Genomic DNA, 104,518 nt, shown 5'->3' on the forward strand with positions numbered 1-104,518 from the left:
AACAGGACCTTCGACAAGCCCTATCGTCCCAGCTCAGAGGCACTCCTCGCTTATTTGATCAACACTCGGACGGTCCCCCTCGTGAAAGCCCGAGGCTAGTACGGAATCCCCCGCCGTTCATCCACGCGGTGTTGGACGAGAGTTGTATCCGACGGTGCGTCGGGGGCTCGGGAGTCATGGCAGCACAGTTGGACAAGCTCGTTGCGTTCGCCGAGCTGCCGAACAGCGTGCTCCAGGTGTCCCCATTCGATCTTGGCGAGCGTCGTTCGTTCGACCTGCCGGTTACTCTCCTAACCCTCCCGGACCGGTCGCACGTCGCGTACTCCGAGTCTGCGCAGCAAGGACAACTAGAGCGGGATATGCGGTTCGTCCAGCCCATGTTGACGGCCTACCATCAGCCACAGGTCGAAGCTGCTTCCCAGGCGGCATCAGCGGCCATGATCGAACAGTTACGAAAGGGCACCCCGTGACGACCGAAGACCCGCAGTGGTACACGTCCTCGTACAGCAGCAACGGCGGCCAGTGCATCGAGGTCGCCGCAAACCTCGTCGCTTCCTGCGGCGTGGTCCCCGTCCGTGACTCCAAGAACCCGGCTGGTCCCGTACTGGACTTCCCCGCCGACTCGTTCGCTTCCTTCGTGGCGAGCGTCAAGGGCGGAGAGTTCGGCACCGTCTGACGAGTCGGACCAGCCACACCCGCTCACGGCAGCCCCATCGTGCTAGGCATGGTGGGGCTTTGCTGTGCCCGTGAAACGACGAGAACCCCGCCACACCCCGAGTTGGGAAGCATTGGCGAGGCTCCGGTCACGCTGCCCGGAGTCGGGGCGTGGGGGTCACGAACTGGAGACCCTGCGGCGGGTCCTGGTCGGGGGTGCGGTCGGTGAGCCACACGGCCGGGCAGTGCAGCCCGTAGGCGCACCCGGTCACGGGCTCGTCCCACTGCACCCACAACCCAGCGTCGTTGCGCACCCATTCAACGGAGCCAGCGAGTGCCCCCGTGAGGCTGTCTCTGGCCAGCAGCCGAAACCCGGTGTATCGCGCCACCGAAGCGGCATCTTGCGGATTGCCGCTATGGCACCGGTGACACGGTCCTTGATGCTCTGTGCCTCCACCTGTGCGGCAAAGGCAAGCATCATCATCATGAGTTCGGACGTGGGGTCCATGGGGTTGCGGAAGTCGAACGTAAGACGACCCCCGCCGATGCCCTCGGCAAAGACGAGCATCTTTCGGTGAGCCTTTGCCCACTTGGCTAGGTCGTGCATGTCGCCCATGGACCGGATGGCACGGTCAAATCGCCACCACACCAACACGTCGAACTCGTCCGGACGGGCGAGCCATGACCCGAGCGCGGGACGGTCGAACGGGGAAATCTTGCTCGCGGACACGTCAAGGTCCACGGCTTCGCGGAGCGCGTCACCCTCGCCGAAGTCGATTCCGAGGGCTGCCGCGGCTATGTCGTCTGCCTCGCGCTGCCGCTCGGGGCTGGTGGTCTCGTCAGTGAGCACAGAGAGCCGGACGCACCGCACACCCCGAAGGGTCTCGGTGTAGACCGTGCCCCCGAGCGGGTCCCGTGGGGTGCTGGTCGTCATCCCCTCTGTAGGGACGGACAGGTTCCCGTTACCGGGCTTGACCAGGACGGATGCCACCATGCCGACACTCCAGAACCGCTAGAACGGAGTGTTGGGAGATCCGGAGGGCAACGAGTTCTGCGTGCAGTGACGGGGCGGCGCATCATCGTCGGCCTAGTCGGCCGCCCGGGCCGCGCGTTCGGTCAGGCGGACCATGCGGGCGCGGGCTGACTCCAGTTGCTCGAGGTCGTCGGCCGCCGGACCGTCCTCGGCGGTGAGTTCCGTCCACAGGGCGATCAGGTCCCGGCCGAGGCTGAGACCCTGCTCGGGATCGCGTACGGCGCGCCAGGCCGCCGCCGCGCTCTGGACGTTGCCGTAGGCCGCCTCGGGGTCCCGGCTGCCGCGGCGGAGCCGGGCGAGGTCCAGCGACAGCCGGAAGGCGTGCAGCGGATCGCCGGACAAGTAGGCGATGTAGGCGGTCAGTTCGCGCAGCCGGAGCACTTCGGGGTGATCGGGCCCCAGGTCGGCGGCGGCCTCATCGACGGTACGCTCCGCCAACTCGGCCGCCGCGTCGATCCGCCCCGCCCTGACGGCCTCGTTGATCCGCGCGGTCGGCTCCCCGAGCACGGCCCCACCGCCCTGCCCGTCCCCGTCCCCGTCCCCGTCCCCGAGCACGGCCTCGGCCACGGCATCGAACCCGCGGGCCGGCGTGGGCCTGGGATCGGGATCCGCCCCGGCGGGAAAGTCGGCGACGAGCGAACGGGGGGTGGTACGGGATGACTCGGGAACGCTGAGCGCGAAGACGGAACTCGCCCCCGAAACGGTCGCGTCAGACACCCAGTCCGGCGCGGAACCGGACGTACCGTCCGTCCCGGATGCACCGGACGGCTTCAGCACCGCGGCCGGGCTCGGCTCGACAGGCAGGGACGCCTCGGCGGGACGTGGCGGCTCCGTAGGACGCGGCGGCTCCGTGAGATGACGCGCCTCCGTGAGGTGAGGCGGCTCCGTGAGATGACGCGCCTCCGTGAGGTGAGGCGGGGCTGTGAGGTGGGGCGGGGCTGTGAGGTGGGGTGGGTCCGCCGGGCCGGACGGGTGGCCGGGCATGACCGGGGGCGGCCCGAAGACGCCGGTGGGCGGCCGGACCGTGCCAGGGGCGACATCCGTCATCCGCACCGGCCCGAGCGTGGCCGCAGCCTGCGCGCGCGGCGTCGGCTCCGGTTCCGGGGGCTGCGCGTGCGTCAGCGACTCCGGTACCGGGGGTTGCACTTGCGGCGTCGGCTCCGGTACCGCCCGCAGCGGGTACGTCGGAGCGGCCTCCCGCACCGGTTCGACGACGGATCGCAGGAAGTGGGTGGGGCTTTCGCGATACGGCGGCCGTTCGGCGGTGGCAGCGGCGGAGCCATGACCGGAACCCGGCGAGAAGCCGTCGGCCGGCTCCCCCGAACCGTCGGCCGACTCCCCCAACGCCTCCCGCGCTTCCGCCTCTTCCGGCAGTCCCGGCTCCGAAGCCGCCCCGGACTCCTCCGACGCCCGCGCCCCCGCCTTGGTCCGCGGAGTCATCCTTGCCGGGTCGGCCGTGAAGCGGCTGGCGCCGTCGGTGTCCACCTGGAGGGGGACCACATAGCCGACGCGGGCGTCGTGGATCGCCGCCCGTACGGGGTGGCCGAGCGTGCGGGCCAGGCGGTGGAGGTGGTCAAGGACGGCGTCCTGGATCTCCCGGCCGGGGGCCGCGGCAAGGGGTACGCCGTCGACCGTCGCCTCGCCCACGGCCGAGACACGGACATCCACCGGCGCCGCCGGACCCGCGCCGCGCCGTTCTTCCCGCTTCTCCTCGCGGCTGAGACGAGACATCGTCCCCCTCACTCCCCCGGCGTCACGATCCGGTCGTACCCTTGCGTACTGTCGAGTGTCGCCGCTCGCCACGGTTTCCGCGTCACCGCGACGTCACAGACTCGCACCAGGAACCGCCCTCCCGACCGCCGCAACACGACGGTCCGGCCGACGACCCGCTTCACGGGCCCTCCCCCGGCCCCGGCAGCGCCTGCCCCACCGCGTCCTCCGCGCACTGGACGGAGCACACTCGACGGAGCATCCTTGCATGTGCATATAATGCGCAATCCTGTATTCCTCGTGGGCCGATCACCTGGGGGACCGATGACCCGCCGTTTCCTGTTCGTGCTGGGCAGCACCCGTCTCGACGGCAACACCGAACTGCTGGCCCACAGGGCCGCCGAGCAGTTGCCCGTGGACGTCGAGCAGGAGTGGATCCGCCTGCTCGACCACCCGCTGCCCGAGTTCACCGACCTGCGCCACGACAGCGACCATGTGCGGCCGCCCTCCGACACCGCCGCGGGCCGGCTCCTGGACGCCACGCTCGCCGCCACGGACATCGTGATCGCCTCGCCGCTGTACTGGTACTCGGTGTCCGGCCCGACCAAGCGCTACCTGGACCACTGGTCCGGCTGGCTGCGCACCCCCGGCATCGGCTTCAAGGCGACCCTGGCCGGCCGCACCCTCTGGGGCGTCACCGCGCTCGCGGACCGCGAACCCGATGTGGCCGCCCCGCTGACCGGCACGCTCAACAACTCGGCCGCGTACCTGAAGATGCGCTTCGGCGGCGTCCTGCTCGGCTGCGGCAGCGCGCGGGGCGACGTGCTCAAGGACGCGGAGGCGCTGGCGCGCGCGAAGACCTTCTTCGCGCAGGAGGCTCCGCTCGCGCACTTCCCGCACGAGACGGAGACGGCCGTCCAAGCGCCCCGCCCCCGTCAGGAGGGCGCCCTTACGCCGTGATGTCCTTCGTGGTGAACCGCGCCCAGGCAGCCGAGCCGAACACCACCGCGTACAGCGCTTGCAGCCCGAGGTTCCTGACCAGGTCGTCCCAGTAGACCGGTTCGCGCATCAGGTCGGCGAAGGACAGCCAGTAGTGCGAGAAGAAGTACGGCTGGATCGCGTGCAGTTGCGGTATCTGGTCGAGGATCTGCACGGTGATCAGCAGACCCACCGTGGTGGCCATCGCCGCGATCCCGCTGTTGACCAGGGTGGAGACGAACAGACCGAGGGCGGCAAGACCGATCAACGACGCGGCCACGACCAGGGCGATCAGCAGCGCACGCGCCAGGCCGTCGGCGAAACCTATCCGCGTGCCGGAGATGGTCGTCAGATCGCCCAGCGGAAACAGCAGCGCCCCGACGGCCAGCGCCGAGACCGCCACCACCAGCGTCGCCACCAGGCAGAACGCCATTGTCGTCGCGTACTTGGTGAGCAGCAGGCGGGTGCGGCCCGCCGGGGCGACCAGAAGATAGCGCAGCGTTCCGGCGTTGGCCTCCCCGGCGATCGCGTCACCCGCGACGACCCCGATCGCCATCGGAAGGAAGAACGGGAGCGTCGCGGCCAGCGCGGTGAACACCAGGAACAGGCCGTTGTTGGTGATCTGCGTGATGAACGCCGGCCCCTCGCCACCGCCTCCGCCGACCGATGAGCCGTCCCGCGTTTCGAGCTTGACGGCGATGCCGACCAGGATCGGCACCGCGGCCAGCACACCCAGCAGCGCGAGCGTGCGCCAGCGCCGGAAGGTGGTGAGCAGTTCGCTGCGCAGCAGCCCGAAGGTCCACAGCGGGTTCGGGGCGCGTCCGGCCCCTCGCCCGGCCGTGGGCACCGCGGCCGTGGCCTCGCCCGCCCCGGCGTCAACCTGTGACATCGAACCCCTCTCCGGTCAGTGCCACGAACGCGTCCTCCAGCGATGCCCGTTCCACCCCGAAGCCGCGGACGCGGACCCCGGCCGACACCAACGCGGCGTTCACCTCGGCGAGTTCGCCCTCCGGGGGCTCCGCGGTCACCCGGTCCTCGGCGACCACGACATCGCCGACGCCCCGCTCCTTGAGCACCCGGGCCGCGTCCCCGGTGTCCGGCGTGGTCACGACCAGCCGGCCACGTGCCCCGGCGGCCAGGTCCGCCACCGCGCCCTGGGTGATGAGCCGGCCCTGCGCCATCACCGCCGCGTGCGTACACACCTGCTCGATCTCGTCGAGGAGATGGGAGGAGAGGAAGACGGTCGTGCCGTCGGACGCCAACTCCCGGACCAGGGAACGGATCTCGCGCATGCCCTGCGGGTCGAGCCCGTTGGTCGGCTCGTCCAGGACGAGGAGCCTGCGCGGCTGGAGCAGCGCGGCGGCCAGCCCGAGCCGCTGCTTCATGCCCAGCGAGTACGCCCTGGCCTTCTTGCCCGCGGCGGCGGCCAGGCCCACCCGGTCCAGGGCGGCGGCGACGCGGGCCCGCCGGGTGCGCGGATCGGCGGTCGGATCGGCGGCGTCGTAGCGTACGAGGTTGTCCCGGCCGGAGAGGAAGCCGTACAGGGCGGGGCCCTCGATGAGCGCGCCCACCTGCGGCAGCACCGCGCGCGCCGAGCGGGGCATGGCCCGTCCGAGTACCCGCGCGGTGCCGGAGGTGGGCTCGATGAGTCCCATCAGCATGCGGATGGTGGTGGTCTTGCCGGAGCCGTTCGGACCGAGGAAGCCGAAGACGCTGCCCGCCGGGACGGTCAGGTCGAGACCGTCGACGGCGAGCTGTCCGCCGCGGTAGCGCTTGGTCAGGCCGCGGGTGTGGATGACGCTCGGCCCCGCGTCCTCCGGCTCCCGCGCCGTCTGTCGCCCCGTGGTGGACGGTTCGTCCATCGGCTCCCTCGATTCGTCGTGCCCGCAGGGTGCTTACTGCCCCGAGTTCGCCGCCTTCACCAGGGCGTCCTTGGTGACGGCGCCGACGTACACCTTGCCGTCGTCCGTGAGCAGGGCGTTGACCAGGCGGGTGGAGAAGACCGTGCCCTTGCCGAACTTGCCGCTCACCTGGTCGCCGAGCGAGCCGAGGAAGCCGCCCAGGTCACCGCCGGCGGAACCGGACGGCAGGCCGCCCTTCTCACCCGTGTCGAAGGTGGCTATCGCGTTCCATCCCTCGCCCAGCACCTCGTGGCCCTGCGGGCCCTTGGCGAGGTCGTGGCCGGACTTGGCATCCGGGACCTCGGCGGACTCGGACTTGTCCTCCTCGGTCACGTTGGCGCCCTTCGGCGGGGTGAAGTCGAAGGTCGATGCGGCCGGCTTGGCGAAGCTGACCTGGGTGAAGCCCGCGTCGACGACCGCCGCGCCGCCGCTCGCCGGGGTCAGCGTGAACTTCAGCGGCAGGCCGGTCTTCGCGTCCACCGCGATGCTGATCGCGCCGACCGTGGTGCCGGACTGCTTCGGTTTGACGAGCAGCTTGTAGGCGTCCCGGCCGGCGACCTGCATGGTGCCGTCGACGGTCACGGACGTGGTGTCGTCGACGGACTTCAGGGCCTCGTCGGCGAGGTCCTTGGGTGTGGCCGGAGCCTCGTTCCTGTGCTCCGCGCCGTCCTGGGCGGCGGTGCCGTGGTAGACCTCGTTCGACTTGCTGTCGTAGCCCCAGACGTCCTTGCCGTTGTGAATGAGGCTGTACTCGGCCGCGCTCTCGATCAGCGACAGCTTCTGCCGGTCCGGGCCGTCGGCGGCGACGCGCAGGGTGTGCGTGCCGGAGACCAGCTCGGTGAGCTTGGACGTCGGGTCGGCCGAGGATCCGTCGCCGGACGGGGCGATGCCCGAGGCCAGGCTGTTCTCCAGACCGCCCAGGTTCGGAAGGCCCAGGTCGGTGCTGATCTTCACCGTGCCGGACAGCTGCTCGACGTCCGACTTGGCGATCTTCTCTATGAGCTGCTGTGCGGTGATCTTCGGCAGACTCGGGTCGCCTGAGTCGGCGAGTGCCGGGACCAGTCCGATGGTCGCCGCCGTCACCCCCACGACCGCGACCGGGACGACGTACCGAGCGGCTTTGCGCCGGCCGGAGCGCAGTTCCTCGGTCTCCTCGGCGCCCGAGTTGTCAGCGGATTCGTACCGTGCCATATGTGGCTTACCTCCGTCGTCGGCGGCGGCCTTCTACGCACCGATGCACTGTTCCCACCCTGAGCCGCCATTCTCACCCGAATCGGTGAGGAGTGGTGATTTCCGTGGCTTCCATCTGACCAAATCCGGTGCGCGGACGCGTCACCCCGCGGACGCAACTCCACGTACACCTCCGGTATGACACGCAAAGGAGGCGCCTCCCCCGACCCGTAGGGGTAAGGGGGGTGCCGCCGGACATTTCCCAGGTCAACGCGGTCAAACGGGGCGACGGCCGGGGGCTGAGCCAGTCATAGGCCCGAGGCACGGCCGCCGGAACCAAACGCTTCCCGGCACGGACAGCCAGGACAACCGGCACGGACAGCCGGGACAACCGGCACGGACGGCCAGGACAACCGGCACGGACGGGCGGGACAGAGGGGCGCCGGGGACGGGGGCGCCGGGACGGGGGGGGTGCCGGGGACGGGGCGCCGGGACGGGGGGTGTCGGGACAGGGGGCGGGCCGGGCGGCCGGAACAGACCGACGCCGAGAACGGACGGTACTGACGGACGCCCCAGCGGGCAGCCGGAAAAAAGGGGCGCCGGGGGCCGACAGGCGGGCGAGGCCCACGGTGGGCCGAGCATCCGGGCGCGGACGGCCGGGACGGGCGGCCAGCCCGGACGCACGGAACGACTCCTGAAGCGCTCGGCGGCACAGTGCGTCCGCGCGATGCGTCGTCTCCGGGAATCGGTAGCGCGGGGTGGACGGAACAGGCGGGCGGCGGGTCAGCGCTTGGTCCGCCGTGCCGGGATCGGTGACCGGGGCAGGCCCGTTCTGCTCAGCGATCGTTCCGCTCATCGGCCGCCCCGCCCGGTGCTCGCCTCGCCCGGCGGCGATCCCGCTCGCCAGCCGTCCCACCCGGTAGCCACCCCTGTCCGATGGCCATCCCGCCCGGTGGCCGTCCCGCCCGGTGGCCATCCCGCCCGGTGGACCACCCCGTCGCAGGTGGCCATCCCGCTCATAGGCCGCCCTGCCCGGTGGCCAGCCCACCCGGTGGCCGCCCCTGCCCAGTGGCCGCCCCGGCCGGTGGGCGTCCCGCTCGCAGGCCATCCCGCCGGTGGCCGCCTCGCCAGGTGGCCGTCCCGCCCGGTGGACCACCGCGTCGCAGGTGGCCATCCCGCTCATAGGCCGCCCCGCCCGGTGGCCAGCCCACCCGGTGGCCGCCTCGCCAGGTGGCCATCCCGCCCGGTGGACCACCCCGTCGCAGGTGGCCATCCCGCTCATCGGCCCCCCCGCCCGGTGGCCAGCCCACCCGGTGGCCCCCTGTCCGGTGGCCAGCCCGCTCGCAGGTCATCCCGCCGGTGGCCGCCTCGCCAGGTGGTCCACCCGCCCTGTGGTTATCCCGCCCGGTGGACCACCGCGTCGCACAGTTCCAGCAGGGCCGACTTCGCCTCGCACTCGCGGAGGGGAGCCAGCGCGGCTCGCGCCTCCTTCGCGTACCGCACGGTGTCCCGTCGGGCCTGCTCCAGTGCGGGGTGCGCGCGCAAAGCCTCCAGCGCCTGCGCGTGCCGGCCGTCGTCGGACAGGTCGGAGTCCAGCAGCTCGCACAGCGCGAGGTCCTCGGGCAGCCCCAGCCGCGCCGCCCGCTCCCGCAGCCGCAGCACGGGGAGCGTGGGGATGCCCTCCCGCAGGTCCGTACCCGGGGTCTTGCCGGACTCCTGGGAGTCCGACGCGATGTCCAGGACGTCGTCGGCGAGCTGGAAGGCGACGCCCAGCCGCTCGCCGTACTGCGTGAGCACGTCCACGACCGTCTCGTCGGCGCCGGACATCATCGCCCCGAACCGGCACGACACCGCGACCAGCGAGCCCGTCTTGCCGGCGAGCACGTCCAGGTAGTGCTCGACCGGGTCGCGCCCGTCCAAGGGCCCGGCCGTCTCCAGGATCTGCCCGGTGACCAGCCTCTCGAACGCGACGGCCTGCACCCGCACCGCCTCAGGACCGAGGTCGGCGAGGATCTGCGAGGCGCGGGCGAACAGGAAGTCGCCGGTCAGGACCGCGACCGAATTGCCCCAGCGGGTGTTCGCGCTGTCCACCCCGCGCCGCACCGCGGCCTCGTCCATCACGTCGTCGTGGTACAGCGTCGCCAGATGGGTCAGCTCCACCACCACGGCCGACGGCACCACCCCGGGCGCGTACGGGTCGCCGAACTGCGCGGCGAGCATCACGAGGAGTGGGCGGAACCGCTTGCCGCCCGCCCGTACCAGGTGCTGCGCGGCCCCCGTGATGAACGGCACCTCGCTCTTGGTGGCTTCGAGCAAGCCTTCCTCGACAGCCGCCAATCCGGCCTGGACATCGGCTTCCAGAGCCTGGTCCCGCACGCTCAGCCCGAACGGCCCGACGACGGTCACGAGGGGTCTCCTGTCTGCTGGTGTCTGCTGGCGATTACACGGTTTGTCGATAGGTCGCTGCCATCACTCAAGTCAGCGTATCCGGTCAGGTTTCGATCACCCATAGCGCCCACCGTCCAGCACGGGCGGTATCAGATCACGACCGATATGTTGCCGATCAGCCGATACAATCCGATATTCATGGACTCATGGGAGTGCGACACCTTTTGCCCCGCTAATGCCCCGGAACGCCGCCCATGCACATCCGTACGTCCTTCCCCTACGAAACCGTTCACACGGACCTGTGGATCCCCCTCGCCGACGGGACGCGGCTGTACGCGCGCGCGTGGCGCCCCGTGACGGACGAACCCGTACCGGTCCTTCTGGAGTACGCCCCGGACCGCCTCACCGACCGGACGGCGCCGCGCGACGCCCAGCGGCACCCCTGGTACGCGGGGCACGGCTACGTCTCCGTCCGCGTCGACGCGCGCGGATACGGCGGCAGCGAGGGAGTACCGGCGGGCGCGGGCCGGGCGGCGGAGGCCGCGGAGGCGGCCGACGGGGCGGAGGTCGTCGAGTGGCTGGCCGCACAGCCGTGGTGCGACGGCCACGTGGGCGTGTTCGGCATCTCCCGGGGCGGCTCCGCCTCCCTCCGGATCGCGGCCCTCGCGCCCGAGCCGCTCAAGGCGGTCGTCGCGGTCTGCTGCCCCGACGACCGCTACGAGAACGAAGGGCACGGCCTCGCAGGTTCCGCCGTCGCCGCCCGCCTGCTCGCCCGTTCCGCCGCGGCGCTCACGACCGCCGCCCTCCCGCCCGACCCGCGGTACGCCGGCGACTCCTGGCAGGCCGTCTGGTCGACCCGTCTGGAGGCGCTGACCCCCGCCCTGCACACCTGGCTCGCACCCCGAACCACCGGCACACCCGCCGGCCGCCCTCCGACCCTCGGCGTCATCAAGGCGGCGGTGCTGGCGGTCGGCGGCTGGTACGACCCCTACCACGACACTGTCCTCCGTCTGGTCGAACACCTTCCCCACGACCGCGTCCGCGGCCTGATCGGGCCCTGGTCGCACCACTACCCCGACCTGTACCTGCCACCCGGACCGGCGATCGGCTTCCTCCAGGAAACCCTGCGCTGGTGGGACCACTGGCTCAAGCGCGGCTCACCGTCCGGCCCTCCCCGCGGCTCCGCGGCAGGCACTCCCCACGGCTCCGTATCCGCCGCTTCCCGCGGGTCTACGTCCGCCACTTCCCACGGCTCCATGGGCGCCGCTCCTCGCGGCGGCGTGGGCGCGCGCCCGGTGATGTCCGAACCGCTCCTGCGTGCGTACGTCGTCGAGTCCCACCGCCCGGACGCGGCCCGCGCCGCCCTGCCGGGCCGCTGGGTCGGCGAACCCGCCTGGCCGTCCCCCAACGTGACGAGCGTCGCCCACGACCTCCGAGGCGCCCCGGTCCTGGTGCGTTCACCCCTGCACACCGGCGTGGACGCGGGCCGCTTCCGCCCGATCGGCGACGAGGCCGACCTGCCGCCCGACCAGCGGGCCGAGGACGGACGGTCCGTCTGCTTCGACTTCGAGGTGACCGAGGAGACCTGGGTGCTCGGACGGCCCAGGGTACGACTGCGACTGACCCGCATGGCGCCGCGGACGCAGCTGATCATCCGGGTCTGCGACGTCGCCCCGGACGGTTCGTCGACCCTGGTCGCCCGAGGCGTGCTGGACCTGGCGCCGCCCGACCACGAGGATGCGGCACCCCGGCCGCCGGGCGGCCCGCAGGAGGCGACGCCCCGATCATCGAGCGGAACACAGGAGTCGGCGCCCACGTCACCGGGCGGCCCGCAAGAGGGGGCGCCCTCGTCACCGGGCGGCACGCAGGAGTCGGGGCCCTGGTCACCCGGCAGCCCGCAGGAGGCGACCGTCGAACTGGGCGGGGCCGGGCACGCCTTCCCCTCCGGTCACCGCATCCGTCTCGCGGTCTCCTCCGCGTACTGGCCGTGGGTCTGGCCACGGCCCGAGTCGGCGGCGGGCTGCGTGCTCGACCCGGCGGGCAGCTCGCTCGAACTGCCGGTGCGCGCCAGGGTGTCCGGCCCGGCGGTCGTCTTCGAAGAGCCCGAGCAGGCCGAGCCGCTGGGCGCGGGCGAGTACGTCACGCTGGACGGGCCGCGCCCCGGGCGGCTGGTGGTGCGGGACGTCGCCGAGGACGAGTGGCGGGTGGAGGTGGCCCCGAGCCGCGAGGGCACGCGCGCGTACCCGGACGGTCTGGAGTGGACCGAGGGCGCGACGGAGACGTACACGATCACCGGGAACGACCCGTTGTCGGCCCGCGCCCGCTCGGAGCACTCGGTGCGACTGCACCGCCCGGATCTGCCGTGGGACACCACGGTCCAGGTCCGTTCGGAGATTTCCTGTGACGCCGGCCACTTCGTCACCGCCGACGAGGCGGTCTGCACGACGGGCGGTGAAGTGATCTTCCACCGAACCTGGGAGAAGCGGATTCCGAGGACCATGGGATGAAGTGCCCGATTTGCCGCTATTAGTATCTCAATTCCCCTTGGTGCCGAATGCACTTGAGCTTCGAGGGGAGTGACTTGAGTCACCCCTTATCGCGGCAGCAGCACCCCGCCCGAAGCCCCCACCACCCTTTCCTCGACGTCGAGTTGACGCTTGGCGATAGCAAAGGATCAAGCGGCTCATTCGTCTCAATCGCATGTCAATTGGTACGAGCCGGGAATCCACCCCTTGTTTCCGACATGTGCAGTCGCATAGCTTCCGGGCCAGTCGGATGGACGCCTAATCCTGCCGCCACCCGACATGACCCATCGACAAACCACATTTCGTACGGCAGGAGCGGGGGACCCAGGTAGGCCGCCGGGCCGGACGGCACCAGCCGGCCGGAACGGCTTGGGGTGAAGTCGCGTCGCCTTTCGGCGGCCGGCCGGGCACCTCCCCCGCCCGAACCCGACAGCTCACCTCGCAGGCGCCGGAGAGGAACAACGCCATGTCTGCAGCCGCTCGACACCGTCTCGTCCGCACCAACCGCCTCGCCCGTACCCTCGCGGTGGCCGGCACCGGAGCCGCCGTGCTCGCCCTGCCGCTCCTCGGCGCCACCGGCGCCCACGCGGCCACCCCCGGGACCGTGACGACGGCCGGAACGACGCTTGCCGGGTACCCGAACAACCTCGACGGCTGGATCCGCGAATCGCTCGCGATCATGGCGGAGAAGAACATCCCCGGCACCTACTACGGCATCCACCGCAACATCATGCGCGAGTCCTCGGGCAACCCGCGGGCCATCAACCTCTGGGACTCCAACGCCGCGAAGGGCATCCCGTCCAAGGGTCTGCTCCAGGTCATCGACCCGACGTTCAGGGCCTACCACGTGGCCGGGACGTCGTACGACATCTACGACCCGGTCGCCAACATCACGGCCGCCTGCAACTACGCCGCCAAGCGCTACGGCTCGATCGACAACGTCAACGGCGCCTACTGACACGTCCCGTCACGGAAACAGTCTTTCGAGGACGACGGCCACGCCGTCGTCCTCGTTCGACAGGGTGACCTCGTCGGCCACCGCCTTCAGCTCGGGGTGGGCGCCGGCCATGGCCACTCCGTGGGCGGCCCAGTCGAACATCGGGATGTCGTTCGGCATGTCACCGAAGGCGACGGCCCCTTCAGGGGCCAGCCGAAGGTGCTCGGCGGCCAGTGCAAGACCCGTGGCCTTGGTGATACCGCACGGCTGCAACTCGACGGTCCCGGGCCCCGACATGGTCACGGTCGCCAGCGAGCCCACGACCGCGCGCGCCGTCGCCGCCAACTCGTCGTCCGACAGGGCGGGGTGACGCAGCAGCACCTTGCTGATGGGCGCGCACCACAGATCGTCGCGCCGCTCGACACGGACGGCGGGCAGCGTCGGATGCGGCATCAGATAGCCGGACTCGATGAGCGTGAGCCCGCTCACCCCGTCCTGGTCGACGGCCGCGTACACCTGCCCCACCTCGGCCTCGATCTTGCCGAGCGCGGTCTCGGCCAACTCCCGGTCCAGGGTGACCGACCACAGCAGGCGGTCCGTTTCGGCGTCGTACACCTGCGCGCCCTGTCCGCACACCGCGAGCCCCCCGCGGCCCAGTGTGTCGAGCAACGGCCGCACCCGTGGCGCCGGGCGCCCCGTGACCACCAGGTGCCGGGCGCCGGCGCGTGCCACACGCGCGAGCGCGGCGAGGGACCGGTCGGAGAGCGTGTCGTCGCCACGCAGGAGCGTTCCGTCAAGGTCGGTGGCGACGAGTGAACATGTGGGAGGAGCGGCCATGACCAGAGAATACGGACAGCGGGCCGCCACGACTCACCGCTCCCGCCTGCCCCTTGCGCTCCTCCGGCCGGAGACAGAGGTCGCGGCAACGCCCTCATCCGGTGTGGCGCGGTCTCAGGCGTGTGCCGCCACCAGGTGTTTCGCGAGGCGCGGCGAGGCGAACTCGGTGCCGCGCACGAAGCCCATCACCGGGCCGTAGGAGGCCGCGGCGGGCAGGCCGGTGAAGTAGAGACCGGGAACCGAGGAGACATAGCCCGCGCCGAGTTCCGGAGTGCCCCGGCTGACGGCGAGCCGGGCTCGGACGCCGTGGCCCAAAAAGCCCATCGCGGCTATGTCGACGCGGTAGCCGGTCGCCGCGATGAGATGGTCGGCCAGGAAGCGGCCGGTGGCTCCGGTACGGGTGCGGACCGTGAGGACCGGCGTGCCGTCGGGGGCCTCCGCGCCCAGGACGCGGTCGATCTCCTCCACCCGCACCTTGCCCTCGAAGCGGTCCCGCAACCACCAGGCGCCGAGCGGGCCGAGCACCCGGCGGACCAGGTAGTGCCGGGTGTGCGCGGGCAGGTGGCGATAGGAGTGCGGATAGTGGCTGAGGGCCCACAGCGACCAGGCGCGGCCGAACGGCGACTCGGGACGCAGTCGCGGCCGGTGCCACGGCGGGGCACCGAAGCCGACGCGGCGCCGTGCGACCACGCGCACGCGTGCGCCCGCTTCGGCCGCCAGCGCCGCGGTCTCCAGCGCGGACTGCCCGGCGCCGACGACGATCAGTTCCTTGCCGGCGAACCGGGTGAGGTCGTGGTGCTGGGAGCTGTGGGACACCGGGCCCGTCGGGGCGGGTCCGTCCGCCGCGGCGGCGGCCAGCTCCGGGGGCAGATGGGACAGGCCCGACAGTCCCGTGGCGATCACGACGGCGCGCGCCGGGAACGACTCGCCCGAGGCCAGCCCGACGTCGAAACCGCCGTCGGCACGCCCGTCGACCGAGACGACCCTGACCCGCTCCAGGTCGGGCACCAGCTCCCGCTGGAACCACTCTCCGTAGGAGATGAACGTCTCGACGGGGACGACGTCCTCGTCGGTGACCAGTCGGGGAACGCCCGCCGCGTCGCAGTAGTCGACCAGGGTGTGGCCGGGCTGCGGGGCGTCGATGGTGGAGGCCGCCGGGGTCGACTTCAGGAGCATCCCGGCGGGCATGTGATCACGCCAGCTCACCATGGGGTCGCCGAAGACGCGCACGGGGACCCCGCGCGCCTTGATATGGGCGGCGGTGGACAGACCGAAGGGTCCGGCACCGATGACTGCTACCGGTTGGATCACGAAGTCCTCCCCAGGATGTGACGCCTGCTTCATGGCGGTGGTCGTGCTGTCGCGGCGGTTGGTCCGCCACGTCTGACAGATGCGCCACCTCTGTCAGATCCGCCACGTCTGACAGAGGTGCTTGGCGGACGGCCGCACGAAGCGCGCGGCCGTCACGCGGAACGGCAGCGGATCCGCACCCGCGAACCAGGCCGGTTCCGCCCCGCTCGGCCGGTCCGGCGCGTGCGGCGTCGTGCAGCCGGCGCGGCGGTGGGCGAGGAGAGCGGGCAGGCCGATGTCCTCCACGACCCACCGACGGCCGACGCGCCGCTCCCTCGTCGGCACCGGACGACCGGTCAGGTCCAGCCCGCGGATCATTCCGACGCCACCGCGGCGCAAGGGGTGGTCGCCGAACCTGACGATCAGGCCGAGCACTTCACGCTCCGCCCGGCACAGCAAGCTGACGGCATCCCTGGCCACGGCTCCCCCATGTGCTCCCCCACGGGACCGGACCCACCCCGTCCGCGTCCCCCCAAAAGACGCTAAGCCGGAATTGCCCCCTCCGACAACAGGGCTTATTCGGGCATTGTGAACTCTTCAGACACTGCCCAGGGAGGCAACTCCCCCGTAACGTGTGCCGCGATCCATGGCACACATGACCAGGCACGGCACGGATGAGAGCGAGGCAGCACCCATGCCACCCTTCGACGTCCCCGAGGGCGATCCCTTCGGCCCGCACAACCTTCCGTACGGCGTGTTCTCGCCCACCGGCAGCCAGGAGCGGCGGGTCGGCGTACGGCTCGGCGACCATGTGCTCGACGCGGGCGCCGCTGCCGCCGCGCTCGGCTCGCCGTTTGTCTCGCTGCTCGCGCGGCCCACCCTCGACCCGCTGCTCGCCGCGGGCCGCACCGCGTGGTCGGACGTCCGGCGCGCCCTGACGGCGTGGCTGACGGTCCCCTCCCACCGGGAGACGATCGAACCGCTCTTCCACCCCCTGTCGTCGGTGGCTCTGCACCTCCCCTTCAAGGTCGCCGACTACGTCGACTTCTACTCCTCCGAACACCACGCCCGAAACGTCGGCCAGATCTTCCGCCCCGACGCCGCGGACTCGCTGCCCCCGAACTGGAAGCACCTGCCGATCGGCTACCACGGCCGCTCCGGCACGGTCGTGGTCTCCGGCTCCGACATCGTGCGGCCGTCGGGCCAGCGCAAGGCCCCGGCGGACCCGGCACCGGTCTTCGGCCCCTCGGTCCGGCTGGACATCGAGGCCGAGGTCGGTTTCGTGGTCGGCGTGCCGTCCACGCGGGGCGAACCGGTGGCGCTCGGCGACTTCCGGGAGCACGTCTTCGGGCTGTGCCTCCTCAACGACTGGTCCGCGCGGGACATCCAGGCCTGGGAGTACGTCCCCCTCGGCCCGTTCCTCGGCAAGTCCTTCGCCACCTCCGTATCGGCGTGGATCACCCCGCTGGAGGCCCTGGAGGACGCCCGGGTGGCGCCGCCGCCGCGCACCCACCCCCCGCTGCCGTATCTGGACGACTCCGGCTCCGGCGACGAGCCCGGCGGCTACGACCTGCGGATCACCGTCGCGGTCAACGGTCATGTGGTGTCCGAACCGCCGTTCTCCACCATGTACTGGACCGCCGCACAGCAGTTGGCGCACCTGACGGTGAACGGCGCCTCGCTGCGCACCGGCGACCTGTACGGGTCGGGAACGGTGAGCGGGCCGGAGCCGGACCAGCGCGGCTCGCTCCTCGAACTGACCTGGAACGGCCGGGACCCGCTCGAACTCCCCGACGGCAAGCGGGCGTTCCTGGAGGACGGGGACGTGGTGACCCTCTCGGCCTGGGCGCCGGGCCCCGGCGGCGCCCGGGTGGGACTCGGCGACGTCACCGGCCGGGTGATCGCCCGCACTGACCCGAACTCCTGACGCACGCCCCGGCCGCCCGCCCCGGCCCCCTCCCCGCCCCGGCGCCCTCCCCGCCCCGGCGCCCGGCGACCCGCGGCGGGACGCCGACCAGCACCGGGGCGAAGGCCGACAGCAAGGCACGCGCCAGCAGCGTGCTCGGGCCAGCGGCGGGGCGGGGGCCGACAGCGGGGCACGGGCCGGCGGCAGGACTCGGGCCAGGGACAAGGCGCGCCCGCAGCGGGGCACGGGCCGGCGGCAGGACTTGGGGCAGCGGCAAGGCGCGCCCGCGGCGAGGCACGGGAGCAGGAGGGTATGGGCCAACAGCCGCGGGGACCCCGGGCAGGGCGCGCGCCCACGGCGGGCACGGGCCAGCGGCCAGGCTCGGGCCAGGGGCGAAGCGCGCGTCGGCAGCAAAGCTCGGGGCAGCGGCAAGGCGGGGGCCAAGCGCAAGCCGCGCCGACCCACGGCGGGCGCGGGCCAACGGCCAAGCGCGCGTCGACTCTGCTGCGCAATTGCGGAGCGGTTCCGATGCGCGGGCCGCGACCTGTGACAACGCGGTGGTCGTCGCGGCTTTCCCGGCCGGCCTCCACTGCTCAGCCGAATTGCGCAGCAGAGTACGCGTCGGCAGCAAAGCTCGGGGCAGCGGCAGGGATCGGGCTGAAGGTGGGCTTGGGCGGACCGGGGCAGGCGGGGCGGTGGGGACGGCGGACCGGGGCACATGGGGGCGGTTCGGCTTCGCCCCCTGCCGTCGGCCGCCCATCGCCCTCATACTTGCGGGCGGTACACCGCACCACCCGACGCCCGACTGCCGCGCACCACCGATATCCGCCCCTTCCTCCGACCAGGAACCGGAGCCCCTGGCATGACCGTCTGCCTGCTCCTGCTGAGCGTCGTCGCCCTGACGTCCGCCGTGCCAGCACCCCGCGAGCTGAGCCGGGCCGCCTGGCCCGAGCGGGAACCCGTGGTCGCGCTGTGGGTGTGGCAGTGCCTGGTCGCCACCGTGCTGCTGTGCTGCCTGGCCGCGCTGACGCTGGGTGCCGCGGCCGTCTTCCACACCGTGCGCGACCAGGTCTTCGCCCCCGCTCCGCCGGCTGTCACCGCCGCCTACGATCTGTCCACCGCCCCGGTCTGGGCCGTCGCCCTCACCCTGCTGCTGGCGTGCGGTGCCGCGTGGACGACGGCGATGCTCGCCCGTGAGCTGACCGAGGCGCGCCGACGGCGCGGCCGGACCCGCGCGCATCTGCGCGAACGCGCCCCCGATCTGCCGGCGGGGCTGTCCACGGCTCGCGGGCCCATGCTGGTGCTGGAGGACGACTACCCCGACGCCTGGTGGATGCCGGGCCATCCGCCGCAGCTGGTCGTCACCACCGGGGCGCTGCACCGTCTCACCGACCACCAGCTGGACGCCGTCCTCACCCACGAGCGCGGCCACGCCCGCGCCCACCACGACTGGCTGCTGCACCTGTCCACCGCGCTGGCCACCGGCTTTCCCCGGGTCCCGCTGTTCGCCCACTTCTGCGACCAGACCCACCGGCTGGTCGAGCTGGCCGCCGACGACACAGCGTCGCGCCGCTGCGGCCACCTCACCACGGCCCTCGCCCTGATCGAGCTGAACCAGCACCGCGGGGTGCTGTCCTGCGCCTCCAGCCGACGCCTGCTGGGTGAGCGTGTGGACCGCCTGCTGGAGCCCCCGCCCCGGCTGCTGCGCAGACAGCGAGCCCTGACGACGACGGTGGCCGCGCTGGTGCCCCTGCTGCCGCTGCTGATCACCTTCGCCCCGGGGCTGACGGCGCTGTCCTGACGCGCCCGGGCCATGGGCGCGGGACCGCGTCGCCGGGCAGGCGTCCCGGTGCCCGTCTAGAACCAGTCCTCCGGCTCGGGCTCGGCGTCCGGCTCGGGCCCGCCGCCGTCGTCCGTCGCCGCACCGCCCGTCGGAGCCGGCGCGGCAGCCACGGGCGAGGTGACGGCCGGGTCGGCGTCGGTCGGAGCACCGAGCGAGGACAGCACTTCGATCACGCCCTCCCCGTACGTCGCCAGCTTCTTCTCGCCGACGCCGCTCACCGTGCCGAGGTCCCGCACGGAGCCGGGCCATCTGGTGACGATCTCCCGCAGGGTCGCGTCATGGAAGATGACATAGGCCGGAACGCCCTGCTCACGGGCCTGTTCTGCGCGCCAGGCACGCAACGCCTCGAAGGCGGGCAGCAGTTCGTCGGGCAGCTCGGCCACGGCCGCCCTGGGCTTGCGGTCACCCCGGCCGGACGCGGCGGTCGCCGTGCGCGCGGCGGCCTGCTTCTTCGGCTCCTTGCGCAGCGGCACCTCCCGGCCCCCGCGCAGCACCGAGCCGCTCGCCTCGGACAGCGCCAGCGTGCCGTACTCCCCCTCGACCGCGAGCAGCCCCTGGGCCAGCAGCTGCCGGACCACGCCCCGCCACTCGCCCTCGGTCAGCTCCTCTCCGATGCCGAAGACGGACAGCTGGTCGTGGTCGAACTGGATCACCTTCGCCGTGCGCTTGCCGAGCAGGATGTCCACGATCTGCACCGCGCCGAACTTCTGCCCGCGCTCCCGCTGCAGCCGCACGATCGTCGACAGCACCTTCTGGGCCGCGATCGTGCCGTCCCAGGTCTCGGGCGGGGTGAGGCAGGTGTCGCAGTTGCCGCAGCCCACCGGATCGGGATCCTGCCCGAAGTAGGCGAGCAGCTGGCCGCGGCGGCAGGTGGCCGTCTCGCACAGCGCGAGCATCGAGTCCAGGTGGGCGGCGGCCCTGCGGCGGAACGCCTCGTCGCCCTCGCCGGACTGGATCAGCTTGCGCTGCTGTATGACGTCGTTGAGCCCATAGGCCATCCAGGCCGTGGAGGGGAGACCGTCGCGGCCCGCGCGGCCCGTCTCCTGGTAGTAGCCCTCGATGGACTTGGGCAGGTCGAGATGGGCGACGAAGCGCACGTCCGGCTTGTCGATGCCCATGCCGAAGGCGATGGTCGCCACCACGACCAGGCCGTCGTCTCGCAGGAACCGGGCCTGGTGCGCCGCGCGCGTGCCCGCGTCCAGGCCCGCGTGGTAGGGCACCGCCTCGATGCCGTTGCGGCTCAGGAACTCCGCCGTCTTCTCGACGGAGTTGCGCGACAGGCAGTACACGATGCCCGCGTCCCCCGCGTGCTCCTCGCGCAGAAAGGCGAGCAGCTGCTTCTTGGGGTCGGCCTTGGGCACGATCCGGTACTGGATGTTGGGCCGGTCGAAGCTGGCCACGAAGTGCCGGGCCGACGGCATGTTCAGCCGGCCGGTGATCTCCTCGTGGGTGGCGCGGGTGGCCGTGGCGGTCAGCGCGATCCGCGGTACCTCCGGCCAGCGCTCGCCGAGCAGGGACAGGGCAAGGTAGTCGGGCCGGAAGTCGTGGCCCCACTGGGACACGCAGTGCGCCTCGTCGATCGCGAAGACGGAGACCTTGCCGCGGGAGAGCAGATCGAGGGTGGAGTCCAGGCGCAGCCGCTCCGGGGCGAGGTAGAGCAGGTCCAGCTCACCCGCCAGGAACTCGGCCTCGATCACGCGACGCTCGTCGAAGTCCTGGGTGGAGTTGACGAACCCGGCGCGCACGCCGAGCGCGCGCAGCGCGTCCACTTGGTCCTGCATCAGCGCGATGAGCGGCGAGACCACGACGCCCGTACCGGGTCTGACCAGGGCCGGGATCTGGTAGCACAGCGACTTGCCGCCGCCGGTCGGCATGAGGACGACCGCGTCGCCGCCCGCCACCACATGCTCGATGATCGCTTCCTGCTCGCCCCGGAACACCTCGTATCCGAAGACCCGGTGCAGCGTGGCCAACGCCTCGCTCTCGGTCACCCCTGGCATCTCGTCGATCCCGCCCGTCCCGCCCATCGCCGTGTCCCCCGTACGTCGTCCCTCGACCACTGCCTCCACGATAGGGGCCCGGACCGACAGCCCCGGAGTTATCCACAGGCTCCGGCTTCCCACCACGTCAAGGACACGACCGTCGTTCACACGTTCGCGGGAGACCTGCCCCATTTCCGGCCGATAGTCTGATGGAACCGGCGAGACTCCGTCCCATGGGAGCACCGATGAGCGTCGCACCGACGGCGTCCGCGTCCAGCTGGCCGATCCCGTCTGAGGGCAGCTGGACCGCCGACGACCTGGACCGGCTTCCGAATCTCCCTCCGCACACGGAACTGATCGACGGCAGCCTGGTCTTCGTAAGTCCGCAGACCTTCTTTCACAGCCGGGTTGTGAGCTTCTTCGAATGGCAGCTTCAATCCGTCGCACCAGCGGATCTGGAGGTCGTCCGCGAGTTCACCATCCACATCGACCGCCAGAACCGGCCTGAGCCGGACGTGGTCGTGGTGCGTGCGGACGTGGTGGCCCCCGAGCAGACTCGGTTTTCCGCGGAAGCCGTCATCCTGGCCATCGAGGTCGTCTCCGAGGACTCCGTCTCCCGCGACCGCGAGACCAAGCCCCTGAAGTACGCCCGGGCGAAGACCCCCCACTACTGGCGGGTCGAGAACGAGAAGGGCCGCGCCGCCGTGCACGCCTTCGAGCTGGAGCCGACGACCGGCACGTACACCAGCGTGGGGATCTTCCGCGAGCGGATGAAGAGGGACGTCCCCTTCTCCGTGGACCTGGACCTCACCCAGATCAGGACGCGTCGTACCGCGCCGCGGTAGCCCGGCACCAGACGGACGGCGGCCCGGCACCCCCGAGCGGTGCCGGGCCGCGGTGTGTCCGCAGCACGCGTCAGCGCACGAAGACGCCCGCCTGGTTCGCCAGGTCCAGGAAGTACTGCGGCGCCACGCCGAGCACCACCGTGACCGCGACGCCGATGCCGATCGCCGCCATCGTCAGCGGCGAGGGCACCGCGACGTTCGGTCCCTCCGGCCGGGGCTCGCTGAAGAACATCAGCACGATCACCCGGATGTAGAAGAACGCCGCGATCGCCGACGAGATCACACCGATGACCACCAGCGGAACCGCGCCGCCCTCGGCCGCCGCCTTGAACACGGCGAACTTCCCGGCGAACCCGGACGTCAGCGGAATGCCGGCGAAGGCCAGCAGGAACACCGCGAACACGGCCGCGACCAGCGGCGAACGCCGGCCGAGTCCGGCCCATCTGGACAGGTGCGTCGCCTCGCCGCCCGCGTCGCGCACCAGCGTGACCACGGCGAACGCGCCGATCGTCACGAAGGAGTACGCGGCCAGGTAGAAGAGGACGGAGGAGACGCCGTCCTTCGAGGTCGCGATGACACCGGCGAGGATGAAGCCCGCGTGCGCGATCGACGAGTACGCCAGCAGCCGCTTGATGTCGGTCTGGGTGATGGCCACGATCGCGCCGCCCAGCATGGTGACGATCGCGACCGCCCACATGACCGGCCGCCAGTCCCAGCGCAGACCGGGCAGAACGACGTACAGCAGCCGCAGCAGCGCGCCGAACGCCGCCACCTTGGTGGCCGCCGCCATGAAGCCGGTCACCGGCGTCGGCGCGCCCTGGTAGACGTCCGGCGTCCACATGTGGAAGGGCACCGCGCCCACCTTGAACAGCAGGCCCATCACGACCATCGCGCCGCCGATCAGCAGCAGCGCGTCGTTGCCCATCGTGTTGGCAAGGGCCGGGTCGACGCTGGTGACCGTGCCGTCGACGACCTGCGCGATCGTCGCGTACGACACCGAGCCCGCGTAGCCGTACAGCAGCGCGATGCCGAACAGGGTGAAGGCGGAGGCGAACGCGCCGAGCAGGAAGTACTTGACCGCGGCCTCCTGCGACATCAGACGCTTGCGGCGGGCCAGGGCGCACAGCAGGTAGAGCGGGAGGGAGAAGACCTCCAGGGCGATGAACAGGGTCAGCAGGTCGTTCGCCGAGGGGAAGACCAGCATGCCGGCCACCGCGAACATCAGCAGCGGGAACACCTCGGTGGTGGTGAACCCGGCCTTCACCGCGGCCTTCTCGCTGTCGCTGCCCGGCACGGACGATGCCTGCGCGGCGAACGAGTCGACCCGGTTGCCGTGCGCCGCCGGGTCCAGGCGGCGCTCGGCGAAGGTGAACAGGCCGACCAGGCCGGCCAGCAGGATGGTGCCCTGAAGGAACAGCGACGGCCCGTCGACGGCGATCGCGCCCATCGCCGCGATGTGCGCCTTCGTGGTGCCGTACCCGTCCGCCGCGAGCGCGATCACCGCGGCGAAGGCGGCGCACAGCGCCACGACGGACACGAACACCTGGGCGTAGTAACGGGATCTGCGCGGCACGAACGCCTCGATCAGCACCCCGATGATCGCCGCGCCGACGATGATCAGGGTCGGCGACAGCTGTCCGTACTCGATCTTCGGCGCGTCGATCTTCGAGATCGGGTCGGCCGCGGTTGTCCACAGGCTCTGTACGGCTGCTGTGCTCACTTGGCCGCCTCCACCTCGGGCTTGGGGTCGGTCTTGTGTACGTCGGACATGGTCTGCTTGACCGCCGGATTGACGATGTCCGTGACGGGCTTCGGGTAGACGCCCAGGAAGATCAGCAGCACCACCAGGGGGGCCACCACCAGCAGCTCACGCACCCGCAGGTCGGGCATCTTGGCGACCTCCGCCTTCACCGGGCCCGTCATCGTCCGCTGGTAGAGCACGAGGGTGTAGAGCGCGGCGAGGACGATGCCGAAGGTGGCGATGATCCCGATCACCGGGTAGCGCGTGAACGTGCCGACCAGGACCAGGAACTCGCTCACGAAGGGCGCGAGGCCCGGCAGGGACAGGGTCGCCAGGCCGCCGATCAGGAACGTGCCCGCGAGCACCGGGGCGACCTTCTGCACGCCGCCGTAGTCCGCGATGAGCCGCGAGCCGCGCCGGGAGATCAGGAAGCCCGCGACCAGCATCAGCGCGGCCGTGGAGATGCCGTGGTTGACCATGTAGAGCGTGGCGCCGGACTGGCCCTGGCTGGTCATCGCGAAGATGCCCATGATGATGAAGCCGAAGTGCGAGATCGACGCGTAGGCCACCAGCCGTTTGATGTCACGCTGGCCCACGGCGAGCAGTGCCCCGTAGATGATGCTGATCAGGGCCAGGACGAGGATGACCGGCGTCGCCCACTTGCTTGCCTCCGGGAACAGCTGGAGGCAGAAGCGGAGCATCGCGAAGGTGCCCACCTTGTCGACGACCGCGGTGATGAGGACGGCGACCGGGGCGGTGGCCTCACCCATGGCGTTGGGCAGCCAGGTGTGCAGCGGCCACAGGGGCGCCTTCACCGCGAACGCGAAGAAGAAGCCCAGGAACAGCCAGCGCTCGGTGCTGGTCGCCATGTGCAGCGAGCCGTTGGCCCGCGCCTGCGCGATCTCCTGAAGGCTGAAGTTCCCGGCGACCACGTAGAGCCCGATCACCGCGGCCAGCATGATCAGACCGCCGACCAGGTTGTAGAGCAGGAACTTCACCGCGGCGTACGACCGTTGCGTCGCCGCCGCCTTCTCGCCGTGCTCGTGGGCACGGTCCCCGAAGCCTCCGATGAGGAAGTACATCGGGATCAGCATGGCTTCGAAGAAGATGTAGAAGAGGAAGACGTCGGTGGACTCGAAGGAGATGATCACCATCGCCTCGACGGCCAGGATCAGGGCGAAGAAGCCCTGGGTCGGCCGCCAGCGGCGGCTGCCGGTCTCCAGCGGGTCGGCGTCATGCCAGCCCGCGAGGATGATGAACGGGATCAGCAGGGCGGTCAGCGCGATGAGGGCGACCGCGATGCCGTCCACACCCAGCTCGTACCTGACCCCGAAGGCCTTGATCCAGGTGCGGGACTCGGTGAGCTGGTAGCGGTCGCCGCCCGGGTCGAAGCGGACCAGGATGACGATCGCCAGGGCGAGCGTGGCCAGCGAGACCAGCAGCGCCAGCCACTTGGCGGCGGTGCGTCGCGCGGCCGGCACGGCCGCCGTGGCGACCGCCCCGAGGGCCGGGAGCACCGCCGTCGCTGTCAGCAGGGGAAAGGACATCGGTATCAGACCGCCCTCATCAGCAGGGTCGCGGCGACCAGGAGTGCCGCACCGCCGAACATCGAGACCGCGTAACTGCGCGCGAAGCCGTTCTGCAGTCGGCGCAGCCGCCCGGAGAGGCCTCCGAATCCGGCCGCGGTGCCGTTGACGACCCCGTCGACCAGGGTGTGGTCGACGTACACCAGGGAGCGCGTCAGATGCTCTCCGCCGCGGACCAGCACGACGTGGTTGAAGTCGTCCTGGAGCAGATCGCGCCGGGCGGCCCGGGTGAGCAGCGAGCCGCGCGGGGCGAGGGCCGGGACCGGGCGGCGGCCGTACTGCGCGTAGGCGATCGCGACGCCGATCACCAGCACCACCATCGTGGAGAGGGTGACGGTGAGGGCGCTGACCGGTGAATCGCCGTGCGAGTGGCCGGTGACCGGCTCCAGCCAGTGCAGGAACCGGTCGCCGACGCTGAAGAGCGCACCGCCGAAGACCGAGCCGACGGCCAGCACGATCATCGGGATCGTCATGACCCTGGGTGATTCGTGCGGGTGCGGTTCGGCGTGTTCGCCGCGATGCTCGGCGGCGGGTTCCACGCTGGGCTCCGCCGGGGAGGCCGTCCTGGCGTGCCGCCAGCGCTCTTCTCCGAAGAACGTCATCAGCATCACGCGGGTCATGTAGTACGCGGTGATGGCCGCGCCGAGCAGGGCCGCGCCGCCGAGGATCCAGCCCTCGGTGCCGCCCTTGGCGAAGGCCGCCTCGATGATCTTGTCCTTGGAGAAGAAGCCGGACAGACCCGGGAAGCCGATGATGGCGAGATAGCCGAGGCCGAAGGTGACGAAGGTGACCGGCATGTACTTCCGCAGGCCGCCGTACTTCCTCATGTCGACCTCGTCGTTCATGCCGTGCATGACCGAACCGGCACCGAGGAACAGCCCGGCCTTGAAGAAGCCGTGCGTCACCAGGTGCATGATCGCGAAGACGTAGCCGATCGGGCCGAGGCCCGCCGCCAGCACCATGTAGCCGATCTGCGACATCGTCGAACCGGCCAGCGCCTTCTTGATGTCGTCTTTCGCGCAACCGACGATCGCACCGAACAGCAGCGTGACCGCGCCGACGATGGTCACGACGAGTTGGGCGTCCGGCGCGGCGTTGAAGATCGCCGCCGAGCGGACGATCAGATACACGCCGGCGGTCACCATGGTCGCCGCGTGGATGAGGGCCGAGACCGGGGTCGGGCCCTCCATGGCGTCCCCGAGCCAGGACTGCAGCGGCACCTGGGCGGACTTGCCGCACGCGGCGAGCAGCAGCATCAGGGCGATCGCGGTGAGCTTGCCCTCGGTGGCGCCGCCCGCGAGACCGGGTTCGGTGTGGGTGCCGAGCAGCGGGCCGAAGGCGAAGGTGCCGAAGGTGGTGAACATCAGCATGATCGCGATCGACAGGCCCATGTCGCCGACGCGGTTGACGAGGAAGGCCTTCTTCGCCGCGGTCGCCGCGCTGGGCTTGTGCTGCCAGAAGCCGATCAGCAGATAGGAGGCGAGACCGACGCCCTCCCAGCCGACGTACAGCAGCAGGTAGTTGTCGGCGAGGACGAGCAGCAGCATCGCCGCGAGGAACAGGTTCAGATAGCCGAAGAAGCGGCGGCGCCGCTCGTCGTGCTCCATGTACCCGACCGAGTACAGATGGATCAGCGAGCCGACACCGGTGATCAGCAGGACGAACGTCATCGACAACTGGTCGAGACGGAAGGCCACATCGGCCTGGAAGCCCTCGACCGGGATCCAGCTGAACAGGTGCTGGGTGAGGGTGCGGTGTTCGGCGTCCTTGCCGAGCAGGTCGGCGAAGAGGATCACGCCGATCACGAAGGAGGCCGCCGACAGGAGCGTGCCGACCCAGTGGCCGACGGCGTCCAGGCGCCGGCCGCCGACCAACAGGACGGCTGCTCCGAGCAGGGGCGCCGCGATCAGCAGCGCAATCAGGTTCTCTGCGTTCATACGGTCCAGCGCCCCTTACAGCTTCATCAGGCTGGCGTCGTCGACCGAGGCCGAGTGGCGGGTACGGAACAGCGACACGATGATCGCGAGCCCGACCACGACCTCCGCGGCGGCGACGACCATCGTGAAGAAGGCGATGATCTGGCCGTCGAGATTGCCGTGCATCCGGGAGAAGGTGACGAGCGTCAGGTTGCACGCGTTGAGCATCAGCTCGATACACATGAACACGACGATCGCGTTGCGCCTGATGAGTACGCCCGTGGCGCCGATCGTGAACAACAGGGCGGCCAGATAGAGGTAGTTGACGGGATTCACTTCGACGCCTCCTCGGGCCGCTTGGAGATCGACGGCTCGATCTCGGTGCGTTCCAGCCGTTCCTCCGCGCGCTGTTCGAGGGCACGCAGGTCGTTGAGCGCCTCCGTCGACACGTCACGGATCTGGCCGCGCTCACGCAGCGTCTTGTTGACCGTCAGCTCGGACGGGGTGCCGTCGGGCAGCAGACCCGCGATGTCCACCGCGTTGTGCCGGGCGTAGACACCGGGGGCCGGCAGCGGCGGCAGGTGCACTCCCTCACGCACCCGCTGCTCGGCCAGCTCCCGCTGGGTCTTGGCACGCTCGGTGCGCTCCCGGTGGGTGAGCACCATGGCGCCGACGGCGGCCGTGATGAGCAGCGCGCCGGTGATCTCGAAGGCGAAGACGTACTTGGTGAAGATGAGGGAGGCGAGGCCCTCCACATTGCCGTTCGCGTTCGCCCGGCCGGTGCCGTTGAACTCCTTCAGGGAGGCGTTCGCGATGCCCGCGAACAGCAGGACGCCGAAGCCGAGCCCGCACAGGAGGGCCAGCCAGCGCTGCCCCTTGATGGTCTCCTTCAGGGAGTCCGCCGCGGTCACGCCGACGAGCATCACCACGAACAGGAACAGCATCATGATCGCGCCGGTGTAGACGACGATCTGCACGATGCCCAGGAAGTAGGCGCCGTTGGCGAGGTAGAACACCGCCAGGACGATCATGGTTCCGGCGAGGCAGAGCGCGCTGTGCACGGCCCTCTTCATGAAGACGGTGCCCAGGGCGCCGAGCACGGCGATGGTGCCGAGCACCCAGAGCTGGAATGCCTCCCCGGTGGAGGTGGTGTACGCGGCGAGTGGCGCGGTCATGCCTCCACCCCCTCCTCCTCGGGCTTCTCGCCCTTGGAGACGGCGACCTGCCGCACCGTGCCCGGCGCGGCCTCGGTGACGAGCCCCCGGTAGTAGTCCTGCTCGTCCATGCCCGGGAAGATCGCGTGCGGTGTGTCGACCATGCCCTCGTCGAGACCGGCGAGCAGTTGCTCCTTGGTGTAGATGAGGTTGGCCCGGCTGGAGTCGGCCAGCTCGAACTCGTTGGTCATCGTGAGCGCCCGCGTGGGGCACGCCTCGATGCACAGGCCGCACAGGATGCAGCGGGCGTAGTTGATCTGGTAGACGCGGCCGTACCGCTCGCCCGGCGAGTAGCGCTCCTCGTCGGTGTTGTCGGCGCCCTCCACGTAGATGGCGTCGGCGGGGCAGGCCCAGGCGCACAGCTCGCAGCCGATGCACTTCTCCAGGCCGTCCGGATGGCGGTTGAGCTGGTGCCGTCCGTGGAACCGCGGGGCCGTGGTCTTCTTCTGTTCCGGGTACTGCTCGGTCAGCCGCTTCTTGAACATGGCCTTGAAGGTCACGCCGAAGCCGGCCACGGGGTTCTGGAAACCGGGCGACGTGTGCCCGGCCTCCTTGGGCTCCTCAGCCATCGGACGCCTCCTTTCCATCCGAAGATCCGTCACTGACAGTGTCCGACCCACCACTGACAATCAGCTCCCGGTCGCGGCGCGGGCGGCGCCGCGGCACCGGCGGCAGCTCCTGTCCGGGCAGCGGCGGTACCGGGAATCCGCCCGCCATCGGGTCGAATCCCGGTTCCCCGGTCGGCCGCTCGGCCGCCTTCGACTTCTCCATGAACATGTCGACGACGAAGGACAGAAGCAGCAGGGTGAGCACGCCACCGCCCACATAGAGGGCGATGTCGGCGAAGTTGTAGTTCTCGTTCCGCAGGGCCCGCACGGAGGCGACGAGCATCAGCCACACCACGGAGACCGGGATGAGGACCTTCCAGCCGAGCTTCATCAGCTGGTCGTAGCGGACGCGCGGGAGCGTGCCGCGCAGCCAGATGAAGAAGAACAGCAGCAACTGCACCTTGATGACGAACCAGAGCATCGGCCACCAGCCGTGGTTCGCGCCCTCCCAGAACGTGCTGACCGGCCACGGAGCCCGCCAGCCGCCGAGGAAGAGCGTGGTCGCCACCGCCGAGACCGTCACCATGTTCACGTACTCGGCGAGCATGAACATCGCGAACTTGATCGACGAGTACTCGGTGTTGAAGCCGCCCACCAGGTCGCCCTCGGACTCCGGCATGTCGAAGGGGGCGCGGTTGGTCTCGCCGACCATCGTGACGATGTAGAGGATGAAGGAGACCGGCAGCAGCAGGATGTACCACTGGTCGTGCTGCCGTTCGACGATCGTCGATGTCGACATCGACCCCGAGTAGAGGAACACCGAGGCGAACGCGGCGCCCATGGCGATCTCGTAGGAGATCATCTGCGCGCAGGAGCGCAGGCCGCCGAGGAGCGGGTAGGTCGATCCCGAACTCCAGCCGGCGAGGACGATGCCGTAGATGCCGACCGAGGCGACCGCGAGGATGTACAGCATCGCGATCGGCAGATCGGTGAGCTGCATCGTGGTGCGGTGGCCGAAGATCGAGACCTCGTTGCCGGCCGGGCCGAAGGGGATCACCGCGATCGCCATGAACGCCGGGATGGCGGCGACGATCGGCGCGAGGACGTAGACCACTTTGTCCGCGCGTCGGACGACGACGTCCTCCTTGAGCATCAGCTTCATGCCGTCGGCGAGCGACTGGAGCATGCCCCAGGGGCCGTGCCGGTTGGGGCCGATGCGCAGCTGCATCCAGGCGACGACCTTGCGTTCCCACACGATGGAGAACAGCACGGTCACCATCAGGAAGGCGAAGCAGAACACCGCCTTGACGACGACCAGCCACCAGGGGTCCGTGCCGAACATCGAGAGGTCTTCAGCGGCGAGGTACGGGCTCATGCCTCCACCTCCTTGGGGGCCTGGTCGGCGGGCGTCGCCGGGCCGATGCGGACGAGGGAACCGGGCCGGGCCCCGGTGTCGGAGGCGACGCCGCCGCCCACGGAGTTCAGCGGGAGCCACACCACCCGGTCGGGCATCTCGGTGACCTGGAGGCGGAGTCCGACCGACCCGGCGGGGCCGGTCACGGTGAGGACGTCGCCGTCCGCGACGCCCGCCTCGGCCGCCGTCGCGGCCGACACGCGCGCGCGTGCCGCGTGCCGGGTTCCGGCCAGCGCCTCGTCTCCCTGCTGCAGGACACCCTGGTCGAGCAACAGCCGGTGCCCGGCGAGCAGTGCCTCGCCGGCGGCCGGACGCGGCGGCGTGAAGGCCGTCTCCAGCGGCTCGGAGGCCCGCGGTCCGTCCCAGCCGCCGAGCCGGTCCAGTTCCGCGCGCGTGGTGCGCAGGTCCGGCAGGCCCAGGTGGACGTCCATGGCGTCGGCCAGCATATGCAGGACGCGCCCGTCGGTCGGCGGCAGCCGCCGGGTCATCTGGTCGGGCTTGAGCGCTGCCTCGAAGAAGCGGACCCGGCCCTCCCAGTTGAGGAAGGTGCCGGCCTTCTCGGCGACCGCGGCGACCGGGAGCACGACGTCGGCATGCTCGCTGACCTCGCTGGGCCGCAGCTCCAGCGACACCACGAAGCCGACCTCGGACAGCGCCGCACGCGCGCGTGCCGGATCGGGCAGGTCGGCGATCTCCACGCCTGCGACGAGCAGCGCCTGCAGTTCGCCGCTCTCGGCGGCGGCCACGATCTCGCCGGTGTCGCGGCCGTAGCGGTGCGGGAGTTCGGACAGGCCCCAGGCCGCCGCGACCTCCTCACGCGCGCGCGGGTCGGTCGCCGGCCGGCCGCCGGGCAGCAGCGCCGGCAGCGCGCCCGCCTCGATCGCCCCGCGCTCCCCGGCCCGGCGCGGAATCCACACCAGCCGGGCGCCGGTCGCGGACGCGACCCGCACGGCGGCGGTGAGACCGCCGGCCACCCCGGCCAGCCGCTCACCGACGACGATCACCGCGCCCTCGGTGCGCAGCGCCTCGGCCGCCTTGATCCCTGCCCCTTCCAGGCCGAAGCCGCTGGCGAGAGCGTCCAGCCATTCGGTCTCGGTGCCCGGAGCCGCGGCCAGCAGCGTGCCGCCGGCCTTCTCCAGGCCCCGGGTGGCGTGTGTGGCCAGCGAAAACACCTGTTGCTTGTGCTTGCGCCAGGCCTTGCGCAGCCGCAGGAAGACGCCGGGCGCCTCCTCCTCCGACTCGAACCCGGCCAGCAGGACGGCGGGCGCCTTCTCCAAAGAGGCGTACGTGACACCCGTACCGTCCAGGTCACGGCCGCGGCCGGCGACCCGGGAGGCCAGGAAGTCGGCCTCCTCGCCGCTGTGTACGCGCGCGCGGAAGTCGATGTCGTTGGTGTCGAGCGCCACGCGCGCGAACTTGCTGTAGGCGTACGCGTCCTCGACGGTCAGCCGGCCGCCGGTGAGGACACCGGTCCTGCCGCGCGACGCCAGCAGCCCCTGGGCGGCGACCTGCAGGGCGTCCGGCCAGGACGCCGGCTCCAGCTCGCCCTCCGCGTTGCGCACCAACGGGGTGTCGAGCCGGTCCTTCACCTGGGCGTACCGGAAGGCGAACCGCCCCTTGTCGCAGATCCACTCCTCGTTGACCTCGGGGTCGAGTGCGGCGAGCCGTCGCATGACCTTGCCGCGCCGGTGGTCGGTGCGCGTCGCGCAGCCGCCGGAGCAGTGCTCGCACACGGACGGCGAGGACACCAGGTCGAACGGGCGGGAGCGGAACCGGTAGGCCGCCGACGTGAGCGCGCCGACCGGGCAGATCTGGATGGTGTTCCCGGAGAAGTACGACTCGAAGGGGTCGCCCTCGCCGGTGCCGACCTGCTGCAGCGCGCCCCGCTCGACCAGCTCGATCATCGGGTCGCCCGCGATCTGGTTGGAGAACCGGGTGCAGCGGGCGCACAGCACGCACCGTTCACGGTCGAGCAGCACCTGCGTGGAGATGGCGACGGGCTTCTCGTAGGTCCGCTTGCGCCCCTCGAAACGGGACTCGGCGTTGCCGTGCGACATCGCCTGGTTCTGCAGCGGGCACTCGCCGCCCTTGTCGCAGACCGGGCAGTCCAGCGGGTGGTTGATCAGCAGCAGCTCCATCACGCCGTGCTGGGCCTTCTCGGCGACCTGCGAGGTCAGATGGGTCTTCACCACCATCCCGTCGGTGCAGGTGATCGTGCAGGACGCCATGGGCTTGCGCTGGCCCTCGACCTCCACGATGCACTGCCGGCAGGCGCCGACCGGGTCGAGGAGGGGATGGTCGCAGAAGCGGGGGATCTCGATGCCGAGTTGCTCGGCGGCCCGGATGACCAGGGTGCCCTTGGGCACGCTGATCTCGACGCCGTCGATCGTCAGCGTGACGAGGTCTTCCGGCGGGACCGCGGCTTCTCCCCCGCCTGAGGGAGCGCTGGTGGTCACGGTCATGCGTTCACCTCCGGGCGGTCGGCCCAGGCCGTCGACTTGGCCGGGTCGAAGGGGCAACCCCGGCCCGTGATGTGCTGCTCGTACTCCTCGCGGAAGTACTTGAGCGAGGAGAAGATCGGCGAGGCGGCGCCGTCGCCGAGGGCGCAGAAGGACTTGCCGTTGATGTTGTCGGCGATGTCGGCGAGCTTGTCGAGGTCGGTCATGGCACCCTTGCCGGCCTCGATGTCCCGCAGCAACTGCACGAGCCAGTACGTTCCTTCGCGGCAGGGGGTGCACTTGCCGCAGGACTCGTGGGCGTAGAACTCGGTCCAGCGGGTCACCGCGCGCACGACGCAGGTCGTCTCGTCGAAGCACTGCAGGGCCTTGGTGCCGAGCATGGAACCCGCGGCGCCCACTCCTTCGTAATCAAGGGGGACGTCGAGGTGCTCGTCGGTGAACATCGGCGTCGAGGAGCCGCCCGGCGTCCAGAACTTGAGGCGGTGGCCGGGGCGCATCCCGCCGCTCATCTCCAGGAGCTGGCGCAGGGTGATGCCGAGCGGCGCCTCGTACTGGCCGGGGCTCGCGACGTGGCCGCTGAGCGAGTAGAGCGTGAAGCCGGGGGACTTCTCGCTGCCCATCGACCTGAACCATTCCTTGCCGTTTTTCAGGATGGCGGGAACCGACGCGATCGATTCGACGTTGTTCACCACAGTCGGGCAGGCATAGAGCCCTTCGACAGCAGGGAAAGGGGGACGCAGCCGCGGTTGGCCGCGGCGGCCTTCGAGCGAGTCGAGCAGCGCGGTCTCCTCACCGCAGATGTACGCGCCGGCGCCGGCGTGCACGGTGAGTTGGAGGTCGAGTCCGCTGCCCAGGATGTTCTCGCCGAGGTAGCCGGCCGCGTAGGCCTCGCGCACGGCCTCGTGCAACCGCCGCAGAACGGGGACGACTTCACCACGCAGATAGATGAAGGCATGCGACGACCTGATGGCATAACACGCGATGACAATGCCCTCGATGAGGCTATGCGGGTTCGCGAAGAGGAGCGGGATGTCCTTGCACGTCCCTGGCTCCGATTCGTCGGCGTTGACAACTAGATAGTGCGGTTTTCCATCACCCTGGGGAATGAACTGCCATTTCATTCCCGTCGGGAACCCCGCGCCGCCGCGTCCGCGCAGACCGGAGTCCTTGACGTACGCGATCAGGTCGTCCGGCGACATGGCGAGCGCCGTACGCAGCCCCTCGTATCCCTCGTGCCTTCGGTACACGTCCAGCGTCCAGGACCTGTCCTCGTCCCAGAAGGCCGACAGCACGGGTGCGAGCAGCTTCTCGGGGCTGTGGTCCTTGAGTTCGGCTGCCACGGTCATCACTCCCCCTCCTCGGCGGTAGGCCCTGCCGGGTGGGCCGGGTCGGATGCCGATGTCTCCTGCGGCGCGTCATGGGAACTGAGGTGTTCGGCCGGCGACGGCTCGTGCACCGTGTCCTGCGGCACCTCCTGCGGACCGCCGCGCGGATGGATCACGCGCGCGGGTGCGGCCTCTCCCCTTGCCAGGCGAAGGCCCACCAGCGACGCGGGTCCCGCACTGCCGCCCTCCTCGACGGCCCCGGGCCGCTCGTCGGGGAAGCCGGCCAGAATCCGCGCGGTCTCCTTGAAGGTGCACAGCCGGGCCCCGCGCGTGGGCTGCACGGGCCGGTCCGCGCGCAGATCGTCGACCAGGCGCTTGGCGCTCGCCGGCGTCTGGTCGTCGAAGAACTCCCAGTTGACCATCACGACCGGCGCGAAGTCGCAGGCCGCGTTGCACTCGATGTGCTCCAGGGTGACCTTGCCGTCATCGGTGGTCTCGCCGTTGCCGACGCCCAGGTGCTCCTGGAGCGTCTCGAAGATCGCGTCGCCGCCCATCACCGCGCACAGCGTGTTGGTGCACACGCCCACCTGGTAGTCACCGGACGGCCTGCGCCGGTACATGGTGTAGAAGGTGGCGACCGCGGCGACCTCGGCAGTGGTCAGCTTCAGCGTGTCCGCGCAGAACTGCATCCCGGTGCGGGTGACATGGCCCTCCTCCGACTGCACGAGGTGCAGCAGCGGCAGCAGGGCGGAGCGGGAGTCGGGGTAGCGCGCGATGATCTCGCGCGCGTCGGCCTCCAGCCGGGCCCGTACGTCGTCCGGGTACGCGGGCGCGGGCAGTTCGGGCATGCCCAGGCTGACGCCCCGCTCGGAAGAAGAGGTGGTCACCGGTCGACGCCTCCCATCACGGGGTCGATGGACGCGACGGCGACGATCACGTCGGCGACCTGGCCGCCCTCGCACATCGCCGCCATGGCTTGCAGGTTGGTGAAGGACGGGTCCCGGAAGTGGACCCGGAAGGGGCGGGTGCCGCCGTCGGAGACGGCGTGCACCCCGAGTTCGCCCTTGGGCGACTCGACCGCCGCGTACGCCTGTCCCGGCGGGACGCGGAAGCCCTCTGTGACGAGCTTGAAGTGGTGGATCAGGGCCTCCATGGAGGTGCCCATGATCTTCTTGATGTGGTCGAGGGAGTTGCCGAGCCCGTCCGGTCCCAGGGCGAGCTGGGCGGGCCAGGCGATCTTCTTGTCGGCGACCATGACCGGTCCCGGCTGGAGCCGGTCCAGGCACTGCTCCACGATCCTGAGCGACTGGCGCATCTCCTCCAGGCGGACCAGGAAGCGCCCGTAGGCGTCGCAGCTGTCAGCGGTCGGGACGTCGAATTCGTACGTCTCGTAGTCGCAGTACGGCTGCGCCTTGCGCAGATCGTGCGGCAGACCGGTGGAGCGCAGGATCGGGCCGGTGGCGCCGAGGGCCATACAGCCGGCCAGGTCGAGGTAGCCGATGTCCTGCATGCGGCCCTTGAAGATGGGGTTCCCGGTGGCGAGCTTGTCGTACTCCGGGAGGTTCTTCTTCATCTTCTTCACGAACTCGCGGATCTGGTCCACCGCGCCGGGCGGCAGGTCCTGGGCGAGTCCGCCGGGCCGGATGTACGCGTGGTTCATCCTCAGACCCGTGATGAGCTCGTAGATGTCGAGGATCAATTCGCGGTCACGGAAGCCGTAGATCATGATCGTGGTGGCGCCCAGCTCCATGCCGCCGGTGGCGATGCACACCAGGTGGGAGGACAGCCGGTTCAGCTCCATCAGGAGCACCCGGATGATCTTGGCCCGCTCGGTGATGTCGTCCTCGATGCCGAGGAGCTTCTCGACGGCGAGGCAGTAGGCGGTCTCGTTGAAGAAGGACGTCAGGTAGTCCATGCGCGTCACGAACGTGGTGCCCTGCGTCCATGTCCGGTATTCGAGGTTCTTCTCGATGCCGGTGTGCAGGTAGCCGATGCCGCAGCGGGCCTCGGTGACCGTCTCGCCCTCGATCTCCAGGATGAGCCGGAGCACTCCGTGGGTGGAGGGGTGCTGGGGTCCCATGTTGACGACGATGCGTTCGTCGTCGGCGCGGGCCGCCGTCTGGACGACCTCGTCCCAGTCGCCACCGGTGACCGTGTATACGGTGCCCTCGGTGGTCTCGCGCGCCGACGCCGCCGACGCCGCGGATGCTGACTGCGTGCTCACGAGTAAGACCTCCGCTGGTCCGGAGCCGGGATCTGGGCGCCCTTGTACTCGACGGGGATGCCGCCGAGGGGGTAGTCCTTGCGCTGCGGATGGCCCTGCCAGTCGTCCGGCATCATGATCCGGGTCAGGGCCGGGTGACCGTCGAAAACGATGCCGAAGAAGTCATAGGTCTCGCGCTCGTGCCAGTCGTTGGTCGGATAGACGGCGACCAGCGACGGGATGTGCGGCTCGCTGTCCGGGGCGCTGACTTCGAGGCGGATCAGCCGGTTGTGGGTGATCGAGCGCAGGTGGTAGACGGCGCGCAGCTCGCGGCCCTTGTCGTGCGGGTAGTGGACGCCGCTGACGCCGGTGCACAGCTCGAAGCGCAGGGCCGGGTCGTCGCGCAGGGTGCGGGCGACCCGGACCAGGTACTCGCGCTCGATGTGGAAGGTCAGCTCACCCCGGTCGACGACCGTCTTCTCGACGGCGTTGTCCGGGACGAGTCCCTGCTCCTCCAGGGCTCCTTCGAGTTCGTCGGCGACCTCGTCGAACCAGCCTCCGTACGGGCGGGTGGCCGGTCCCGGGAGCCGGACCGAACGCACCAGGCCGCCGTAGCCGGAGGTGTCACCGCCATTGTTGGCGCCGAACATGCCGCGCTGGACGCGGATCTCCTCACCGCCCTCGCCGCGCCGGCCGGGGAGGTTGGAGGCGGCGAGGTCCTTCTCGGGGTTCACGCCGTTCGCGCCGCCGGTGCCGTTCGCGTCGCTCATCGCAGCAGCCCCTTCATCTCGATCGTGGGCAGGGCCTTGAGCGCCGCTTCCTCCGCCTCGCGGGCCGCTTCCTCGGCGTTCACGCCCAGCTTGGAGGACTGGATCTTCTGGTGGAGCTTGAGGATCGCGTCCATCAGCATCTCGGGCCGGGGCGGGCAGCCGGGGAGATAGATGTCGACGGGGACGATGTGGTCGACGCCCTGGACGATCGCGTAGTTGTTGAACATGCCGCCCGAGGAGGCGCAGACGCCCATGGAGATCACCCACTTCGGGTTGGGCATCTGGTCGTAGACCTGACGCAGCACCGGCGCCATCTTCTGGCTGACCCGGCCCGCGACGATCATGAGGTCCGCCTGGCGCGGTGAGCCGCGGAAGACCTCCATGCCGAAGCGCGCCAGGTCGTAGCGGCCGGCGCCGGTCGTCATCATCTCGATGGCGCAGCAGGCGAGGCCGAACGTCGCGGGGAAGACGGACGACTTGCGCACCCAGCCCGCGGCCTGCTCGACGGTGGTCAGCAGGAATCCGCTCGGCAGCTTTTCTTCGAGTCCCATGTCCTAAGGCCCCTCAGTCCCATTCCAGGCCGCCGCGCCGCCATACGTACGCGTACGCGACGAAGACGGTGAGCACGAAGAGCAGCATCTCCACGAGCCCGAAAACACCCAGGGCGTCGAAGGTGACGGCCCAGGGGTAGAGGAAGACGATCTCGATGTCGAAGACGATGAAGAGCATCGCCGTCAGGTAGTACTTGATCGGGAAGCGCCCGCCGCCGGCCGGCGTGGGGGTCGGCTCGATGCCGCACTCGTAGGCTTCGAGCTTGGCGCGGTTGTACCGCTTGGGCCCGATCAGCGTGGCCATGACCACGGAGAAGATCGCAAAGCCTGCCCCGAGGGCTCCCAGTACGAGGATGGGCGCATACGCGTTCACCGCTCCTCGCTCCTCTCAGTCGGCACTGACTGCTGGCGGTTGCATCGGGCTCACATCCGCCCCACCGGTCGCACGAGCCACGCTCGTCCCGGGCGAAGATCGAGAACATGTGAAGCAGGTCACAAGCCCAACTGCCTCGCATCTTATGCCCGCCGCTCTGTGATCTGCGACACGGGGTATTGCATGAGCTTTGTGATCTCCACCACCTGACGAAGGATCATGAAGTCGGATGAGCGGTGATCTTCGCACGCGAAGCGTTCGAGCGATCACCAGAGGTGACATTTTCGCTCGTCATCCCAGGCAGGAGGGGGCGTCTCAATATCAAGAGACTTCCCTTGCATGCAAATTGGTGCTGGACCGGGCGTCCTGATAGAGGCGCGCGTTCACACCTCGGAGGGAGGCGCGGGACGGGGTGTGGACGCGTGCACGCGTTCACGAAGTCGACGGGGCGCAAACCGGACACCAGACGCGACCACGGCGGTAATCGTTCCGTGACCTCCGCCACATTGATGAGAGCCGCCTGAGAGCGAGGCTTGGCCTGGGCCTCAACGGATGGTAGGTGCGGGGCAATTCGGGCGTATTAACGAAAGTCCATGATCATGGGCTTGATCACCTGCGTCCGCAATGTCCGTTACGGCGTCAATAAAGAGCGACACGCCCGGGATTCGTCGTCGCGATTGAGTAACTGTGGCAGAGCACACGTTTCTTGAAGATATGAAGCAGCCCCTGGTACCGCTTGGTCCCATGTCCCACACCGCTCACATACCCAGCCACCGGAAGCCCCGCCGCAGTGCCTCGAAAGTAGCGATGCGGGCCGGAGTTGCCGGTGGCGTCCTCGGCACCCTGGCAGTCGCCGGTGCGTCCGGCTCGGCGAACGCCGCCGAACCCGTGACGCAGACCCTCGAACTGCCCACCCTGACGGCCGACATGGCCGTCCAGGTCGCACAGTCCGCGGAGGTGACGCAGCAGGCCGCCGCGAACTACCAGCTCCAGGCCGAACGCGACGCGGCCGCCGCAAAGGCCGCGAAGCAGGCCAAGGCGGACCTCGCCGACGCCAAGAAGAAGGCCGAGGCGAAGAAGAAGGCCGCGGAGGCCGCCCGCAAGGCCGCCGCCGAACGCGCCTCACGCACCGCCCAGCGGACCACCCTGAGCGCCTCCGCGTCCGCGTCCGCCTCCACGAGCGTCTCCGGCTCGGGCGCCTCCGCGAGCGTCTCCACCGGCAGCTCCACGGCGACCGGTTCGGCCGCCGCGGTCATCTCGTTCGTGAAGGCCCAGGTCGGCAAGGCGTATGTCTCCGGCGCCACCGGCCCGTCCGCCTACGACTGCTCCGGGCTCGTGCAGACCGCCTTCAAGCAGGTCGGCATCAGCCTGCCGCGCGTCTCCCAGGACCAGTCGACCGCGGGCACCCAGGTCTCGCTGAGCAACCTCCAGCCCGGCGACATCCTGTACTGGGGCGGCGCGGGCAGCGCCTACCACGTGGGGGTGTACGTCGGGGACGGCATGTTCGTCGGCGCGCAGAACCCCTCCACGGGCGTCGTCGAGAGGCCGCTGTCGTACGACCCGCCGTCCGGCGCGGTACTGGTGCTCTGAGCACACCCGCTTCCGTGAGGGCCGCAGCCGCTCGGGGACTGCGGCCCTCAGACCTCACCCCAGATCGAAGGTGTTGGGCAGGCCGAGCCGGTAGCGCACCTCGTCGAGGCGCTTGACGGGTTCCAGCTCCGGCGGACGGAACAGCTCCCACAGCCGGCAGCGTTCCGCGTCCGAATTGTCCGCATCCAGGAGCGCGTTGACGGCCCGTCGCGCCGACTCGTTGGCGCCCTCCATCGTCGCCAGGTCCACATCCGTGCGGACATAGTCACCCGCGAGGAAGAAGTTCGGCACGGCGGTCCTCGCCGACGGGCGGTTGTAGAGCGTGCCCGTGGGATGGATGAGCAGCTGCTCGCGGTTTCGCGGGTCGGGGCCGCCGAGCCCCGTCACCGCGGGGTCCATGAACCAGCCGAGCCGGTCCCCGTCCGTGAGCGTGGTCTTGCCCGAGTCGTTCAGCCCGTCCTTCAGCTGCGCCCACAGTTCGGCGACGATCTCCTCCCGGGTGCACTCACGGGCCGTCTTGCCGTACAGGATGCCGGGCTTGTCCCACTCCGAGACGATGGCCGACAGGCAGTCGTGGGCCTGCCCGTCCCCGTAGTCACGCGCGAAGTCCCGCCGGTCCCAGAACTGGGCCTGCCCGATGGCGGTCACCGCCCAGGGCGAGTCCATGCAGTTGATGTGCCCGTGCACGACGGGCGTCGGGGTGCGCAGATAGAACATGACGCCGGTCATCCAGTCCGTCTTCAGCGCGTCGCACCGGCCCAGCTGGGGGTCGGCGGCGCGCAGGGCCCGTCCCCAGGTCGCGCGGGCGTGTTCGACGGGGAGCGCGGAGACGTAGTGGTCGGCGGTGACGGTGCGCTCCGCGCCGCCCTCACGCGCGTGCAGGCGCACCCCGGTCACCCGGCCGCCCTCGTAGACCACCTCGCGCACCTCGGTGCCGAGCACGAACTCGACGCCCCGGGAGCGCAGATAGGTCTCCCAGGGATCGATCCACGCCTCGCTCGTGGGGGCGTTGAGGACGCGGTCGACGTCGGCGTCGCCGTCCATGCCCCGGCCCAGCAGTCCCCACAGCAGCAGGGCCTCGATGATGACCCGGCCGACCGTGCGCGTGGAGGCGATCTCGGCGCGGGTGGCGACCAGGTTGCGGGTCTGGCCGATGCCGAGGAGCACCTGGTACTCGCGGCTCATCTCGCCGGCCCGGATGAAGTCCCACCACGCGACCTTCTCCCACTGGCCCTCGCGGCGGGCGTCGCAGCTGGTGAGGTGGACCAGGAGGCGGCCGGCGAAGTAGGCGGCCTCGTGGGCGGGCAGGCGGGTGCCGAGGTCGAGGACGGACAGGATCTGGTCGCGGATCCAGGAGGGGGTGAGGTCGCCCGGCGCGGGCGGGGTGGTGGCGCGGCGCAGCGGGAAGTGCAGATCGGGACGGCCGGCGCCGCGCGCGAACAGCGCCTCCGTGCCGCTGCGGAGGTTGTCGTGGACTCCGCCCGCGTTGCCGGGGAAGGGGATACGGCGCATCGTGTCCGGCAGGTTCCGGTAGAAGCCGGGGAAGAACCGGAAGCCATGCTCGCCGGGGAGCGGCCCGCGGCCGTCGGTGCCCGTGCCGGGGACGTCCATCGAGCGGGCCTTGCCGCCGAGGGCGTCGTAGTACTCGTAGACGGTGACGGCGTAGCCGCGTTCGGCCAGCTCGTGGGCGGCGCTGAGGCCCGAGACGCCGCCGCCCAGGACGGCGACACGCTTGCCTGCGGCGCCGGGGGCCGCGGCGGCGCGTCCCGCCGTGCCCAGGGCTGCGGCCGCTCCCCCGGCCGCCATCCCGCCCGCGGCGGCCAGGAAGCGTCTGCGGGAGTGTCCGATGCGCCCCTGGTGCTGGGCGTGTTCTGTTGTCATGAGAACCGGAGGGTAGGCACGGGCCCGGCAGGCCGGAACCCCGAAGTGCCGTCACCCACAGCATCCTCACAAACACAAGGAGGCAGGAGATGCCCAGCGTCTTCGTCCAGGGCAGGCCCGTCGACTCGTATCCGCGGCTCGCGCCCGAGGCCGGGCGGGGTGTGGTCCGGCGGATCACCGAGGTCGGCGAGGAGGTCCTGCACAAGCCCTGCCGGGACGTCACCGAGTTCGGGCCCGACCTCGCCGCGCTCATCGCCGACATGTTCCTGACCATGTACGTCGCCGAGGGCGCCGGGCTGGCGGCGAACCAAGTCGGCGTCGGCCTCAGGCTGTTCGTCTACGACTGCCCCGACGACGACGGTGGCCGGCATGTCGGGCACATCGCCAACCCCGTGCTGGACGGCATCGACCCGGCCGGCCGGCGGCTGCTCGACGGGGACGAGGGCTGTCAGCGCCCGGGTCCCCGTACCAGTCGGCTGGGGGCCCGGGTCAGGCTCTCAGCGCCCAGGGGCCCGGACACGCCGGCGGAGCCCCGGTCAGGCCTCAGCGCCCGCGCAAACCGGTCGGAGCCCCACGCGAGTCGGCGGCACCCCGGGCCGCACAAGTCGGGCGGGCCCCGCAAGCGGGCTCGTGCGGGCCCGGCCTGGGCCTGGCCCGGGGGCCGAACGGCTTGCGGGGCCCCGCGTAAGCCGGGTGGGGTGGGGTCAGGCCCTTGGGGTTACCTTGGTCAGGCCGTTGATGATGCGGTCCATCGCGTCGCCGCCGGTCGGGTCGGTGAGGTTGGCCAGGAGCTTCAGGGCGAACCTCATGAGGATCGGGTGGGTCAGACCGCGCTGGGTGGCGATCTGCATGACCTTGGGGTTGCCGATGAGCTTCACGAAGGCGCGGCCCAGCGTGTAGTAGCCGCCGTAGGTGTCCTTGAGGACGCGCGGGTAGCGCTGGAGTGCCAGTTCGCGCTGGCCCGGCGTGGCCCGGGCGTGTGCCTGGGCGATGACCTCGGCGGCGATCTGGCCGGATTCCATGGCGTAGGCGATGCCCTCGCCGTTGAACGGGTTCACCAGGCCGCCGGCGTCGCCGACGAGCAGCAGGCCCTTGGTGTAGTGCGGCTGGCGGTTGAAGGCCATGGGGAGCGCGGCGCCGCGGATCGGGCCGGTCATGTTCTCCGGGGTATAGCCCCAGTCCTCCGGCATGGACGCGCACCAGGCCTTGAGGATCTCCCGCCAGTCCAGGTCCTTGAAGGAGGCGGAGGTGTTGAGCACGCCCAGGCCGACGTTGGAGGTGCCGTCGCCCATGCCGAAAATCCAGCCGTAGCCGGGCAGCAGCCGGTCCTGCGGGCCGCGCCGGTCCCACAGCTCCAGCCAGGACTCCAGGTAGTCGTCGTCGTGACGCGGGGAGGTGAAGTACGTACGGACGGCGACGCCCATCGGGCGGTCCTCGCGGCGGTGCAGTCCCATCGCGAGGGACAGGCGGGTGGAGTTGCCGTCGGCGGCGACCACCAGCGGCGCGTGGAAGGTGACCTCCCGCTTCTCCTCGCCGAGCTTGGCCTTCACACCGGTGATGCGGCCGGTGCGGTCGTCGACGATCGGGCCGGAGACGTTGCAGCGCTCGTACAGCCGGGCGCCCGCCTTCTGCGCCTGGCGGGCCAGCTGCTCGTCGAAGTCGTCGCGTTTGCGGACCAGTCCGTAGTCCGGGAAGGAGGCGAGGTCCGGCCACTCCATCTGGAGGCGGACCCCGCCGCCGATGATCCTCAGGCCCTTGTTGCGCAGCCAGCCGGCCTCCTCGGAGATGTCGATGCCCATCGACACGAGCTGCTTGACGGCGCGCGGGGTGAGGCCGTCGCCGCAGACCTTCTCCCGCGGGAACTCGGTCTTCTCCAGCAGGAGTACGTCGAGTCCGGCCCTGGCGAGGTGGTACGCGGTCGTGGAGCCGGCTGGCCCCGCGCCGACGACGATCACATCGGCGGTGTTGTCGGAGAGGGGCTCGGTCACGGCGGGATCTCCCCCAGGTTCGTACGGTGCGTGCCGACCGGCACTGGACATGGGCAGTCTATTCAGCGGCACCGATCACCCGGCCGAGGGCTGCCCCGTGAACCGACCGCTTCCCCTTGAGCCGAGACAGACGTTGACCCGTGACAGACCTTGATCCAGGGCGGACCTTGATCCCTGACGGGCCTTGATCCCGGACAGACCTTGATTCGTGACGGACGGTAGTCGTCTGTCACAGAAAGACACCTGGCGCTTCCGGGCACCCTGCGCCGGGGTTACCCTTCGAGTACCGCTGGGGGTGACATCTGTGCACATAACACCCAAAACACCCGAGGTACGCGTCCCGCGCCTCGTCGGCCTGATGGCCGTGGACGCGCGCGAGCGGGCCCAGGCACAGGGCCTGCTCCTCACCGCGCCGGACCGGCCGGATTTCCACCGCACGGTCGTCGACTACGTCGTGCGCCAGTACCCGCAGCCCGGTGCCGAGGTGCCGCGGGAGTCGATGGTGTACGTGTGGTTCGACTTCGGCGAGGGCGACGGCGGAGGAGGCGTCCGCGAGCCACGCATCCCGCGACCACCCACGGGCGGGCTGCAACGGGAACTGGACGAACCGGGCGGCGCCTTCCAGATGACCAACCGGTAGCGGGCGGCGCGGGTCAGGACTCCTTGAAGCCCCGGTGCAGGGCCACCACGCCGCCGGTGAGGTTGCGCCAGGCCACCTTCGACCAGCCCGCCCGGCGCAGCCGCTCGGCCAGCCCGGCCTGGTCGGGCCAGGCACGGATGGACTCGGCGAGATAGACGTAGGCGTCCGGGCTGGAGGAGACCGCCCGCGCCACCGGCGGCAGCGCGCGCATCAGGTACTCGGTGTAGACGGTACGGAAGGGCGCCCACGTGGGATGCGAGAACTCGCAGATCACGACGCGCCCGCCGGGCCGGGTCACCCGGTGCATCTCGCGCAGCGCGGCGTCCGTGTCCTGCACGTTGCGCAGTCCGAAGGAGATCGTCACGGCGTCGAAGGTGTCGTCCCTGAACGGCAGCCGTGTCGCGTCGCCCGCGGTGAAGGGCAGCCAGGCGTGCCGCTTCTTGCCGACCTGGAGCATGCCGAGGGAGAAGTCGCAGGGGACGACGTAGGCGCCGGTCCGGGTGAAGGGCAGCGACGAGGTGGCCGTGCCCGCCGCGAGGTCCAGGACCTTCTGCGCGGGGCGCGCGTCGACCGCGCTCGCGACCTCCTTGCGCCAGCGCCGGTCCTGGCCGAGCGACAGGACATCGTTGGTCAGGTCGTAGCGTTGCGCCACGACGTCGAACATCGAGGCGACTTCGTGCGGCTGCTTGTCCAGGGATGCGCGGGTCACCCGCCCATTGTGGCAGCAGGGGGTGTGCCGCCCGCGCGGCGCCCTCGGCGGCGTCACGGCAGCAGCCTCGGCCGCTTGCGCGCCGCCACGTCCTCCATCCAGCCGCACAGCAGGACGAAGACCGCGATCAGGATCCAGCCGATGCCGAACATGAACCACTGGCTGTCCAGCGGCAGATACCTCTCGAAGGCGGGCACGTCCCAGAACCGGTCGATCAGCGGTACGGCGAGGACGAGGGCGATCTCGTGCCAGAGGTAGATCGTCACCGCGCGGGCGTTGAAGACCGTCACGAGCCGGTCGGTCCGGCGCAGCCGGGTGAGCCACGCGAAGTCGATCCGGAAGTACGCCTTCGCCCACATCAGCAAGGTGACGAACCCGGCCGACCAGAAGGCCTGCGCCAGCGGGATCTCGTCCAGGTCGTACGTGCCGGACTCGGCCTGGTGCGCAAGGGCGTACCAGCCGCCGTAGCCGAGCGCGGCGAGCGAGAGGGCGACGACGACGGCCGACGGGAGCCGCCGGAGCAGCCCGTCGCGGTGGGCGAAGCCCAGGAGCCAGCAGAACAGGTACGTCGACAGATCCCACAGGGCGCTGCCCAGCCGGTCGTCCGGGGGCGACCACAGGAAGGTCAGCACCGAGACGGGCGCGAGGGACAGCAGCAGGACCGGGACCGGGGCCCTGCGGAACAGCCAGAGCAGGGCCGGGGAGAGCAGCACGAACCAGAGGTACGTCCGCAGATACCAGAGGATCTCCCAGATCTGCTCGGCCCACGCGTCGCCCGGGGGATCGCCGAGCGGCACGATCCAGTAGACGATCCGCCAGCCCGGCATCCAGCCGTGCACCAGCATCGCGAGGACGACGAAGAAGCCCCAGAACCAGAACGGCGGGAGGAGTCTGCGCAGCCGGCTCACGAGCACCGTGCGCGCGGGCCGCTCCAGAGACCTGGCCATCAGGGTGCCGGCCAGGCCGAACATGATCCCCATGGATGGGAAGACCATGCCGCACCAGGCCCAGCCGAAGGTGTGGTACGTGACGACGCGGACGAGGGCGACCGCGCGCAGGGTGTCGAAGTACCGGTCCCGCTGGGCCGTCCGCGGCCGCGAGGGCACCGCCTGCGGCGGCCGGCCGGGCTCCGGGCCGGCATCGGGCTCCGGGGCCTGCGCCGCGGCCGGCACCGGCGACCGGGTTCCGCCCTTGCTGTGCGCGCCCACTCAGCCCACTCCCGCCGCGGTGCCGACCTCGCCGGTCCGCTTCAGCTTCTGCCAGCGCAGCCGGCCGCCGGTGAGGGCGGTGACGCAGGAATGAATGAGGACGAGGTACATCAACTGCCGGTAGGCCAGTTGCTGGAGCGGCATCATCAGCAGATATCGGTACTTCTCCCGGTCCAGCCGGAAGGCGTAGGCGGCGCACAGCAGTTGGACGCCGAGGACCGCGAGCCAGGCCAGCAGGGCGGCCCGGAAGTCGATGAAGAGCATCGAGTAGACGGTGAACACGTCGATGAGCGGGGCGAAGAGCGGGGTGACGATCTGGAAGAGCACCACCAGCGGCATGCCGACCCGGCCGAACCGTCCCGAAGGCCCCCGGTCCGTCAGGGACTTGCGGTGCTTCCACAGCGCCTGCATGGTGCCGTACGACCAGCGGTAGCGTTGTGACCACAGCTGGCCCAGCGAACCGGGCGCCTCCGTCCAGGCCCTGGCGTGCTCCTGGTAGACGACCCGCCATCCCGCGCGGTGCAGGGCGATGGTGATGTCGGTGTCCTCGGCGAGCGTGTCATGGCTCATTCCGCCGGCCTCCAGCACCGCCTCGCGGCGGAAGGCGCCGATCGCGCCGGGGATCGTCGGCATGCAGCGCAGCAGGTCGTACATGCGCCGGTCCAGGTTGAAGCCCATCACGTACTCGATGTGCTGCCAGGCCCCGATGACCGTGTTGCGGTTGCCGACCTTGGCGTTGCCGGCGACCGCGCCGACCTCCGGATCCGCGAAGGGTTGCACGAGCTGCCCTACGGTGTCCGGCTCGAAGACGGTGTCGCCGTCCATCATCACGACGATGTCGTGAGCGGCGTGCCGGACGCCGTTGTTGAGGGCCGCCGGTTTGCCGGCGTTCTCCTGCCGGACGACCCTGAGGTTCGGCAGGCCGAGGGACTCGGCGATGTCGGCGGTGCCGTCGGTCGAGCCGTCGTCCACCACGATGATCTCGATGGGATGGGTGCTCCTCGCCAGCGATCCGAGGGTGGCGGCGATGCACTCCTTCTCGTTGTACGCCGGGACGATCACGCTCACCGGGCGGGTGACCGGCGGGCCCCAGCCGAACCGGCGCCGGTTGCGCTGCCTGTGGTGGCGCCGGGCGAGGACCAGCATCATCGCGAAGCGGCCCAGCACGGCGACGCCGATGACGATCAGTCCGACGGACAGTGTGGGCACGGTCCACTCGGCGACGGCCACCGCCGCGATGAGCGCCCTGCCCTCGTAGAGGGTCGTGCCGGTGGCGATGTGGTGGGCGGCCTGCGCCCCGGAGACGACGGAGGCCCCGGACGCGCCGCCCGCACCGTCAGCGCCGCCCGCACCGTCGGCGCCGCCCGCACCGTCGGCGCCGCCGTCCCGCGCCGTGCCGGCCGCCCCGGTCGCCGTCGCGTTCCGCTGTCCCAGGACGCCGCTGACGGTGGTGAAGGTGTAGCCCTTCGCGCGCATCTTCTCGATGTAGCGCGGCAGCGCGGCGATGGTCTGGGAGCGCTCGCCGCCCGCGTCGTGGAAGAGGACCACGGCGCCCTTGCCCTTCTTCGGCGTGGCCCACTTGACGATCTTCGAGACGCCCGGCCGTTTCCAGTCGTCGCTGTCGGTGTCGACGAAGACGCTGGTGTAGCCGTCGGCGCCGAGCTTCTTGTAGACGGGCCAGCTGTAGTTGTCGATGGCGTCGGTCTCCGACGAGTACGGCGCGCGGAAGAGGGTCGTGGTGATGCCCGCGGCGCCCGCGAGGGCGAGTTGCGTCTGCTCCATCTCACGCTTGATGCGCGCGTCGCTCTGGTAGGACAGGTCGACATGCGTGAACGTGTGGATGCCGACCTCGTTGCCCTGGTCGACCATGGTCCGCACGATGCCGGGATGGCGCGACACCATCGAGCCGACGAGGAAGAACGTGCCGGGTACCTCGTACTTGCGCAGGATCGCGAGGACCTTGGGTGTCCAGGTCGGGTCGGGTCCGTCGTCGAAGGTGAGCGCGATGGTCTTGGCCGGGACGGACACGGAGGTCGCCCGGCCGTCCCGGAAGGTGAGGATGGGGCCGCCGTCGAGCACCGTGTCCGGTACGTCGCCTGAGGCGGCCCCGGTGCGCACCCGCTGGTCGCCGCCGACCTCGGCGCGCAGATAGCCGTCGAGGAGCAGCACACAGGTCAGCGCGAGCAGGAGCAACAGGGCGAGGATGACGCGCGGCTTGTGCAGGGCCGCGGCGCGGCCGGCCGCGCGCTCCATACGGGTGGGGGCGCGGCGCCGGCCCCGGGAGGGCGTCTGATGGGTCATGGGGTGGCTGTGTTCCGGTCAGTCGGCCGCCGCGGACGGGGCGGAGGAAGAGGACGAGGACGAGGACGAGGACGAGGAAGGGGTCGGCGAGGGGACGGCGGCGCCCGAGGGAGGCGCCGACGGCTCGGCGCCGGACAGACCGGCCCGGCTGCCGGCACCGCCGCGCGGCCCGAAGCCCTCGGGAACCTGCCCGCTGTCGGGAACCCGCCCGCTTTTGCCGTCCGCGAAGGGGAGCAGGGAGGACGGGTTGAGCGAGGTGCCCCAGCCCATGAAGGCGGCGCCGAGCACGCCCGCGTACGCGAGACAGACGACTCCGAGGAGGACGCCGAGGCGGCGCAGCACCTTCGACCGGCGTCCGGAGGCATCCACGAACACGGGCCCCTGAGCGGGGCCGTTGCCGCGTTTGCGGCGGCGACCGCGCCCGGCGGCACGGCTTTCGATGACAGTCTCGGAATGCATTCCCCGGATATTAGGGAGCATTTATGTGTCCCGTTCTCTGGAATTGTTGTGAACTGCCCATGAGGAAACGGCCAACCTGTCACTTTCCTCAGAGGTTCCCGGGACGACCACCTGGATCCCGCCCGGAGATTGAATCCCAATTACCCGAATTAAATGCCCGATTCCCCCGATTTGCTCGTCTTTGTCAGCGAGTTGACCGTGGGTGGCCTGTGACCAGAAGCCCGGCGGGCGGCCGGACGAGTGTGAGACATTTCCCCTCGGAAAAGGCGGTCGGATACCGTCCGGAGACGGATCATGAGACCGACATCACGAGAGCAGGAGCATGCGCGATGGGGAGATTCCTGAGGCCGGCGGCCGGGTTCGCCGGTGTGATCGCACTGGCCGTCACGGGATGCTCCGGGGGCTCCGGCGGCACATCCGACGCGGCACCCGCCGCGACCGGCACGCCCGCCGCGACCGGCTCTACGGGCTCGACGGGATCTACGGGCTCTTCGGCTTCCCACGGCACCGCCTACGCCCCCTACGTCAGCGCCACCGAGGCGTCCGGCAACGACGCCACAGGCGCTCCGACGACGTACAACCTCGCCTTCGTACTCTCGGACGGCAGCGGCTGCACGCCGAAGTGGAACGGCACGCGGTCGGTCACCGACTCCGCGGTGGCCTCCCGTGTCTCCCGGCTGAAGCGGGACGGCGCGACGGTCCGGGTCTCCTTCGGCGGGGCGTCCGGGACGGAACTCGCACGGACCTGCGCCAGTGCGTCCGAACTGGCGGCGGCCTATGGCGCGGCGCTGGACGCGGCCGGTGCCGACCAGGCCGACTTCGACATCGAGGGCGACACGCTCGCCGACTCCGCCTCGGTCGACCGGCGCTCGGCGGCGATAGCGCTGTTGCAGAAGGAACGCGCCGGTCTGAAGGTCTCCTTCACCCTGCCGGTGATGCCGTCCGGGCTCGACTCCGAGGGCCTCGCCCTGCTGGAGTCCGCGAACACGCACGACGTCCAGGTGTCGACGGTCAACATCATGACCATGAACTACGGCGAGTCGTTCACGGGCGACATGGGCGGCTACGCCCTCGCCTCCGCGAAGGCCGCGCACACTCAACTGAAGAAGGTCTTCGGACTGACCGACGCGGGCGCCTGGCGGGGCATGGCCCTGACCTCGATGATCGGCGTCAACGACGTCTCCGGTGAGACGTTCACGCTCTCCGACGCGGCACAGGTGCGTACGTTCGCGAAGGAGAAGGAGATGGCCTGGGTGTCGATGTGGGCGACGTTCCGCGACCGGCAGTGCGCGGACCAGACGTCGGCGCAGGAGAAGGCGGCGACGAACTGCAGCGGCGTACCCCAGCGGACGGGAGCCTTCGCGACGGCGTTCGCGGGCTGAACCCGGCCGCGGACCGCCCTCCCGGCGGCCGACGGACGGCGCCTCGGCGACCGAACGGGCGCCCGCTCAACGCCTGCGGTGCACGAGGCGGCCCGCGCAGACCGTCGCGATACAGGCGCCGGAGTCGTCCAGGACGGCTAGATCGGCGCGCCCCGTCGGACGGAGCGCGGTCGGCCCGGGACCCGGCAGCACCACCACGTCGTTCCGCTCGGCGGCGGCACGCAGTTCAGGTGAGTCGACGTGCTCCGCGAGGACCGCCACCGCGCCGAGCTTCAGCACCGCGTGGACGCGTTCGCGCGGGCTCGGGGCGTCCGGGAGCGGTCCTTCGTGGACGCGGGCAGGGCCCAGCGCGCCGTGCCATCTGCGCACCCGCGCGCCCGGGTAGCGCTCCCGCAGGTCCTCGAACGTCCCCACCGCGCCGATCCGGTCGTTCCCCACCACGACGGCACCGTTCTCCACCGGCGCCGACCCCCAGGTCACATACACCCGGTCGGCCGCGTGGATGGTCTCCATCTCGCTCCTCCGCCCGGTCAGTTGGACGCGAGCAGCTTCAGTTCGGGGTGGGCCGTGCCGCCGTCGATGGCCGTGGAGGAGATGTGCGACATCACCCGCTCGTCGACGGGGTCGTTCGCCGGGTCGTCGTGCACGACGAGATGCTCGTACGTCGTCGCGCGCTGCGCCGGGACCCGGCCCGCCTTGCGGATCAGGTCGATGATCTCCAGCCGGTTGGAGCGGTGCCTGGCGCCCGCGGAGGAGACCACGTTCTCCTCCAGCATGATCGAGCCGAGGTCGTCGGCGCCGTAGTGCAGGGACAGCTGGCCGGCCTCCTTGCCCGTGGTCAGCCAGGAACCCTGGATGTGCTGGACGTTGTCGAGGAAGACACGGGCGATCGCGATCATCCGCAGGTACTCGAAGAGCGTGGCCTGGGTGCGGCCCTTCAGATGGTTGTTCTCGGGCTGGTAGGTGTACGGGATGAAGGCCCGGAAGCCGCCCGTGCGGTCCTGCACGTCCCGGATCATCCGCAGGTGCTCGATCCGCTCGGTGTTGGTCTCGCCCGTGCCCATCAGCATGGTCGACGTGGACTCCACGCCCAGCCGGTGCGCGGTCTCCATGATCTCCAGCCAGCGCTCGCCGCTCTCCTTCAGCGGCGCGATGGCCTTGCGCGGACGCTCCGGCAGCAGTTCGGCGCCCGCGCCCGCGAAGGAGTCGAGGCCCGCCTCGTGGATCCGGGTGATGGCCTCCTCGACCGTCACCCCGGAGATCCGGGCCATGTGCTCGACCTCCGAGGCGCCCAGCGAGTGGATCACCAGCTGGGGGAACGCCTCCTTGATGGCCCTGAAGTGCTTCTCGTAGTACTCGACGCCGTAGTCGGGGTGGTGCCCGCCCTGGAACATGATCTGCGTGCCGCCCAGTTCGACGGTCTCAGCGCAGCGCCGCAGGATGTCGTCGAGGTCGCGGGTCCAGCCCTTGGCGGTGTCCTTGGGGGCGGCGTAGAAGGCGCAGAACTTGCACGCGGTCACGCAGACGTTGGTGTAGTTGATGTTGCGCTCGATGATGTACGTCGCGATGTGCTCGATGCCCGCGTACTTGCGCCGGCGTACCGCGTCCGCGGCGGCGCCCAGCGCGTGCAGCGGGGCGTCGCGGTAGAGGTCGAGCGCTTCCTCGGGGGTGATCCGCCCCCCGGCGGCGGCGCGGTCGAGGACGGACTGGAGGTCGGCCTTCTCGGTCACCGGGGCGTCCCTTTCGTCAAGGAAATCAAAAGGTGCGCGCGAAGCGCTCGGTACAAGGGTGGTGGCGGACGGGCGGGCGGACCGAACCAGCCTACGCCAGGCCCCTCACCGGCCCGACTTCAGGCCGTGTACGCGCCGATCAGCACGCCCGCGTACGCGCCGGCGATCAGGAACGGTCCGAACGGGATCGCCGTCTTGCGGTCCGCCCGTCGGCCGGCCACGAGGGCGCCGGCGTACACCGCGCCGAACAGGAAGCCGGCGAAGGTGCCGAGCAGCAGGGTCGGCCAGCCGTACCAGCCGAGCGCCGCGCCCGCGCCGAGGGCCAGCTTCACATCGCCGAAGCCCATGCCGCCGGGGTTGATCAGGAACAGCACGAAGTAGCCGCCGCCGAGCGCGAGGGCGCCGTAGAGCGCGGTGAGCCAGTGGCCGGCGTGCTCGGGCACGAGGGCCGCCAGGGCGAGCAGGCCGAGCGTGGCGGCGGCCAGCGGCAGGGTCAGCGGGTCCGGCAGCCGCCGCACCCGGAGGTCCACGACCGCGAGCAGCACTCCGACGGGCGCGAGCAGCAGCCAGACGCCGAGTTCGGGACGGGTGCCGGTGGCGGCGGCGAGAGCGGCGCAGAGCAGCGCGGTCACACCGGCGAGAACGGGGCCACGAGGACCGTACCGACCCACGCCACCACCGCGCCGCACACGCCCATCCGGGTACGGGCCGTCGGCCGCCGCGCCGTTCGCGTCCGGGCTGTCGGTGTCCGCGCTGTCCGGGGCCGCCGGGCCGTTCGCGTCCAGGCGGTCCGGATACGGACCGTTCGCGGCCGAGTCGTCGGTGGCCGGCCCATTCGTGTCCGGTCCGTTCGCGCCCGGTCCGTTCGCGCCCGGTCCGTTCGCGCCCGGGCCGTTCGCATCCGGGCCGTCCCGGTACGAGCCGTTGGCGCCTGCGCCGTTCGAGTCCCGGCCGTCCGTGCGCGGGCCGTTCGCGGGTATGCCGGGCCTCTCGTTCGGAGGGGGGGCCTCGGTGGGCAGGGGGCCCGGGTCTCCCGGGAGGGTGACGCAGGCGGTGCAGTGGGCCGGGCCCAGCCAGCGCCGTACCGGGTGGCCGGACGGGCAGAGGTGGTGCCATGGCTCGCCCGCCGGGGCGGAGAAGCGGTAGGCGGCCCGGGGCAGCAGCGCACCGGCCGCCGCACCCCACAGCGCGGCGGCGACGATCGTCGCGAAGTCGCTCATCCCGCGGCGGCGCCGTCGCGCCACGACGGCAGCAGCTCGTCTAGGAGCGCTTCCGTGCGCGGCGGCAGGCCGCGGGCGCCGCTGCGGGCGAGAAGGTCGGCGGCGAGCGAACGGACCCGGGCGGGTTCACCGGTGGCGTGGGTGGCGCGCAGCAGCTCGTTCCACAGCCGCTCGTCGGACGGCGCGGTCCGCAGCGCCGCGTCCAGCGCCTCGATCGCCTTCTCCGCGCGGTCCTTCTCCAGGTGGAACGCGGACAGCGCGAGCCCGATGTCGGCGACCAGCAGCGGGAGTCGGGCGTCGATGATCTCGTGGGTGAGCCAGCGGTAGCGGTCCTCGGGGCGGTCCGCGAGCAGCGGCCCGCGGACCAGGACCAGCGCGTCGGTGAGCAGCCGTCCGCGCACGGCCCGGCTGTCCACGCCCTTGCCCTGCGTGGCCTCGTGATAGAGGGAACGCAGCACGTCCAGGTCGGAGACGACGGACTTGGCGAGCGTCAATCGGCCGGTCCCGTCGGTGCCGAGGCGTGCCGTGCCGTCCGGGTCGCTGCCGAGCCAGCCGCGCAGCCGCTCGACAAGCGCGTCCCGCACGTCCTCGGTGACACCGCGCGGCCACAGCGCGGAGGCCAGCACACGCGGGTGGACGCCCTCGCGGTGCAGGAGCAGCAGCGCCAGCGCCTCGTGGAGCAGCGCGCTGCGCTCCCCGTCCGGGGTGTCCAGGCCGATGATCTCGTACGGTCCGACGAGACGGGCGTACACCGCGGGCCGCCCCTGCTCGCTGATGTCCACGAGGAACGGCGGGGCGTTGACCGGGCCGTCCGGATCGTGTTCGGGATCGGCCTCCACGAACAGCTCGACGAGGGCGCGCTGCTGGACGGCGGGCAGCATCTGGGCTTCCAGCTCGAGGCCGAGCAGCGGAGCGAGCAGCCTGCCCTCGGTCGTGATCTCCATCTCCCAGGCGGCGCCGGGCAGTTCGCCGGTCTCGGTGCCGACCAGGTAGCCGATGCCGAGGCGGCCTGCGTCGGCGGCGAGTTCGGCGAGGCGGAGCGCGTCCTCGGCGGAGGGCTGTGCGGCGAGCAGCACCAGGTGCGGCGCCCAACGGGTGTGCTGGGCGGGCCCGGTACGGCCGGTGAGGACGGAGTCGTGCCCGGCGGCGCCCAAGGCCCCGCGGCGCTGCCGGGTCTCGGCCTCCATGGTCTCGATGAGCGCTTCGATCCCGTCGAGGTGGCGCAGCCGGTTCGGGGCGAGCGGAGTGAGGTCCGCGCCGAAGCCGACGAGGGTGATGGTCATGCGGTCCGACCAGCCGTTGGTGGCGAGTTCGGCGGCGACCGAGGCGAACACGGCGGCCCGGTCGGCCTCGCGTCCGCTGAGCGAGACGATGCCGGGCACCGCCTCCAGGTTGAGCAGCAGCCGGGAGTCGTCCATGGTGCCGAGGCTGACGAGACCCGGGTAGGGCGCCGCGGTGTCCACGTCCTCGTACCGCTCGGCGTCGGCCCGGCCGAGCGTCCAGAACGTCTGGTCCTGCCCGGGCCGCCAGGGCGCGGGCGGCTTCCCGGCCGGCTGGGCGAGCTGGAGGTGCAGGTCGCCGCTGCTCAGCCAGGCGGCGTAGACGACGGGCAGGGCCCGCGACTCGGCGGCGAGGCCGGCGGCCAGGCCGCGCAGCGACCGGTCCAGCAGCCGTACGCCCTCGGGGTCGGCGCCGACCAGCAGCGCGTCCTGTACGTCCTGGGCGTCGCCGGACGGCGTGGGCGGCTCCGTGCCGCGCCGGCCGCCGACGGCCCCGAGCGCCGACTGCCACAGCGCCTGCCGGCGCCGACGTCCGAGGGCGCCGAGCAGGCCGGCGGCGAGGAGGGGCGCGCCGATGAGGGCTTCGGGCAGGCCAAAACCCTCGACGGCGCGGCTGCCGGCGCCGTGCTGGGCGGGGCTGGCGTGCTGCCGCCCGCGCTCGTGCGCCTCCCCGTGCCCGGCGTCGGCGTCCGTGCCGGGCCGCTGCCCGGGCGGCGAGGTCTGGGAGGCGTCCGCGCCGCCGCTGCCGCCGCCCTCCTGGGCGTGCCCCTGGTCCCCGGTCCTGGCGTAGTCGTGGATCTGCTGCTGGACGTCCGGGGAGACCTGGGCGTCGGGCATCTCGACCAGTTCGCCGCCGCGTGCGTCGGCGGGCATCTCCATGATCCAGCCGGGCCTGATCAGGCTCGCCTCGGACAGCCGCGAACCGTCGGGCTGGACGCGGTCCTTGTTGAGTTCGTAGATCTCCTTGTAGCGACGGCCGTCGCCGAGGTGGCGCTGCGCTATCTCCCACAGGGAGTCGTGGTGGCGTCCCTCGGGCGGCTGGATCCGGTAGTACTTCGTTCCACCGTCCCTGGCGGAGGCGGCGCCGGTGTCCGCGTGGGCGGCGGCGTGCGCGGCCTGCTCGGCGAGGGCGGCGGCGGTGCCGGCTGCCTGCTCCTGCTGCTGGGCGAAGAGTCCCGGGGTCTGCTGTGCGGCGGCCACCGTACCCTTCTGGTTGCCCTCCAGGCTGTGCCCCAGCTGTGACAGGCCGGGGGTGAGGCTGGCCGCGGTGGCGCCGACCAGCAGCAGCGCGGCGACGAGTTGGCGGGCGAGCAGCTGGCTGGGGCCGGCGCCGGGGACGCGTCCGGCCAGGCCCACGCCGGACAGCGCGGCCTTGGCCTCCACGAGCACGCAGGCGGTGAACTGGGCCCAGGCGAGCCACACGATCACCGTCAGCACGTTCAGGAAGGTCTGGACGGTGATCTCCTGTTGCAGCCACTCCAGCTTCGGCGCCCCGCTCGGCAGCGGCCAGCCGACGGTGAGGGCGAGGGCGCCGGGGACGCCGACGACGAGCACGAGCAGGGCGATGAACGCGAGGAACGCCTTGACGAAGTCCCCGAAGGTACGGCGCCGCACGCGTACCGGCTGCGGTGTCCGATTCCTCGGGCCCGTCGGGCTTCCCGTCGAGCTTGATGTGCTGCGTCGCGCCATGGCGGGTGTCCTGGGTCGTGTGGGGGAGGCGTGGGTCGGGGGCGGGTGGAACGTACAGAGATCCTATGGACTCGGACCGACACCGTCGAAGCCCGGACGGCGGCCGAACCCGGCGCTCAGGCAGCCCAGTTCACCGAATGCCCGGTATGCACCCGTTGCCCGTCCGCCCTGCGCGCCCGCCATGCCCCGCTCCTCCACGATCCCCACACCATCCCCACCAGCGCCCGAACGCCCGCCCCGCACCCCTTGTCCGGGGTCCGAGCCCGGAGTGCGCCCGCTGCCCGACCGTTGGCGGCGGCGCGCTTCAGGTCCCGCATCAGGACGCGGACCTCGGCCCGCTCACCGCCACGGGCGTACCGCTCGCCCGGTTCCTCGGTCGGGTTCCTGCGAATGGATCGGCCGGTTGCCGCCGAACGTCTCGAACGCGTCCGGCACCTTCTGCGAGCCGGTCTCCCCGACGCCGTACCCTTCGGCGGGTCTGGCCCGCTCGGCGAAGGTGTCCCGGGTCCGGGTCGGTGCCGGGGAGCACTCCCTGATCGGGTCGATGTCCGCCCGCCGGTCGCTCACCTGTGGCTCTCCCCTCCTTCCGTCCGCCGCCTCAGCCCACCTGGTTCTCCGCCTGGGCGCGGCCGTGTACGACGACGTCTCCGCCGTAGAGCATGCCGGTGAACACCGGCCGGTAGGTCAACTGCACCTCTACCTCGACCTGTTGGGCGTCGGCCGCCACGCAGTGGCTCGCGGCGATGTCGGGGCCGGTCATGTCCATCTCGCGGGCGAAGGTCTTCACCCGCGCGTCGCAGTTCTGGTAGTTGATCGGTGCGGGGCCGCCCTGGTTGTCGTAGAGGGCTTCCTTGTCGATGTCCTGGGCGGCGTAGCGGGCCGCCTGTTCCGCGATGTCGGCGGCGCGTTCCCGCTTCGAGATGGACAGGCCGCCGTCGATCACGAACGCCGACAGGGACAGGAAGACAAGGGCGAAGATGATCACCGCGCCGGCGCCGGAACCCCGGTCGTCCAGCCTCGACCGGCGGGCGGACCACCACGCACGTACGACTGTCCTCACGCCGTCCTCCGGAACGGATCCAGCGGGGAACTGAAGCTCGCCGACAGCCGGGTCGGCACGTCCAGGCCCAGCATGGCCAGGCCCCGCACCTGACAGCTCACCTCGACCGTGAAGATGGTGTCGGGCTCGAACCCCTGGCTGGTCTGGACGACGGACACCGGCCCGGAGCAGATGTCGGCCAGGTCCGCCTCGGCGGCCCTGCGGGCCTCGGCCAGGGCGGTGGCGTGGTCCTTCTGGATCGAGCCTGCGCGCGCCGCGTCGCGCGCCGCGCCGTCCAACGCGCCCCGTCCGTCGACCAGTTGCCCGAAGGCCACCAGGACCAGGATGAACAGGATCATCACCGGGGCCAGGATCACGACCTCGACCGTCGACAGGCCGCGGTCGCCTGCGGCCGGTCGTCCGAAGGCGGCGAAGCAGCGGGGAGTGGGCATTCAGTTGCCCCCTTCCGGGACGAATCGCTCCACCGGCCCAAAGGACCGCGCGTGCACCGTCAGATCGAGGCCGGGGAACACCGTGGGCACCCGAGCGGAGATCTCCACACCGACCGTGTTCGGCTCGGGCTGGAGCAGCTTCACGTCCGGTGCCAGCACGAGTTGCGGGCCGAGTTGGCGGATGTAGGAGTCGACGACGTCACGCGCCTCGCCCCGCCAGCCGCCCGGCTGCTCGTCGGCCGTGGCGCGGGCCTTGCGGGCGCCCGCCTGGGCCGCCGCCTGGGCCACGTGGTCGGCGAAGAAGTACAACGCGAACTGCACCGTGGCGAAGATCATGAAGAACAGGACGGGGGTGAGCAGCACGAACTCGATCGCGGTCATGCCGGAGTCACCGGCCTCACCGCGCGCGGCCCGCGCCCGGCGGCGCGCCCATCTGCCCACGCCCACCATCAACCCCCGTCGTCGTGCGTCGTACGTCATGCGTCGTAGTCGTACGTCGTGCCTCGTGCCTCGTGCGTCGTGCCTCGTGCCTCGTGCCTCGTGCCTCGTGGCGAGTCGGCTCGGCCCGTCCGGGGCCGCGTCGAGTCGTCCCTTCGTCTCGTCGTCGTCCCGCGTCGTGTGTGCGGTCAGCAGGTCTTGCCCGCGTCGGCGCCCTTGATGCAGTCGCCGACCTTGTTCGCGCCCTCGCTCAGCGCGGCATTGATGATCGCAGCCACCACGCCGACGATCGCCACCACGACCGCGGAGATGATGACCCACTCGACGGCGGAGGCGCCGCGGTCCAGTTCGCCGGAGCGGGCGCGCTGCACGCGGCCCTGTAGGAAGGTGACCAGGAAGTCCACCGCCGGGATTCCGGTGCGGACGGTGCGTTCGGTCATGGGAGTCGTCCTCTCAACTCAGCTCAACTCGGCTGGCGGTTCGGGCAGTGGAGCGATGGAAGCTGGGGAAACAAGGGCGGCTGTGGCGGCCCCGGGCCACGGATCGTAGGACGATGCGTACCTCTTGCTCGGTTCACACCTGGAACACCCGCATCGCCGCAGGGAAGATCAGGAACACCAGGAAGCCGGCGCACAGCAGCAGTTGCGCCACGAGCATCGACTGCGACTTCTCGCCCGCGCTGCCTTCGATCTCGGCGAGTTCGCGGTGCCGCATGGTCTCGGCGCGCGAGGCGAGCGATTCACGCACCTTGGCGCCGTCGTCCGCGACCAGCGCCAACGAGGCCGAGAGGTCCTTCAGTTCCTCCACGCCCAGTTCCTCGCCGAGTTGCCCGAGCGCCTGCCACTGGCTGATGCCGGTGATCCGGGCGTCGGCCAGGGCGCTGCGGATGCGCCGGTTGGCCCAGCCGTCGGACACCTCGGCCGCCGCCATCAGCGCCTCGGGCAGGCCCCGGCCGCCGGCCAGGCTCATCGACACCAGGTCCAGATAGGCGCCGATCACCCGCCGCAGGTCCCGGCGCTTCTCGGCGGCGTCCCGCCGTACCTCCAGATCGGGCAGGAAGAAGAACAGCGCCCCGCACAACAGGGCCAGCCAGACCGGGATGAGCGGGCTGCGGCCGAAGCCCAGCGTGTAGACCACCGCGAACAGGAACGGCCCGAAGAACAGCCCGGCCGTGGCCAGCAGCACCTTCGTCGCCAGGAACTTCTCCCAGCTGCGGTCGAGGACCGCGAGGTCGGCGCGCAGCGAGCGCTGCTCCCAGCCCTGGTGCAGATAGAACTCGGAGACGCGGGCGCCGATTTCGGCACGCAGCGAGCCGAGACGCCCGGTGTCCTCGGTCTGCCGCGCCGACTCGTACGCCGCGCCCCGGGCCCGCATCGCGTCGATGCGGGCGACCTGGGCGACCGCGCTCCGCTTCGACGGCATCAGGGCGCGGACGAGGACGTAGACACCCAGTCCGAAGACCACGCCGACCAGGATCGGCATCGTCAGGTTCACCGGCGTGCACCTTCTTCCGACGAGAACGACTGGAACGGCGGGGACTGCTGGGGCTGTTGGGGCTGTTGGGTCTGCGTGGGCTGCTGTGTGCCGGGCGCGGCGGTACGAGGCCGTACGAACTGCACCGAGGACTCGTCTCGGACCAGGAAGCGTTCGGGCGTCTCGATCGTGGACAGCTTGCGCAGCCACCAGAAGCCGAGGGCGAACAGGGCGCAGACGAGGGCGAGTACGAGCTGGCCGACCGAGGTTCCGTACGGGGACACGAAGTCGCGGTTGAAGATGGCGAGGCCGAGGACGAAGGCGATGGACACCGCGACGACGATCTGCACCGAGCGGCGGGTGGAGGCGCGCTGTGCCATCACCCGCTGGCGCATGTCGACCTCCTCGCGCGCCGACTTGGCGAGCGCGCCGAGCACCTGGCGCAGACCGGGGCCGCGCAGCCGGGCGTTGAGGATCAGCGCGGCCACGATGATGTCGGCGGACGCGTCGTCGATCTCGTCGGCGAGGTGCTGAAGCGCCTCGGGCAGCGGGGTGCGGGAGCGCAACCGGTCGACGAGGGCGTCGAGATGGGGACGCAGGACGGGGGCCGCGGCGCGCGCGGACGCCGGGATGGCCTGCTCCAGGCCGACCGCGCCCGCGATGGTGTCACGCAGCGACTCCGTCCAGGAGGCAAGGGCCTCCACCCGGCGCATGGCGGCCCGTTCCTCCGCGGCGCCGCCGAAGAGACGGTCCCAGAAGAAGACGAGGACACCGGCCGCGAGTCCGGCCACCGCCCAACGGGTCAGCAGCAGCACGGCGAGGCCCACGATGGCGGCGAGCGAGCCGCGCTGTCCGGCGAACCGGATCAGCTCGGCGAACCGCTCGTCGGCCTTCTGCTTCTCGTGCGCGGGCTTGGCGGGCAGGCCGCGTACGGCGAGCATCAGCAGCGCGAGTCCGCCGCCGACGGCGACGCCGCTGCCGATCGAGTACAGGACGGTGGAGGAGAAGAGGCCGCCCATGGAGCCGAGCGAGCCGAGCGCCGTGTGCGTGGCCGCGCCGGCGGTGAAGTGCGTCATGGTCACCCCCACACCCCGTGCGGCTGGTAGCCGTAGGCCATCAGGTCCTCCAGGCAGGCTATGGGCGCGTGCGGTACGACCCGGCCGTCGGGGGTCTGCGCGAACACCTCGCTGGACAGCACCCGGCCGTCGACGCCGTTGACCTCGCGGACGGAGGTGACCATGCGCTGGAGCCGGCCCCCGCTCTGGTAGTCGTTGCGCCGCTGGATGAAGACGACGAAGTTCACCGCGCCCGCGATCAGCATCTGGCTGGCCTCGATGGGCAGCCGCTCGGATGCCTGCAACGCGTAGGTGGAGATGCGGTTGAAGACCTCGCTGGAGCTGTTGGCGTGGATCGTGGACAGCGAGCCGTCGTTGCCCTGCGACATCGCGTTGAGCATGGTGACGATCTCGTCGCCGAGCACCTCGCCGACGATCACCCGGGAGGGGTTCATACGCAGCGAGCGGCGGACCAGTTCGGCCATGCCGATGGCGCCCTGGCCCTCGGAGTTGGGCAGCCGTTCCTCGAACGCCACGACGTTGGGGTGCAGTTCGGGGAAGGTGTCGAGCCCGAGTTCCAGGGCGCGTTCGACGGTGATGAGCCGCTCGTTCGGCGGGATCTCGTTGGCCAGGGCGCGCAGCAGAGTGGTCTTGCCCGCGTTGGTGGCCCCGGCGATCATGATGTTCTTGCGGGCGCGGACCGCGCAGGCGAGGAAGTGCCCCAGCTCCGGGCCCAGGGTGCCGTTGCCGACGAGGTCGGAGATGAACACCTTGCCCATGCGGGCGCGCCGGATGGACAGCGCGGGCCGCCGGGCGACGTCCATGACGGCGGAGAGCCGGGAGCCGTCGGGCAGCCGCAGGTCGAGCTGTGGGTTGGCGGAGTCGAAGGGCCGGGAGGACAGACCGGAGTAGGCGCCCAGCACCTGGATCAGCTCGATCAGTTCCTCGTCGGTCTCGGCGACCGGATCGCCCTTGACCTCCCGCCCGTCCGAGTATCCGACGAAGACCTGGTCGCAGCCGTTGATGTCGATGTTCTCGACGTCGGGGTCGTCCAGCAGGGGCTGGAGCCTGCCCACGCCGAAGAGCGCCGCGTGCACGGCGGCCGCGTACTGCTCCTCGGTCTCGGCGTCGAGGGGCGTACGGCCCGCGTTGATCTCGGTGCGGGCGTACTCCTCCAGGATCTGGGCGATGACCGCGCGCGCGTACTGCCGTTCGTCCTCCGTGGACATCGGCGAGACGCCGCCCACCTGGTCGAGACGGCGCTGTTCGGCGATACGGTCGCCGGCGTCCTGCCGGAACCGCTTGACCAACTGGTGGTCGACAGCGGTCACCGGCCGGCCCCCGCGTGACCCTGCTGGGGCCGCTGCGCCTGCTGGGGCTGTTGGGACTGGTGAGCCTGGGCGGCGGCGGCCCAGGCGGCGCCGTACTGCTGGTACAGGTCGGCGGTCACCTTGCGGGCGGAGCGGATCAGCAGGGACTTGTCGAGGCGGCCTCGCTTGCGGCCGGCCAACTGGTCGGCGCCGGTGGGGTCGTCCGCGAGGGTGCCGACCACCCGGGCGCCGGTCTGGGCGTGCACCAGCATGTCGTTGACCTGGCCGGCGATCTTCGCGGAGCCGTTCGGGTCGGCGATCAGGACGACGCCGATGAGCGGGGTGGCGAGGGCCGCGGCGCCCCGCGGACCGCCGTGCAGCTTGGCGGAGAGGGCGGCGGCCCGGTCCCGGACGCGGGCCAGCGACTCGGGTTCGGTGCGCGAGACGAGCAGGACGAGAGCCGCGTGCGGGAACAGCTCCACGGCCGGGGTGTCCCCGCTGATGCGCCCGCAGTCCGCGAGGACGTCGGCGGGCGCGTTCGGGGAGTCCGCGAGGGAGGCGAAGGCGTGCCCGAGCGTGGGCCAGAGCCCGGCGAGACCGGCGGCCTGCTCGGCGATGCCGAGCCCCACGAGCACTTCGAGTCCGCCGCTCAACGGCTGTACGTGGTCCCAGAGTTGGTCGGGCACCAGGCCCCGGCGGGCGGTGGCGGCTATGGACAGCATGCCGGTGTTCGGGTTGAGCGGTCCGCCGTGCGCGGCGGCGCTGCGGTAGACCAGGTCACCGCCCGCCGGGTCGGCCTCGGCGAGCAGTGCGCGCCGGGGCCAGACCGCCGCGAGGGCGACGGCCGCGGTGGTGACGCCGGGGGAACCCTTGTCGGCGGCGAGAGCGATGAGCGCCATGGGGTGGGTTCCGCCTCTTAGTCGGTGCCGGGGACGCGGACGAGGGCCACTTCGCCGTTGGACGCGGCCTGCGCGAGCGCGGCGGCCTTGTCGCCGTCCACGGTCAGGGTGACGGCCAGGTTGGTGCTGCTGACGAAGTCGTCGCTCTTCTTCCCCGGGACGTAACTGACGCGCGCCTGCTCGACGATCACGGAACTGCTGCTGTCGGCCGAGGAGGAGCCGGACGAACCGCCGCCGGAGGAACCGCCGTTGCCGCCGACCCGGTAGGCGGCGACGACGTCTCCGATCTTGAGCCCGGCCGGGTACTGGCCCGCCTTGAGGGACAGGCCGACGGTGGCCTTGCCGGACTCCAGCCCGCTCTGCGCCGCGAACATCTCACCGACCGCGACCACTCCGGCCGGGATGGTGCTCTTGGCCTTGAGCTTCTTCAGGCCGTCGACCTGTGCCCACGGGACATAGTGGATGCCGCTGTCCTCGGCCACCATCACGGAGGTCACATTGCTGTCGGTGACGGACTCGCCCGCCGGGATCTCCTGCGTCACCTTGACGACCTCGATCCGGTCCCCGGCGCGCAGCACGAGCGTCGTCGCGCCCAGCGCACCGAGCAGGATCAGCAGCACGGCGAGCGCGGCAAGCGCCGGTTTGCGCTCGCGAGGCGGAGTGGGCAGCCGGTCACCGACCGACGGCTGAGCCGGAGCGGCGGCACGATTCACGCCCGCCCCCGTACGCTCCTGGATCTTCACGCAACCGCTCCCCGTACGCCCAAGAAATGTCTGCCAAGTTCCGTGCACAAGCGGACACTTCACCCCCGAACGCCCGCACGTGAGGCGCGAGACGCGCTGGACGCACCGCTCGACCTGGGTCGGATACCCAGCGCCAGAGTGAGTGTCAAGCGATCGCACCGTATCAGCCGCACATAAGCCCCTCAAGGCACGTTCCGAGTCCTCGACCGGGCCCAGTTGGCCGTTACGCTCTGCAACTTCGGGCGTATGCGGACCAGTTCCACCAAGGGGGGTCACCGGGCCTGCCGCCTGTGCACCGGCGAACCCCCGCCGGACACAGTTCCCACACGATTCGCTCACATGGGTTCGAGGTGCCGAGGTCACCCTCGGGTGACCGGAACCACACCGAGGCCGACCGAGCAACTCCCCCTCGCCGGCGCCGCGCCGACGTCCGATCCCGGCTCCTCGCGACGGTGCGCACGACAGCCGCCCGCCACGGCGTCGACCCCACCGACGACGCGGCGACCACCCTGCTCACCGAACGCCACACCGCCCCACGCCCCACCGAACACGCTCCACCGGCCCGGCTGGGGGCGCTGGTTCTCGCCATCGCACTACTGCCGTCGAACACGCTCCGCCGGCCCGACTGGCCGCGGCTGCTCCTCGCCATCGCGCCACTGCCACCAAACACGGTCCGCCGGTCTGACTGGGGGCGCTGGTTCTCGCCATCGCGCTGCTGCCGCCGTTCGCCGCGTCCGCGGCGTCCACGCAGGCCGCGAAGGCCGCGAAGGCCGCGAAGGCCGCGAAGGCGAGTCTCGCCGACTCGGGTCCGCTGCCGGTGATCGCCGTGACGGCACTCGTGCGGGTACGGGACCGCTGGAAGCAGGAGCTGCGGCATCCGGCACTCGCCGGACACCGCGAGGTACTGGGGGTGGCCCGGGCGCATGGACCGGCGTTGGCGTATGCGCCGGGTCGGCTTGAGGGCCACCACGAGGACTCGGCCGGGGCGTGGTCCGAGAAGGCGGCGGCGCCGCTCCCGTCGTACGCATCCGTCGAGCCGCGGACGGGCACGCCCGGCGGAAAGACCGTGCCGCACCCGGCCGAGGGCCCGTCGGCGGCCGGCCCCGCGGCCCGGGCCCCGGCGAAGTCCCAGACGGCCACCGCGTACGACACGATCGCCGACCGGGGCGGAACTGCTGCGGAAGATGCGCGACGGCCTCGGCCGGCTCTAGGGCAGCCCTAGGTCCGACCCGATCCAGGCCGGCACGACGAGACGGGCTGCCGGCTGGCCCTCGCCGCCGACGGCGGCGCGGTAGGGGGCGCCACCTCGGGCACACCCGCCGGCTACGGCGCCCCCGTCCTCATCCCCCTGGCGATCCTGCTCTGGCTGCGCGGCAGGCGCCAGGGGCCGGAGAAGAAACGCCTGCGGCCGAGCCGCCGAGCCACGTCAGGGCGGTCGGGGCGGCGCAGGCGGCGGGCACCCCGGTAACCGAACTGTCGCCTCCGCTGAAGAAGTTGTTGGACGATCAGCCGAGGGACGGCGCCGGGAGCGGCATCACCGGCGATGGGCGAACTGTGCGCGGCCGCTGGTGGGGGGCGTTGCGATGGGTGTGAAACCGATGACTCCCGCAAAGCCCGAGGCGCCGAGCATCCGCGACGGCACGCTCGATCGGGGGGCGTCCGTGGCCCGGGCCTTCGGAAACGATCCGAACACATCCGGTGCGCCGAATTATCCCTCTAGAGCCTCAAATAACCGCCTGTCAGGCGAGGTTGGTTCTGGCGTACCGCTCGGGCTCGCCTATAACGTCAGAGTTCTTGACTCACTTCTTGTCTCACGGGGAGCCCAGTGTGAAGCGCCGCCCTTTGCCCATCGCTGCCGCACTTGCCACAGCCGCCCTACTCACCGCCTGCGGCGGCAACGACAACTCCAAGGACAACGACAAGATCGCCGGCGCTGAGACAGGCGGCACGACGGCGTCCGCGTCGCCGAGCGCAAGCGACTCGGCCGGACGGCCCGAGATCACCCTTCCGAGCGACCTCAAGGACACCTTCGAGAGTTGGAAAACCGGTGACGCGACCGAGGACGCCGTCCTCGCGGACGTGGCACAGCGCATCGACGCCACCAACTACGCCATCACACAAGGAGATGTCGACCTTCCGGCGCTCTCCTTCTACTACAGCGGTACCGCCCTTGCCGAAGCCAAGGACTGGGTCCAGTCCATCGCGAAGGACGGGTACAGCATCACCGGGACCAACCGCTACTACAACGCCAAGATCGAGGTGTTCGATTCCGCGTCAGCGGGCGTCGTCTACTGCGAGGACCAGGGCAAGGCCTTCGCAAAGGATCGCAAGACCAACAAAGTCCACAAGACCGAGGTGACGAACGACTCCTACGTCCTCTACTCAACTCGCGTGGAAAAGAACAAGCAGGGTGTCTGGCAGACGACGAAGCTCACTTCCCAAAGGGGCCACAAGTCATGCACTGCGTGACGTCACTCAGCAGGATCACCTTGGCCGGCCTCCTTGCGGGGGCTCTCACCCTCACCGCCCCCGGCGTCGCATTCGCCGACTGGCCGCCCAGCAGCGGCACACAGGGACGCACGGAGCAGTCCGGAAGCGCGAGCGGAGGAACCCTGACCTCCCGGGTCACATTCTCCGGCTCGGTGCGCGGCAGCGGGACCAGTTCGTCGGTACGGCCGGTGTCGAACTGGACCCCGCCGGCGTGCTGGTATGAACCGCGGAGTGCCGAGGATTTCGCGCAGTACGTCGAAGACATGTACACCGAGACGGTCAACACGCCGGGCCAGCACAGCTACGCCAAGACGTCCGTCGGCATGTTCCGGAACGAGTACAAGGACGGCACGTACAAGAACTACAACCTCGACGTCAAGGACAAAGGCAACTGGTGGGTCGCGGTCGTCGACGAGGACCGCTGGATGGAACCCGCGGCGCAGGCCTGCAACAAGCAGCCTTTCTGGGTGGAGAACGGCGACGCGCCACCGGTGGACAAGGCGGTGACCCCCCAGATCCTGGCCGAACTCGCCTACAACCGCATCCAGCTCCCCTCCACCGAGGTGACCCTCGCGCCGCAGAACACCACCAAGGTCAACCTGGCCACCTGGGCCTGGCTGGACGAGGCCAAGTTCAAAGAGGTCTCCGTGACCGCCTCCCTCAACGTCGCCGGTCTCAACATCCAGGCCACGACCACCGCCAAACCGGTCGCCCTGAGGCTCGAACCCGGCACCCCCGACGCCACGACGTACCCCGGATCGGGAATCTGCCGGGCCAACGCCGACGGCTCCGTAGGGGAGCCCTACGCCAGGGGCAAGGCCGACCGTACCCCGTCCTGTGGGGTCAAGTACCTGCGGTCGTCGGGCAACGGCACCTTCAAGCTTCGGGCCACCGTCACATGGCAGATCACCTGGACGGGCACGGGCACCCCCGAACCGCAGGAACTCCCCGACGGCACGTTCGGCAATGACCAGGCGGTCACCGTGCAGGAGATCCAGTCGGTCAACCGCTGACGCCCCACCGACACAGGCCCGGCGGCCCCACCACCCGCCGGGCCCGCGACGGGGCCCTCTTCCGCGGCACCAGGCGGCCACGCTCGACGTGCTCGTCCGACCGTCAAGGTCTCTGCCCGGAAGCGGTTCGCTGGCGAACCCACGCGGCCCGTCGATACCGTCAGAACTCTCGACCACCATCTGCCTCACGGGAAGTCCCACTGTGCGGCCGTGACGGAGACCGGAACACCACATGAGCGACCTGCGCCTCGAAGACACCGTCTTCGAGCACCTGAAGAAGACCTTCTCCTCGATCAGCGACCGCATGGAGGACGCCCGCCGCGATCTGCGCAGCGCCGACGCCTCCGCCGTCGGTGAGAGCAAACTCATCGAGGACGTCCAGGATTTCGCCGACGACTGGGGCTACGGCATCAAGCAGCTCGGCAAACACACGCACGGTGCGGTGAAGATGATCAACACCATCGGCGATACATTCGACAAGCTCGACCAGGAACTCGCCGAATCGCTCAAGGTGAAGAAGAAGGGCAAGTGACGTGACCGGTAAGCGGCCGGCCTTCCCGCACATCGGATGGGACCCCACCCCGGGAGACGTGACGGACACCCGGGAACTCGCCAAGCGACTCGGCGGCCTGGCCGGCGAGCTGGGAACGGCGGTGCGCGAGCTGGAGCGGATAGAGTGCGGCGCCTGGAAGGGCAAGACCGCGATCGCGTTCACCGAGTACATCGGCGAGGACGTCACTCCGCTCATCCGCAAGAGCCACGAATCCTTCGACAAGGCCTCGCGAGCGCTGCACCGGTGGGCGGGCGAACTCCAGGACTTCCAGGACGACGCGGATCGGCTGGAGAAGCTGGCCGGGGAAAAGCTCAGCGCCCAGGACAAGGCCAAGGCGGAGGCCGGCAGCGAGGGCAGCGACGAACTCGGCGAGGCCTCCAGCGCCGTCAACGAGGTCATCAACAAGGTCCACGACCTTGAGGAACGGTACAGGCAGGCCGCGCGCCGGATAGGCAAGGAACTCGACAAGGCCGCGGACATCGCACCGGACGAGCCCGGCTTCTGGGACAAGCTGGGCAAGGGCATAGCGGACGCCTGGAACGCCACCGGCGACTGGCTCAAGGACCACGCCGACCTCATCAAGATGGTGGGCGACGTGCTGAGCAACGTGACCGCCGTACTGGGCATGCTGGCCATCGCCACGCTCCCCTTCCCCCCACTCGCGGCCATCTTCGGCACGGCCGCACTCATCGGCAGCGGGCTGTCCCTGGCAGCCCACGGCATCGCCATGGCCGCGGGAGCGGACGTGAGTTGGATGACCCTGGGCACCGACGCGCTCGGACTGCTGCCGGGCATCGGGATGTTCGGCAAGGGGATCAAGGTTGCTGGTAAGACCGCCAAGGTGGCCAGGACCGCGGCGACGGCGAAGGCCGGCTTGCTGGGCAAAGGGTTCCAGGTCTCGGAGCTTGGTCAATCACGCATCCTGATGTCCATGGGCGCGGCGTCAAAGGGCCTCGACGGGGGCCTAGGAGTGGCTGGCTTGGTGAAGATCGGCGGAAGCTCCAAGCATGTCTTCGAGGTGTCACATGCGAGCAGTGGACTGGCATCACGCATGGGCGGCCTTGTCAGTGCCGGCTACCACGAAGGGCAATGGATCGGCACCAAGGGAATCAACACGCTCACGAAGTGGAACGTGGACCCGATAAGCGACATGGGCCGGGTCATCGACGGCAGCCTCAAGATCGCCCCCAAGGCCGTCACCAACATCAAGGACGCTGTCTCCGGCGATTAGCCCGACGACGACCAGCGGGGTAGAGCACAGGGAGTGCGTATCGACATGAACATCTGGCAGCCCGAACCGGGGGAAATGCTCCTGGGTCGCGGTCCCGTCACTTTCGCGACGGGCGCCGCGATGCGCGTCAGGGGTATGCGCTGGTTCCGTGACACCGAGCGCAACGACATCCAGAACGAGTTGCCGGGCTGGCCCGAAGGTCCCTCCTTCACGGCACGTTCGACAGGCAGCACGGTCGGCTTGAAAACCCTCAAGGGTGCTGCCCTGGTCCTGGGCACTGCTTTCATGGCCGTGCTCAGCGCTGCGGGCGGCAACATCGCCACCCCCTCGGGCGACTCCGGATCCGACACGCCGGACGAACCGGCCAACGAGGTCGAGGACTTCCCGGTCATGTGGGCCGCACCAGGCACCATCGCCCGCACTCTGCCCTGGCAACTGGACCCGGGACGCACCGACCAGAAGCACCAGCGCACGCACGCGATCGTCACCGACCGACGACTCGTCGTCGTCAGCCTGCCCTATGACAAGAAGAACGACAAGGCAATCGATGACGAGGTTCTGTGGCAGTGCCCGCGCACCGACATCAGCGGCATCGAACTCAAGGACTTCAAGGACGGCAACGACTTCAAAGTCACCTTCGTAGATGGGTCTTGGTGCCGGCTGCAGTGCACCTACCGCAGAAACCTGACGCGATACCTGGAGCACACCCCCAACCTGCTCCCCCTCGATTCCCTGACCCCTCCGCAGCGGGCGGCCGTCCTGGAATTCGCCGCGAACGTCAACATGCCGGATTCCGTCTCACCCATCATCACCCGCAATACGTGCGGCCACTACAACGTCGACATTCTGCTGCCGCGTCGGTTCACCTCCGCTTTCGGAGCCTCGGAGGAAAGTCTGGTCATGGACGACGACGGCCAGGAAGTCGATCCCAGGGAATACCATCCCGAAGACCTCTGAAACCACCGGCACTTCACACTCGAAACGGCCACATCCCCATGCGCCCCTCTGCCGAGCCCACCGGCCCCCTTCAGCCGCTCCCTACGCCGACTGAGCCCCCACCGGTCTGGTTCCTGGCCCCCGAGGGTTTCTTCGCGCTGCCCCTCGCCGACAGCCCCGAGGAACGTGCGGCCCGCGCGCACTCCTTCGTGCGGGCGCTCTACTCCCGTGGGGACGAGACGGTCTGGGATCCCGCCGCTCCGTACTACACGGCAATCGCCGAACTCATGCAGGGCACCGGAGTCTCCTACGCCGCGATGGGGCTGTTCTCCACGTCGGAGGAGGAACACACTCCTGAGGGTGACATCGCCCGGCACGACCCCTCCGAGGGCGTGGCCCAATGCGCCTTCACCTTGGCCGCCATCCCCACGGACCAGGCCAACACCGAAACCGATGTCGTGGCGCAGGGAATTTTCGCGGCCCTTACTGCGGACCCGTACAACGAGGTCGAATGGCTGGATCTCCCGTGCGGTCCTGCGGTGTCATGCGTCACCTGGCGTGAACTGAAACTCAACCCCGCGGTGACAGTGAGCGGCAAGGCGACGGATCTCGTCACCGCCCGGATCCAGGTGCATGTGCCGTTCCCGACCGGCCCGTTCACGGCCGTCTTCACGCTCTTCACTGCTTCCGTGGGTCGGTGGGCCCAGTTCGTCGACATGATGGGAGCCATTCTTCAGACGGTGTCCTTCACCGCCCCGTCGAACGACGACCCCCTCGCCACGCCGGCCGAGGACACCTGAGCGCCCTCCAGAAACGGAAGATCACTCAGCGCGGGACCCTGGGCATCACACCACCCAGCGCAGGGAGCCCGCGATGGCGTCGCACCGCCGCTCCATGGGGCCGGGCATCCCGATGAGTGGTGCCGAGAAGGAGAGCATCAAGTAGCCGGTACCGCCGGGCATATGGGCATGGATGGAGAGGAGCGCTGTCTCTCTTCATCCTCTTCTCGGTGAGGTCCGCCGAGCGAAGGCGCGGTTCTGCAGAGTCTGCCAGTCCTCATGGCAACCGGTACCGAATACGCTCTCGGCACACCCAGCCCGTCCCGCGCCGACAAGGAGAGTCCTCACGTGACGTCCAGGGGCAAGCAGCGTGTCATGGCGGACCGGCTCGGCGTCCACGCCGACGCGGCGGAATGGTGCACGATCGACAAGATCCCGCAGCCCCCCGCCGACATGCTGCGGGCCGCCGGCACTCCCCCGCTCCGCCCCGGGAGACTGCGCCCGCTGGGCATGCTCGGTGCGGTGCTCGCCGTGCCGTTCATGCCCCTCCTCATGCTGCTGACCCTGCTGTCCAACGTGGAGGAAGCGGTCAAGCGGGCCCTCGCCACCAAGGAGGAGAGGGAACGGCTGCGGGTCAAGGACGAGGACGACAGGCGCCGGGACGCCGCCATCGCCGAGCAGGGACTCGACCGGGTCTTCGACGGGAACTGGCACAGCCCGGCCGGGCAGTTCCTCCTGCGCTGGTACGCCCACTCCCCCCACCACCAGCGGCTGGTCCTCGCGACCCAGGACGGGATCGTGCTTGCGGCCCCACCCCGGCGCGTCACCGTGGGGAGGGAGAAGCACATGCAGATCGTCGCCCGGCTCTCCGCCACCGAAGCGACCCTCGTCGACCCGTTCAACGGTGAGTTCGAGACGAGGATGGTGCTGATCCGCTTCCGCGACGGTTCCTGGCTGCGCGTCGACACGGAGGAACCCCGCAGCGACCTCCACACCTATCTGCTCCGGCAGCCGCTTTCCGACCACTGACGAGTCCCGGCGCCGGCGGTGACCGACCCCGGCTGCCCCAGAGACCCAGAGACCCGGCGACCCGGCGGGCACCGACACCAGCCCGGTGCGCTCGGCGGAGGCCGGCGCATCGGGCGGGCGGCCCGTCCAGCGGGCTCCCGGTCACCCTCGCCGTACCGGCTCCAGGCCGCCGTCGGCTACCGGCTCTTGGCCGCCTTTGCCAGTTCCTCGTCGATCTGCTCGAACTTGTCGGCCGCGTTGGTCAGGTAGTCACCCATGCCGTCCAGGCCGTCGAGGGTGTCCTTGGTGCCGCGGGTGAACTCTTCGAAGTTCTCGTCGAACGCCTTCGAGGAACTCTTGGTGACGTAGCCGGACTCGACCAGGTTCGCGATGTACTTGCGCAGGCCGTCGAGCTTTTCCTGGAGCTTTTCCTTCTCCTTCACGACATGCTTGGCTGCGTCACGCATGTCCTGGTATGTGACGTCAAGGTCCTTGGCCATGAGACCGCTCCTCTTCACCATGCCGCAGGGCCAACCCCCGTGGCTCCCTGTGCGCGGACGTAACGGGTGGGCCGCGTGGTTCCACCCAGGTGATCGTCCGCTCTTGCGGCAGCAGCTTACGGGGGTGAACTGACGTGCCACAGCCCGGAATCCGGAACAGGAACGGTGAACAGGCCGTCGTGAGCGCGTGCACAGCGCGTTGCCATCGGAAAGAGCTTCCGGAAGCGCACAGGACATGCACCGGACGTGCACCGGACCCCGCCTCCCCATTGCCCCGTCCCGGCGCCGAGCGGATATCGTCGCTTCCACTGTGACCTGCGGGAGGGAGCGGTCACGGGGGGCTTGGGGAGGACGAGCGTGCGCCTGACTCTGACCGTCGTCGACCCGTTCGGCGGGGGCGCCGCCGACGTCGTACTCGATGCCGACCCCGAGTCCAGCGTCGGGGACATCGCCCGGGAACTGGCCCAACACGTCGGCGTCGGCGGTGCGCAGGTCATTCCGATCGGGCAGCACCAGGCGGTCCCGTCGGGCGGCGCGCCCCTCGTGTACGTGGACGGGTACGCCGTCGATCCCAGTGCCACCGTCGTCGGTTCGCCGCTGCGCGAGGGCGCCGTCGTCAGTCTCCAGGACCCGGCCGGCTGTCTGCCTGGCGAGCCCACGGGGCTGGTGGAACTGCGGGTCGTGGGCGGGCCGGCCGCCGGCCATGTGCACCGGCTCGGCGTCGGCCGCTACGACATCGGCAGCGGCCCGTCCGCGTATCTGCGCATCGACGATCCCGAACTCGACGCCCGCGCCCTCACCTTGTCAGTTGCAACCGATGGCACCTGCCAAGTCGCCGTGCACGCCGACAAGGAAACAGTCACCCTCGACGGGACGAAGGTCTCCGGGTCCGACGGCGACACCTGGCCCCTCGGCGCGCAGATCGCCGTCGGCAACTCCCTTCTGGAACTCGGCCGTTACAGCCCGCCCAACGCGGCCCTGAAGTGGTCGGACGACGGGATCGGGCTCGACTACAACCGGCCGCCCCGGCTGCGCCCGCCCGAGCGGCAGACCAAGTTCCGGCTGCCGTCGCCGCCGCGCGAGTACGAGGCCCGGCCGCTGCCCTGGCTGATGGCGCTGACCCCGCTGGTCGGCGCGGTGGTGGCCGTGCTCATCTTCCAGCGCTGGTACTACCTGATCATGGCGGGCCTCAGCCCCATCCTGCTGTTCGCCAACTACTTCATGGACAAGAAGCACGGGCGTAAGTCCCATGCCAAGCAGGTCAAGGAGTACAAGGAGCAGAAGGAACGGATCGAGAAGGACGCGCAGGACGCGCTCGTCGCGGAGCGGCAGGACCGCCGGGGCGCCGTGCCCGACCCGGCCGCCGTCCTCTCCCTCGGCACCGGCCCGCGCACCCGGCTGTGGGAGCGGCGGCGCACCGACCGTGACCATCTGCTGGTACGGGTCGGAACGGGCCGGCTGCCCTCCGAGGTGGTGCTCGACGACCCGGAGCAGGACGACCACCGCCGCCAGGTCACCTGGAGCATCGCGGACGCCCCGGTGGCGCTCTCGCTGCGTTCCCTCGGCGTGATCGGCATGGCGGGGCCGGGCGACTCCGCCCGCGCCCTCGGACGCTGGGCGGTCGCCCAGATGGCCGCGCTGCACAGCCCGATGGACGTCCAGTGCTACGTCCTGAGCGAGAACAGCGCGCAGGGCAGCTGGGACTGGGTGCGCTGGCTGCCGCACGCCAGGCCGACCGGCGGCCAGGACGCCAACGTGCTCATCGGCACCGACGCCGAGACGGTCGGCGCCCGCATCGGCGAGCTGACCCAGATCCTCGACGCCCGCAAGAAGGCCGCCGAGCAGAACCGCGGGCAGCGCACGGACTTCTCCGACCCGGACATCGTGGTCGTCTGGGACGGCTCGCGACGGCTGCGGTCCCTGCCGGGTGTCGTACGACTGCTGCGCGAGGGCCCCGCGGTGTCCCTCTACGCGCTGTGCCTGGACGCGGAGGAACGGTTCCTGCCGGGCGAGTGCCAGGCGTTCGTCGTCGCCGAGCCCAAGGCACGGGAGTACGACGACCCGGCGCAGCAGGCGGTACAGCAGCAGGCGCCCGGGGGCTTCCCGTCCTTCCACGCCTGGCACGCCACGAGCGGCCAGGAGAGCGAACCGGCGCAGCAGGCACGGGAGTTGCGGCTGCGGGTCGAGGAGGCGGGTGCCGAGCGCATCAAGGACGTACGGCCCGACTTCGTCTCCGCCCCCTGGTGCCTGCGCCTGGCCCGCTCGCTGTCCCCGCTGCGCGACATCAGCGGCGAGACCGAGGACTCGGCGCTGCCCGCCGCGAGCCGGCTGCTGGACGTGCTGCGACTGGAGCCGCCGACCGGTGACGCGATCACCGCGCGCTGGCGGATGGGCGGGCAGTCGACGCTGGCGGTCATCGGCGAGTCCTACGACGGCGCGTTCGGCATCGACATGCGCAAGGACGGCCCGCACGGCCTGATCGCCGGTACCACCGGTTCCGGCAAGTCGGAGCTGCTGCAGACCATCGTCGCCTCGCTGGCCGTGGCCAACACGCCCGAGAACATGACGTTCGTGCTCGTCGACTACAAGGGCGGCTCGGCGTTCAAGGACTGTGTGAAGCTGCCGCACACGGTCGGCATGGTCACCGACCTGGACGCCCATCTCGTCGAGCGGGCCCTGGAATCGCTGGGCGCCGAGCTGAAGCGGCGCGAGCACATCCTGGCCGCCGCCGACGCCAAGGACATCGAGGACTACCAGGACCTGGTGCGCCGCGACCCCTCGCACCCGCCGGTGCCCCGACTCCTCATCGTCATCGACGAGTTCGCCTCGATGGTGCGCGACCTGCCCGACTTTGTGACCGGACTGGTCAACATCGCCCAGCGGGGACGTTCGCTCGGCATCCATCTGCTGCTGGCCACGCAGCGGCCGAGCGGTGTGGTCTCCCCCGAGATCCGCGCCAACACCAACCTGCGGATCGCGCTGCGCGTGACCGACGGCGGCGAGTCCAGCGACGTCATCGACTCGCCGGAGGCCGGACACATCTCCAAGAACACGCCGGGCCGGGCGTACGTCCGTCTCGGGCACGCGTCCCTGGTGCCGTTCCAGTCGGGACGGGTCGGTGGCCGCCGGCCCGGCGCCGCGGACCCGACCGCCCTCGCGCCCTGGGTGGGCGAACTGGCCTGGGCGGATCTGGGACGGGCCGCGCTGGTCAAACCGAAGGCCGAGACGCGCGAGGACGAGGAGATCACCGACCTGAAGGTGCTGGTCGACGCGGTCCGCGACGCCAGCACCGCGCTGGGCATTCCCGCGCAGCACAGCCCGTGGCTGCCCGCGCTCGCCGAGACACTGCTGCTGGACGACGTCGAGACACCGGTCGCGGCGCTCGCTCCGGGGCGGCTGCCGCCCGCGCCGTACGGTGTGGAGGACCTGCCCGCCGACCAGGCGCGCCGCCCGGTGGTCGTGGACTTCGCCACCTTCGGTCATCTGATGATCGGCGGCGCGCCGCGCAGCGGCCGTTCGCAGGTGCTGCGCACCGTCGCGGGCTCCCTCGCCCGCACCCACTCCTGCGCCGACGTCCATCTGTACGGCATCGACTGCGGCAACGGCGCCCTCAACGCGCTGACCCGGCTGCCGCACTGCGGCGCGGTCGTCGGCCGCAACCAGACCGAGCGGGTGATCCGGCTCGTCAACCGGCTCAAGGGCGAACTCTCCCGCCGTCAGGACCTGTTGGCGGACAAGGGCTTCGCCGACATCGGAGAGCAGCGGGCCGCGGCCCCCGAGGACCAGCGGCTTGCGCACATCGTCGTACTCCTCGACCGCTGGGAGGGCTGGGTGCCCACGCTCGGCGAGATCGACCACGGTTCGCTGACCGACGAGTTGACGACGATGATGCGGGAGGGTGCGAGCGTCGGCATCCATCTGGTGCTGACCGGTGACCGCACGCTGCTCGTGGGGCGGATCGCGACACTCACCGAGGACAAGTACGGTCTGCGGCTCGCCGACCGCAGCGACTTCTCCATGCTCGGCATCCCCGCCCGCAAGGTGCCCGAGGAGATACCGCCGGGGCGCGCGTTCCGCAACGAGTCCGGTACGGAGACGCAGTTCGCGCTGCTCGCCGAGGACACCACGGGGCAGGGGCAGGCGGCGGCGATCGCGGCGATCGGCGAGGCGGCGACGGCCCGGGACGCGGGCGTGCCGCGCTCGCGCCGGCCGTTCCGGGTGGACAGCCTGCCGAGCCGGATCTCCTTCGAGGACGCGTGGGAGATGCGCGACCCGGAGGGCTCCCGTTCGCGGCTGTGGGCGCTCGCGGGCATCGGCGGCGACGAGATCGTCGGCTTCGGACCCGATCTCGCGGACGGGGTCCCGGCGTTCGTGGTCGCGGGACCGGCGAAGTCCGGCCGCTCCACGGTGCTGATGAACTTCGCCCACTCCTTTCTCGCCCAGGGCATACGTCTGGTCGTCGCGGCCCCGCGCCAGTCGCCGCTGCGGCAACTCGACGCAAGCGACGGGGTGTTGAAGGTCTTCACCGGCGACGACATCGACGAGGACGAGTTCGAGCAGGCCATCGACTCGGCGTCCCCTGAGGAGCCGATCGTTGTGCTCGTCGACGACGGGGAGATCCTGGAGGACTGCGACGCCGAGTCCCATATGAAACGCATCGTCTCCCGCGGCGCCGAACGCGGCCTCGCCCTCGTCATCGCCGGTGACGAGGAAGACGTGTGCAGCGGCTTCTCGGGCTGGCAGGTCGACGCGAAGAAGGCCCGGCGCGGCGTCCTCCTGTCCCCCCAGGAGTCCTCCAGCGGCGACCTCATCGGCGTACGCCTGTCCCGCAGCCTGGTGGGCGGCCAGATCACCCCCGGCAAGGGCATGCTCCACCTGGGCGACGGCGAACTACGCACGGTGGTCATCCCGGGCTGACCCACACGAGCCTGCGGCACGGCCCCGAAACACTCCAGGCAGCGGGCCCTGGACATGCACGCGGCCGGGTTGCCATCCGCCGTGCACGGCCGGGGCCGGAGAACGATCGAGGCGCCAGCAGGCCGCGACCGGTGCGAGCCGACCCCGACCGAGGACAGCGGCCGCCCACACCACACACCCGCCTGCCGGCCAGCATGCCCGCCTGCCGACCGCATCACGCGCCCGCCTGCCTGCCACCGCGCGCCCGCAGTGGCGACCCGGTCTGGCGGGGCGGCTAGTCGGTTTTGGACATGCGGGCGGTCGGGTTGCCTTCCGGCTTGCTGTTCGATGTGTAGGTGAGGTCGTCGCCCTCCGGGGTGAGCCGGATCGTGTGCGGGGCGGGGTCGCAGCCGTCGTGGTTGTCCTTGGCCCCGACCGATGTGGCGACGAGGGCCGTTCCGGTCACCTTTTTCAGGGTGAGTACGTCCGTGCAGACGCCGCCGAGCTGGTCGGTCTGGCGCAGGCGGCCCAACTCCTCGCCCACATCCGCCTGCCGCACGGTGAGCCGGAAGGTGCCGATGGGCAACTGGCCGTCGAGGGCGGTGGCCTGGCCCTGCCAGGTGCCGAGGTAGCGCGCGGGGACGTCGGACCCGGAACCGGCCGGCAACTCGTCGGTGACGCTCGAACTGGGCGTCGCCGCGGGCGGCCTGGTGCTGCCCCCAGCGCTGTCGTGGGCGCTGTCGTCGCCGATGAGCGGGCGGAGCAGGAAGCCCAGCCCGACGGTGACCGCCGCGAGCGCCCCGGCGACGGCGAGCGCCACCGTACAGCTCATGCGGCGCCCCCGGCCGCCGTCGCCCGGAGTGGAGGTGGCCGCCATCGTGACGGAGACCTTGCCCGGCCGCTGCTCCCCGGGCACCGCGTCCCGCGGCCCGGGAATCCCGCCACCGCCCCCGAGACCGGCACCGCCCGCAGCGGCAGCGTCGACACCCCCGGCCACCATGCCAGGCCCCGCCCCGCTGCCGGCCCCGACCCCGGCTCCGCTCGCCCCGGGCATCACCGGCGGCGGTCCGAACTCCCCCGCCGGCACCGCCGCCCTGCCGGCCACCGCAGGGCTGCTGAACCCGACCGGGCCCGACGGCGCCGGATCCGTCGCCTCCAGACCGAGGAGCCGCACCGCGTCCCGGCTGACCTGTTCCACCAGCGGTCCCGGCAGCCAGCCGCCCGCCACCAGGCGCGCGGCACCCTCCGGAGCGAGCCGGCCGGCCACCGCGCCGGGGGCCGGCCGCGCGCCCGGCTCCTTCGCCAGGCACGCCTCGGCCACCTCCCGCACTTCGCCGTGCAGCGCGCCCAGCTCCGGCTCCTCGTGGACGACCTTGTAGAGCAGCGCGGCCGAGGAGTCCCCGGGGAAGGGCGGTTCGCCGGTCGCCGCGTACGCCAGCAGCGCGCCCAGGGAGAACACGTCCGCGGCCCCCGTGACGCCCTTGCCCAGGATCTGCTCGGGGGACATATAGCCGGGTGAGCCGATCGAGACGCCGGACGAGGTCAGGGAGGCCGTGCCGTCGGTGGCCCGGGCGATCCCGAAGTCGATCAGCAGCGGGCCGTCCAGGGTGAGCAGGACGTTCGACGGTTTGACGTCCCGGTGCACGAGGCCCAGCTCGTGCACGGCGGCGAGCGCCTCGGCGAGGCCCGCGCCGAGCGCCCGTACGGAGTGCGGGGGCAGCGGCCCATGGGCGGCGACGGCCGCCGCCAGGGAGGGTCCGGCGGCGTACCCGGTGGCGACCCAGGGCACCGGCGCGTCGGGATCGGCGTCCAGGACCGGCGCCGTCCAGGCGCCGCCCACCCGCCGCGCGGCCTCGACCTCGCGCCGGAACCGGGCCCGGAACTCCTCGTCGAGCGCGAAGTGCGGATGCACGATCTTCACGGCGACCGTGCGGCCGCCGGCGCTGCGCCCCAGATAGACCCGGCCCATCCCGCCGGAGCCGAGCCGGCCGAGGAGCCGGTAGGGCCCCACGACGGTGGGCTCGTCGGCCGCGAGCGGGTGCATCGGCGTCCCCCTCTTCCCCGTCACGCCTCGGTCAGCAGGGTAGTGCCGCGGACCCGTACTGCGGAGTGCCTCGGAGGCACGGCCGTGGATCTATGCCAGCAGCTCGACCCTCACGTCCGCGGGGAAGCCCGTCGTCGGGCCGACCCAGCGGGCGAACTCGGCGACCGCCTCCAGCTGCGGGGCGCCGAAGCGGAAGTCGAGGGTCGTGAAGTACCGCTCCAGGACCTTCTCGTCGAAGGCTTCCCAGCGGGCCGCCTGCTCGGCGACCTTGCCGACCTCCTCCAGGGAGAGGTTGCGGGAGGACAGGAACGCCTCGTGCACCTGACGGGTGATCACCGGCTCGCGCTCCAGGTAGTCGCGGCGGGCCGCCCAGACCGCGAAGACGAACGGCAGCCCCGTCCACTCCTTCCACAGCGTGCCCAGGTCGTGCACCGCGAGCCCGAAGCGCGGGCCGTCCAGGAGGTTGGCCCGCAGTGCGGCGTCCCCGATCAGCACGGCCGCGTCCGCCTCCTGCATCATCAGGCTGAGATCGGGCGGGCAGCTGTAGTAGTCGGGCCGTACGCCGTACCGCTCGGCGAGCAGCAGCTGGGCCAGGCGGACGGAGGTGCGGGAGGTCGAGCCGAGGGCGACCCGGGCGCCGTCGAGCCGGTCGAGGGGGACCTGCGAGACGATCACGCAGGACATCACGGGGCCGTCGCAGCCGACGGCGATGTCCGGGAAGGCGACCAGGTCGTCGGCGTTCTTGAGGAACTCGACCAGGGTGATGGGTCCGATGTCGAGATCACCCCGCACCAGCCGCTCGCTGAGTTTTTCCGGGGTGTCCTTGGTCAGCTCGAAGTCGAGGAGGGTGCCGGTTCTCGCGAGCCCCCAGTAGAGGGGCAGGCAGTTCAGAAACTGGATGTGGCCGACGCGCGGCCGGGTGCGAGAATTGTCCACATCGCGAGACTAGACCTCATGGGGTACGTGCCGACCACCACCCCCTCCGTCAACCGGCCCAGTGGTGTTCAAACTTCCGGGTGAAGTGATCTTGACCTCTATTGCTTCCCGGTGCCCGCGTGCTAGGCTCGCCGCAAGTTGCAGTTTGGTTTCCCTTGCAGTACAGAGCCTGCGGAGCATGTAACCGCGGGCTCTCGTCGTTTTCAGACATATGCACTTGTGCGGCACTGTTTTCACACTTGCAGGTTCTGGAGCAGGGCAACCCTTTGTGAGCCCAAGGAGGGCTTATGGCTACCGGAACCGTGAAGTGGTTCAACGCCGAAAAGGGCTTTGGCTTCATCGCCCAAGAAGGCGGCGGCCCCGACGTCTTCGTTCACTACTCCGCGATCAACGCTCAGGGTTTCCGTTCCCTCGAAGAGAACCAGCAGGTGAGCTTCGACGTGACCCAGGGTCCGAAGGGCCCGCAGGCGGAGAACGTCACCCCCGTCTGAGCAGCGATCCGATCGCACCCTGAGAGAAGTACCCAAGGAGCCCCGCGCCTTTCGGCGACGGGGCTCCTGCCCTTTTCCACCGCCGGTGATCGGCCGCCGCCCATCGGCCGTCGCAACGCGACTGGGCGGCGAGGGTGTGGCCTGCGGGGTCGGAGGGAGCGGCACCGTGGCCTGGTCCACTTCGTCGGTCCGGCCGGTCCGCGGGGCGGTTAGCCCGCCGCACAGGCGACCGGTTCACGGGGCGGTTAGCCCGCGCGTGCAGGCGACCGATCCGCGGGACGGTCAGACCGCCGCACAGGCGACCGGTTCGCGGGGCGGTTACCCCGCGCACAGACAACCGATCCGCGGGACGGTCAGACCGCGCACAGACAACCGATCCGCGGGACGGTCAGACCGCGCACAGACAACCGATCCGCGGGACGGTTACCCCGCGCACAGGCAACCGATCCGCGGGACGGTTACCCCGCGTACAGGCCCTCCACCGCCTCGGTGAAGTCGCGCATGATCTGGGTGCGGCGGAGCTTCATGGAGGGGGTGAGGTGGCCCGCCTGTTCGGTGAAGTCCGTCGGCAGGACGGTGAACCTCTTGATGGACTCGGGGCGGGACACCAGCCGGTTCGCCTCGTCCACCGCGCGTTGCAGGATCGCGGTCAGGTCCGGGTCGTCCACGAGGAGTTCCGGCGGCACCGGGTGCTTGCCGTTCATCTGCCGCCAGTGAGTGATGCCGTCGGGGTCGAGGGTGATGAGCGCGCTGACGTAGGGGCGTCCGTCGCCGACCAGCATGACCTGGGAGATCAGGGGGTGCGAGCGCAGCCAGTTCTCCAGCGGTGCGGGCGCCACCGACTTGCCGCCCGCTGTGATCAGCAGTTCCTTCTTGCGGCCGGTGATCGTCAGATAGCCCTCGTCGTCCAGCTGCCCGATGTCGCCCGTCGCGAGCCAGCCGTCGCGGGCCGCCGGGACCACCCCGCCGGCCTGCGGGTCCCAGTAGCCGCGCAGGACGTGATCGCCCGCGACCAGGATCTCGCCGTCCGCGGCGATGCGGATCCGTGTGCCCGGCAGGGGCCAGCCGACCGTCCCCAGACGGGGCTTGAGCGGCGGGGTCACGGTGGAGGCGGCGGTCGTCTCGGTCAGCCCGTAGCCCTCGAAGATCTCGATGCCGGCGCCGGCGTAGAAGGCGGCCAGGGGACGGCCGAGCGGGGAGCCGCCGCAGATCGCGTACCGGACCCGGCCGCCCATGGCGTTGCGGATGCGCCGGTAGACGAGGGGGTCGTAGAAGGCGCGGGCCGTGCGCAGGACGCGGCTCGGGCCGTTGCCGGTGCCGGTCTGCCGGGCCTCCAGTGCCTCGCCGTAGCGCCTGGCCACGCTCGCGGCCCGGTCGAAGGAGGAGGCCCGGCCGCCCTTTTCCGCCTTGGCGCGCGCGGTGTTGAAGACCTTCTCCAGCATGTACGGGATGGTCAGCAGACAGGTCGGCCGGAAGGCCGCGAGGTCCGGCAGCAGGTGTTCCGGTTTGAGGCTCGGCGCGTGGCCCAGCCGCACCCGCGCCCGGATGCAGGCGATCGCCACCATGCGGCCGAAGACGTGGGACATCGGCAGGAACAGCAGGACGGACACCTCTTCGGAGGTCCTCGCCTTGAAGATCGGGTAGAGCAGTTCGATCGCGTTGTCCACCTCGGCGAAGAAGTTGCCGTGGGAGAGCGCGCAGCCCTTGGGGCGGCCGGTGGTGCCGGAGGTGTAGACGAGGGTGGCGAGGGTGTCCGGGCCGAGCATGCCCCGGCGGACCGCGACCTCGGCCTCCGGCACCTGGGCGTCGCCGAGTTCCGCGAGCCGTTCGAGGTGGTCCTTCTCGATGACCCACAGGTGGTGCAGGTCCGGCACCCGGTCGAGTTCCGGTCCGAGGGCGGCGGCCTGGCCCGCGGTCTCCGTGACCAGGGCCGCGGCGCCGGAGTCCTGGAGGATCCAGCGGATCTGGAAGACGGAGGAGGTGGGGTAGACGGGGACCGTGACCAGTCCGGCAGCCCAGGCGGCGAAGTCGAGGAGCGTCCACTCGTAGCGGGTGCGGGCCATGACGGCGATCCGGTCGCCCGGTGCCAGCCCCTTGGCGAGCAGCCCCTTGGCGAGGGCGAGCACCTGTTCGGCGAAGGCCGCCGCCGTCACATCCGTCCACTGGCCGTCCGCCCCCCGGCGGCTGAGGACGACCGCTGCGGGGTCCGCCGCCGCGTTGTCGAAGGGCAGGTCGGCGAGTGAACCGTGGCGCATCGGCGGGGCGAACGGCGGGACGGACACCTCGCGCACGGCGCCGTCCAGCCGGCGGATCTCGGGCTCGATGAGGATCGGCGCGCCGTCGTAGTCGGTGGCGGAGACCGTCATGCCGGAGGAGACGGGAACGTTCGGGTACGGGGTGGACACGGGGCGGCTCCTCGGGCGTGCAGCGGTGCACTGCTTGCTGCATACGTACGTGCCTCGCACACCGAGGCGTTCACCGTCGCCGGGCCGAACGACCGCATATGAGCAGTTACCGACGGTTAGTTGATCATCGTACGGCCCGGCTGTGACGGGATGGTGCGGTTTCGGGGAGGGTCCGGAGCCGGGGGTGTGCAACCTCGGAGATTATGTGAGGGGTTCTCACGTTCGCTCCAGGACCGCCGTGACGCCCTGGCCGCCCGCGGCGCACACAGAGATCAGCCCGCGGACCGGCCCCTCCCGTTCCGACAGCAGTGTGGCCAGGGTCGCCACGATGCGGGCGCCGGTCGCCGCGAACGGGTGGCCGGTGGCCAGGGAGGATCCCGCCACATTCAGCCGGGCCCGGTCCACCGGCGCCAGCCCCCGCTTCTCCCAGGCCGCGAGCGTCGCCAGCACCTGCGAGGCGAACGCCTCGTGGATCTCGACGAGTGCGAAGTCCGCCAGGCCCAGACCGGCCCGCTCCAGCATGCGCGGCACGGCGTGCGCGGGCGCCATCAGCAGGCCGTCCGCACCGCCCGCCGCATCACCATGGACGAAGTCCACGGCCGCCGTCTCGTACGCCGTCAGCCAGGCCAGCGGCTCAAGGCCCCGCTGCCGCGCCCACTCCTCGGAGGCCAGCAGGACCAGGGCCGCGCCGTCGGTCAGCGGTGTCGAGTTGCCCGCGGTCATGGTCGGTTCGGGGCCGGCGAGCCCGAACACCGGCTTGAGGGCGGCCAGTTGCTCCACCGTGCAGCCGGGGCGCAGGTTCTGGTCGCGGGTCAGGCCCCGGAAGGGGACCACCAGGTCCTGGAAGAAGCCCCGTTCGTAGGCCGCCGCGAGCCGCTGGTGGCTGGTCGCGGCGAGTTCGTCCTGGGCCTCGCGGCCGATCCCCCAGGCCCGGCCCGTCACGGCCGCGTGCTCGCCCATCGACAGGCCGGTGCGGGGCTCGGCGTTGCGCGGGATCTCGGGGACGAGGTGCCCGGGCCGCAGCTTCGCGAGTGCCCTCAGCCGGCCGCCGGCCGTCTTCGCCCGCCGGGTCTCCAGCAGGATGCGGCGCAGCCGGTCGTCGAGGCCCAGCGGCGCGTCGCTCGCGGTGTCCGCGCCGCCCGCGACGGCCGCCTCCGTCTGGCCGAGGGCGATCTTGTTGGCGGCGGCGATGACGGCCTGGAGGCCGGTGCCGCAGGCCTGCTGGATGTCGTAGGCCGGGGTACGGGCGTCCAGTGCCGAGCCGAGGACCGTCTCGCGGGCCAGGTTGAAGTCCCGGCTGTGCTTGAGGACCGCGCCCGCCACGAACTCCCCGACCGCGCCGGGGCCGTCGAGCCCGTACCGCTCGACCAGGCCGTCCAGGGCGGCGGTGAGCATCTCCTGGTTCGAGGCGGTGGCGTAGGGGCCGTCGGCGCGGGCGAACGGAACGCGGCTGCCGCCGATCACCGCGACCCGTCGGCCCCGCGGCGGCTCAAGGGGACTCATCCCGATCTGCTCCTCCACCCCGACGGACCCACCTCGGATTACCTCCGGTAACCTTACTCCGGAGTAAGTCACCTGAGTACCGCGCCCCGTGGCACCGCACCGAACCCGTGGGAGTTGGAGACATGGCCGACCGCTATCTGAGCTTCACCGGCACCGCGCCCGGCCGCTTCCTGACCCGCCGGCTCGGGCTGCCCCAGCCGACGGCGCTGCGCCGCTTCTCGCCCCGGTCCCCGGCGCTCGACGGCGGCCTGCTGCACCTCACGGCCGGCACCTCCGCCCTCGGCCTCGCCCCCGTCCTGGCCCGCACCGGCCTGGCCGCCGGCGACGCGCGGCCCGCCGCGGTCGTCCTCGACGCCACCGGGGTGCGGGACGTCGACGCGCTCGCCGGCGTGCACGCCGTTCTGCACCCTGTCGTCCGGTCCGTCGCCGACAGCGGCCGGGTGCTGGTGCTGGGCGCACCGCTGGACCCGGCCGACCACCACCAGCACGCCGCCCAGCAGGCCCTGGAGGGCTTCACCCGGTCCCTGGGCAAGGAGATCGGCCGCGGCCGGACCGTCAATCTGCTGCGGCTCGGCGACGCGCCCGCCGCCGAGTCCACCCTCCGCTTCCTGCTCTCCCCCAGGTCCGCCTACGTCAGCGGCCAGGTGATCCACGTCGGCACGGGCGCGGTGGACGGGCCCGACGACTGGGACCGGCCGCTGGCCGGGCGCACCGCCCTGGTCACCGGCGCCGCCCGCGGGATCGGCGAGGCGGTCGCCGAGACGCTGGCCAGGGACGGGGCACACGTCGTCGTGCTGGACGTGCCCGCCGCCGAGGCCGACGCCCGCCGGGTCGCCGAGCGGATCGGCGGCAGGGCGCTGGCACTGGACATCACCGCCGCCGACGTCGGCGAGCGGATCGCCGCCGCGCTCCCCGACGGCCTGGACGTGCTCGTGCACAACGCGGGCATCACCCGGGACCGGCGGCTGGTCAACATGCCCGCCGAGCGGTGGGGTCCGGTGCTGGAGGTCAACCTGGGCAGCGTGCTGCGCACGACGGACGCGCTGCTCGCGGGCGGCACCCTGCGGGCCGGCGGGCGCATCGTGGCCACCGCCTCCATCGCCGGCCTCGCGGGCAACGCGGGCCAGACGAACTACGGCGCGGCCAAGGCGGGCATCGTGGGACTGGTGCATTCCCTCGCCCCGCGGGCCCTGGCCGACCACGGGGTCACCGTCAACGCGGTGGCACCCGGGTTCATCGAGACGCGGATGACCGCCGCGATCCCGCTGGTCATCCGGGAGGCGGGGCGGCGCATGAACTCGCTCGCCCAGGGCGGGCTGCCCGCCGATGTCGCCGAGACCACGGCCTGGCTCGCCCATCCGGCCTCCGGCGCGGTCAACGGGCAGATCGTACGGGTCTGCGGCCAGAGCCTGCTGGGGGCGTGATGTCCGTCGTCCTCCCGCAGCCGCCCGCGCTCGTCCCCCTGCTGGCCCGGGGCGCCCTGCTGTCACCGTTCAAACGGCCCCGCCCGGACGCGGACTTCCCGCGCGACCGGCTCGTGCTGCCCGCCCTGCGCGTCGACCTCGCGCACCTGGCGGCCTACGAGCGGGTGTGCGGCTTCCCGGCCGGCGCCGACGCCCTGCCCCTGACCTATCCGCATGTGCTGGGCTTCCCGCTGGCCATGCGGCTGATGAGCGACCGGGCCTTTCCGCTGCCGCTGCTCGGGCTCGTCCACACGTCGGTCGAACTGACCCGGCAGCGGGCGCTGCCTGTCATCGAGGAGTACGAACTCGCCGTCCGCGTCGAGGGGTTGGCGCCGCACCGGCGCGGCACGCAGGCGTCCGTGGCCACCGAACTGAGGGCCGGCGGCGAGATCGTGTGGGAGTCGCGGAGCGGCTATCTGGCGCGGCACCGGGCATCCGGCACCGCCGGGGCCGGGCGGCCGGAGCAGGCGCCGCTGCCCACGCGCGCACGGTGGCGGCTGGCCGGGGACGTCGGCCGTCGCTACGGCGCGGCCTCCGGCGACCGCAACCCCATCCACCTCCACCCGCTCACCGCCCGTCTGTTCGGCTTCCCCCGGGCCATCGCGCACGGCATGTGGACGGTGGCCCGCTGCCTCGCCGCGCACGGGACACCGCAGGCGGTCCGGGCACGGACGGAGTTCCGGGCGCCCGTGCCGCTGCCGGGGACGGTCATATACGCGGCCGAGGGCGGGCGGTTCGAACTGCGCGGCACGGACGGCCGGATCCATCTGACCGGCGCCGTCTATCCGGGCTGAGCCACCGGTTCGCCGGGTTCCCCGCGCGGCTCTTCGCGCTCTTCGTGCTCTGCGGGCTCTTCGCGCTCTGCGGGCTCTGCGGGCTCTTCGGGCGGCGTCCAGGGGCGGTCGGCCATGAGGTTGGCCAGGCCCGCCCACGCGAAGTTCATCAGGGTCGCCGCCGCCTGCCGGGCGGTGACGCCCGAGGTCGCGCCGGCCCAGGTGGCAAGCGACTCGGCCGCGCCCACCAGCGCCTCGGCGAGCCCCGCGACCTCGCGCTCGGGCAGATCCGGATTGCGGTGCGCCTCCCGGGCCGCGACCGCGATCAGCCGCGTCACGAACGCGACGATCTCCTCGCGCATCGCCGTGACCTCGGCCGCGAAGGTCACGCCATGGGTGCGGGCCTGGAGACGCAGCACGGACCAGGCGTCCGGATGCTCGCAGGTGTGCGCGAAGAACGCCCGCAGCCCGTCCCAGAGCTGACGGTCGGCCGGCAGCCCCGGCCGCACCCCGGAACGCACCGCGTCCGTCAGCGCCTTGGCCTCACGCCGGATGCACGCCGTGAACAGGTCTTCCTTCGAGTTCAGGTACAGATACACCAACGGCTTGGACACGCCTGCCAGTTCGGCGATCTCGTCCATCGACGCGGCCGTGTACCCGCGCCGGCCGAAGATCCGTACGGCGGCGTCGAGCATCTGCTGCTCCCGGACCGCCCGCGGCATCCGCTTGGTCTTCACGGCACCCATGGGGCCAGACTAGTTGGCCCCGGGCGCCCACTGAGGGATCAGGACGGCTGGCCCTGGGCGCGGGCGGTGTCGTCGGCCACGTCCTCCTGGCGGCGGTTCGCCTCCAGGTTGGCCTTCGCCCGGTCGACCTTGCGCACGATCTGGACGGAGGCGCGTTCCCGCTCCCGGCGCAGCACGACAAAGCTGATCGGCGCGGAGAGCACCATCGCGAGCAACAGCACCCACAGGAAGTTGGAGTCGCCGAAGCCGCGCGGGAAGGCACCGGAGTAGACAAGGCCCCAGACGACGAGGAGGCAGCCCGCGAAGATACCGAGGCGCATCAGCGTGTAGCGGAGCATCTCAATCCACTCTTCCGTTTCTGGCGGTCCCCCGCTCGACGGAGCCGGGGAAGGTCGGAACACCCCAAAGGGCATCATCCAGTGAAGCACGCCCGCCGTCCGGTCGTGGCGGCGGGTGCCGGGTGTCATACGAGCGACAGCAGCATCGTGATGTCGTCGCGGTCGTCCCCGTCGGCGACGCGGATCGCGCCGGGCACCCGGCCGACCTCCTTGTAGCCGCAGCCGCCGTAGAACCGTTCCAGGCCGAGGCCGCCGCGGCAGGTCAGCCGGATCGCGGTGATGCCGTCGAGGCCACGGGCGGCGTCCGCGGCGGCGGCCAGCAGGTCGCGGCCGTAGCCACGCCCCTGGTGCCTCGGGTGCACCATCACCGTGTACAGCCAGAGCCAGTGCCGCATCAGCCGGTGCGTGTTGAAGGTGAGGAACGCCGTCGCGGCGACCTCGCCGGCCGTGTCGTGCCCGACGAGCAGCCGGGCGCGGCCCTCGGCCATCGCCACGAGGTGCTTGACCAGTTCCGGACGTATCTCCTCGCGTGACACCGGTGGCACGAAGCCCACGGCGCCGCCGGCGTTGGAGACCTCGGTCCACAGATCGACGACGCCGTCCCGCAGGGCCGGGGTGATGGCCGGATCGAGCGTAAACGTAAGGGGCATGCCGCCATCGTATCTATTACCGGATGGCGGTCGTGCGGCTACCCCGCGAGCACGCGCGCGGCCACCTCCAGGTCCGCGACCAGCCCCGCGTACGCCTTGTCCCGGTCCGCCTCGTCCGCCCGCAGCACGGACGACGGATGCACCGTCGGCACCAGCCGCCGCGGCTGCCCGTGCACCTCCCGCTCCAGCAGCGTCCCGCGCACCTCGCCGACCCGGAAGGACGAGCCGAGCAGCGCCTTGCCCGCCGTCGCGCCCAGGACCACGATCAGCTCGGGTGCCACGACCGACAGCTCGGCCGCGAGCCACGGGGCGCACGCCACCGCCTCGCGCAGGCTCGGCGCCTTATGGATACGGCGCTTGCGGGGCTCGGCCCGGGTGAACTTGAAGTGTTTGACCGCGTTGGTGACGTACGTCTCACCTGGGTCGATGCCCACCTCCGCCAGCGCCCGGTCGAGCAGCTTTCCGGCCGGACCCACGAACGGCTTGCCCTGCCGGTCCTCCTGGTCGCCGGGCTGCTCGCCGACGAGCATCACGCGCGCGTCCGCGTTCCCGGCGCCGAACACCGTCTGCGTCGCATCCCGGTGCAGCGGGCAGCCGCGACAGCCGGCCGCCGCCTTGCGCAGGGCGGCGAGCCCGCCCCGGGCAGGCACGAAGGGCTCCGCCGTGTAGGCGTCCTCGGGGGCTTGCGTCGCAGCCACATGCGCCGGGTACCCGGCGCCGGACGCGGCTAACAACCGAGGCGGCCGGGGCCGGCACCCGGCCGCGGAGCGCGGCGGCCGGTCGCGCAGTTCCTCGTGCCTCGTGGGTGGGTCCTCTGGGCGGCTGTTGCCCGTCACCCGGTGACCTCGGGGTCTTCAGAGCCGCATCGGCTGGGGCGACTCACGGCGCAGCGGGTCCGGGCCCTCGTACTCCCGGATGATCTCGTAGCGCGTGTTGCGCTCCACCGGGCGGAAACCGGCGTCGCGGATGAGGTCCAGCAGGTCATCGCGGGTCAGCTTGTTCGGCGTGCCGAAGTCGTCCGCATCGTGGGTGATCTTGTACTCGACGACCGAGCCGTCCATGTCGTCGGCGCCGTGCTGGAGCGCGAGTTGGGCCGTGCGCACCCCGTGCATCACCCAGAACACCTTGACGTGCGGCACGTTGTCGAACAGCAGCCGGGACACCGCGAACGTCTTCAGCACCTCCGCGCCGGTCGCCATCTGCGTCCGGGCCTGGAGCCGGTTGCGGACCTTGCCGTCCTTCATGTCGACGAAGTCATGCTGGTAGCGCAGCGGGATGAAGACCTGGAAACCGCCCGTCTCGTCCTGGAGTTCACGCAGCCGCAGCACATGGTCGACCCGGTGCCGGGGCTCCTCGATATGGCCGTAGAGCATGGTGCACGGGGTCTTGAGCCCCTTCTCGTGCGCCAGTCGGTGGATGCGCGACCAGTCCTCCCAGTGGGTGCGGTGGTCGACGATGTGCTGCCGCACCTCCCAGTCGAAGATCTCCGCGCCGCCACCGGTCAGCGACTCCAGACCGGCGTCGATCAGCTCGTCGAGGATCTCGGAGGCGCCGAGCCCGGAGATGGTCTCGAAGTGGTGGATCTCCGTCGCCGTGAAGGCCTTCAGGGAGACCTCCGGCAGCGCCGCCTTCAACTCGCGCAGCGAACGCGGGTAGTAACGCCACGGCAGGTTCGGGTGCAGGCCGTTGACGATGTGCAGCTCGGTGAGATGGTCCGCCTCCATCGCCTTGGCCAGCTTGACGGCCTCCTCGATGCGCATCGTGTACGCGTCCTTCTCACCCGGCTTGCGCTGGAAGGAGCAGTAGGCGCAGGACGCGGTGCACACGTTCGTCATGTTGAGGTGCCGGTTGACGTTGAAGTGCACGACGTCGCCGTTCTTGCGGGTGCGCACCTCGTGGGCGAGACCGCCCAGCCACGCCAGGTCGTCCGACTCGTACAGCGCGATGCCGTCCTCGCGGGTGAGGCGAACGCCCGCCCGCACCTTCTCCTCCAGCTCGCGCTTGAGCCCGACGTCCATGTCCTTGACCTCTCTCTCGAAGACTCCGCCCACCGTACGCCCCGGCGGCTACACCTCCTCGGGCAGCTCACCCACCCGGTTCTCCCACTTGGTGGACAGCACTATGGTCGTACGGGTGCGTGAGACGCCCTTGGTCCCCGACAGCCGGCGGATGATCCGCTCCAGGCCGTCCACGTCCGTCGCCCGCACCTTGAGCATGAACGAGTCGTCGCCGGCGATGAACCAGCAGTCCTCGATCTCGGGCAGGTCCTTCAGCCTGCGGGCCACATCCTCGTGGTCGGCCGCGTCCGACAGGGAGATGCCGATCAGGGCCGTGACACCGAGGCCGAGGGAGGCCGCGTCCACGGTGGCCCGGTAACCGGTGATGACACCGGCCGCCTCCAACCGGTTGATGCGGTCGGTGACGCTCGGGCCCGACAGGCCGACGAGGCGCCCCAACTCCGCGTAGGAGGCCCGGCCGTTCTCTCTCAGGGCCTGGATGAGCTGCCTGTCCACCGCGTCCATGCGATCGAAGCCTTCCGCTGAGAAGATCCGCTGCGGGATCTGGGAGTTCCTGAAGTTGTACGAAGGGGTGAGCGCTGCCGGCGCCGCCTGATGCTCACTCGGGCCGGGCGCCACCGCCGAGTTCGCCCGCCCAGCGGCGGTAGAGCCGGTGCGGCACGCCCGCCGCGTCAAGGACCCGTCCGGCCACGAAGTCCACCAGGTCCTGGATGTGGGTGGCCCCCGCGTAGAAGGCGGGCGAGGCGGGCACCACGATCGCGCCCGCGTCGTCCAGGGCGACCAGATGGCGCAGCGTCTGGCCGTTCAGCGGGGTCTCGCGTACGGCCACGACCAGGGGGCGGCGCTCCTTGAGGGTCACGCTCGCCGCCCGCTGGAGCAGGTCCTTGGACAGCCCGAGCGCCACACCGGCCACACAGGCGGTGGAGGCGGGGACGATCAGCATGCCCCTGGTCCGGTACGACCCCGAGGACGGCCCGGCGGCCAGGTCCCCCGCGTTCCAGTACCGCACCCGCTCGATGTCCACGTCGAACGTCCCGGGCTTGCCGTCGGCTCCGCGCGACAGCCATTCCCGCAGGTCCTGCTGCCAGTGGCCGTCCCGGAAGGCGATCTGGGTCTCGTCGAGCAGCGTGAGCCGCGAGGCCCGGGACACGACGAGGTCGACCCGCTCGCCCGCGGCCAGCAGCGCCCGCAGCACGGCGGCCGCGTACGGGGTTCCGGAAGCTCCGGACACCCCCACGATCCAAGGCACGCGCTGCGTTTCTCCTGCGTTCACACCTTGAGCGTACCGGCGTGCCCCATCGTGTTCAGGACGGGGCGGCAGCCTGGGCACGGCCCCCGCAGGGGCGGGGAGCACATGACCTACTCGAAGGGGCGAAGGTGCTACACGGTCAGCCCCCGCATCAGCAGGTCGATCAGGGCGCAGACGAAGAGGCTGATGCCGATGAAACCGTTCGTCGAGAAGAAGGCGCGGTTGAGGCGGGAGAGGTCGTGGGGTCGGACGATCGTGTGTTCGTAGAGGAAGGCGCCCGCGACGATCACCAGGCCCAGCCAGAAGAACGCGCCCGCGCCGGTGACGATCGCGTACCAGACGAACAGCGCCGTCGTCACCGTGTGGCACACCCGCGCGCCCCAGATCGCCGCCGGGATGCCGAACCGGGCCGGCACCGACATGACACCGATCGCACGGTCGGTCTCCACGTCCTGGCAGGCGTAGATCAGGTCGAAGCCGCCGATCCAGATGCCGACCGCTAGCCCCAGGACGGCCGCGTTCCAGGACCACTCGCCGCTGATCGCGAGCCAGCCGCCCACCGGGCCCATCGCCTGGGCAAGACCCAGGATGGCCTGCGGGAAGTTCGTGAACCGCTTGCCGTACGGGTAGACCACCATCGGGATCACCGCGACGGGGGCGAGGGCCAGGCACAGCGGGTTCAGCAGGGCCGCCGAGCCGAGGAAGACCACCAACGCGATCAGCGCGCCGGTCCAGGCGTGCCGCACGGACATCGCGCCGGTCACCAGTTCGCGGTGCGCGGTGCGCGGGTTCCGCGCGTCGATCTCGCGGTCGATGATCCGGTTGACGGCCATCGCGAAGGTGCGCAGGCCCACCATGCAGACGGTGACCAGCAGCAGCCGGCCCCAGTGGATGTTCCGGTCCCACTCGTACATCGCCGTCAGCGACGCGATGTACGCGAAGGGCAGCGCGAAGACGGAGTGCTCGATCATCACCAGACGCAGGAACGCCCTGGTGCGTCCCGGCTGCGGAATCGCCGCGGAAGCGCTGCTCACCGGCGGTACTCCGGATCACCCCCGCGGCGGCGGGCAAGCCCCGTCCCCGCGCTGCCGCACACCACCATGTCGGTGCCCTTCACAGTCCGTACTCCTTCCAGCGGCGGTCCACGAGGGCCGCCGTATCGGGGTCCGACAGGACCATGTCCGGCCAGCCGCCGTCCCTCGTGTACCCCTCCTCGGGCCACTTCCGCGTCGCGTCGATGCCCGCCTTGCCGCCCCAGAACTGCTGATAGGAGGCGTGGTCGAGATGGTCGACGGGGCCCTCCACGACGGTCAGGTCGCGGGCGTAGTCCGTGTTGCCGAGGGCCCGCCAGGCGACCTCGTGCAGATCGTGCACGTCGCAGTCCGCGTCGACGACCACGATCAGCTTCGTCAGGGACATCATGTGCGCGCCCCAGATCGCGTGCATCACCTTCTGGGCGTGCTTCGGGTACTTCTTGTCGATCGACACGATCGCGCAGTTGTGGAAGCCGCCCGCCTCGGGCAGGTGGTAGTCCACGATGTCCGGCACGATGATCTTCAGCAGTGGCAGGAAGAAGCGCTCGGTCGCCCGGCCGAGGGGCCCGTCCTCCGTCGGGGGGCGGCCCACGACGATCGACTGGAGCAGTGGCCGTCTGCGCATCGTGACGCAGTCGATGGTGAGCGCCGGGAACGGCTCCTGGGGCGTGTAGAAGCCGGTGTGGTCGCCGAAGGGGCCCTCCGGCAGCATCTCGCCGGGCTCCAGCCACCCCTCCAGGACGACCTCCGCGGCCGCCGGCACCTGCAACGGCACGGTCTTGCAGTCGACCATCTCGATCCGCTTGCCGGCGATGAACCCGGCGAAGAGGTATTCGTCGATGTCACCGGGCAACGGGGCGGAGGACGCGTAGGTCACGGCGGGCGGACAGCCGAAGGCGATGGCGACCGGCAGCCGTTCGCCCCTGCGGGCGGCCACCTGGTAGTGGTTCCGGCTGTCCTTGTGGATCTGCCAGTGCATGCCGATGGTGCGCCGGTCGTGGCGCTGGAGGCGGTACAGGCCGAGGTTGCGGATCCCGGTCTCCGGGTCCTTGGTGTGGGTGAGCCCCAGATTGAAGAAGGAACCGCCGTCCTTGGGCCAGGTGAACAGCGCGGGCAGCGCGTGCAGATCGACGTCGTCGCCCTGGAGAACGACCTCCTGTACGGGCGCGTTGTCCGACTTGACCTTCTTCGGCGGTACATGGGTCATCGCGCCGAGCTTCCCGAACGCCTCGCGGACGCCGACGAAGCCGTGCGGCAACTCGGGGCGGAGCAGTCCGCCGATCCTGTCGGAGATCTCGCCGAACGACTTCAGGCCCAGGGACTTCAGCAGCCGCCGGTCGGTACCGAAGACGTTCATGGCCAGCGGCATGCTCGCTCCGCGCACGTTCTCGAAGAGCAGGGCCGGGCCGCCGGACTTCTGCACCCGGTCGACGATCTCCCCGACCTCCAGATGGGGATCGACCTCGGCCTTGATGCGCTTGAGGTCGCCCTCGCGCTCCAGAGCCCTGAGCAAGGAGCGAAGATCGTCGTAAGCCATGGGGTCCAGTATCCCCGAGCGGCTACCCTGACCCCGTCACGGGGGCCGGTGCGGAACCCCTCCATCGTTTTCAGAGGACTTCCTTCACATGCTCAGGCTGCTGATGTACCTGGTGCCGCTGGCACTGACGATCTTCGCGCTGATCGATTGCCTGAACACGCCCGAGGACGAGGCGCGGCACCTTCCCAAGATCGCCTGGGTCTTCGTCATCCTGCTCTTCTGGATCGTCGGCCCGATCGCCTGGCTGGCCGCGGGCAAGGTCCGTCAGCCGCCCGTGAGCGGCCGCACCCCGTCCGAGTGGCACCGCAACCACCGGTTCGAGCAGGTGGCCCCGGACGACAACCCCGAGTTCCTGAAGTCCCTCGCCGAGGAGAACAAGCGGGACGAGCGGCTCCTGAAGAACTGGGAGGCCGACCTGCGCCGCCGCGAGGAGGAACTCCGCCGCAAGGAGAACGGCGAGGAGCCCCAGGGCAACTGACCGACGCCGCTTGGACCCGGTTCAGCGCAGGCGGGTGGACGACAGGATGGACAGGAGGTGGGCCGGGACCATCACCCAGGTGATCACGGCCAGCGCGCCGAGCGCCCAGCGCGTGGGGTCGATCCCGCCGGTCACGGTGTCCGCGACGGCCGCGGCCAGCAGCACCAGCGACGCCTCGATGCCGTTCGTCACCCGGTGGATTTTGAACGCCGCCGCCAGCCGCCGCACGGTGGCCACGCCCTGGGAGCGGGGCCGGGTCGACTCGTCGTCGGCGACGCCGAGCCCGCGGCGGGCACGTGCCACGTCCACCAGGTCGGTGGACGCCTTCAGCAGGACGACGCCGAGCGCGGTGGCGATCCCGACCGACAGCCAGCCGCCGAAGCCGTTCTCGGCGGCCCGGAACCCGGCGCCCGCGAGCAGCGCGGCGTCCGCGAGATAGGCGCCCAGCCGGTCGACGTAGATGCCGGTGGCACTGTTCTGCCCCTTCCAGCGGGCGACCTCGCCGTCCACGCAGTCGAAGAGCAGGAAGAGCTGCATCAGGATCACCGCCGACACGGCCCCGGCCAGGCCGGGTATCAGCAGCGCGGCGCCCGCCGCGACCCCGCAGCCGACCATGGTCCAGGTCAGCTGGTCCGGTGTGATGCGCGTGCGCACCAACTGGCGGGTGAACCGCAGCGAGATCCGGCGCATGTACAGGCGCCCGGCCCAGTGCTCGCCGTTGCGGCTCGCCAGCTTGGCCTGCGGCTGGCAGACCTCTCGCAGCTCCTCCAGAACCGGAGCAGCAACCATGACCGTTCCTCCCACGGGGGCCCAACTGCCGCTCGTGCGGCGGCGATCGGGCCAGGGTACAGAGTGCGTTCGGGTCCGCTTCACCGAGGCGGCCCCGGGAGGTCGGGCATCGGTAACCCCGCTCCGCGGCCCGTCGGCGCCTCCGGCCCGCGGCCGGGCGAGATGCCGATACGGGCGGGCCCGGAGGGTGATTTCCGCACACTGGCCCGGAGTTGGCGGCGGAGGAGAGCGGACGCATGGACCGCACGGAGCACCCGGACCGGGAACGGGCCCGCGGCCGGCCACCGCCGTCGCCGAGGCCCGCACCGGCCTCGCCGAGGGCGGCATCCCGATCGCTGCCGCTCGCCACGGCCCCGACGGCACCCTCCTCGGCCGCGGCCGAGGCCGCCGCGTCCAGGACGACGACCCGTCGATGCGTGCGGAGACGGCCGCCTTCCGCGCCGCGGGCCGGCAGCGGACGTACCGGGGCACGACGATGGTCACCACCCTGCCGCCCCGCTGGTACTGCGGCAATCTGCTGCGCCGGTTCGGCATTTCGCGGGTGGTGACCGGCGAGGCCGTCACCTTCGACGGCGGGCACGACCGGCCGGCCGCGCACGGCGTGGAGATCCTGGTCCTGGACGACCCCGGGTGCGTCGCCCTGCTGCGCGGCTTCGTCCGGGACCGTCCGGCTCTGTGCAACGAGGACATCGGAGGCCGGACCTGACCCACGGCCGGGTCGGACGGTGGCCGGGCCGGAGCGCGGGCGCGCACCGCTCCGGGCGCGCACCGCTCCGGGCGGGCTGCGGTCCCCAGGGGGTGTTTCGAAAGTAGCGTCGTCCACTCGGAGGGCGGGGCCCGCGGCGTCTGGTGCGGTGCATCGCAAGGCGGAGGGTCGTCCGCGTACTGGGCGTACGCGGACGATCCCGACAACGCGGCGTGGGGGCACCTCCCGGCCGAAGGCTGGGGGAGTGCCGTGCCAGGCGTCGCGGGCCAGACGGGACTTTCGAAACACGCCCTAGGGGGCCGAGGCCACCTGTTCGATCAGTCGCTCGAAACGGGTCCGCCAGCGCGGCTCCGACTCCGCCCCGCCCCGGAACTCGTAGGTGAAGCGGAGCACGGTCCCGCCGGACCCGTCACGCTCCAGGTGGAACCTGAGCCGGCCGCCGCACTCCAGCGTGTACTCCGCGATCCGGTCCACGTCCCATGCGGTCACCCGCCCGGCCCCCAGCCCACGCAGGGTGACCGCGCCGCCGAGCCGGGGTTCGAGGACATCGGCGGGGGCCAGCCAGCCCGCGAGCCCGTCGGGCGTGGTCAGCGCGGGCCAGACGGCCTCCATGGGCCTCGGCAGGCGCACCAGGAAGTGCAGCAGGTGCGCGTTTTCGCGGGTCCGGCTGCCGGCCTGTTCGATGGATCCGGACATGCCACCAGCCTGGACCGCAGCGGTACGTTCCGCACCCGGGTCAGACGCCCGCGTACGAGTGCTTGCCGGTCACGAAGATGTTCACGCCGTAGTAGTTGAACAGCCAGCAGCCGAACGCGATCAGCGCGAGGTAGGCGGCCTTGCGGCCCTTCCAGCCTGCGGTGGCGCGGGCGTGCAGATAGCCGGCGTAGGCGACCCAGGTGATGAAGGACCAGGTCTCCTTGGGGTCCCAGTTCCAGTAACGGCCCCAGGCGTCGCCCGCCCAGATCGCGCCCGCGATGATCGTGAACGTCCACAGCGGGAAGACGGCCGCGTTGACCCGGTAGGCGAACTTGTCGAGCGAGGAGGAGGCGGGCAGCCGCTCCAGCACCGAGGTGGCGAACTTGCCGGGCCGGCCGCCGCTCTGGAGCTTGCTCTCGTACGAGTCCTTGAACAGGTAGAGGATCGTGGCGACCGCGCCGACGTAGAACACCGCACCGCAGAAGATCGCGGTGGAGACGTGGATGTACAGCCAGTACGAGTGCAGGGCGGGAACCAGCTGGTCGCTGGCGGTGTACAGGACGGTGACAGCGAGGCCGAGGTCGAGGAGCACCGTGGTGGTGAGGAACAGCCCCAGCCAGCGGACGTTCTTCTTCAGCGCCAGCAGCGTGAGGTACACACCGACGGCGACCGTGGAGAAGGTGATGTTGAACTCGTACATGTTGCCCCACGGCGCCCGCTCCACGGAGGCCGCGCGGGCGATGACCCCGCCCAGCTCCACCAGGAAGGCGAGCGCGGTGAGCGAGACGGCGATACGCCCGTAGAGGTCGCCCTGTTCGTCACCGCCGTGGGCGCCGGGGCCGTCCGGCACGTCCCGGGCGCCGGCCGCGGCCCGGACGACGACCTTGGGCCGCTCCAGCACGGTGGTACCGCCGGCGCTCTTCACGGTGACGGCGGGTGCGGCCGCCTTCTTGGGGACGTCGGAGGTCAGCGCGGCGGCCGTACGGCCGACCTTGCTGCGGCTGCCGAGCAGCCATTCCGCGATGTACGCGAAGAAGGCCAGCGTGTAGACGGCCATCGACGAGTAGATCAGGGTGTTGCTGACGCTCGCGAGATGTTCGTTGGTCGCGGCGGCGAGATCGATTGCGGCGGCGGAGGTCACTGCTTCTCAGCCCCTTCGGCGGGTACGGCCGGGGAGTCGGCGGATGGTGAGGGTTCGTCGTCGGGGTCGGGCGCCCCGGGCGCGCGGTCGTAGAGGGCACCGGCGAGGTCGCCCAGTTCCTCGGGGAGCTTGGCGGACTCGCTGCGGCCGAGGCCGGCCATCTCCACGACGGTGACGCCGTCGGGGCCGGGCACGGCGCGCACCCAGACGCGGCGGCGCTGGATGAACAGGGACGCGGCGAGGCCGAAGATCGCGGCGATGGCACCGCCGAGCGCCCAGCCGGCGCCCCTCTCCTGGACGATCTCGAAGCCGGCCCACTCCTTGATCTTCTTGTTGAAGGTGATCGAGCCGGCGCCGCCCGGGAGCTTCATGGTCTTCCCCGGCGTGAGCTGCTTCTTCAGCAGCTTGCCCTGGGAGTCCTTGAACTCCTTCATATGGCTCTTGTCGAGCTGGTACACGCTCTGCGGCAGCCCGGAGTCGACGCCCAGGTCGCCGTGGTAGGCGTTCAGCGCCAGCATCGGGCTGAGCAGCGCCGGGAACTGGGAGAGCATCGTGCTGCCCTTGCCGCCGTAGGTCGGCAGGAAGAAGGCCTGGAAGCCGAGCTGTTCGCTGACGCCCTGGGGGTTCTTGTAGCCGTCCATGACCTTGACCACACCGGAGGAGGTGACATTGCCGTCCAGCGGCAGAAGGGGGACCGCGTCGTGGAAGACGACCTTGCCGTTGCCGTCGCGGACGGTGATGACCGGCGCATAGCCGTGGCTGACGAGGTAGACCTTGGCGCCGTCGATCTCCAGCGGTTCGTTGACCTTGACGGTCGCCGGGGTCTCCTTGCCGTAGGCGCCCTTGCTGTAGGTGATCTTGGCCTGGTAGGTGCGGGGGGTGCCGCGGTTCGGGCCGGTCAGCTCGTAGGTGCCCTTGAAGTCCTTCAGGTCGAAGCTGAACGGCACCAGGTCGTCGTTGGTGAACAGGCTGCCGGACTTGAAGTCGTCGTACTGCAGGATCGAGTTGGCGAACCCGTCGCCCTCGACGACCAGCTTGGTGCCGTCCGACTTGTACAACTGGCCCGAGGCGAAGGCGACCAGCATCACGATCAGCGCGATGTGGAAGGCCAGGTTGCCCACTTCACGGAGGTAGCCCTTCTCGGCGGCGACCGCGTCCCCGGTGAGATGGGCGCGGAAGCGGCGCTTCTTCAGCAGCGCGAGCGCGACCTCGCGGACCTCATCGGGCTCGGCCGTCGTACGCCAGGTGGTGTAGGCGGGCAGCCGGGTCAGCCGCTTGGGCGCGCCCGGCGGACGGCTGCGCAACTGGCCCACGAACTGCCAGGTGCGGGGCACGATGCAGCCGATGAGGGAGACGAACAGCAGGATGTAGATCGCGGAGAACCACACCGAGCTGTAGACCTGGAACAGGCCGAGCTTGTCGTAGATCGGCGCGAGCGTCGAATGGGCCTTGCGGAAGTCGTCGACCTTGGTGACGTCGGCGCCGGTCTGCGGGATCAGCGAGCCGGGGATCGCGGCGAGCGACAGCAGCAGGAGCAGCAGCAGCGCGACCCGCATGGAGGTCAGCTGCCGCCAGAACCAGCGGGCCCAGCCGATGACACCGAGCGCGGGCATGCTCACCGGCTCTTCGCGCGGGGCGGTGGACAGTTGGGAACCGGCGTCCCCGAGCCCCTGCTCCTCCGCTGCGTCCGGGGAGTTGCCGGGCCCGGTCTTCGAAGTCGTGCTCATCGATCAGATCCCCACAGTGAAGCCGTTGGACCAGGTCTGCATCTCCTGCACCAGACGGTCCCAGGCACCGGTCAGCAGAAGGACACCGGTGACGATCATCATGCTGCCGCCGATGCGCATCACCCAGACATAGTGGCGCTTGACCCAGCCGAAGGCACCGAGGGCCTTGCGGAAGGCCAGGGCGGCGAGCACGAACGGCACACCGAGCCCGACGCAGTAGGCGACCGTCAGCAGGGCGCCACGGCCGGCGCTGGCCTGGTTCATGGCCAGTCCCTGCACGGAGGCCAGCGTCGGGCCGATGCAGGGCGTCCAGCCGATCCCGAACAGCGCGCCGAGCAGCGGCGCCCCGATCAGTCCGGTGCTCGGCCGCCGGTGGAAGCGGAACTCACGCTGGGTGAGCCAGGGCATCAGCCCCATGAAGAACACACCCATGACGACCATGAGCACGCCCAGCACCTTGGTCAGGACGTCCTGGTGGTCCAGCAGGGTCGAGCCGAAGTAGCCGAAGAGGGCACCGCCGGAGACGAACACGACGGTGAAGCCGAGGACGAACAGGGAGGCGCCCGTGACCATCCGCCCGCGCCGGGCGTCCGCCAGATCGGTGCCGGCGACTCCGGTGACATAGGAGAGATAGCCGGGGACGAGCGGCAGGACGCACGGGGAGAAGAAGGAGACGAGACCGCCGACGACCGCGATCGGCAGCGCGATGAGCAGGGCGCCGCTGAAGACGGTCTCGTTGCGGCCCGTCGCCTCGGCGAGCGTCAGGAGTGCACTCACGTCACTTCTCCGCGAGAACCGGTTTGATCATCTTGACCAGGTTCTCCTCGCTGAGGGCCTGGAGGGCGCGCGCGGCGATCTTCCCGTCCCGGTCGATGACGAGCGTGGAGGGGATCAGCTGCGGATTGAGGGTGCCCTTCTTGAACCGGAGCATGAGCTTGCCCGTCGGGTCGTACAGGCTGGGGTAGGTGATCCCCTGTTCCTTCTCGAAGGCGACTGCGGGGGTGGTGCTGGAGTCCCGGGTGTTGATGCCGACGAACTGGACGCCCTTGTCGGTGTACTCCTTGGAGACCTTGGCGAAGTACTGGCCCTCGGCGCGGCACGGCCCGCACCACGAGCCCCACACATTGACGACGACGATCTTGCCCTTGTAGTCGGCGATGTCGAGCGTCCTGCCGTCGATCGTCTTCCCGGACAGGTCGGGCGCCGTGGCACGCGAGCCCTTCGCGGCCGTGTCGATGCCGTTGTTCCCGGTGACGAAGTTGGTGTTGCCGCCGCCCCCGGAAATACCGCCGGAGCCGCACGCGGACAGGGTCAGGGCCGCCGCGGCGGCCACGGCGCTGAACAGGACGGCGCGGCTGCGGGTACTCATGTGAAAAGTTTCGCATGCCCGTTCCGGGGATCTTGCGCACCCCCCTTGCGGGCGTAAACCCCCATTTCAGGCGGCGTTCGCGGGGGTCTCGGCGCCCTCGGAGAGAAACGTCTTCCAGCCGCCGGCCGGGCGCTGTCCGACGTCCAGCGTGCGGAGCCTGTCGAGTGTCTCCGGGCGCTGTGCGTCGAGCCAGTCGACGAACTGCCGGAAGGAGACCAGCCGGACGTCGGCGCCCTTGTCCCGCTCCCGTGCGATGTGCTCGAACGCCTCCTGGACGGCGTCCATGTAGATGCCGCCGTTCCACTGCTCGAAGTGGTTGCCTATGAAGAAAGGCGCCCTATTTGTCTCATATGTCCGCTGGAATCCCGCTATGTAGGCCTGCGCCGACTGCCGTCGCCAGCCCGGGTAGTTGTAGGCCGGCGCCTTGGTCGAGTTGACCGACTGGTTGGCGAGCATGTTGTAGTCCATGGACAGGACCTCGAAGGAACGCCCCGGGAACGGTATCTGCTGCAACGGCAGGTCCCATACGCCGAGCTTCTTCCGCGGCCACACCTGACGGCCGCCGGGCGAGGAGGCGTCATAGCGCCAGCCCAGCTCGCGGGCGGTCGGCAGCAGGTTGTCCTGGCCGAGCAGGCAGGGCGTACGGCCGCCGACGAGTTCCTTGTCGTAGTCGAAGGGCAGCGCGGGCAGGTCGCTCCAGCCGCTGTTGGTCCGCCACTGCTTCACGAACGACGTGGCCTGCTCGATCTCGCTGCGCCACTGCTGCGGGGTCCAGTTGCCGACGGTGCCGTAGCCGGAGCAGAAGTGCCCGTTGAAGTGGGTGCCGATCTCATGGCCCTCCAGCCAGGCACGGCGGACGTTCTTCAGCGTGGCCTTGATGTGCTCGTCGGTGAGGTAGCCGATGTCGGAGGCGCCACGCGGGTTGTTCGGCGGGTCGTACAGGCGCTTCTTCGACTCGGGCAGCAGATACAGCCCGGAGAGGAAGAAGGTCATGCTCGCGCCGTGCTCCTTGGCCAGGTCGAGAAAGCGCGGGAACAGGCCGTTGCCGACCTCGCCCGCCCCGTCCCAGGAGAAGACCACGAACTGCGGCGGCTCCTGGCCGGGTTCCAGCGGCTCGGGCGGGCGGGGCTGGTGCGGCTGCTTGCCGGTGAAGGCCGTGGAGCCGTCGCCGATGGGCCGCGCGGCCGGGGCATCGCCCTTGCCGCTCCCGTGCGTCCTGTCCTTCCCGCCCCGGTCCTTCCCGCTCCCTCCGGAACCGGAACCGTGCCCGCCGCCGTCAGATGCCCTGAGAGTGCCACAGCCCGCGAGCCCGGCGGCCGTGGCGGCCGCGCCGACACCGAGTACTCCCCTGCGGGAGAAGGTGCGCATGAATTCCCCGATTCGTCACGTCCTACTGCTGGTCACTCCCTCAGAGGGCACGACGAACAAGGAGGTTCCAATCATTCACCCATATTTACTGCCCAACCCCCCAAATGTGCCGCATGCCACATCGTGGCGGGCCGGGGGCCCCTCCGAGCGGGCGCCATCGGTGGCACCCCTGGGCGGGCGCCACGGACGAGCACCCCAGGCGAGGCAGGGTACCCAGGCGAAGCCACCGGACCCTCAGGCGGGACCACCGGGCCCTCTGACGGGACCACCGAATCCTTAGGCGGAGCCATTGGTCTCCAGACGGAGCCACCGAATCTCCAGGCGAAGCCGCCGGGCCCTCTGCCAGAGCCACCGGACCCCCAGGCGCAGCCACCGGATCCCCAGGCGGGGGCACACGCCCAGGCAAGGCCGGGTGCCGGGACGGGACCGCCGGGCCCCAGGCGGAGCCACCGGTCTCCAGGCGGGACCGCCGGGTTCTCTGACGGAGCCACCAGGCCCTCTGACGGGACCACCGGATCCTTAGGCGGGAGCACCGGATCCCCAGGCGGGACTGCCGGGCCCCCAGGCGCAGCCACCGGACCCCCAGGCGGGGGCACACGCCCAGGCGAGGCCGGGTGCCGGGGCGGGACTGGGTGCCGAGGGCGGACTCAGGTGCCGTGGGCGGGGCCGGACGCCGAGGCGGAACCGGGTGCCGAAGGCGGATCCCCGCGCCGAAGGCCGAACCGCGCGGCGGGGCGGAGCCGGGGGGCGACGCTCCGCGCCCGGCGCCCGTGCGGTGGTGCGCGGCGCGCGCCCCGCCGGCCCCTCGTCCGCGGTTCAGGCTCCGCAGGCGTGTCGGCACACGGCTCCGCGGCCCCGCGGGCCCGCGGGCCTGTACACACTCAGGCCCCACAGCCCGCAGACGCGTCACCGCTCCAGTGCCGCAAACCCCTGGCGGCCCACGCTCAGGCCCCGCACCCCGCAGACGCGGCGACACTCAAGCCCCGCAGGCCGCAGGCACGTCGACACTCAGCCCCACAGCCCGCAGACGCGTCACCGCTCAGGTGCCGCACCCCCCTGAGGGCCCACGCTCAGGCCCCCACAGGCCGCAGGCACGTCGACACTCAGCCCCCGCACCCCGCAGGCGCGGCGGCACTCAGGTGCTGCACACCCCTGGGGCCCACGCTCAGGCCCCCGCAGCCCGGAGGCCGTAGGCGCGGCGGCGCTCAGGTTGCACGCGTGTGTCGACGGTCAGGCCCCGCAAACCCCGGGGGCTGAGGCGCCGCAGGCACCCGCTGAAGCGCCGCAGGCACCCGCTCAGGCGCCGTAGGCCTTGCTCTTTCCCTTTGTCGGTTTGGCGCCGGCGAGGAGGTGGGGCGGGACGAGGTCGCGCGCGGGCTCGGTGTAGCCGACCGAGACGATCCGGTCGCCCCGGTAGGTGAACGTCGTCAGCGAGGCGAGCGTGCACTGCCGCTTGCGCGGGTCGTGCCACAGCCGCCGCCCTTCGACGTACGACCGCACGATCCAGATCGGCAGCTGATGGCTGACCAGCACCGCCTCGTGCCCGCGCGCCCGGTCCCGGGCGGCGTCCAGCGCGCCCTTCATCCGGACCACCTGGTCGATGTACGGCTCACCCCAGGACGGTCTGAACGGGTTGACGAGGTGCTTCCAGTTGCCCGGCCTGCGCAGCGCCCCGTCGCCCACCCCGAACGTCTTGCCCTGGAAGGCGTTCGCGGCCTCGATGAGCCGTTCGTCGGTGTCGAGGCCGAGCCCGTGCGTCTTGGCGATCGGGGTCGCGGTCTCCTGCGCCCGCTCCAGCGGGGAGGCCGCGACGTAGGTCACATCGCGGGACGAAAGGTGCTCGGCGACCCGGTCGGCCATCCGCCGCCCGAGGTCGGACAGGTGGTAGCCGGGCATCCGCCCGTAGAGGACCCCGTCCGGGTTGGCGACCTCGCCGTGCCGCATCAGATGGACGACCGTGATGTCCTTGCCGGTGCTCATTAGAGGACCATCCCTTCTGCAGCCCTCACGGGTAGGGTTGTGACCTCTCGGTCCCGGTGGGTGCACGGCCAGTGGTGCGAGCCGTT

Annotated in this window: 89 protein-coding genes, 3 pseudogenes and 1 riboswitch; of the genes and pseudogenes, 26 read left to right on the plus strand and 66 right to left on the minus strand. The window is 70.9% G+C overall.

The features are described 5' to 3' along the window. Together ABT245_RS25070 and ABT245_RS25075 are read left to right on the plus strand one after the other, a co-directional pair. The coding region (locus ABT245_RS25070; protein WP_502982184.1) for a Scr1 family TA system antitoxin-like transcriptional regulator at window positions 1-470 on the plus strand (470 nt) is incomplete at its 5' end. Then, on the plus strand, window positions 467-676 hold the full coding sequence (locus tag ABT245_RS25075; RefSeq protein WP_351737164.1) for a DUF397 domain-containing protein: 210 nt from the start codon (window positions 467-469) through the stop codon (window positions 674-676). The genes ABT245_RS25070 and ABT245_RS25075, both read left to right, overlap by 4 nt. A gap of 300 nt (window positions 677-976) precedes the next feature. Here ABT245_RS25075 and ABT245_RS25080 read toward each other — a convergent pair. Together ABT245_RS25080 and ABT245_RS25085 are read right to left on the minus strand one after the other, a co-directional pair. After that, window positions 977-1,588: pseudogene (locus ABT245_RS25080) on the minus strand (recombinase family protein); the annotation flags it as partial. A 153-nt stretch (window positions 1,589-1,741) separates the two neighbouring features. After that, the gene (locus ABT245_RS25085; protein WP_351737166.1) at window positions 1,742-3,418 is read right to left on the minus strand and encodes a tetratricopeptide repeat protein; all 1,677 of its coding nucleotides are present in this window, start codon (window positions 3,416-3,418) and stop codon (window positions 1,742-1,744) included. A gap of 303 nt (window positions 3,419-3,721) precedes the next feature. On the opposite strand from ABT245_RS25085, the gene ABT245_RS25090 reads away from it, so the two are divergent. Continuing rightward, the gene (locus ABT245_RS25090; protein ID WP_351737168.1) at window positions 3,722-4,357 is read left to right on the plus strand and encodes a flavodoxin family protein; all 636 of its coding nucleotides are present in this window, start codon (window positions 3,722-3,724) and stop codon (window positions 4,355-4,357) included. Here ABT245_RS25090 and ABT245_RS25095 read toward each other — a convergent pair. The 4 genes from ABT245_RS25095 to ABT245_RS25110 form a co-directional block, all read right to left on the minus strand. After that, window positions 4,347-5,264, minus strand: coding sequence for a DUF2705 family protein (locus tag ABT245_RS25095; protein WP_351737170.1), 918 nt, complete (start codon window positions 5,262-5,264; stop codon window positions 4,347-4,349). The two genes, ABT245_RS25090 and ABT245_RS25095, sit on opposite strands and share 11 nt — an antisense overlap. After that, a complete protein-coding gene (locus ABT245_RS25100) occupies window positions 5,251-6,237 on the minus strand; it encodes an ABC transporter ATP-binding protein (RefSeq protein WP_351737172.1) in 987 nt (328 codons plus the stop codon). Before ABT245_RS25100 ends, ABT245_RS25095 begins: the two co-directional genes overlap by 14 nt. A 33-nt stretch (window positions 6,238-6,270) precedes the next feature. Continuing rightward, window positions 6,271-7,467, minus strand: a complete 1,197-nt coding sequence (locus tag ABT245_RS25105; RefSeq protein WP_351737174.1) for a LolA family protein — start codon at window positions 7,465-7,467, stop codon at window positions 6,271-6,273. 1,374 nt (window positions 7,468-8,841) lie between these two features. Then, window positions 8,842-9,852: a polyprenyl synthetase family protein gene (locus ABT245_RS25110; RefSeq protein WP_351737176.1), complete on the minus strand. Its 1,011-nt coding sequence runs from the start codon at window positions 9,850-9,852 to the stop codon at window positions 8,842-8,844. A 236-nt stretch (window positions 9,853-10,088) separates the two neighbouring features. On the opposite strand from ABT245_RS25110, the gene ABT245_RS25115 reads away from it, so the two are divergent. Both ABT245_RS25115 and ABT245_RS25120 read left to right on the plus strand, forming a co-directional pair. Further along, a complete protein-coding gene (locus ABT245_RS25115; RefSeq protein WP_351737178.1) occupies window positions 10,089-12,341 on the plus strand; it encodes a CocE/NonD family hydrolase in 2,253 nt (750 codons plus the stop codon). Window positions 12,342-12,644: 303 nt separating this feature from the next. Continuing rightward, window positions 12,645-12,820, plus strand: a riboswitch (cyclic di-AMP (ydaO/yuaA leader). Window positions 12,821-12,825: 5 nt separating this feature from the next. After that, window positions 12,826-13,317, plus strand: coding sequence for a transglycosylase SLT domain-containing protein (locus ABT245_RS25120; RefSeq protein ID WP_351737180.1), 492 nt, complete (start codon window positions 12,826-12,828; stop codon window positions 13,315-13,317). Window positions 13,318-13,326: 9 nt separating this feature from the next. On the opposite strand, the gene ABT245_RS25125 is transcribed toward ABT245_RS25120, so the two are convergent. The 3 genes and pseudogenes from ABT245_RS25125 to ABT245_RS25135 all read right to left on the minus strand — a co-directional run. Continuing rightward, window positions 13,327-14,133: an HAD family hydrolase gene (locus ABT245_RS25125; RefSeq protein WP_351737182.1), complete on the minus strand. Its 807-nt coding sequence runs from the start codon at window positions 14,131-14,133 to the stop codon at window positions 13,327-13,329. A 114-nt stretch (window positions 14,134-14,247) separates the two neighbouring features. Beyond that, on the minus strand, window positions 14,248-15,444 hold the full coding sequence (locus ABT245_RS25130) for an FAD-dependent oxidoreductase (RefSeq protein WP_351737184.1): 1,197 nt from the start codon (window positions 15,442-15,444) through the stop codon (window positions 14,248-14,250). A gap of 93 nt (window positions 15,445-15,537) precedes the next feature. After that, a pseudogene (locus ABT245_RS25135) lies at window positions 15,538-15,810 on the minus strand (ATP-grasp domain-containing protein); the annotation flags it as partial. Between the two features lie 307 nt (window positions 15,811-16,117). Between ABT245_RS25135 and fahA the strand changes: the two are divergent. Next, window positions 16,118-17,350 (plus strand): fumarylacetoacetase, encoded by a 1,233-nt coding sequence (fahA, locus tag ABT245_RS25140; protein WP_351737186.1) that lies wholly within the window; start codon window positions 16,118-16,120, stop codon window positions 17,348-17,350. An 841-nt stretch (window positions 17,351-18,191) separates the two neighbouring features. Continuing rightward, on the plus strand, window positions 18,192-19,130 hold the full coding sequence (locus ABT245_RS25145) for a M56 family metallopeptidase (RefSeq protein WP_351737188.1): 939 nt from the start codon (window positions 18,192-18,194) through the stop codon (window positions 19,128-19,130). Window positions 19,131-19,186: 56 nt separating this feature from the next. Here the strand turns inward: ABT245_RS25145 and recQ are convergent, their stop codons facing one another. Beyond that, on the minus strand, window positions 19,187-21,199 hold the full coding sequence (recQ, locus tag ABT245_RS25150; RefSeq protein WP_351737326.1) for a DNA helicase RecQ: 2,013 nt from the start codon (window positions 21,197-21,199) through the stop codon (window positions 19,187-19,189). A gap of 200 nt (window positions 21,200-21,399) precedes the next feature. On the opposite strand from recQ, the gene ABT245_RS25155 reads away from it, so the two are divergent. Beyond that, a complete protein-coding gene (locus ABT245_RS25155; protein WP_351737190.1) occupies window positions 21,400-21,999 on the plus strand; it encodes a Uma2 family endonuclease in 600 nt (199 codons plus the stop codon). 70 nt (window positions 22,000-22,069) lie between these two features. Here the strand turns inward: ABT245_RS25155 and nuoN are convergent, their stop codons facing one another. The 14 genes from nuoN to ABT245_RS25225 are packed head-to-tail and all read right to left on the minus strand — an operon-like array spanning window position 22,070 to window position 38,099. Further along, window positions 22,070-23,719: an NADH-quinone oxidoreductase subunit NuoN gene (gene nuoN / locus ABT245_RS25160; protein ID WP_351737192.1), complete on the minus strand. Its 1,650-nt coding sequence runs from the start codon at window positions 23,717-23,719 to the stop codon at window positions 22,070-22,072. Further along, on the minus strand, window positions 23,716-25,287 hold the full coding sequence (locus ABT245_RS25165; RefSeq protein WP_351737194.1) for an NADH-quinone oxidoreductase subunit M: 1,572 nt from the start codon (window positions 25,285-25,287) through the stop codon (window positions 23,716-23,718). Before ABT245_RS25165 ends, nuoN begins: the two co-directional genes overlap by 4 nt. A gap of 5 nt (window positions 25,288-25,292) precedes the next feature. After that, a complete protein-coding gene (gene nuoL, locus ABT245_RS25170; protein WP_351737196.1) occupies window positions 25,293-27,263 on the minus strand; it encodes an NADH-quinone oxidoreductase subunit L in 1,971 nt (656 codons plus the stop codon). A gap of 15 nt (window positions 27,264-27,278) precedes the next feature. Then, window positions 27,279-27,578: an NADH-quinone oxidoreductase subunit NuoK gene (nuoK, locus tag ABT245_RS25175; RefSeq protein WP_351737198.1), complete on the minus strand. Its 300-nt coding sequence runs from the start codon at window positions 27,576-27,578 to the stop codon at window positions 27,279-27,281. Next, on the minus strand, window positions 27,575-28,417 hold the full coding sequence (locus ABT245_RS25180; protein WP_351737200.1) for an NADH-quinone oxidoreductase subunit J: 843 nt from the start codon (window positions 28,415-28,417) through the stop codon (window positions 27,575-27,577). The genes nuoK and ABT245_RS25180 overlap by 4 nt, the downstream gene beginning before the upstream one ends. Further along, complete coding sequence (gene nuoI, locus ABT245_RS25185; RefSeq protein WP_351737202.1) at window positions 28,414-29,025, minus strand: NADH-quinone oxidoreductase subunit NuoI; 612 nt, start codon at window positions 29,023-29,025, stop codon at window positions 28,414-28,416. The genes ABT245_RS25180 and nuoI overlap by 4 nt, the downstream gene beginning before the upstream one ends. Next, window positions 29,018-30,379, minus strand: a complete 1,362-nt coding sequence (gene nuoH, locus ABT245_RS25190; RefSeq protein ID WP_351737204.1) for an NADH-quinone oxidoreductase subunit NuoH — start codon at window positions 30,377-30,379, stop codon at window positions 29,018-29,020. Before nuoH ends, nuoI begins: the two co-directional genes overlap by 8 nt. After that, window positions 30,376-32,880 (minus strand): NADH-quinone oxidoreductase subunit G, encoded by a 2,505-nt coding sequence (locus tag ABT245_RS25195; RefSeq protein WP_351737206.1) that lies wholly within the window; start codon window positions 32,878-32,880, stop codon window positions 30,376-30,378. The genes nuoH and ABT245_RS25195 overlap by 4 nt, the downstream gene beginning before the upstream one ends. Further along, the gene (nuoF, locus tag ABT245_RS25200; protein WP_351737208.1) at window positions 32,877-34,226 is read right to left on the minus strand and encodes an NADH-quinone oxidoreductase subunit NuoF; all 1,350 of its coding nucleotides are present in this window, start codon (window positions 34,224-34,226) and stop codon (window positions 32,877-32,879) included. The genes ABT245_RS25195 and nuoF overlap by 4 nt, the downstream gene beginning before the upstream one ends. After that, entirely contained in the window at window positions 34,223-35,089 is an 867-nt protein-coding gene (gene nuoE, locus ABT245_RS25205; protein WP_351737210.1) for an NADH-quinone oxidoreductase subunit NuoE, read from the minus strand. Before nuoE ends, nuoF begins: the two co-directional genes overlap by 4 nt. Then, on the minus strand, window positions 35,086-36,426 hold the full coding sequence (locus ABT245_RS25210) for an NADH-quinone oxidoreductase subunit D (RefSeq protein WP_351737212.1): 1,341 nt from the start codon (window positions 36,424-36,426) through the stop codon (window positions 35,086-35,088). The genes nuoE and ABT245_RS25210 overlap by 4 nt, the downstream gene beginning before the upstream one ends. After that, on the minus strand, window positions 36,423-37,175 hold the full coding sequence (locus tag ABT245_RS25215) for an NADH-quinone oxidoreductase subunit C (protein WP_351737214.1): 753 nt from the start codon (window positions 37,173-37,175) through the stop codon (window positions 36,423-36,425). The genes ABT245_RS25210 and ABT245_RS25215 overlap by 4 nt, the downstream gene beginning before the upstream one ends. Beyond that, window positions 37,172-37,726: a NuoB/complex I 20 kDa subunit family protein gene (locus ABT245_RS25220; RefSeq protein WP_018528252.1), complete on the minus strand. Its 555-nt coding sequence runs from the start codon at window positions 37,724-37,726 to the stop codon at window positions 37,172-37,174. The genes ABT245_RS25215 and ABT245_RS25220 overlap by 4 nt, the downstream gene beginning before the upstream one ends. A 13-nt stretch (window positions 37,727-37,739) precedes the next feature. Then, a complete protein-coding gene (locus ABT245_RS25225) occupies window positions 37,740-38,099 on the minus strand; it encodes an NADH-quinone oxidoreductase subunit A (protein ID WP_007383963.1) in 360 nt (119 codons plus the stop codon). Window positions 38,100-38,843: 744 nt separating this feature from the next. Between ABT245_RS25225 and ABT245_RS25230 the strand changes: the two genes are divergently transcribed. Then, window positions 38,844-39,689 (plus strand): C40 family peptidase, encoded by an 846-nt coding sequence (locus ABT245_RS25230; RefSeq protein WP_351737217.1) that lies wholly within the window; start codon window positions 38,844-38,846, stop codon window positions 39,687-39,689. 54 nt (window positions 39,690-39,743) lie between these two features. Here ABT245_RS25230 and ABT245_RS25235 read toward each other — a convergent pair whose 3' ends face one another. Beyond that, complete coding sequence (locus tag ABT245_RS25235; RefSeq protein WP_351737219.1) at window positions 39,744-41,570, minus strand: hydroxysqualene dehydroxylase; 1,827 nt, start codon at window positions 41,568-41,570, stop codon at window positions 39,744-39,746. An 89-nt stretch (window positions 41,571-41,659) separates the two neighbouring features. Between ABT245_RS25235 and ABT245_RS25240 the strand changes: the two are divergent. Further along, window positions 41,660-42,019, plus strand: a pseudogene (locus ABT245_RS25240) (peptide deformylase); the annotation flags it as partial. A 255-nt stretch (window positions 42,020-42,274) separates the two neighbouring features. On the opposite strand, the gene ABT245_RS25245 reads toward ABT245_RS25240, so the two are convergent. Further along, window positions 42,275-43,609, minus strand: coding sequence for a geranylgeranyl reductase family protein (locus ABT245_RS25245; protein WP_351737221.1), 1,335 nt, complete (start codon window positions 43,607-43,609; stop codon window positions 42,275-42,277). A gap of 253 nt (window positions 43,610-43,862) precedes the next feature. On the opposite strand from ABT245_RS25245, the gene ABT245_RS25250 reads away from it, so the two are divergent. Next, entirely contained in the window at window positions 43,863-44,198 is a 336-nt protein-coding gene (locus ABT245_RS25250) for a PASTA domain-containing protein (RefSeq protein WP_351737223.1), read from the plus strand. A gap of 13 nt (window positions 44,199-44,211) precedes the next feature. Here ABT245_RS25250 and ABT245_RS25255 read toward each other — a convergent pair whose 3' ends face one another. The 4 genes from ABT245_RS25255 to ABT245_RS25270 are packed head-to-tail and all read right to left on the minus strand — an operon-like array spanning window position 44,212 to window position 48,875. Further along, window positions 44,212-44,907 carry a demethylmenaquinone methyltransferase gene (locus tag ABT245_RS25255; RefSeq protein ID WP_351737225.1) on the minus strand — a complete coding sequence of 232 codons (696 nt, stop codon included), beginning with the start codon at window positions 44,905-44,907 and terminating at the stop codon, window positions 44,212-44,214. Window positions 44,908-44,960: 53 nt separating this feature from the next. Continuing rightward, complete coding sequence (locus tag ABT245_RS25260; protein WP_502982186.1) at window positions 44,961-46,115, minus strand: acyltransferase family protein; 1,155 nt, start codon at window positions 46,113-46,115, stop codon at window positions 44,961-44,963. Beyond that, the gene (locus ABT245_RS25265; RefSeq protein WP_351737227.1) at window positions 46,116-48,416 is read right to left on the minus strand and encodes a bifunctional polysaccharide deacetylase/glycosyltransferase family 2 protein; all 2,301 of its coding nucleotides are present in this window, start codon (window positions 48,414-48,416) and stop codon (window positions 46,116-46,118) included. Window positions 48,417-48,434: 18 nt separating this feature from the next. Further along, on the minus strand, window positions 48,435-48,875 hold the full coding sequence (locus ABT245_RS25270) for a hypothetical protein (RefSeq protein WP_351737229.1): 441 nt from the start codon (window positions 48,873-48,875) through the stop codon (window positions 48,435-48,437). Between the two features lie 329 nt (window positions 48,876-49,204). On the opposite strand from ABT245_RS25270, the gene ABT245_RS25275 reads away from it, so the two are divergent. Beyond that, on the plus strand, window positions 49,205-50,257 hold the full coding sequence (locus tag ABT245_RS25275) for a chitinase (RefSeq protein WP_351737231.1): 1,053 nt from the start codon (window positions 49,205-49,207) through the stop codon (window positions 50,255-50,257). Between the two features lie 66 nt (window positions 50,258-50,323). On the opposite strand, the gene ABT245_RS25280 is transcribed toward ABT245_RS25275, so the two are convergent. From ABT245_RS25280 to ABT245_RS25345, 14 genes are all read right to left on the minus strand, one after another. Next, window positions 50,324-50,770 carry an imidazolonepropionase-like domain-containing protein gene (locus tag ABT245_RS25280; protein ID WP_351737233.1) on the minus strand — a complete coding sequence of 149 codons (447 nt, stop codon included), beginning with the start codon at window positions 50,768-50,770 and terminating at the stop codon, window positions 50,324-50,326. A 17-nt stretch (window positions 50,771-50,787) separates the two neighbouring features. Beyond that, window positions 50,788-51,987, minus strand: coding sequence for a cyclic dehypoxanthinyl futalosine synthase (mqnC, locus tag ABT245_RS25285; protein ID WP_351737235.1), 1,200 nt, complete (start codon window positions 51,985-51,987; stop codon window positions 50,788-50,790). Between the two features lie 119 nt (window positions 51,988-52,106). After that, window positions 52,107-53,207, minus strand: a complete 1,101-nt coding sequence (locus ABT245_RS25290; RefSeq protein WP_351737237.1) for a prepilin peptidase — start codon at window positions 53,205-53,207, stop codon at window positions 52,107-52,109. Continuing rightward, complete coding sequence (locus tag ABT245_RS25295; RefSeq protein WP_351737239.1) at window positions 53,204-56,176, minus strand: BTAD domain-containing putative transcriptional regulator; 2,973 nt, start codon at window positions 56,174-56,176, stop codon at window positions 53,204-53,206. The genes ABT245_RS25290 and ABT245_RS25295 overlap by 4 nt, the downstream gene beginning before the upstream one ends. A gap of 339 nt (window positions 56,177-56,515) precedes the next feature. After that, window positions 56,516-56,743 (minus strand): hypothetical protein, encoded by a 228-nt coding sequence (locus ABT245_RS25300; protein ID WP_351737241.1) that lies wholly within the window; start codon window positions 56,741-56,743, stop codon window positions 56,516-56,518. Window positions 56,744-56,774: 31 nt separating this feature from the next. Further along, window positions 56,775-57,236, minus strand: a complete 462-nt coding sequence (locus tag ABT245_RS25305) for a TadE/TadG family type IV pilus assembly protein (protein WP_351737243.1) — start codon at window positions 57,234-57,236, stop codon at window positions 56,775-56,777. Then, entirely contained in the window at window positions 57,233-57,667 is a 435-nt protein-coding gene (locus ABT245_RS25310; RefSeq protein WP_351737245.1) for a TadE/TadG family type IV pilus assembly protein, read from the minus strand. Before ABT245_RS25310 ends, ABT245_RS25305 begins: the two co-directional genes overlap by 4 nt. After that, window positions 57,668-58,147, minus strand: a complete 480-nt coding sequence (locus ABT245_RS25315) for a TadE family protein (RefSeq protein WP_502982187.1) — start codon at window positions 58,145-58,147, stop codon at window positions 57,668-57,670. It abuts the gene before it with no gap. Between the two features lie 146 nt (window positions 58,148-58,293). Then, window positions 58,294-58,545: a hypothetical protein gene (locus tag ABT245_RS25320; protein WP_351737247.1), complete on the minus strand. Its 252-nt coding sequence runs from the start codon at window positions 58,543-58,545 to the stop codon at window positions 58,294-58,296. Window positions 58,546-58,678: 133 nt separating this feature from the next. After that, complete coding sequence (locus ABT245_RS25325) at window positions 58,679-59,599, minus strand: type II secretion system F family protein (RefSeq protein WP_351737249.1); 921 nt, start codon at window positions 59,597-59,599, stop codon at window positions 58,679-58,681. Next, window positions 59,596-60,654 (minus strand): type II secretion system F family protein, encoded by a 1,059-nt coding sequence (locus ABT245_RS25330; protein ID WP_351737251.1) that lies wholly within the window; start codon window positions 60,652-60,654, stop codon window positions 59,596-59,598. The genes ABT245_RS25325 and ABT245_RS25330 overlap by 4 nt, the downstream gene beginning before the upstream one ends. Before the next feature lie 2 nt (window positions 60,655-60,656). Continuing rightward, window positions 60,657-61,964, minus strand: a complete 1,308-nt coding sequence (locus tag ABT245_RS25335; protein ID WP_351737253.1) for a TadA family conjugal transfer-associated ATPase — start codon at window positions 61,962-61,964, stop codon at window positions 60,657-60,659. After that, window positions 61,961-62,842, minus strand: coding sequence for a hypothetical protein (locus ABT245_RS25340; RefSeq protein WP_351737255.1), 882 nt, complete (start codon window positions 62,840-62,842; stop codon window positions 61,961-61,963). The genes ABT245_RS25335 and ABT245_RS25340 overlap by 4 nt, the downstream gene beginning before the upstream one ends. 17 nt (window positions 62,843-62,859) lie before the next feature. Next, window positions 62,860-63,585 carry a hypothetical protein gene (locus ABT245_RS25345; RefSeq protein ID WP_351737257.1) on the minus strand — a complete coding sequence of 242 codons (726 nt, stop codon included), beginning with the start codon at window positions 63,583-63,585 and terminating at the stop codon, window positions 62,860-62,862. An 826-nt stretch (window positions 63,586-64,411) separates the two neighbouring features. Between ABT245_RS25345 and ABT245_RS25350 the strand changes: the two genes are divergently transcribed. The 8 genes from ABT245_RS25350 to ABT245_RS25385 all read left to right on the plus strand — a co-directional run bounded on the left by ABT245_RS25350 (window position 64,412) and on the right by ABT245_RS25385 (window position 71,616). After that, window positions 64,412-64,807 carry a hypothetical protein gene (locus tag ABT245_RS25350; protein ID WP_351737259.1) on the plus strand — a complete coding sequence of 132 codons (396 nt, stop codon included), beginning with the start codon at window positions 64,412-64,414 and terminating at the stop codon, window positions 64,805-64,807. A gap of 605 nt (window positions 64,808-65,412) precedes the next feature. Then, complete coding sequence (locus tag ABT245_RS25355) at window positions 65,413-66,054, plus strand: hypothetical protein (protein ID WP_351737261.1); 642 nt, start codon at window positions 65,413-65,415, stop codon at window positions 66,052-66,054. Then, the gene (locus ABT245_RS25360; protein WP_502982189.1) at window positions 66,042-67,088 is read left to right on the plus strand and encodes a hypothetical protein; all 1,047 of its coding nucleotides are present in this window, start codon (window positions 66,042-66,044) and stop codon (window positions 67,086-67,088) included. The genes ABT245_RS25355 and ABT245_RS25360 overlap by 13 nt, the downstream gene beginning before the upstream one ends. A gap of 232 nt (window positions 67,089-67,320) precedes the next feature. Beyond that, window positions 67,321-67,620, plus strand: coding sequence for a hypothetical protein (locus ABT245_RS25365; RefSeq protein WP_351737266.1), 300 nt, complete (start codon window positions 67,321-67,323; stop codon window positions 67,618-67,620). Window position 67,621: 1 nt separating this feature from the next. After that, complete coding sequence (locus ABT245_RS25370; RefSeq protein WP_351737268.1) at window positions 67,622-68,872, plus strand: enoyl-CoA hydratase/isomerase family protein; 1,251 nt, start codon at window positions 67,622-67,624, stop codon at window positions 68,870-68,872. Between the two features lie 45 nt (window positions 68,873-68,917). Continuing rightward, window positions 68,918-69,829, plus strand: coding sequence for a hypothetical protein (locus tag ABT245_RS25375; RefSeq protein ID WP_351737270.1), 912 nt, complete (start codon window positions 68,918-68,920; stop codon window positions 69,827-69,829). Between the two features lie 38 nt (window positions 69,830-69,867). Further along, entirely contained in the window at window positions 69,868-70,608 is a 741-nt protein-coding gene (locus ABT245_RS25380) for a hypothetical protein (protein ID WP_351737272.1), read from the plus strand. 327 nt (window positions 70,609-70,935) lie between these two features. Continuing rightward, a complete protein-coding gene (locus tag ABT245_RS25385) occupies window positions 70,936-71,616 on the plus strand; it encodes a hypothetical protein (RefSeq protein WP_351737274.1) in 681 nt (226 codons plus the stop codon). 176 nt (window positions 71,617-71,792) lie between these two features. On the opposite strand, the gene ABT245_RS25390 is transcribed toward ABT245_RS25385, so the two are convergent. Continuing rightward, on the minus strand, window positions 71,793-72,095 hold the full coding sequence (locus tag ABT245_RS25390; protein WP_121893011.1) for a WXG100 family type VII secretion target: 303 nt from the start codon (window positions 72,093-72,095) through the stop codon (window positions 71,793-71,795). 357 nt (window positions 72,096-72,452) lie between these two features. On the opposite strand from ABT245_RS25390, the gene ABT245_RS25395 reads away from it, so the two are divergent. Continuing rightward, a complete protein-coding gene (locus ABT245_RS25395) occupies window positions 72,453-77,012 on the plus strand; it encodes an FtsK/SpoIIIE domain-containing protein (RefSeq protein WP_351737276.1) in 4,560 nt (1,519 codons plus the stop codon). Window positions 77,013-77,286: 274 nt separating this feature from the next. On the opposite strand, the gene ABT245_RS25400 is transcribed toward ABT245_RS25395, so the two are convergent. Then, window positions 77,287-79,035, minus strand: coding sequence for a serine/threonine-protein kinase (locus tag ABT245_RS25400; RefSeq protein ID WP_351737278.1), 1,749 nt, complete (start codon window positions 79,033-79,035; stop codon window positions 77,287-77,289). A gap of 90 nt (window positions 79,036-79,125) precedes the next feature. Continuing rightward, window positions 79,126-79,971: a menaquinone biosynthetic enzyme MqnA/MqnD family protein gene (locus ABT245_RS25405; protein ID WP_351737280.1), complete on the minus strand. Its 846-nt coding sequence runs from the start codon at window positions 79,969-79,971 to the stop codon at window positions 79,126-79,128. Window positions 79,972-80,258: 287 nt separating this feature from the next. On the opposite strand from ABT245_RS25405, the gene ABT245_RS25410 reads away from it, so the two are divergent. Continuing rightward, window positions 80,259-80,462, plus strand: a complete 204-nt coding sequence (locus ABT245_RS25410) for a cold-shock protein (RefSeq protein WP_003974443.1) — start codon at window positions 80,259-80,261, stop codon at window positions 80,460-80,462. A gap of 458 nt (window positions 80,463-80,920) precedes the next feature. Here ABT245_RS25410 and ABT245_RS25415 read toward each other — a convergent pair whose 3' ends face one another. After that, on the minus strand, window positions 80,921-82,867 hold the full coding sequence (locus ABT245_RS25415; RefSeq protein ID WP_502982190.1) for an AMP-dependent synthetase/ligase: 1,947 nt from the start codon (window positions 82,865-82,867) through the stop codon (window positions 80,921-80,923). 216 nt (window positions 82,868-83,083) lie between these two features. Beyond that, a complete protein-coding gene (locus ABT245_RS25420) occupies window positions 83,084-84,370 on the minus strand; it encodes an acetyl-CoA C-acetyltransferase (RefSeq protein ID WP_351737282.1) in 1,287 nt (428 codons plus the stop codon). Window positions 84,371-84,492: 122 nt separating this feature from the next. On the opposite strand from ABT245_RS25420, the gene ABT245_RS25425 reads away from it, so the two are divergent. Continuing rightward, entirely contained in the window at window positions 84,493-85,794 is a 1,302-nt protein-coding gene (locus ABT245_RS25425; RefSeq protein ID WP_351737284.1) for a 3-oxoacyl-ACP reductase, read from the plus strand. Then, on the plus strand, window positions 85,794-86,627 hold the full coding sequence (locus ABT245_RS25430) for a MaoC family dehydratase (protein WP_351737286.1): 834 nt from the start codon (window positions 85,794-85,796) through the stop codon (window positions 86,625-86,627). The genes ABT245_RS25425 and ABT245_RS25430 overlap by 1 nt, the downstream gene beginning before the upstream one ends. Here ABT245_RS25430 and ABT245_RS25435 read toward each other — a convergent pair. The 9 genes from ABT245_RS25435 to ABT245_RS25475 form a co-directional block, all read right to left on the minus strand. Then, the gene (locus ABT245_RS25435; protein WP_351737288.1) at window positions 86,615-87,352 is read right to left on the minus strand and encodes a TetR/AcrR family transcriptional regulator; all 738 of its coding nucleotides are present in this window, start codon (window positions 87,350-87,352) and stop codon (window positions 86,615-86,617) included. The genes ABT245_RS25430 and ABT245_RS25435 overlap by 13 nt on opposite strands. 38 nt (window positions 87,353-87,390) lie before the next feature. Continuing rightward, the gene (locus ABT245_RS25440; RefSeq protein WP_351737290.1) at window positions 87,391-87,690 is read right to left on the minus strand and encodes a DUF4229 domain-containing protein; all 300 of its coding nucleotides are present in this window, start codon (window positions 87,688-87,690) and stop codon (window positions 87,391-87,393) included. A 125-nt stretch (window positions 87,691-87,815) separates the two neighbouring features. Continuing rightward, entirely contained in the window at window positions 87,816-88,340 is a 525-nt protein-coding gene (locus ABT245_RS25445; RefSeq protein WP_351737292.1) for a GNAT family N-acetyltransferase, read from the minus strand. A gap of 38 nt (window positions 88,341-88,378) precedes the next feature. Further along, window positions 88,379-89,038, minus strand: coding sequence for a UdgX family uracil-DNA binding protein (locus tag ABT245_RS25450; protein WP_351737294.1), 660 nt, complete (start codon window positions 89,036-89,038; stop codon window positions 88,379-88,381). A 156-nt stretch (window positions 89,039-89,194) separates the two neighbouring features. After that, window positions 89,195-90,358, minus strand: a complete 1,164-nt coding sequence (mqnE, locus tag ABT245_RS25455; RefSeq protein WP_351737296.1) for an aminofutalosine synthase MqnE — start codon at window positions 90,356-90,358, stop codon at window positions 89,195-89,197. A gap of 48 nt (window positions 90,359-90,406) precedes the next feature. Next, window positions 90,407-90,862: an Lrp/AsnC family transcriptional regulator gene (locus ABT245_RS25460; RefSeq protein WP_351737298.1), complete on the minus strand. Its 456-nt coding sequence runs from the start codon at window positions 90,860-90,862 to the stop codon at window positions 90,407-90,409. Window positions 90,863-90,956: 94 nt separating this feature from the next. Continuing rightward, on the minus strand, window positions 90,957-91,631 hold the full coding sequence (locus ABT245_RS25465) for a UbiX family flavin prenyltransferase (RefSeq protein WP_351737300.1): 675 nt from the start codon (window positions 91,629-91,631) through the stop codon (window positions 90,957-90,959). Between the two features lie 107 nt (window positions 91,632-91,738). Beyond that, window positions 91,739-92,641, minus strand: a complete 903-nt coding sequence (gene mqnP / locus ABT245_RS25470; RefSeq protein WP_351737302.1) for a menaquinone biosynthesis prenyltransferase MqnP — start codon at window positions 92,639-92,641, stop codon at window positions 91,739-91,741. A gap of 79 nt (window positions 92,642-92,720) precedes the next feature. Next, window positions 92,721-94,178, minus strand: a complete 1,458-nt coding sequence (locus tag ABT245_RS25475; RefSeq protein ID WP_351737304.1) for a menaquinone biosynthesis decarboxylase — start codon at window positions 94,176-94,178, stop codon at window positions 92,721-92,723. Between the two features lie 88 nt (window positions 94,179-94,266). Here ABT245_RS25475 and ABT245_RS25480 point away from each other — a divergent pair, with 88 nt between their 5' ends. Then, window positions 94,267-94,656 (plus strand): PLD nuclease N-terminal domain-containing protein, encoded by a 390-nt coding sequence (locus tag ABT245_RS25480; protein WP_351737306.1) that lies wholly within the window; start codon window positions 94,267-94,269, stop codon window positions 94,654-94,656. Between the two features lie 21 nt (window positions 94,657-94,677). Here the strand turns inward: ABT245_RS25480 and ABT245_RS25485 are convergent, their stop codons facing one another. Further along, the gene (locus ABT245_RS25485; RefSeq protein ID WP_351737308.1) at window positions 94,678-95,445 is read right to left on the minus strand and encodes a CDP-alcohol phosphatidyltransferase family protein; all 768 of its coding nucleotides are present in this window, start codon (window positions 95,443-95,445) and stop codon (window positions 94,678-94,680) included. Window positions 95,446-95,635: 190 nt separating this feature from the next. On the opposite strand from ABT245_RS25485, the gene ABT245_RS25490 reads away from it, so the two are divergent. Then, window positions 95,636-96,151, plus strand: coding sequence for a nucleoside deaminase (locus ABT245_RS25490; RefSeq protein WP_502982191.1), 516 nt, complete (start codon window positions 95,636-95,638; stop codon window positions 96,149-96,151). A 291-nt stretch (window positions 96,152-96,442) separates the two neighbouring features. Here the strand turns inward: ABT245_RS25490 and ABT245_RS25495 are convergent, their stop codons facing one another. From ABT245_RS25495 to ABT245_RS25525, 7 genes are all read right to left on the minus strand, one after another. After that, complete coding sequence (locus ABT245_RS25495) at window positions 96,443-96,847, minus strand: SRPBCC domain-containing protein (RefSeq protein ID WP_351737312.1); 405 nt, start codon at window positions 96,845-96,847, stop codon at window positions 96,443-96,445. 40 nt (window positions 96,848-96,887) lie between these two features. Beyond that, the gene (gene ccsB, locus ABT245_RS25500) at window positions 96,888-97,988 is read right to left on the minus strand and encodes a c-type cytochrome biogenesis protein CcsB (RefSeq protein WP_351737314.1); all 1,101 of its coding nucleotides are present in this window, start codon (window positions 97,986-97,988) and stop codon (window positions 96,888-96,890) included. Next, the gene (gene resB / locus ABT245_RS25505) at window positions 97,985-99,715 is read right to left on the minus strand and encodes a cytochrome c biogenesis protein ResB (protein ID WP_351737316.1); all 1,731 of its coding nucleotides are present in this window, start codon (window positions 99,713-99,715) and stop codon (window positions 97,985-97,987) included. The genes ccsB and resB overlap by 4 nt, the downstream gene beginning before the upstream one ends. Window positions 99,716-99,718: 3 nt before the next feature. Then, window positions 99,719-100,492 carry a cytochrome c biogenesis CcdA family protein gene (locus tag ABT245_RS25510; RefSeq protein ID WP_351737318.1) on the minus strand — a complete coding sequence of 258 codons (774 nt, stop codon included), beginning with the start codon at window positions 100,490-100,492 and terminating at the stop codon, window positions 99,719-99,721. Window position 100,493: 1 nt separating this feature from the next. Continuing rightward, window positions 100,494-101,084, minus strand: coding sequence for a TlpA family protein disulfide reductase (locus tag ABT245_RS25515; RefSeq protein WP_351737320.1), 591 nt, complete (start codon window positions 101,082-101,084; stop codon window positions 100,494-100,496). Window positions 101,085-101,150: 66 nt separating this feature from the next. After that, the gene (locus ABT245_RS25520) at window positions 101,151-102,452 is read right to left on the minus strand and encodes a polysaccharide deacetylase family protein (RefSeq protein ID WP_351737322.1); all 1,302 of its coding nucleotides are present in this window, start codon (window positions 102,450-102,452) and stop codon (window positions 101,151-101,153) included. A 1,296-nt stretch (window positions 102,453-103,748) separates the two neighbouring features. Then, the gene (locus tag ABT245_RS25525; RefSeq protein WP_351737324.1) at window positions 103,749-104,432 is read right to left on the minus strand and encodes a histidine phosphatase family protein; all 684 of its coding nucleotides are present in this window, start codon (window positions 104,430-104,432) and stop codon (window positions 103,749-103,751) included. Window positions 104,433-104,518 lie beyond the last annotated feature (86 nt).

Origin of the sequence: Streptomyces sp. NPDC001508 (genome assembly GCF_040298665.1) — a bacterium.
Taxonomy (GTDB): Bacteria; Actinomycetota; Actinomycetes; order Streptomycetales; family Streptomycetaceae; genus Streptomyces.

What these genes read in the sequence shown, in the direction of transcription:
- ABT245_RS25085 (WP_351737166.1), bottom strand. Translation starts at nt 3,418, where the DNA reads ATGTCTCGTCTCAGCCGCGAGGAGAAGCGGGAAGAACGGCGCGGCGCG.
- ABT245_RS25090 (WP_351737168.1), top strand. Translation starts at nt 3,722, where the DNA reads ATGACCCGCCGTTTCCTGTTCGTGCTGGGCAGCACCCGTCTCGACGGC.
- ABT245_RS25095 (WP_351737170.1), bottom strand. Translation starts at nt 5,264, where the DNA reads ATGTCACAGGTTGACGCCGGGGCGGGCGAGGCCACGGCCGCGGTGCCC.
- ABT245_RS25100 (WP_351737172.1), bottom strand. Translation starts at nt 6,237, where the DNA reads ATGGACGAACCGTCCACCACGGGGCGACAGACGGCGCGGGAGCCGGAG.
- ABT245_RS25105 (WP_351737174.1), bottom strand. Translation starts at nt 7,467, where the DNA reads ATGGCACGGTACGAATCCGCTGACAACTCGGGCGCCGAGGAGACCGAG.
- ABT245_RS25115 (WP_351737178.1), top strand. Translation starts at nt 10,089, where the DNA reads ATGCACATCCGTACGTCCTTCCCCTACGAAACCGTTCACACGGACCTG.
- ABT245_RS25120 (WP_351737180.1), top strand. Translation starts at nt 12,826, where the DNA reads ATGTCTGCAGCCGCTCGACACCGTCTCGTCCGCACCAACCGCCTCGCC.
- ABT245_RS25125 (WP_351737182.1), bottom strand. Translation starts at nt 14,133, where the DNA reads ATGGCCGCTCCTCCCACATGTTCACTCGTCGCCACCGACCTTGACGGA.
- fahA (WP_351737186.1), top strand. Translation starts at nt 16,118, where the DNA reads ATGCCACCCTTCGACGTCCCCGAGGGCGATCCCTTCGGCCCGCACAAC.
- ABT245_RS25145 (WP_351737188.1), top strand. Translation starts at nt 18,192, where the DNA reads ATGACCGTCTGCCTGCTCCTGCTGAGCGTCGTCGCCCTGACGTCCGCC.
- recQ (WP_351737326.1), bottom strand. Translation starts at nt 21,199, where the DNA reads ATGGGCGGGACGGGCGGGATCGACGAGATGCCAGGGGTGACCGAGAGC.
- ABT245_RS25155 (WP_351737190.1), top strand. Translation starts at nt 21,400, where the DNA reads ATGAGCGTCGCACCGACGGCGTCCGCGTCCAGCTGGCCGATCCCGTCT.
- ABT245_RS25165 (WP_351737194.1), bottom strand. Translation starts at nt 25,287, where the DNA reads ATGTCCTTTCCCCTGCTGACAGCGACGGCGGTGCTCCCGGCCCTCGGG.
- nuoL (WP_351737196.1), bottom strand. Translation starts at nt 27,263, where the DNA reads ATGAACGCAGAGAACCTGATTGCGCTGCTGATCGCGGCGCCCCTGCTC.
- ABT245_RS25180 (WP_351737200.1), bottom strand. Translation starts at nt 28,417, where the DNA reads ATGACCGCGCCACTCGCCGCGTACACCACCTCCACCGGGGAGGCATTC.
- nuoI (WP_351737202.1), bottom strand. Translation starts at nt 29,025, where the DNA reads ATGGCTGAGGAGCCCAAGGAGGCCGGGCACACGTCGCCCGGTTTCCAG.
- nuoH (WP_351737204.1), bottom strand. Translation starts at nt 30,379, where the DNA reads ATGAGCCCGTACCTCGCCGCTGAAGACCTCTCGATGTTCGGCACGGAC.
- ABT245_RS25195 (WP_351737206.1), bottom strand. Translation starts at nt 32,880, where the DNA reads ATGACCGTGACCACCAGCGCTCCCTCAGGCGGGGGAGAAGCCGCGGTC.
- ABT245_RS25215 (WP_351737214.1), bottom strand. Translation starts at nt 37,175, where the DNA reads ATGAGCGACGCGAACGGCACCGGCGGCGCGAACGGCGTGAACCCCGAG.
- ABT245_RS25220 (WP_018528252.1), bottom strand. Translation starts at nt 37,726, where the DNA reads ATGGGACTCGAAGAAAAGCTGCCGAGCGGATTCCTGCTGACCACCGTC.
- ABT245_RS25230 (WP_351737217.1), top strand. Translation starts at nt 38,844, where the DNA reads ATGTCCCACACCGCTCACATACCCAGCCACCGGAAGCCCCGCCGCAGT.
- ABT245_RS25235 (WP_351737219.1), bottom strand. Translation starts at nt 41,570, where the DNA reads ATGACAACAGAACACGCCCAGCACCAGGGGCGCATCGGACACTCCCGC.
- ABT245_RS25245 (WP_351737221.1), bottom strand. Translation starts at nt 43,609, where the DNA reads ATGTCCAGTGCCGGTCGGCACGCACCGTACGAACCTGGGGGAGATCCC.
- ABT245_RS25265 (WP_351737227.1), bottom strand. Translation starts at nt 48,416, where the DNA reads ATGACCCATCAGACGCCCTCCCGGGGCCGGCGCCGCGCCCCCACCCGT.
- ABT245_RS25270 (WP_351737229.1), bottom strand. Translation starts at nt 48,875, where the DNA reads ATGCATTCCGAGACTGTCATCGAAAGCCGTGCCGCCGGGCGCGGTCGC.
- ABT245_RS25275 (WP_351737231.1), top strand. Translation starts at nt 49,205, where the DNA reads ATGGGGAGATTCCTGAGGCCGGCGGCCGGGTTCGCCGGTGTGATCGCA.
- ABT245_RS25280 (WP_351737233.1), bottom strand. Translation starts at nt 50,770, where the DNA reads ATGGAGACCATCCACGCGGCCGACCGGGTGTATGTGACCTGGGGGTCG.
- ABT245_RS25290 (WP_351737237.1), bottom strand. Translation starts at nt 53,207, where the DNA reads ATGAGCGACTTCGCGACGATCGTCGCCGCCGCGCTGTGGGGTGCGGCG.
- ABT245_RS25295 (WP_351737239.1), bottom strand. Translation starts at nt 56,176, where the DNA reads ATGGCGCGACGCAGCACATCAAGCTCGACGGGAAGCCCGACGGGCCCG.
- ABT245_RS25310 (WP_351737245.1), bottom strand. Translation starts at nt 57,667, where the DNA reads ATGCCCACTCCCCGCTGCTTCGCCGCCTTCGGACGACCGGCCGCAGGC.
- ABT245_RS25315 (WP_502982187.1), bottom strand. Translation starts at nt 58,147, where the DNA reads ATGACGTACGACGCACGACGACGGGGGTTGATGGTGGGCGTGGGCAGA.
- ABT245_RS25320 (WP_351737247.1), bottom strand. Translation starts at nt 58,545, where the DNA reads ATGACCGAACGCACCGTCCGCACCGGAATCCCGGCGGTGGACTTCCTG.
- ABT245_RS25330 (WP_351737251.1), bottom strand. Translation starts at nt 60,654, where the DNA reads ATGACGCACTTCACCGCCGGCGCGGCCACGCACACGGCGCTCGGCTCG.
- ABT245_RS25340 (WP_351737255.1), bottom strand. Translation starts at nt 62,842, where the DNA reads ATGGCGCTCATCGCTCTCGCCGCCGACAAGGGTTCCCCCGGCGTCACC.
- ABT245_RS25360 (WP_502982189.1), top strand. Translation starts at nt 66,042, where the DNA reads ATGCACTGCGTGACGTCACTCAGCAGGATCACCTTGGCCGGCCTCCTT.
- ABT245_RS25365 (WP_351737266.1), top strand. Translation starts at nt 67,321, where the DNA reads ATGAGCGACCTGCGCCTCGAAGACACCGTCTTCGAGCACCTGAAGAAG.
- ABT245_RS25375 (WP_351737270.1), top strand. Translation starts at nt 68,918, where the DNA reads ATGAACATCTGGCAGCCCGAACCGGGGGAAATGCTCCTGGGTCGCGGT.
- ABT245_RS25380 (WP_351737272.1), top strand. Translation starts at nt 69,868, where the DNA reads ATGCGCCCCTCTGCCGAGCCCACCGGCCCCCTTCAGCCGCTCCCTACG.
- ABT245_RS25390 (WP_121893011.1), bottom strand. Translation starts at nt 72,095, where the DNA reads ATGGCCAAGGACCTTGACGTCACATACCAGGACATGCGTGACGCAGCC.
- ABT245_RS25400 (WP_351737278.1), bottom strand. Translation starts at nt 79,035, where the DNA reads ATGCACCCGCTCGCGGCCGACGAGCCCACCGTCGTGGGGCCCTACCGG.
- ABT245_RS25410 (WP_003974443.1), top strand. Translation starts at nt 80,259, where the DNA reads ATGGCTACCGGAACCGTGAAGTGGTTCAACGCCGAAAAGGGCTTTGGC.
- ABT245_RS25420 (WP_351737282.1), bottom strand. Translation starts at nt 84,370, where the DNA reads ATGAGTCCCCTTGAGCCGCCGCGGGGCCGACGGGTCGCGGTGATCGGC.
- ABT245_RS25425 (WP_351737284.1), top strand. Translation starts at nt 84,493, where the DNA reads ATGGCCGACCGCTATCTGAGCTTCACCGGCACCGCGCCCGGCCGCTTC.
- ABT245_RS25430 (WP_351737286.1), top strand. Translation starts at nt 85,794, where the DNA reads ATGTCCGTCGTCCTCCCGCAGCCGCCCGCGCTCGTCCCCCTGCTGGCC.
- ABT245_RS25435 (WP_351737288.1), bottom strand. Translation starts at nt 87,352, where the DNA reads ATGGGTGCCGTGAAGACCAAGCGGATGCCGCGGGCGGTCCGGGAGCAG.
- ABT245_RS25440 (WP_351737290.1), bottom strand. Translation starts at nt 87,690, where the DNA reads ATGCTCCGCTACACGCTGATGCGCCTCGGTATCTTCGCGGGCTGCCTC.
- ABT245_RS25445 (WP_351737292.1), bottom strand. Translation starts at nt 88,340, where the DNA reads ATGCCCCTTACGTTTACGCTCGATCCGGCCATCACCCCGGCCCTGCGG.
- mqnE (WP_351737296.1), bottom strand. Translation starts at nt 90,358, where the DNA reads ATGGACGTCGGGCTCAAGCGCGAGCTGGAGGAGAAGGTGCGGGCGGGC.
- ABT245_RS25460 (WP_351737298.1), bottom strand. Translation starts at nt 90,862, where the DNA reads ATGGACGCGGTGGACAGGCAGCTCATCCAGGCCCTGAGAGAGAACGGC.
- ABT245_RS25475 (WP_351737304.1), bottom strand. Translation starts at nt 94,178, where the DNA reads ATGGCTTACGACGATCTTCGCTCCTTGCTCAGGGCTCTGGAGCGCGAG.
- ABT245_RS25480 (WP_351737306.1), top strand. Translation starts at nt 94,267, where the DNA reads ATGCTCAGGCTGCTGATGTACCTGGTGCCGCTGGCACTGACGATCTTC.
- ABT245_RS25485 (WP_351737308.1), bottom strand. Translation starts at nt 95,445, where the DNA reads ATGGTTGCTGCTCCGGTTCTGGAGGAGCTGCGAGAGGTCTGCCAGCCG.
- ABT245_RS25495 (WP_351737312.1), bottom strand. Translation starts at nt 96,847, where the DNA reads ATGTCCGGATCCATCGAACAGGCCGGCAGCCGGACCCGCGAAAACGCG.
- resB (WP_351737316.1), bottom strand. Translation starts at nt 99,715, where the DNA reads ATGAGCACGACTTCGAAGACCGGGCCCGGCAACTCCCCGGACGCAGCG.
- ABT245_RS25515 (WP_351737320.1), bottom strand. Translation starts at nt 101,084, where the DNA reads ATGAGTACCCGCAGCCGCGCCGTCCTGTTCAGCGCCGTGGCCGCCGCG.
- ABT245_RS25520 (WP_351737322.1), bottom strand. Translation starts at nt 102,452, where the DNA reads ATGCGCACCTTCTCCCGCAGGGGAGTACTCGGTGTCGGCGCGGCCGCC.
- ABT245_RS25525 (WP_351737324.1), bottom strand. Translation starts at nt 104,432, where the DNA reads ATGAGCACCGGCAAGGACATCACGGTCGTCCATCTGATGCGGCACGGC.